We start from the raw sequence: 94063 nt of genomic DNA, 5'->3' as shown, positions 1-94063 counted from the left end.
TGGCGATAGAGACGGTGGACGTGGCTGCGCTGAAGACCAGCCAGATTGCGGCGCTGAGCACCAACAGCGTGGCTGCCCTGACCACCAACCAGATCCAGGCCGTCAGCACGGCTGGTATTGCGGCGCTGACCACCACCCAGGCGGCGGCCCTGACGACCAACCAAGTCGTGGCTCTGACGACGGCCCAAGTGTCCTCGCTGAGCGCGGCAGACATTGCTGCGCTGAGCACCAACCAGATCGTTGCGATAGAGACAGTGGATGTAGCGGCGCTGAAGACCAGCCAGATCGTTGCCTTGACGACGGCCCAGGTTGCAGCGCTGACGACCAACCAGATCGTCGCCTTGACCACAGGCCAGGTATCGTCGTTGACGACAGCGGCGATAGCCGCGCTGACGACCAACCAGGTTGCGGCGATCGAGACGGCTGACATAGCCGCCTTGAAGACCAGCCAGGTTGCGGCACTGAGCACCAACAGCGTGGCAGCGCTGACCACCAACCAGATCCAGGCCGTGACCACGGCAGACCTGGTTGCACTGAACACCGCACAAGTGGTGGCGCTGACGACCAACCAGATCGTGGCCTTGACCACCGGCCAGGTGTCCTCGCTGACGACCACGGAGCTGGCCGCGCTGACGACCAACCAGGTTGTGGCGATCGAGACCGTGGACGTTGCGGCCCTGAAGACCAACCAGATCGCGGCACTGAGCACCAACAGCGTGGCAGCGCTGACCACCAACCAGATCCAGGCCGTGACCACGGCCGGTATTGCGGTGCTGACCACCAGCCAAGTTGTGGCCTTGACGACCAACCAGGTCGTGGCCCTGACCACGGCCCAAGTGGTAGCGCTGGGCACGGACGTTGCGGCCCTCACGACCAACCAAGTAGTGGCGATCGAGACAGTGGACATCGCGGCGCTGGGTACCAACCAGATCGCAGCGTTGACAACGGCGCAGGCAGCGGCCTTGACGACCAACCAGATCGTGGCGTTGACCACCGGCCAAATCGCGGCGGTGACCACCGCTGATGTGGCGGCGCTGACGACCAACCAGATCGTGGCGATAGAGACGGTGGACGTGGCTGCGCTGAAGACCAGCCAGATTGCGGCGCTGAGCACCAACAGCGTGGCTGCCCTGACCACCAACCAGATCGTGTCTTTGACGACGTCACAGATTGCTGCTTTGACGACGGCCGGAGTGGCTGCGTTGAGTACCAGCCAAATTGCTGCGATCGAAACGGTGGATATTGCGGCGCTCAAAACGGCTCAAATAGCAGCTTTGACAACGACGGGGGTCGCTGCGCTGGCAACCAACCAAGTTCAGGCGCTCACCACAGCGGATATTGCCTCACTTACCACGTCGCAAGTGTCTGCTTTGACGACAAATCAGGTGGTGGCATTGACGACAGGTCAAGTGGCTTCGTTGACAACGGCTAGCGTTGCTGCCTTGACGACGAACCAGATTGCTGCCATCGAGACTATTGACATAGTTGCTCTGAAGACGAGTCAGATCATTGCGCTCACCACAAACGAGATCGTAGCGCTGACAACCAACCAGGTTCAGGCGTTTACGACAACGCAGGCGGAGAGCTTTACATCTACGCAGATATCGGCCTTCACCACCGCGCAGATATCCCATCTGACCTTGAGCACGCCAATTATTCTGGATCTGAATGGAGATGGCGTTAAAACATTGAACATCTCATCGGGTGTGACTTTTGACCTGTTCGCTGATGGTTCCAAGGTCAACACGGGTTGGGTCAGTAGTGGAGATGGCTTGCTGGTCATGGATAGAAACCATGATGGACTGATCAACGATGGCTCCGAGTTGTTTGGCTCGTCCACGAAGCTTGCAAACGGATCCAAAGCCAGTGATGGATACGCGGCGCTCGGTGAGTTGGACGCCAACCATGATGGTGTTGTCAATAGCGAAGATGCCGGTTTTGCTGACTTGCGGGTGTGGATTGACAGCAATTCTGATGGCGTCAGCGAATCAGGTGAGGTCAAAACGCTGTCGTCGTTGGGTATTACCAGCATCAGTGCCAAAGCAACGGTTCAGATTAGTCAGGACAATGGCAACTTGGTGGGATTGACTTCCAGCTATGAAACATCTGACGGTGCAACCCACGCAGCAGCTGATGTGTGGTTTGTTGCCGACCAGAAGGATGCCAGCACCCCAGCTGTGACGGTGGACCAAGTGATAGCGTCATTGAATCCGACGGCAACGCCTGCGGTGGCTGCTACTGAGGTGGTTTCGTCTAAGTTGCAAGAAGTTGTTCAGCCTGTACTGGATTCTGCGAAGACCAGTGCTTCGACGCAAAGTGTCGATTTGCGCTCCAAGGTCAGCAGTCTGGCCCAGGTGATGGGGGCATTTGATGGGACTGGGGTAGGAGGTGATGCGTCGATGCCACATATTGACTTGGCTTCTGCCGCGTTCACCAAACCCGCTGCCGCCACTTTGGCTGTGGGCAGTATGGTGGATGTCATGAAACAGTTTGACGCAAACGGCAATTTGATTGCAGGCCAGGGCAGTACGATGGCTGCAACTGTGAAGCCTTTGAATGTCTCCGGCATCCAGGATTCCGCGCAGAAGGGGTTCTTGGCGGGCACTGGCGGTAAGTAGTCCTGCTGCTTCTGTGTGAGGACAAGGTGGAGGGTGAAAACCCTCCACCTTTTTTTATGCATCAGGCGGCAGAACTGGTGCTGCAAAAGGCGTCATATCAAGCCATTGAATTCATTGTTGCGTGTTGAAATGTAAAGACATGTATGCGTGATTCAACCATGTCAGAACGATTTCCTCACTCAACCGTACAGTGCATTGCTGCACTTGCCCAGCATCACCGGTTGCCGGTGAATCCTGAGCGTTTGATTGAGGACTATGCGCTGGTTTCAGAGGAACCCGGTCCTGCTACCGTGCTGCGCATTGCCGCAGACATAGGGTTGAAGGCGAAGTTTGACCATTTTTCGTGGGAGAGTCTGCAGGAGCAGGCGGGGGTATTCCCCTTGATTGCCCGCATGACCGATGGCAATTGCATGATTGTCATGTGCGCGAATGTGAACGGTGATGGGTTGGTGGCAGTGCTGAACCCTCTAGCAGACAATCCCACTGAAATCTTGCGCCTGGATCGCGCTAAGTTTTGCGCACTTTGGCAAGGTGACGTGTTTTTGATGAAGCGCATTTACGCGCTGCCGGAACAAAATCAGCCGTTCGGCTTTCGTTGGTTCATTCCCGAAATTCTCAAACAAAAAGCAGCGCTGAGAGATATCGCGGTTGCGGCGATTGCCATGCATGTTCTGGCGCTGGCGTCTCCCATGTTCTTTCAATTGGTGATTGACAAAGTGCTGGTGCACCAAAGCCTGGCAACCTTGTGGGTGCTTGCGATAGGCATAGTGATTGCCTTGGTATTTGATTCGCTATTTGGTTTTCTACGTCAAATACTGACTCTTTCCGCCACGAACAAGATTGATATGCGGTTGACGCGCCGTACCTTTGCGCATCTCTTGTCGCTGCCTATCGATTACTTTGAGACAACCACTGCCGGTGTAATTACGCGCCACATGCAACAAGTGGAGAAGATTCGAAGCTTCTTGACCGGTCGGATGTTCTTTACCGTGCTGGACGCACTGTCTTTGTTCATTTTTCTGCCCATACTTTTTACCTATTCGGTCAAGCTTGCCCTGGTCACTTTGGTTTTCACCTTTTTGATTGCCGGGGTGGTAGCTGCCATGGTGCCGGTATTCCAAAAACGTTTGAACGATCTGTATAGCGCCGAAGGCGAGAGGCAATCCATGATGGTCGAGACCATCCATGGAATGCGGACGGTGAAGGCCTTGGCTATTGAGCCAGCGCAGCGGCGTCTGTGGGACCAGCGCTCTGCCCAATCCATCAACATGCATTTTCGGGTAGGGAAAATTTCAATTACTGGTAACGCTGTCACTGATTTTTTGGGCAAGCTGTTACCTGTAGTAATTATTGTGTTGGGTGCACAGGAGGTGTTTGACCAAACCTTGTCTGTTGGCGCATTGATTGGCTTTCAAATGATCTCGGGCCGGGTTGTAGCGCCCTTGATTGCAATTGTCAGTTTGGTGAATGAGTATCAAGAGACCGCTTTGTCTGTGCGCATGCTGGGGGAGGTGATGAACCGTCCTTCGGAGGGGCGGGCCAGTGCTGGTGGCTTGCGTCCGGAATTGGCTGGAGAAATTTCGTTTAACGAAGTCACCTTCCGTTACCCGGGGTCCAGCCATGCTGCATTGGACCGCGCGAGCTTCACTATTGCGGCAGGCTCTGTTGTGGGAATTGTGGGGAGGAGCGGATCCGGCAAGACCACTTTGACCAAGCTGATCCAGGGCTTGTACGGCGTCCAGGAAGGGATTGTGCGCTTCGATCGCACAGATGCGCGCGAGATCGAACTGGCCCATTTACGCCGCCAGATCGGAGTGGTGTTGCAAGAGAATTTCTTGTTCCGTGGTTCGGTTCGGGACAATATTGCAGTTGCTAAACCTGAGTCCACGTTCGAGCAGATTGTTGCCGCAGCTGAAGCTGCAGGAGCTGCAGAGTTTATTGAACGGCTTCCCCAGGGATACAACACGCTGCTGGAGGAAAACGCTTCCAATTTGTCTGGTGGGCAGAAGCAGCGTCTATCGATTGCCCGCGCGCTGTTGTCCAAGCCGCGGATTCTGGTTCTGGATGAAGCGGCCAGCGCCTTGGATCCTGAAAGCGAAGCCATTTTTATCAGCAATCTTTCGCGTATTGCTGTTGGGCGGACTGTGATCATGATTTCCCACCGCCTATCCACGCTGGTCAATGCCAGCGCCATTCTGGTTATGCAGCATGGGCGTCTGGTTGATAGCGGTCGGCACGATGAGTTGCTGACCCGATGTGAGACTTATCAACATCTATGGAATCAACAAACAAGCCATTTGTGAAGCGATGGCTTTCTTTCAAATGGGGCAAAGGCTCCAAGAAAAAGACTGTCGTTGAATATCTGCCAGACGCGGACGAAATTGAGCGCACGCCGGTACCCAAGTTCGCGCAAATAACCTTGCGCGTACTATTTGTCGCCCTGGTCATCTTTGCCATATGGGCCAGCTTGTCTCAATTGGACGAAGTGATTGTGGCTCAGGGCCGCCTGGTCAATCCTTTGCCGAATGTGGTTGTGCAGCCGCTGGAAACTTCCATCGTGCAAAGCGTCGATGTGCGCGTGGGGCAGGTGGTCAAGAAGGGTGAAAAGCTGGCCTCATTGGATGCTACGTTTGCCCAGGCTGACGAAACCCAGTTGCAGGCGCAATTGAATAGTCTGGAAACCCAGGTTCAAAGCCTGGGGCGCGAACTGGAGGGCGGCGGCGTCACCGGCAGTACCGGGACACAGACGGCCGATGGTCAACTGCAGGCCAATTTGTCGTTTGAGAGACGGGCTAATTACAAAGCCCAGCAGATGAAGATGACGGAAACTGCCGCGAAGCTACGCGCTGCATTGGCGACGAACCGGCAGGATCAGCAGTTTGTGGCTTCGCGTCTGAAATCTTTGAAAGAAATAGAAGCGATGCAGGAGAAGATGGTGGCCCAAAAGATTGGTGCACCCTTGCAACTGCTTGAGGCACAACAGAGAAGTAAAGAAGTTGAGCGTGATCTGGAGCTGTCCCGTAGCCGCGAGCAGGAAATACGACGCGAACTAGGTGCTTTTGAGGCGGAAAAGTTGGCCTTTGAGAAAAGTTGGCGGCAAAAAGCAATGGAGGACATGTTGGTTCTCTCGCGCGAGCGCGACTCGGTCAAAGAGCAATTGCAGAAGGCCGACAAGCGCCGCAGGTTGGTGACTTTGGTGTCTCCCGTGGATGCAGTTGTGCTGGAGATTGCCAAGCTGTCTCCCGGCTCCATTGTCAAAGAGGCGGAAACATTTTTTACCCTGGTGCCCATGAACGTGGTGTTGGAAGCTGAAGTGCATATCGACTCAGTCGATGTTGGGTATATCAAGCTCGGCGACCCGGTTCATATCAAGCTGGATGCATTCCCCTTTCAACGCCATGGAACACTGGATGGCCGGGTTCGAACATTGAGCGAAGACGCATTTCGTAAAGATACACAGGTCAAAACCGGTGGAGATGCTTACTACATGAGCCGTGTCAGCATCGACAAAGTAAATCTGAAAAATATGCTGGAAAACTCCAGAATTCTGCCGGGCATGACTTTGAATGCAGAAATTGTGGTGGGTAAACGCACTGTCATGTCTTATTTGGTGTGGCCGCTGACCAAGGGTCTTGGTGAAGCGGTGCGAGAGCCGTAGGGCTTAATTTATTCAAAACCACATGTCGAAAATAATGAAGGCTTATTGCATTGGCCATACCATGCCATTGTTCAGGCCGCCTGTTTTTTTTGAAATGTTATGCCCCGCTTCTCTGGGTATACAGAATGAGCTGGTGATTGACGACAACCGGTTTGGCACAGCGATCGATGGTGGCGGCTTGGCCGAGTACTCTCAGCTCTTTGGCTTGCACGATTTGCTGCTGTCGGGTGACGTGGTTGCAGAGCATTTATTCTTGTTTCAATACCGCAAGTTTGTATCTACCCTGATGGGTGGAGCAGAGTCAGTTTCTCCCTGGATACGGGTGCTTACGCCAGATTTGGCTCCGGCTATTTTCCCCACTCAGGAGCAGTTGGATGCTTTTTCCGGGCGTTTGGCCGTAGGTTCCATTTTTGACTTTGGGGAGAGTATTTCTAGCAATTACGCGCGGGTGCACGTGATTGATGATTTGGTCATGTTTGCTGCCGCCTGTGCCGACAGCGGTGTTTTGGACAAGGCGGATATCAAAGCATTCGCTACTTTGCGTGGAATCATTCCGTCTCCCGCCGTGTGTTGCATACATGTGGATGTATTCATGAGAATCATCAGCATATTGAAAGCTGTATGGAATGCTTACTCGTCCGATTACCAGGTTGCGCGTACGGGATACCAGCGGCGGGTTGCCGGTTATCTGCTGGAGCGACTGCATAGTTTTTTATTGTGCAAGTGGCTTATGGACAATAGTGAGCCCCATATACAAATTTGGCAGCGCTATGTAGTAACTGAAGTGAAATAATTTAAAGCGACAACAGATATGTCTTCTTCAGTGCGAAAAATTTTAATTGATGCGGTATTTTTCCAATACAACCGCTCCGGCATTGCCCGTGTCTGGCACTCCTTGCTGTTGGAGTGGGTACAAGATGGATTCGCCGTACAGTTATTGGTGTTGGACCGCCAAAATACAGCGCCGCGCATTCCCGGCATTGCTTACCGCAACATTCCCTCCCACAACTACGCCGCACCAGATGCTGATCGGGCACTGCTGCAACAAGTGTGCGACGAAGAGGGCGCCAGCTTGTTTGTGTCCAGCTACTACACGACACCGATTTCGACGCCGTCGGTATTCATGGTCTACGACATGATTCCTGAGGTCCTGAACTGGGACACGGCGACCAAAGCCATTTGGGTGGAAAAGCATGCTGGCATTCGCCATGCCAGTGCCTATATAGCCATATCGCAAAACACGGCGAATGATCTGTGCCGTTTTTTCCCAGCCATCCGTCCAGAGCAGGTGACGGTGGCCCATTGCGGAGTGGACTTCAAGGCCCCGGAGCCTGAACAGCTTGCGTTATTCAAGGCACAGCACGCCATCGAGAAACCCTATTTCTTGCTAGTGGGTAGCCGTGGTGCCTACAAGAATGCCCATTTGTTCTTCCAGGCGTTTGCCACTCTGGGTGAACTACGGGGCCAATATGCGATTGTTTGTACTGGTCCCTGGTCGGCGCTGGAGCCCGAGTTCAGCATCCATGTGGGCGACGCCAGTGTGCACATGATTGAGGTGGACGATGCAAGCTTGCAATGCGCTTACAGCGGAGCCATTGCCTTGGTCTACCCCTCACTGTACGAAGGCTTTGGTATGCCGATTACCGAGGCCATGGCTTGTGCCTGCCCGGTCATCACTTGTCCTACGGGCTCTATACCGGAGGTCGCTGCCGACGGCGTGCTGTATGTGGATCCCACGGACGTGGCGGCCATGGCGAATGCTTTGTACCAGGTGCAGGGGCCAGTCATGCGTGCTGTGCTGATTGCCAAAGGTTTGCAGCGCGCTGCGCAGTTCTCCTGGGGGAAAATGGCCTTAGAGGTCAAAACTGCCTTGTTGCAGGTGGATCTGTCCGCGCAAGCACCGCGTCCAAGCACTGTGGTGCAACACGCAACGTATAAGAAACCGGGGGCCAATATGCTGTCTGAAATCATTCCAGCCGAGATCATCAACGACGATTTTTACAAGGTGCTGAATGCACTGGCCAGTCGCGACGATTTGAAGAGTTTTCTGGAGATCGGATCTTCCAGTGGTGCGGGTAGCACCCATGCATTTGTCTCTGCTCTGCGTAATCGCGTTGATGCGCAGAGCACGCGGCTGTACTGTATGGAACTGAGTACCGAGCGCTTTACCGCTTTGCGCAATGCCTATGCGGACTGTGACTTCGTCAAGGTCTATAACCAGTCTTCCGCTGCATTGGATGAGTTTCCATCAGAGCAGGAAGTGGCGTTTTTCTACGCCAGCACGCGGACGACCTTGAACGCCTACCCCCTTGAGCAGGTGTTATCTTGGTTGCGGCAGGATATTGCGTATATGCGCGCTGCGGGTCTGACACACAACGGTATAGAACTGATCAAAAAAGAAAACCAGATTGTTGACTTTGATATGGTGTTGATCGACGGCTCAGAATTCACCGGGGAGGCCGAGCTGTACCACTGCATGGGTGCGCGCGTCATTGCATTGGATGACGTGAACTCACACAAATGCTTCAATGCCTACCGCATATTGACCAACCATGTCGCCTATGCGCTGACCCACCAGAATATGGAGTTGCGAAACGGCTTCGCGGTATTTGAGCGCAGGTTCTGAGGTCTGCGCGCGCACTACCGTTTCACAAATACGGCGAAGCCATTTGAGACTTCGGCGTCTGCAAATACGAGTTGGTAACTGGGGTCTCGCACCAGCTGTTGCAGGCTGTGGTGGTTTTTAAAGGTTTGTGTGCAGGCCAGAAGGATGATCTTGCATCCATATAGCTGTTGCAGTTCTGCAAAGCCGGTGAATTCACGGCCATCAATCAGTACCATGTCGAACTGCTCTAAGCCCAGCTTTCCCAGCAGTGTCTGTATGCCATTGGGCTCCAAGGACGTGGCTTCCATCTCGGCCCTGTCCTGCCGCAACCAGTCCAGCACGTTGGCTAGCGGGTAGTCCCTCAACTTTCCGCTAGTTGTTGCGTAAAACTGGCTTACATCCGCAGCCGAGGGGAAGGCTTCCAGCGGTACCGTGCTGGCGTGGTGGCAATGGACAAAATTCTTCTGTCCGTAGCGTTGCTGCATGGCTGTGCAGGGCGTGTGGGCACTCTCCATGCAGTGCAGCTGCGGATGGACGGGATTGTTTCCCAACTGCTCTACCAGTACCTCCAGTTGCGGACTGTTGGTGGCGCCCACCGCCAGCACATGCCGTATGTCGGTACGCGCTGCGAGTAACGCGATGAGTGCAGGTAGAGCTTTGCTCTGGGGCGGGGTCGTCAGGCCGCCTTGTATATATTGCATTTCTGCACGCAGGCTGGCGGCGTGGGGTGTTGCTCCAATGGCCTCGGCAATCTGTATCTGGAATGCCGCACACTGCAGGGCTTCCGTAGGGTTGGGGTAGATGTGCTGATGACCCCGGTAGCTTTCTTCCGCTGTTGCGTGCGCCAGGTCGAGCTTGGATTGCACGCCCCCCAGCAGCCCCAGGCAATGGCCTTTCCAGGGCAGGCCATTGCGTGCGAACCATGCTTGGGTGCCGCGCACCATCTGGCGGTTGATTTCGAAGGGGTTGATAACGTGCCGAAAGCTTTCGCGAATGCTTCCGTGTGCCTTTGGGGCTGCCAGCAAGCCTTGGATATGTGCCACTAGTGCATGGGCTTTGGGTTCTGAGCGGGAGATGCACCCCGGCAGCTGTAGCGAGAGGTCCTGCAGCGGCCCGCGTATGTCTTCGCACACCAGCACCGGTACATCGTTCAATAGTGCTTCCATGACCGAGTTGGATATGCCCTCGGTAGTGGATGTATGTACCAAAAGGCGCGCGCGGGCCAGGTAGGCAGAGACCACGCTGTTATTCGCCCCAATAGGGCGGCCATCGATGACGATGCGCCCATCGATACGCATTAGCGCATAGGGGTCGAACGGGTAGTGAAAGTATTCAATCGACTTGCCCGCCTTGCGCACCACCTCGAAAAACGACTCCAGCAGCTGTGGGTTGGAACCTAGCGACTGGGCGAACAGGTAAGCCGTGACGTTTGCCGCCAGCAGGGACTCGATCAGCAACTGCCCGCGCTTGAGCGCCACAGGCGAGAAGACGGACACCACATCTACGGTCTTTAGTGCTGCAGGTACGTTACCAGTGAATGGCAGACCTGCGTTATGCAAGCCGTAAGGCAATTCCTGCGTCAGGGTGCGCAGGAATCGGGCGCCCACGCCCTCGAAGCGCTCAATCACCTTGTCCGGATACTGCTGTCGAGCCTGGGCCACGGTGGCTGGGTGCGCGAACATGGCACCGATGCAGCGCGGCTGGGGTAGCCAGTCCACAATGTCCTGGTAGCCATTGGCGGCAGTCAGCACATAGTAGTTTTGCTCCTCAAACAGGCGCACACGTTCTGCGGTGGGTCTCCAGTCGCCCTGGCACAGCACCAGGATGCCGGGGCTGTCCTCGCAGCGCTCTTTAAATATCTGGGCGTCTTGCAGGGTGGCGTTGGCCATCAACCGGTCTTTCGTGTGAGCAGTTTGCGAAAGTCTGCGTAGCCCATGGGGTCCAGCAGCCGGGCGGTGCGGCCCTCTAGCTTCTGAGTCCAGTAGTGGCGAAATAGAGGCGAGAAGTCGAATTTGCGTTCTGCCAGTGTTTGGAAGTAACGCATCAGCGTGTCACGGTGGACTTCCTGCCAGTCCTCTACCACCAGCACTGGCAGTTCCGTAAACAGGTTGGACATGGCATTTCTTTTGACGATGGGAATGCAACCCAGCAGAATCGCCTCCCAGGTACGGTGGCAGTCCATGCCCGCGCCTTCAGGGCTGACGACGAACATGCATTCCGCTTGCCGTAGCCAGGTGCTGTTGCGTGGCACGGCATTGGCCTCGAAGAAGCACACCGACTTGTCCACCTTGTCAAAGCACTCCTGCCTGTCTCCACGTCCCATCGCGAAATGCCAGTTGCAATAAGCCGTCAGGTAGCGCAGATGGAAGTCAGGCGACGCGGCCAGCGTGTTGAGCAATGCGTTTTCCTGCGCCATCGGCGAGATGGCCGTAATGCCCCACATGCCGGGGCGCTCCCACATGGTGTGGTAGTCCATGCCAATGGGAAGCAGGGACAGCTTCGGGTGCTGGCTCACCAGGTTCTGCGCATGCCAGGCCAGCAAGTAGTCGCTGGCCAGCAATGTAGCTATGGCCGGGTGGGCCAGCAGGGCATCGTTGATGGGCACATCGCTGTCACCACTGACCAGTACGAACGGGCTGCTAATCTGCGGTAACAGTTGCACGGCAAAGTTCAGCAGGGCGTCCGTACAGACATAGATGGAGCCACCCGGCCGGTGGTTCTGCAGCAGTTCGGGCTCCAGGCCGGGGTGGCTGGAGACCGGCTTGGCGTGGTGGCTGCCGCAAGACTTCAGCATGCCCCGGCTAGACACAAAAGTCGTGAGCTGTTCCATGCGTGTCCGGTCTTTAGGCGAGCTGTGCGAAATAGGCGATGGTCTTTTGCAGTCCTTCGTTTAGCGGAATGGTGGGCGACCAGTCCAGCATCTGGCGGGCCAGCGTGAGGTCGGGTTTGCGCTGGCGCGGGTCGTCTGCGGGCATGGGGAGGTGGACGATCTTGGATGTGGTGCCTGTCAGGGCGATGACTTGCTCGGCCAGTTCGCGCATGCTGAACTCTCCGGGGTTGCCAATGTTTACCGGGCCGGTGAATTCGTCCGGGCTGTCCATCATGCGGATCATGGCTTCCAGCAAGTCGTCTACATAGCAGAAGCTGCGCGTCTGGCCACCGTCGCCATACAACGTGATGTCCTTGCCCTGCAGGGCTTGCATGATGAAGTTGCTGACCACACGGCCATCGTCCGGGTGCATGCGGGGGCCGTAGGTATTGAAGATGCGCACCACCTTGATACGCAGTTGGTGCTGGCGGTGGTAGTCGAAGAACAGGGTTTCCGCACAGCGTTTGCCTTCGTCGTAGCAACTGCGGATGCCTATCGGGTTCACCCGGCCCCAGTACGACTCCTGCTGCGGATGCACTTCGGGGTCGCCATACACCTCGGAGGTGGAGGCCTGCAGAATCTTGGCCTTGCAGCGCTTGGCCAGGCCCAGCATATTGATGGCGCCGTGCACACTGGTCTTGGTGGTCTGCACCGGGTCGTGCTGGTAATGCACCGGGCTGGCGGGGCAGGCCAGGTTGTAAATTTCGTCAACTTCAACGTACAGCGGAAACGTCACATCGTGGCGCATCAGTTCGAAATTGCTCTTGTTCAGCAAGTGGGCCACATTGCTCTTGCTGCCGGTGTAGAAGTTGTCCACACACAGCACATCGTCGCCGCGCGCCACCAGGCGGTCACACAGATGGCTGCCCAGGAAGCCTGCGCCACCGGTGACCAAAATTCTCTTTTTCGACTTCTCACGCATGGCGTCTCCTTGATTCATGTCGGTATTGCAGGCGAAATATGCTGCATCTACAACGATCATAAGGCTGCATGTAGGTGTCAAACGGCGCAAAAGCACGTGTCAACGCCCTTGTCAATGCGTTACCCGCGCTGATTTTTATTACATCGGCTTTACCGAGCCTGCACCGGGCAGACAGTTTGGGACGCTTCAATGGCGTTGTGCAGGTGCTACCGGTCTTTGTGTCCGGTACGCAATCCGTTTTTCAGCATCTCCCGCTGCCTGTGCGAGCGGGCATGCGGAGTCCGCTGGGCGCAGTGCGCGCGGCGGCTCCATCACCAAGGAATAGGTATGAAATTGAATACTGTTTTTGCCACCCTGGCGCCGCTGGGCCTGGTTCTGGCCATGCCTCTGGCCCATGCGGCCGACCCATCGGGCGATGTGTACGTGGGCGGTGGCTTGTCCATGAGTCGCGCATCGGGTCTAGGCGGAAAGATCGATTCGGCGCTGGCCAACCAAGGTGTGGCCAGTAGCAGCTCTGCCGATAGCAGCAGTACCAACCCGAATTTCCGCCTGGGCTACCGCGTGAGTCCGAACGTGGCCGTGGAAGCCAGCTACGACCGGGTGGGCAAGATGGACGTGCAGTCCGCCATATCGTCGCCCTCGGCAGACAGCGCGGCGGGCTCCTGGAAAGCCCATGGCCTGGGCCTGCACGTGCTGGGCATTGCGCCGATAGACAACAAGTGGTCGCTCTATGGCCGCCTCGGGGTTGAGCGCTGGAAGACCAATTTGGACCTTTCCTCCACCAGCGGTTCCACCAACTATTCAGGCAGTAGCACGCACACCTCGCTGGCCCTGGGCGCAGGCGCGGCCTATGCCATCACGCCGAATGTGGATGCCACGGCCGAGCTGGTGCATTACACCCATGTGGGGGACGACACCAACACCGGCCGTACAGGCCTGAACCAGTTCAACCTGGGCCTGCGCTACCACTTTATGTGATGTCTGCCCGTGGTGGCTGGATGTGTGGTGTGATCACCTGCGCCAGCCAGTCCATCACGGTGCGTACGCGCTTGGACAGGTTGCGCCTATGGGTGTAAAGCAGCGTCAGCGGCATCGGGCGCGGCACGAAGTCGGGTAACACTTCCACCAGCGTGCCCCGGCTCAGCAGTGTCTTGAGCCCCGTGTCTGGTACCTGTATCAGCCCTAGGCCGGCCAGGCAGGCGGCGGTATAGGCCTCGGTATTGTTGACGGTCACGGCGCCGGCCATCGGCAGGTAGTGGTCTTGCGCACCGATGGAGTATTCAAAACCCAGGGGCTTGGTGCCCAGTGTGCTGGCGTAATGCACTAATTGGTGCCCGGCCAGGTCTTCCAGTGATTCCGGATAGCCATAGCGCTGCAGATAAGCCGGGCTGGCGCAGTTGCGCATGCGCATGGCGCCCAGTGGCCGGGCTACCAGGCTGGGGTCCAGCACGGGGCCACCCCGCAGCACGCAGTCAAAGCCTTCGCGCACCAGATCCACCCGGCGCTCGGTACTGCTCAGCTCCACCTCCAACAGAGGGTGGGCTTGTAGCAGCTCGGGCAGGCGGGGGATAACGATATCGCGCGCCATGCCGGTGGCCATGTCCACCCGTACCCGCCCGCGCAGGGCCTGCACGCCAGGTTGCTGGAACATGGTCTGCAGGTCCTCCATGTCGGCCAGCAGGTCTTTGCTGCGCTCGTAGAAGGTTTGGCCGTCTTGCGTCAGCTGCACCCGGCGCGTGGTGCGGTGCAGCAGGCGTGTGCCCAACTGGTTTTCCAGCTGCTGCACCGCCGTGGAAACGCTGGCTTTGGGCAGACCCAGGGCCTCGGCGGCCTGGGTAAAGCTGGCCAGTTCCGCCACCCGGGTAAAGACGTGCATGCGGTCTATAGGGTTCATTGTTCAATTATCGCGAACAAACAAATCATATTTTTGATATTTATCTGGGTTGAGGCGATCAATAGACTTGCACCCATCTTTAACCACTCTGAACGGACACAGCATGCCATCCTCTACCAATACCCCTATCGCCATTGTTACCGGCGGCAGCCGTGGCCTGGGTAAAAACGCCGCACTGCACATCGCCCAAACCGGCAGCGATGTCATCCTGACCTACCGCAGCCAGGCTGCCGAAGCCGCTGCCGTAGTAACTGAAATCCAGGCCCTGGGCCGGCGCGCTGTCGCCCTGCAACTGGACGTTGGCGACAGCAGCAGCTTTGCCGCTTTTGCGGCGTCGGTGAAGCAGGTGCTGGGCGAACAGTGGCAGCGCGAAAACTTCAACTTCCTGGTCAACAACGCCGGTGTGGGCATCCACGCCAGCCTGATGGAGACCACCGAGGCCCAGTTCGACACGCTGGTCAATATCCATCTCAAAGGTGTTTTCTTCCTGACGCAAAAGCTGCTGCCGCTGATGGCCGACGGTGGCCGCATCGTGAATGTCTCTTCCGGCCTGGCCCGGTTCGCACTGCCCGGCTATGCCGCGTATGGCGCGATGAAGGGCGGCATTGAGGTGCTGACCCGCTACATGGCCAAGGAGCTGGGCCCGCGCGGCATCGCGGTGAATGTGGTGGCGCCGGGCGCTATCGAGACCGATTTCGGTGGCGGTGCGGTGCGTGACAACGCGCAACTGAATGCTTTTGTGGCGTCGCAAACCGCGCTGGGCCGCGTGGGCGTGCCAGACGATATTGGCGGTGTTATCGCCTCTTTGCTGACGCCGGCCAACCGCTGGGTCAACGCGCAGCGTATCGAGGCCTCTGGCGGCATGTTCCTGTAAAGCGGCTTCAGGCCGGCCGCGCCTGCGAGGGGGCGCCGCTCAGCCCCAGCTGGTGCCAAGCCCGGCGCAGCTGCGTGTCAGAACTGAAACCCGCCAGCTCTGCTGCCTGGTTCACGCTGTGGCCGGACTGCAGCGCTGTTTGGGCCACCGCCAGACGGATGCGGCGCAGGTACTGCAGCGGCGCGATCTGCGTGTATTCCACGAACAGACGCGTCAGATGCCGTGGCGAGGTATGGGCGATCTCGGCCATGCGCGGCACCGTCCAGCCGTGGCGCGGGTCCAGGCTCACAGCGTCTTGCACCCGGTGCAGGGCAGGGTGCATATGGTTGCGGTAGCTCAAGAAGGGCGATAGCTCGGGGTCGTGCGGCCCGCGCCGCAGCGCCACCACCATGGTCTGTGCCACCTGGGCGGCGATCGGCTCGCCGCAGGTATCGGCTATGCGCTGCAGCACCAGGTCGATGCCGGTGGTCACACCTGCGCTGCTGTACACCGGCGCGTCTTCCACAAACACCCGGTTGGCCACCACCTCGCAGTGCGGCTCCACGCTGCGCAGCTCGTCCAGATGCTGGTGGTGCGTGGTCACGCGTCTACCGGCTAGCAGGCCCGCGTGGGCGGCCAGCAGGGTGCCGGCGCACACGGTGACCAGTTCCAACTGCTGCCGCTGCGGGCGCAGGCCGCGCAACCAGTGCAGCACAGTGCGGGCCGGTGCGTTGTCCACGGCGATGGTGCTGCCAGGCAGGCCGACCAGCACTACCCAGCTGGGCGCGGGAAGTACGGATGGCAGTGGCTGCAGACCGGTCAGCAGGGCGCCGACGGAAGACACGTTGTCCGCCTCCGGCCCGACGAACTGCAAGGCAAAGCGCTCGGGCTGGCCCTGGGCCCGCAGGCACTGGTTGGCAATGCGCAGCGCCTCGGCCGGGCCGGCCCAGTCGAGTATCAGGCTGTTCGGCATCAGCACGAATAGCACCTGGATCATTGCTGGGGCTGCCACGCGTAGTCCATTTGGCGGGCGGTGCGCACTGCCAGGTCATGGCTGGCCAGCTTGCCCACCAGGTGCAGGCACATGTCGATGCCAGCGCTGATGCCGGCCGATGTAATGGTGCGTCCGCAATCCACCCAACGCGGGCCGCTTTGCACGTCCAGCGCTGGGAACAGGCGCTGCAGATCGGCCACGTCTTCCCAATGCGTGGTGACCGGGCCGCCTTGGATCACGCCGCTCTGCGCCAGCAGAAAGGCGCCGGTGCAAACCGAGGCCACCGTGCTGGCCGTGCCTGCGGTGGCGGCGATCCAGTCAATCGTCGGCTTGCAGGCCATGGCCGCATCGACCACCCCGCCGGGGATGACTAGCAGGTCGGTTGCGGTGCAGCTGTTGAAGGTGGCGTCGGGAATTATGCGTAATCCGGCTCTGGCGCAGACAGTATCTGCACTGCGTGCTACGCATTGTGTAGCAAACAGCGGTGCGTCGTGGGGATGGCTGCGGGCGTGGGCACGGCTGGCGGTGGTGAACACCTCGTAGGGGCCGGCGAAGTCCAGCGCCTCCACATTGTCAAACACCAGGATGGCGACTTGGATGCTCATGCTGCGGCCCCGGCCAGGGCTTGTTCTACTGTGCAGATGCGGGCGAAGCGATCGGTCAGCACGGCGGCGGTGCGGGCCTTGATGTCGGCGGCGGCCAGTACCGAGCCGTCCAGGTGCTGCATGTCCCAGGTCAGCGTGGCGTCCAGGCAGTAGTCCACCGTCCAGCCCAGGTCGGACGCATGGCGGGTGGTGGTTTCGCAGCATTGTTCGGTGCGGATGCCGCTGATGATCAGCTTGCCGATGCCGTTCTGTGTCAGCCAGACCTGCAGCCCGGTGTCGATCAGCGCGCTATGGCGGCTTTTGGTGAAGGTGGCAGCGGCTTCAAACGCGGCCAGCCCGGCGATCGGCTGGATATGGCCAGACTCGACAGCGAAGGCGTTGTCGGCCGTTTGGGGGCCCGCCACATGGAAGATGCGCACGATGGGAATGCCACGGGCCACGCAGCCGTCGATCAGGGCGTTCTGCTCTGCCAGGTAGCCGGGCAGGGTGGCCGGCGTAAAGTAGGGGCGGTGCCGGAAGGATTCCTGGGCATCGATCAGAATGAGACAGGTTTTCATGGTGTGCTTCTTTCAAATGGGTTGCTGTGTGCGTACTATTTTTGTGCGACAGCGCATGGAAAGCCATTTAAAGTGCGACCAGTATCGATCATTTTGAGACATTACACCTGTGTGTCGTGCCTGGCTGCAGGATGGATGGTTCAAAATGCCGTATGGACTCTTTACCGACCTCTACCGACAGCCCGCAGCCCCAGCGCTGCTTCTGGTGCGACAGCTCCGAGATCTACCGCAACTACCATGACCGCGAATGGGGCTTCCCTGTAGGCAACGACACCCGGCTGTTTGAAAAGATCTGCCTGGAAGGCTTCCAGTCGGGTCTGAGCTGGCTCACCATCCTGCGCAAGCGCGAGAGCTTCCGTACCGGCTTTGCCGGGTTTGACATCGCCACCGTGGCGCGTTTCGGCCCGAAAGATGTAGAGCGCCTGCTGGGTGACGCTGGCATCGTGCGCCACCGCGGCAAGATCGAGGCCGCCATCAACAACGCCCAGTGCGCCGAGAAGTTGCTGGAGAAAGAAGCTTCGCTGGCCAGCTACTTCTGGCGCTTCGAGCCCAGCGCTGCGTCACGCCCCAGCCGCCTGACAGTAGACGCATTGCGTGCCATGGGCCAGTCGCCCGAGTCGGTGGCGCTGTCCAAGGAGCTCAAGCGTCAGGGCTGGAAGTTCGTCGGCCCCACCACCGTCTACGCCTTCATGCAGGCCATGGGCCTGGTCAACGACCACCAGGAAGGCTGCCACGTGCGCCAGGCCGCACTGGATGCGCGCAAGGCTTTCAAGCTCGCCTAAGCTTTCCTGTCGCCCATGAAAAAACCCCGCAGAGTTCGCACTCTGCGGGGTTTTTTATGGTCTTTTTCGACGTGTGTCGAATGGGACGAATTTCGTTGCGCAACGGGTCGTCCGCTAGGCGCCAAGTCGCAGACAGTGGCATCGCCACGGCAAGACTTGGTAACGACGCGGGCGGCCCGTTTCGCGGCGAAATTACATGCCCATGTCGCCCATGCCGCCCATTCCGCCCATACCACCAGGCATGCCGCCGCCAGCACCAGCTTCGTCTTTTGGAGACTCAGCGATCATGGCTTCGGTCGTCAGCATCAGGGATGCGACGGAGGCTGCGTTTTGCAGAGCGGTACGGGTCACCTTCGTTGGGTCCAGGATACCCATTTCGATCATGTCGCCGTATTCGCCGTTGGCGGCGTTGTAGCCGAAGTTGCCCTTGCCGGCCAACACAGCTGCGACGACCACGGAGGCTTCTTCGCCAGCGTTGAACACGATTTCGCGCAGAGGCGCTTCGATGGCCTTCAACACCAGCTTGATGCCGGCGTCTTGGTCGGCGTTAGCGCCTTCAATCTTGCCAGCAGCTTGCTTGGCACGCAGCAGAGCCACGCCGCCGCCAGCCACAATGCCTTCTTCCACAGCAGCGCGGGTAGCGTGCAGGGCGTCTTCAACGCGGGCCTTCTTTTCCTTCATTTCGATTTCGGTGGTCGCGCCAACCTTGATCACGGCAACACCGCCAGCCAGCTTGGCCACGCGTTCTTGCAGTTTTTCACGGTCGTAGTCGCTGGTCGCTTCTTCGATTTGAACGCGCACTTGCTTGACGCGGGCTTCGATGTCGGCAGCTGCACCGGCGCCATCAATGATGGTGGTGTTTTCTTTGCCCACTTCGATGCGCTTGGCTTGGCCGAGGTCAGCCAGGGTGACCTTTTCCAGGGTCAGGCCGACTTCTTCAGCGATAACCTTGCCGCCGGTCAGGATGGCGATGTCTTCCAGCATGGCCTTGCGGCGGTCGCCGAAGCCAGGAGCCTTCACAGCCACAACCTTCAGGATGCCACGGATGGTGTTGACCACCAGGGTCGCCAGTGCTTCGCCATCGACTTCTTCAGCGATGATCAGCAGAGGACGGCCAGACTTGGCAACTTGTTCCAGGGTAGGCAGCAGGTCACGGATGTTGCTGATCTTCTTGTCGAACAACAGAACAAACGGGTTGTCCAGCAAAGCGGCTTGCTTTTCTGGGTTGTTGATGAAGTAGGGCGACAGGTAGCCGCGGTCGAATTGCATGCCTTCAACCACGTCCAGCTCGTTGGCCAGCGACTTGCCGTCTTCCACGGTGATCACGCCTTCCTTGCCGACCTTGTCCATGGCGCTGGCGATGATGTCACCAATGCTGGAGTCAGAGTTGGCGGAAATGGAGCCGACTTGGGCGATTTCCTTGGAGGTGGTGGTGGGCTTGGAAGCCTTCTTCAGCTCTTCCACCAGGGCTGCCACAGCCTTGTCGATACCGCGCTTCAGGTCCATCGGGTTCATGCCGGCGGCCACGTACTTCATGCCTTCGCGGATGATGGCTTGTGCCAGCACGGTTGCGGTGGTGGTGCCGTCACCAGCCAGGTCGGAGGTCTTGGAAGCAACTTCCTTGACCATCTGCGCACCCATGTTTTGCAGCTTGTCTTTCAGTTCGATTTCCTTGGCCACGGACACACCGTCCTTGGTCACGGTAGGGGCGCCGAACGAACGCTCCAGAACCACGTTACGGCCTTTAGGGCCCAGGGTCACCTTGACTGCGTTAGCCAGGATGTTTACGCCTTCAACCATGCGTGCGCGGGCTTCGCCGCCGAAAACTACGTCTTTTGCTGCCATGAGAATTTCTCCGGATTCAATTAATTAAGGGGACGGTGAAAGGCGAGAAATTACTTCTCGACGACTGCGAACAGGTCGTCTTCCTTCATCACCAGCAGTTCGTCGCCAGACACCTTGACGGTTTGGCCGCTGTACTTGCCGAACAGAACGCGGTCGCCGACCTTGACGGTCAGGGCGGAGATTTCACCCTTGTCGTTCTTCTTGCCTGGGCCTACAGCCAGCACTTCGCCTTGATCTGGCTTTTCAGCAGCAGAGTCAGGAATCACGATGCCGGAAGCGGTCTTGGTTTCGCTGTCAATACGCTTAACGATCACGCGATCGCCGAGGGGACGTAGGTTCATGGAATCTCCTAAAGATGAAATGTTGCAAAAAGGGGATGAAGCAAAAGTGTTAGCACTCATTGCCTTCGAGTGCTAATGATAAGGGCTTCTTGTGTCAATTCAAGGTCAGAGGCTGCAAATTTGGAAAATTGGTTGCGGATGGGCAGGGCACAGCCTGTGAAATGCGTATCGGGGCGGGTGTCGGTTTCCGCGACCCCCCTTGTTTCAGATTGAAAAACGTGCAATGAAATCACTCACGGTTACGACGCGACATCGTGCGTCCTTTGCCACGTGGCTTACACCGCCCAGTCTGACTCCGGCAGTTTCATGCCGCAGTCAGCAACTGCTCCACCATCGGTTGAAGTTCAGACCACGGCAAAGTCTCGCCGTGTGAGGCCCCCGAAGAACTTGTCTGCTTGGCCGCGGAACTGCTAAATACGGCCAGCCTGGCATACGGAGAAGATCGACGTGCATGGTGCTTGAGTGCGCCCAACATGTCTACGGCCAGCATGGCATCAATGAGCACTATGTCCACCTGCTCGGTCAGCAGCGTGAATACCGCGTCGGTTGCACTCGACACGTCGAGGACGCGACTTGCGGGTGCCAGCGCGGCGCACCATTGACGAACCTGGTCCCGGTACAGCCCCGATTCGAATACGGTCAGGATGCATAGTGGATGCAGGTTCGGTGCATCACCGCGTGGCCTGTTCAGCCGGTTGTACACAACGCTCTTCCTTCCATTGAATCGCCTGATACCACTAGTTCGCCCCATGAACCGGCAAGATGTTCTTGGGCGGAGTTTCGGTGATGCGCCGGCCACCGGGTTTGATTTGGGTCAATACTTTTGTCAGCGTCTGACATCCTGTTAGTAAGCCCAATCCAGGATAGACATCCGGCCAGTAGACTGAACGTAATCTGAACTTCCATCGGGGGGATCAATAAAATGCTCTGAAGCTCGTTGCCTTCAAGAGCGCGTACTAAGCACTGCTGTTCTTCGGCTTCGATGTCTTCGGCAATGCAGCACAGATTCAGCCGGTACGCCACCTCCCCGATCAGCCGCGCGATCTCGCAGGTGCTTGGGTTCACGGCGATGCCGGAGACGAATCGGCGAGCAATCTTGAGGGTCGGGATCGAAAGGCACCGCAGGCAGACCAGCGAAGAATAGCCAGTGCTCAAAGGTAGGCTGGGTTTGCGAAACGCCCGCCGCAACGGTATGGCCATGCGGTCGATCAGCGGTGTCTCCATCAACTTGAATCCGATCAGATCGCATGAAACCTGATGCCGATCCATTGCCATGGCCAAATATCGCGTGCGACGGTCGCGGCGGAGCTTCAGCGATGAAAAATGGAGCGCGAGCACCATCCTTGTTGTCAATGAATCCCGCATCGCCTGTGGTGTGGCGCTGACCCAGCCCCAACTGAATTGCGCAGCTTCGTTGGCACTTGTCGTCTCCTCACATGCGTGCATGATTTTTCCTTGAGTGAGATCCAGTACAACCCCTGTCGCGGCCAGCGGCTCTGGGGTCAGATCGAACTGTAGGAAAAGCGAATGCGAACGTCTGTGGGGAGTTTTTGACCGATAGCGTACGGTCAAGTGCGACAGTTGCGTGGTCTCAACTGCCGCTAGGTGTCCGCGCCCACCAATTTGTGCCGCATCGCCAGCCGCACCAGGGCGGTGACGTTGGATACGCCAAGCTTGTTCATCAGCCGGCTTCGGTAGGTATCTACCGTCTTGGACGACAGGTGCAGTTCGCGGCCGATGACAGTGCTAGATTGTCCTTGCACCACCATCACCACTATTTGACGCTCGCGCGGTGACAGCGCTACGAACGGATCCTCATCCTGGTTGCCCGTGAGGGCCTGCGCCACCAGATCGGCTACATCCTGCCCTAGATATCGCTTACCTTGCAGCACAACCTCGATGGCTCGCAGCACTTCGCTTGATGCTGCACCCTTGAGTACATAGCCAACCGCGCCCATGCGCAATGCCTCGGTCACATGCTGGGGCTGGGCCGACATGGTGAGCACCACGGTCTTCACATTGGCATTGCGCCGCTGCAGCTCCACCAGCACTTCGAAGCCTGAACGGCTGCCGAGGCTCAGATCAAGCAACAGCACCTGGGGCATTTGACGGAGGATTTCTGAAATGGCCACCGTGGGGTCGGCGGTTTCGCCGACCACCTCATGGCCGGCCACTTCCAATACGGCGCGCAGGCCCTCGCGCACCATCAAATGGTCGTCTACCAGATATAGCGTGCTCATGACGAAGGCTCCCATTCCAATCGAACGACCGTGCCACTGCCAGGGCCGGCGCCAAAGCCTGAGTTGATGGTGAACCTGGCGCCGATGGCCAGCGCACGTTCACGCATGCCCACCACGCCGAGATGGCCCGGTCGTACGCCTTGTGCTTCCAGCGGCCAGCCGCGGCCGTCATCGATCACTTCCACGCGCATGTGCCGCTCGGCCCCGGTCAGCACCACCCGCACCAGGCTGGCCTGCGCATGCTGAATGGCGTTGGCCATGGCTTCGCGCACTACCATGAAGGCCGCGTATTCGATGTCGGCGGGCCAGCGCAATGCGGAGATTTCTGGATCCACTTCCAGCAGCAGGTCCACCCCAACCGCGAGGCGATCGCGCGCCTGCAGCTCGTTGTCCAGCGCCGCGGCCAGGCCATCGTCGTCCAGCAGTGGCGGCCGCAGATCTACCAGCACTTGGCGTACTTCACGAATGGCCTGGTCGATGAGACCGCTGACACGCAGCGCCCCAGGCCCGGCCATGCTTACATCGGCCTGCCTGGCCGCGGCCGCATCGAAGCTCAGCCGGATGGCGGTGAGGGTCTGGCCCAGTTGGTCGTGCAGGGCTTGCGCGAGTCTGCGGGTGGTGACCTTTTCCTGATTCATGAGTTGCTGCGCCAGATCGGAAAGCTCGGTCTGGTAGCGCAGCAGCGCGGCCTCGGCCCGGGCGCGCTGGGTCACGTCGCGCAGGATCGCCGTCAGGGTCAGGCGGCCATTGACTGTGGCGCGTGAGATGGAAGCCTCCAACTCCAGTTCCTCACCATCCGCCCGGATGCCCTTGACCCGCCCGGCCCCCATGGCGCGGCGCGTCACCTGGGAGTCGACAAAACCCTGGAAGTCGCCCCCGTGCCTCTCGCGGTAGCGCGCGGGTATCAACGCGTCCAGGGGCGAGCCCTGCATGCTCGCCGCCGTACGGCCGAAAATGCGTTCCGCGGCGGGGTTGAACAGCACGATGCGTCCGTCCTCGTCGCAGCTGACCACAGCGTCGCTTGCGGCGTCGATCACGGCGGCCAGCGTCACTTGCTGCTCACGCAGGCGCTGCTCGGCCTGCACCCGCTCGGTCACGTCGCGCAAGATGACGGTGAAAAGCTTGTGCCCCCCTACATCGACCTGGGAAATCGAGGCTTCGATGGGGAATTCTTCACCGTCCATGCGCAGGCCGCTGATGGCGCCGGTGCCACCCATGCGCCGTGTAGTGATGCCCTTCTCGCCGAACGACTGGACATAGGCGTCGTGGTGGGCGCGATAACGCACGGGAATGAACTTCGTGATGGGCTGCCCCAGGGCGTCTGCCGCTGCGCAGCGGAACAGCCGCTCGGCCGCCTTGTTGAACAGCACGATGCGCTGCGCGTCGTCAATGGTCACGATGCCGTCCATCGCCGACTCGAACAGCGCCGCCAGCCGTGTTTCGCTGTCGGCCAGGTTTTGCACGGCGTCACCGGGTGTCGGGAGTCCTGCTGCCTCCAGGGAGGATTGGGTCGTTTCTATTCTGGACATGGCGACATTCTGGCGCAGGCACTGGCCCGGCGGAAGCCATGGTAGCGGACTACGTGCTTCACATTGCAGATGTTTCTGCTCGAAAGCCGCCATACCTCCCGTCAGCCGCCATCAAGAACTCCCTACAGCCAACCAACCCTGGGCTGCCTAAAGTTGCTCATCGCCCGTTTACAAGGAACCGCAATGAACACATCAACTGCCGTAGACTGCTCTAAGTGCAAGCTTCAGTCACTTTGCATGCCTGTCGACCTGGACGCATCCCAGCGCGACCGCATCGGCGATCTGGTGTCCAAGCGCATCCGTATCAAGCGTGGGGAGTCGTTGTACGGCGATGGTGATCCCTTCGTGTCGATCTACACCGTACGAACGGGCTTTTTCAAGACTACTATTTCTAATGAAAATGGCCGCGAACAGGTTACAGGCTTCCAGATGGCGGGCGAGATACTGGGGCTTGACGGCATCGTCACCGAGCGCCACCACGGCGATGCAGTAGCGCTCGAGGATGCGGAAGTCTGTGCCATGCGCTTCGACCAGCTGGAAGCGGTTACCCGCGACATTCCCGCCATGCAGCATCATATGCACAGGATGATGAGCCGGGAGATCGTGCGCGACCACGGCATGATGCTGCTGCTTGGCAGTATGCGTGCTGAGGAGCGTTTATCGGCATTCCTGCTGAGTCTTGCCAAGCGCCTGCATGCGCGCGGTTTCTCCGATTCGGAATTCGTTCTGCGTATGACCCGCGAGGAGATCGGCTCTTATCTCGGGCTCAAGCTGGAAACGGTCAGCCGGGCTTTCTCGAAGCTGGCATCGCAGGGCACCATCGAAGTTCAGCAAAAGTACGTCCGTATCCTCGATATCCGGCAGCTCGAATGTTTCGATCAAGAGCAGGCCATTGCCGCATGAAAAACCTCTAACCTCACGGAAATACTATGGTTGTTCCAGCATGGCGTTGATTTTCTCGGCGGAAACTGCTTTGGAAAATAGCCATCCTTGGTAATAGTTGCAGCCATGCGCGCGCAAAAGCTCTAGCTGGTCTTGGGTTTCAACACCTTCTGCAACGACCTCAAGGCCCATCATGTGCGCCAACACCAGAATGGCCTTTACCAATGCAGCATCGGTTTTGCGTTGTGTCATCGGCTGGACAAAAGTGCGGTCGATTTTCAATCGGGAAATCGGAAAGTCGCGTATGTAGGCTAGCGATGAATGTCCCGTTCCAAAATCATCCAGAGCGACCGCCACACCCAACCCGGAAAGTTCGGTCAGCAGCAATTTCGTTTGCTGCGGATCGGTCATCGCTTCCGACTCGGTGATCTCCAGTTCGATGAGATGTGGCGGTAGGCCAGCTTCTCGAATTCGCCGCTGTACATGCTCCGATAAGTCCGGTTGACGGAATTGGCGTGCAGAGATGTTGATGGCGACGCGAATCGGAAAGCCCGTTTGGAACCAAATCGCGGCCTGCTGACAGGCTTGGTCCAATACCCAATTGCCTAGTGGAATGATCAAACCGGTTTCTTCCGCGATGGGCAGGAATCGATCGGGCGGCATCTCCCCAAGCTCGTCGTCGGTCCATCGCAGCAGCGCCTCGACCCCGACAATGTCACCGGTCATCACGTGAATCTGCGGCTGATAATGGAGTTGAAGGGTGTTGGTCCTGATCGCAGTTTCGAGCCGATCTTGGATTCGTACCCGTTCCGCCACCCGCGCCGCCATGCTGACCGAATACAAGGCGTACCGTCCACCTCCTTCCGCCTTTGCCCGGTACATGGCCATATTGGCGTAGCGCATCAGTGTTTCCGCGTCTTTGGCATCGTCAGGGTAGATCGCAATGCCGACACTGCCACTTAGGCGAATCTTTTGACCGTCTACGCAGCAAGGCTGCTCCAGCCGATGATTCAACGTGTCGGCGACCGCGACTGCTTCTGTCGGCATGCTGAGTCCGTTCAATAGAACGACAAATTCATCGCCACTTAACCGAGCGACGGTGTCGCATGGGCGCACGCTGTCCGCGATGCGTTGGGATGCCTCAATCAGGACCTTGTCGCCAAGACCATGTCCGTGAAGATCCTTGACCGACTTGAAATCATCTAGGTCAATCATCAACAAAGCAAGTTGCGTCTGATTCTGCTTTGCCTGCAGCAGCGCATGCTCCAAATGTTGACCAAGCATCCAGCGATTTGGCATACCGGTGAGGGCATCTCGCGTCGCCTGGAATTGCATTTGCTTCTGAAGCAGCTTGATGCTTGAGATATCTCGCACAAAAGCGATCATTGCAGTTGCGCCGTGTGCCACACACTGGCTCAACGCAATGTCTACTGCGACAGATGTTCCGTCCTTGTGTTGCAGGCACAGATCCTTGACCATTCCCATCGGGCGACGCACAGGATTGCGGCCGAAGCGACGGGAGCTCTCCTTGTGACGCGCATGCAATTCTGCGGGCAGGAGAACTTCTACCGGGTGGCCCACGAGTTCAGATTCGGTGTAGCCGGAAATATTCTCCATGGCTTTGTTCGTGAGCAAAATCGTGCCATCTAAATTCACCAGCAGAATTCCATCAGGGGCCGATGCAATGATTTCGGGTGCCCACGAGTCCATTGGATAACGCGCATCCCCAACCATGCGATCCTTGACAAAGACGTCTATTAGGGGACTATTGCGAGACATGGTTAGCCTACCAGGGCGGCAACAAATTCCCGACCCATGTCCTTGCCATCACACCGGCGTCGTTGTTTTGATTCAAAGCGCCAAATCGCCAAGGTTCCCGTATCTCGATCCTGTTGCATATATTGACCTCGATTGACGCGCAGTCAGATGCCACCCGTCGATGCTTCTATCTTCGTCAGCAAAGACCGGTTGGGACTTGATTTGAGTCAATGTCCGATGTGACATTTCGGATGGCTTGCTGCAACAATTTTTGCTTTTACTGAAATTCGGAAGAAACGTCGTAAAACTTGATATCGGGAGTTGGGGTGCTTACCCCATGCCTGTGCTTAATCGCATGCTTTCGCTTTGAGTTCAACCGGATATCTCGCTTTCCAGTTGAATTTCGACCTCAACAGCTGTCTATCGAGGTGGGTAAGGTCCAGCCGACATCGGCGTAGGCCGACTGGAGCTGCTTCTTTCAGTACGAAAACCCGCTATGGTGCTAGCGGAGCAAGCGCCCCAAGCTATCAATAAAGGAGCGGGTCGGGCCAGCACTGTCGGGCTTGTCTGCGGTGCGCAGGTCGAAGTCGTCGCCCAGGCCATCCTGTATCTGCAAGTGCCGGATGAAGGCCGCTAACGGCATGGGTTTGGCGTAGTGGTAGCCCTGGCCGTAGCGCACGCCCATGGCCTGTAGTTGCTCGGCCTGGCCCTGGGTTTCTATGCCTTCGGCCACCACCTTGCTGTTGACGGCCGTAGCGATGGCGATGATTTCGGGGATCAGGCTGGAGCGCAGGGTGAGGTCCTCCATCTCGAACACGAAGGACTTGTCAATCTTCAGGTAGTCAGGGGCGACCTTCTTCACCATGCCCAGGTTGGAGTAGCCGGTGCCGAAGTCGTCGATGGAGATCAGGAAACCGTCAGCCTGCAGGCGCTGCAACTCGGGCACGATGGCCGGTGCGAAGTTGTATTCGGTCACCTCCAGCTCCACCTGCAGGTCGTTGCGGTTCAGCGGCTGTAGCACCTGCTTCAGGTGTGGCGACAGTGTGGCGTGGCGCAGGTTTTGCGGAAAGAAGTTCAGGGCCACCTTGAACCCTTGGGCTTGCGGCGGCAGGGCTTCGCCCAGCTCACGCAGGCCGCGCGCGCTGACGGCGGTGTCAAACACCCAGCCGAGCTTTTTGCCCAGCACGGCGGGGATGAACTGGTCGGGGAAGAGCAGCTTGTCGCCGTCTTTCAGCCGTGCCAGCACCTCGCAGCCCACGGTGCGGCCGGTGGCCAGTTCGATGATGGGCTGGTAGTGGCAGACCACGTTGTCGGCTACGCACAGGAAACGGATGCGGTGCTCCATGGACTGGAAGTACCGGCAGCGCCGCGTCACGAAATCGGTCGCCAAAAAGGCCAGCAGCAGGCATACGGCGCCCCCGCCCAGGCTGAGCAACAGGTGTTTTTTGAAGAAAGCCTGGGGCCACAGAATCGTCTGGACCGTTATCGGGCTGACCCCCGGCACCGTGGTGGTGACCAGGAACAGCGCATTTTCCCAGTCCAGGCGGACATGCGGGGTGGTGGGGCTGGCCATCGTGTCGGTGTAGCGGGCCCACTTGCTTTTGAAGATCTTGGTGCGCTGCCGCGCGTTACCGGCCCAGACCGCATCGGTGTATTGCTGAAAGCTTTCTGGCACCCGGTCGGAACCTATGGCCACCTGGAACGGCCCCCGCTCTATCACGGTGGTGCGGACTTCTCCTTTGGCGAGCTGTATCGGCGCACCCAGGAAATAGTGCCCGATGGAGCCATCGATGCCGCCCACGTTGGGTGCTCTCGGCGTGTCGAGCAAGCCCAGCTCGGTGGTGCAGTACACCTGGTGCTGGCTGTCCAGCAGCTGGATGCTGCGGATGAACTGGTATTCAAACAGCAGGCTGCGCAGCGCGTTGAGGTTGCTGGCGCTGCAATCGGGACTGAAGTTGCTATTGAGTTGGGTCAGCATCTGCCCTGCATCGAATTGCAGCGCCTGCATATTGCGCAAGACGATGGCTTGCCCGCTTTCTACATCGCGCAGCTGGGACTGGAATACCAAGCCGCACGCCGCCAGGGCCAGCGTAAGAGCCAGCGAGTAGCCGCACACCATGCCGACCAGCCGGGGGTATCGGCCCAGGGTGCGGGTGATGGCGACCAGGTAGTCGCTCTGGCGTGGGCTCAGCTTCATGTCTGCTGTTCAGTGGGAGCGGGTTGGCTACACGCTGCCGGTGCTTCGCAAGGTGCATGATCCGGAAATGGCAAGAGCCCTTGCATGTGTGGTTCCGTGGCAGATTGGCTGGCAAATGGTGGTTCGCCCGCACTTCGGCATACGGTGTCGGACGTCTGTTGATTATGGGTCGGTTTCGCTTGTTTTCTGTGGCCTATGGGCACGGAGTTTGCGTATAAGTCGCAGCTTGCAGTGGCGGGACTGGTGCGTGCCGGTCCGCTACCATTTGTGGCTTTTTTCCCTTCCTGCTGCCATGCGCTGAGGTGGCCGGTACTGCCATTTACTGTTTTCCCTGTTCCCCCTATTTCCTATGACCCGTTCTGTGACTGCGCCTCCTGCTACGCCTTTGGCGCGGCATCGCTTCTATGAAGATGCCCTGGCCCTGGCCATCGGCACCTTGTTTCTGGCCTTGGGGGTGGTGATGTTTGGCCACGCGGGTCTGCTCACCGGCGGTACGGCGGGGCTGGCGTTCTTGATCCGCTACGCCACGGGCACCGAGTTCAGCGTGGCCTTCTTCCTGCTGAACCTGCCGTTCTACCTGTTCGCTTGGTGGCGCATGGGCTTGCAGTTCACCGTGAAGACCTTTTGCGCTGTGGCCTTGTTGTCGCTGTTCGCGCACTACCTGCCATATGGCCTGGTGTTTGCGCAGCTGTGGTCGCCGCTGGCGGCCGTGTTGGGCGGGTTGCTGTGCGGCTGTGGCATGCTGATTTTGTTTCGCCATCGGGCCAGCCTGGGTGGCATCGGCGTCGTGGTGCTGTACCTGCAAGACCGCTTTGGCTGGCGTGCCGGCCATCTGCAGATGGGCATAGACGGGTTGATACTGCTGGGCGCCTTCTGGACCACCGATTGGCAGCGCGCGCTGCTGTCGGTACTGGGTGCGCTGGCTATGAACATGACCCTGGCCATCAACCACCGGCCAGGGCGTTATCTGGCGGTGTGAATAGGCCCCTGGCGCAGGTTCTGCCTACGCTGGTTGCTATCAAAACTGATATTCAAGAGATGAGCCCAGCGGCCTCTTTGGCGCGCATCTTGGCGCCTATGTATTCGCCATGGGTGACGTGCAGCAGGCCGGCGATCTTGCTGATGGCGTGGTGCTCGTAGGCGTCTACCTGGGCGTCGGCATAGGCCACCTGCCACATGGATTCCACGATCTGTATCTTCTGCGCCTGGCTGCAGCTGTCGTTGATGCTGGCCGTGAAGCGGTGGTAGTCGTAGGCGTTTTCGGCAGCTTGCTCGGCCTGGGCCAACAGTTGGGCCAGGGCCGCGTCGTCCAGAGCAAAGCGCTGGCGCAGGGCGGCGGCCACGGGTTGACGCTCGCGCGCGGGCTTGCTGCTGTCGGCCCGCATGACCTCCACCAGCAAAACGGCCGTGGCCAGTTGCAGGGCTTGCTGGCGTTCTTCGGGCGTGGGCTCGGTGTTGACCAGGGTGTCAAAAATATCTTTCAGGGCACGCAGCATGGGGAGTCGTCGGGAAATCGATGAGCGGGTGACGGAACGGAGCCTGCTAAGCGGCAGTTGGTTCCCCGGTCTGCAGGGCCAACAGCGCGTCTTCGCGCCAGAAAACGGCGGCCGCCAGAAAGCCCTCCCATACGCAGCCGTTGCAACCGCGACCACAGCAACTGCTGGGCTCTGGCGGTGGCGGGCGCAGGGTGGTGCCGTGCAACTGCGCCTGTTGCTGCAGCAGCTGGAACATCCGCACAGCGGCATCGCGGTCGGTAGGGTAGGGCACGGCGGCCGTGGTCATGGGCGGGGTATATCCAAAAAATTCCTGAATATTATGCCCTCCAGCGCAGGTAGAACGTGCGCAGGGTGCTATGAAAAGAATAGTAAAGTGGGGCGCTGGTCGATGCCCACGCATGGGGTTCGAAATCTCTTGCCAAAGCCTCATGCTTTAAGCTCGCCCCATTTTTCGAGCGTGGACTGGCATGGGCATGCTGCCTGCTTAGCCTCGCGACGCTTGCACCCCTGACGCATCCCAAGACATAAGCCCTATGCCTGAAGCTATTCACCAGTCTGTCGCCACCTCCATGCAGCGCAGGTTTGCGACCCTGTTGGTGATGTTGATCGTGTTGGTTGCCGTGGCCACCATCCCGCATGCAGAAGCCCCCTTGCCGGTGGTGGCGCCTTTCCTGCCGATATTTGCGGCCGTGGTGTCCCTGACCGAAGGCCTGACGGCCTACCTGCTGATGGTCCAGTACCTGACTACCCGGCGCCTGTACCTGGTGCCCATGGCCTGCGCTTATATGTATGTGGCTCTGATGGTGTCCATCCAGCTGCTGGTCTTTCCCGGGGTGTTTGGCCCGGCTGGCTTGCTGGGGGGCAATAACCAGTCCGCAGTCTGGCTATGGGTGCTGTGGCATGGCGGCTATCCGCTGCTGATTTGCGTGTCCGTGCTGCTGCGCGACTGGGGCCGCTTGCGAGAACTGGAGCGGCGCGTGTCCATCCGCCAAGGGTTGTTGCTGTTCCTGGGCGCACCCTTGCTGGCCTGGCTGGCGGCCTACCTGGCCCTGCGCGTGGATTTGCCGCAGCTGATCAATGGCAATAACTTCAAGACCCTGAGTGCCAGCGCGGAGGGGTGGACGGTCTGGTGCCTCAACCTGCTGGCCGTGGCACTGGCGCTGCGGCCCCGGAAAAAAAGCCTGGATATCGTCAGCCTGTTTCTCTTCGTGGCCGTGCTGGCCTCGCTGGCCGATGTGTCGCTGACCCTGCTGTCCTCGGCCCGCTACAGCACCGGCTGGTATGTGTCGCGCATGCTCAGCATTGTGTCGTCCATGAGCTTGCTTGCCGCGCTGATATTCCAGCTGACCCGGCTGTACCAGGAGCTGTCGGTGTCCCACGCGTCCTTGCTGCGCACCTCGGCGCGCGACGGCCTGACCGGTGTGTTCAACCGCCGCAGCTTTGACACCTCGGCCCAGGCCGAATGGCTGCGTGCCCAGCGTAATGGCGAAGTGCTGTCCCTGGTGCTGCTGGATGTAGACCATTTCAAGCGCTACAACGACCATTTCGGCCATGTGCAGGGCGACGCCTGCCTGCGCGCCGTGGCCCAGGCGCTGGCACAGACCGTCAAGCGGCCGGCCGATATGGTGGCCCGCTACGGCGGCGAGGAATTCGCCATGCTGCTGCCCGGCGCCGCAGGCGACTCCGCTTTGCGCCTTGCCGAGAAAGCCCGGCTGGCCGTGGTTGCGCTGCAGATACCCGCCAGTACGGCGGGCCAGCACGTATCGCTCAGCGGCGGCTGCGCCACCTGGCACGAGGCGTCTGCCTACCAGTCTCTGGAGGAACTGCTCACCGCGGCCGACCAGGCCCTCTACCTGGCCAAGGCCCAGGGCCGTAACCAAGTCTGTGCGGTGCAGGAGCCGCGAGTGGACAACGGCTTTAAGCCGCAATAAACAGCGCCGGGTCCACCATGGCCCGGTTCAGGCAGACGGACCAATGTAGGTGTGGGCCGGTGACACGGCCGGTGGCACCCACAGCGCCCAGGCGCTGACCGGTGCGCAGCTGTTCGCCGGGCTGCACGTCGATCTTGCTCAGATGGCAGAACATTCCCAGCAGGCCGCCGCCATGGTCCAGCCACACGGTGTTGCCGTTGAAGAAATAGTCGCCTGTGTCCAGCACCCGGCCAGGCAGCGGTGCCAGCACCGGCGTGCCGCTGGCGGCGGCGATGTCCATGCCGCTGTGCGGGTTGCGGGCCTGGCCGTTGAACACGCGGCGCAGCCCGAACGAGCTGGAGCGCCGCCCCGGCACCGGTACCCGCATGGCGAACGACTCTGGCAGCGGTTCGCTGAATCGGGCCATGACCTCGGCCAGATGGCTGTGTTCCCGCTCGTAGCGGGCCTCGTCGGCGGGCGACAGGTCTACCGTGCCAGGCGCCACCGTCAGCCGCTGCTCGCGGTACTGCTTGGGGCCCACGTGGTACGCCACCTGCCGGCTGCCTCCGTCAGCGTTGCGCACGGTGATGGTGGCTTCACCCACCGTGGCCGCCAGCGGAATGCCGACCAGTGCCGTCCATTCGATTGCATCGCCCAGTACCAGCAGAGGCACATCGGCGGCAAAAGCCGTGGGCCGTTGCGTTGCCGGCCCGAGCGACAGGCGGGCTACGCCGCCGGGTACGCGCAGGTCTTGTGGCCAGACGGTGGGGGCGGGTGGCGCGGCGAATAACTGGGTGGTCGGCAGGGCTGCCAGGGTGGTGAGCAGGCTGCGGCGGTTTAAAAAAAATGGCATGGGGGCGGAACAAAAAAAGCAGCCCGCAGTATCGGTCAAACCACTATTTCAGTACCCCGAACAGGTTGTTGAAGTCATCGGTCCACAGCCGCAGGCCGGGGATCTGCGGCACGGGGCTGCTGGCGTTGTGGATTGGCGCCACCTGCATGCGCTGGGCGCTACGGCTGACCAGTATCCAGTCGGTGCGGCGCAGGTCGCTGTCTTCGGCCTCGTCGTGCACAAAGGCGATGTGCAGGCCCTGGGCCAGGGCGATTTTTTCCACCACCGGGGCCAGGTTCAGGAAGCGGTTGGTGACGTGGAAGGCGATGATGCCGTCGGCCTGCATGTGGCGCAGATAGACCTGCATGGCCTCTGCGGTGATCAGGTGGATGGGCACGGAGTCGCCCGAGAACGCGTCCACCGCCAGCACGTCGAAGCGCTGCGGCGTCTCGCGCTCCAGCGCCAGGCGCGCGTCGCCCAGCACGCGTTCGATCTGCGCCGGGCTGTCTTTCAAGAAGCTGAATTCGCTGTCGGCAAAGTCGAACACCTGGGGGTTGATTTCATACACCCGGTACACATCGCCGGTTCGGCCATAGCTGGCCAGGGTGCCTGCGCCCAGGCCGATCAGGCCGACCCGGCGCGGCGTGGCCGGCGCGGACAGAATGGCCCGGCCCACGCCCGAGGTCTTGCCGTAGTAGGCCGTGGCCTCGCGGCGCCGGTCGGCCGCCAGGTACTGCTCGCCATGCTTGACCGAGCCGTGGTAGAGCTGGCGCACGCTGCGCGCGGGCTCGTCTTTGTCGATGCTGTCCAGGCTGCTCAGCGTGCCGTAGAAGTTGCGCGCCATGCGCCGTGTGCCATCCTGCTCGTCGCGCACCTGCTGCCACAGGAAATAGCTGCAGGCCAGCACCAGCAGAAGGCAGATACTGGCGCGTAGCCGCTGGCGGCGGAAGACCACCGCGCCCAGCACGGCCACCAACACCAGGCCAATACCCATTTCGTAGTAGGCCGGCAGCACATGCGGCGCGACCAAGCCCACGGTAACGCCGCCCAACGCGCCGCCCAGCGACAGCATCAGGTAGAAGCGCGTCAGGTAGGCGTGGTGGGGGCGCATGCTGGCCATTTCGCCGTGCAGAAACATGCACAGCACCAGCAGGCCGGCAACAAACAGCGGCACGCCCGTTACCAGGCCATAGCCTATGCCGTCCTGCAGGCCATAGGCGCACAGCAGCAGCGCCACGGCGGTGGCGGGTAGCAGCAGGCTGCGGCGGTACCAGCGGTCGCTTTCAAAAGTCAGCACAAAGCTCAGCAGGTAGACCGACAAGGGCAGCACCCACAGGAAGGGAATGGCGGCCACGTTCTGCGTGATGTGGTTGGTCACGGCCAGCAGCAGCCAGGATGCGAGGGCCGGCAGCGCCAGCCACAAGCCATAGGTGCCCAGGCCGGGGGCGGCTTGCGGCAGGCCTGCACTGGGTGTGGGTGTGCTGCCTGGACCGGGCGCATAGGGCTTCAAGCCTGCCGCATACAGGCTGGCGGTACCGCACATCAGTACAAAAAACGCATAGCCCCAGGACCAACCCAGGGCTTGCTCCCGCAGCGCGGTGGTGGGCTCGATCAATACCGGGTAGGCCAGCAGCGAAGCCAGCGACGCCAGGTTGGACAGCGAAAAGTAGCGGTACACCTGCACACCCCAGGGGGTGCGCGCCAGCCAGGACTGCACCAGCGGCCCGGTGGTGGATAGCAAAAAATAAGGCAGGCCAATCGTGCCCAGCAACAGGCCCAGGATGCGCAGCGATGGGTCTTCCGCGCCCGTGGGCTTCCAGTGCGCGGCGGTGATGATGGGCAGAAACACCAGGCTGCACAGCAGCAGCGTGCAGTGCACAGCCGCCTGCACGCGCGCCGGCCGGCGGGTCAACCAGTCGGCATAGGCATAGCCGGCCAGCAGCACCACCTGGAAGAACACCATGCATACCGACCACACGGCCGCCGAGCCGCCAAACCACGGCAGGATCTGTTTGGCGATCAGCGGCTGCACCAGAAACAGCAGAAAGGCGCTGCTGAAAATCGTACCGGCGAACAGACTTTTCAAAAGGACAGGTGGCATGGGCTCGTTCCTGGTGGTCGGCGGTGGCAGCCTTGAGGGGGCCGGGGCCTGTTGCAGTGAATGCAACAATCAAGCCAGGAAAAATTGTGCTGGCGCTTGCACGGCGTGCGCAGGCTGCTATTTATTCAGTAGCGATCAATCCGAACCGGCTGACTTGGTAGAGGGTACCAGCTGGGGCTTGGTGGGAAGGGGGACGAAAGACTGCACCTGGTTCCTGCCGGTTTGCTTGGCCTTGTACAGCGCCTTGTCGGCGTGGTTGAGCAGCTGCTCAAACGACTCGCCACCCAGGCCCAGCGTGGCTACGCCAATGCTGACGGTGAAGGGCACGCGGTCGCCGTCGTCATTGGCAACCTGCTGCTCCTGCACAGCCTGGCGCAGCGACTCGGCCACTAGGCGGGCGTTGGCTCCGCTGGTTTCGGGCAGCATGACCACGAACTCTTCGCCACCCAGGCGGGCCACGGTGTCCAGACCTTCGCGCATGCGCTGGCGGCAGGCGTCGGCCACGGCGCAGATCACCCGGTCGCCCACCGAATGGCCCCAGTTGTCGTTCACCGCCTTGAAGGAGTCGATGTCCACCATCAGCACCGACAGCGGATGCTGGAAGCGCTCGGCGCGTATGCATTCCTTGGCACCCAGCTCCATCAATGTGCGTCGGTTGGCCAGGCCGGTGAGCGAGTCGCTGGCGGCCAGCAGCTCCAGCGTGGCGTTCATGCTTTGCAGCAAGGCGTTTTGCTCGGCCAGTTGGCGGTTGATCTGGGCGATCTCGTCTTCTTTGCGCTTACGGCCATCGATGTTGAAGGCCACGCCGATGAAGCGCTGGCCCCGCTGTGTGCCGACGGCATCCATCACCCGGCCATAGTTGGCAAACCACACCCAGGTGCCGTCCTTGGCCCGCACTCGAAATTCGCAGCGGTACTGCGGCGTGCGGCCCGCCAGGTGGTCACCTACCGCCGTTTGGATCACCTCAAGATCGTCAGGGTGGACAAACTCAGGCAGGTGGTCCAAGTGGTGCAGTACTTCGTCGTCGTTGTAGCCCAGTTCGTTGAAGATTTTCAACGCCTTGCGGGTGACCTCGCCAGTCAGCAAATTGTTTTCCCACAGGTCCAGACCCGCCGCTTCCAACGCCAGCTCCAGGCGTTCTTTGTTGAGGTCTTTCTCGTTCATGGGGGGTTAATTCGCAGGCATGGCACCTGCGTAGCCTATGCTGCGCAGCAGATTGGCAAATGAGTCCAACACACCTGGCGTGGCGTATAACTGGGGTGCGGTAGAGACCTGGATGATGCTGACCATATTGCCTGTGCTTTTCCCGGTAGTGGTGTCGAAATACACCGCCAGATCGTCGCTTGCATTGGAGAACCCCCGTCCCGTGCTTTCAGAGTAGTAGCAGATCGAGTCCGGCGCGACGATCACTGGTGCCGCGCTTTGGCTGGAATACATGATGAGGTTTTCGTTTATGTTGTAAATGCTAAACGTTTGCGTACTTTGGGAGGGGTCTTGGGTGTTGTCAAGACGTATCACCCCTACGTCCAGCGATGATGAGTTGGTGCTCTGGGTGATGCTAGTAATGTAGAAGTTGCTCACGGCAACGATGGCCGTGCGGCCTGTGATCTGCGCGATTTGTGCTGCAACATCGGCACTAGACGCTGGCGTGCTGGTCTGCAGCAGGAACTGACCCAGGCTGCGAGCTTGCGTCAACGTGTTGGGAATGTAGTTGCCGTTCAGTCCATAGCCATTGCTGGCGTTGGACGGCCACAGAGCAATGCCGGAGAACCCACCAAAACCGCCCACCACGCCACCAGCCAGTTTTTCTATTTGAGCCGCAGTGGAGGCGCTTAACAGAGCCGACTCGACCTCGCTGTAGTTGGCTACGTCGGTGGCTAGAGCGCAGGGGCTGACAGGGAGATTCGCCGCGCCCGTAAAAGTGGTTTGCGGTAGTTCCGGTACGGCGCGGCCAGCGCCGTCCCCATCCACTACCCACAGGGTGCCGGGCGCCATGGTGGCGGCGATTAGCGGTACCAACGAGTTGATAGGGCCTATTTCTACAGGAATGGCACATCCAGCGGTGCAGCCGGTAGCGGTCTGCAGCAATGCCAAGGTGTTGGTGATGGAGTTCTGGATATCCGCCAACGTCAGGCTATCTGCCGCGTCGGGTGATCCCATGATGGCCAGTACGCAGCAGTTGCTGCTGCCGTCATACGGCTGCACGGTGACGCTGCCCGCCCAACCGCTAGCGTACAGCTCCTGCAAAATGCTGACCGCATCACGGTAGCTGCCGCCACCGCCGCTGGCTAGTACGGCAGCACCTGCTGCAATGCATTCAAAATCGGCAAACCCATAGTTATAAGAAGTCATCATTTCCTTTGCATGGATGGCAAGACGTAGAAGACGCAACTGCTTGCAGAACAGTCGGATCAAAATGTAACAGGACGTTTGCGCGTGCGTGTGAATTTTTCAAGCACAGACTGTTCCACATGCGTCACGTTGGGCATGTTGCTGCTGTGCAGATGAGGGCGTGAATATGCCCCTGGCGCATATATTCAGTGCGTAAGCTGCTACTGAAGCGATAGCGTATTTACAGGTATTTTGTTGTGTTGTTACAGCCCGCCGCCCGCAATGCATGGGCTGGCTGGAGCCTGCCGCGCTGCAAAGACTAGCGCTGCAGCGCAATCTTGTTGTCGCGCAGGTATTCCTGGAACTGCGTCAGCGGTATGGCCGTCAGCCCGGCCACGCCGTTGTCGGCGGTCCAGCTCAGGGTGACGCTGTCGGGCGCCAGCTCGATTTCCACCATGCCCTTCGGAATGGTCATGGGGGCTCCGTCGCCGGGGGTGTAGGTCACGTGGCCGATGATGGTGGCGTACTGGGTCATGGGGGATCCTTTCTCAGTGGGCATGCACTCTGTGCCGTGCGACAGCTTTATTACAGCCGCCAATACCGCCCGTGCCTGTCAGACAAATTCCCGTATGCATGCCGCACAGCGCGCCGAATCACCCGTCAAATAGCCCGGACCAGCCCTCGCTTGTAAGTTATGTCCTACAAGGCACCATGGGCTTGCCTGACGGACATGGGCCGTCAGCAGGGGGAAGATAGGCTTAGATCGTAAACACGTTCTTAGCGTTGAAAACAGCCCAGATCCCCGTCCATCGGGTAGCCGAGTGGTCTGCTTTCAGCAAATTGCCACTCCAACGGATTCGCTTGAAAGGATCACACCATGGCCAAGGAAACACTTCTGCACGATGACCAGGACTTCCACCACGGGCAGGGTCTGCCTGGCCCCACCTTGCCCGGCGTGGATCTTCCCATGGGCGACCCAGAGGTCATCAATACCCTGAACACCTTGCTGGAGGCTACCCGCGATGGCGACTACGGCTTTACCACCGCTGCCGGCTATACCGATTCGTCGCACCTCAAAACCAGGCTGGACCGCCGCGCCAGCGAATGCCGTGAGGCCGGCCAGGAGCTGCAGGCGCTGATCGTCCGGCTGGGCGGCGCGGCGGCCGAGGGCGGCTCGACCGCTGGCGCCTTGCACCGTGGCTGGGTGTCGGTGCGCGGTACCTTGAGCCATTACAGCGATGAAGCCATGCTGGAGGAATGTGAGCGCGGTGAAGACGCCGAAATGGCGGCCTACATCAAGGCGCTGACTTCCAATCTTCCGCCCGGCGTGCGCAGCGTGGTGGAGCGCCAGGCCCAGGTCGTGCGCCGCAACCAGGGCGAGGTACAGGCGATGCGCGACTCGCTGCATACCAACCGCCGCTAAGAACTGTAGTTTTTTAAAGGAAAAGGCCGCCGGCGCAGGTAGCATCTGCGCTGGCTGCTATCAAAAATGAAAAAAGCGGGCGGTGCCGCTTTTTTGTGAGCAGACGCTCAGTGCGTCACGAATTGGTAGCGCACGTCTTCGCTTTCAATCATGTCCAGCACGTCGTTCAGCACATCCTCGTCGTCGGTGCTGCTCCAGGTTTCCTCCGGGTCGCTGGCAAACAGCGGCTCGATGGCGATGTCCATGAACTGCCCGTTTGGCAGCTTCAGCACCTGACCACCCTCCGAAGTCTTGGCCAGTTCCCAGTCATCGGGTACGGACAATTCCAGCTGGATGGTGATGTTGAGTTTTTTCATGCGGATTTCCTTGGTTTGAATGGGCCAAGGGTAACCGAATCGGGGTCGGGCGGGGGGGCAACGGTTGTAAGACATTCAGGCCTCTGGCGCAGTGGCTACCTGCGCCAGAAGCTCTTAAAACCGTAGCAGCCCGGCGCCGTGCTTACAGCGTGGGGTAGTCGGTGTAGCCCTTGGCGCCCGGGCTGTAGAAGGTGCTTTGGTCGGGCGTGTTCAGCGGTGCCTTGAGCTGGATGCGTGCGGGCAGGTCCGGGTTGGCCAGGAAGCTGGTGCCAAAGGCCACTGCGTCGAGCTTGCCGGCGCGGATGGTCTCTTCGGCTTCTTCGGCGGTGTAGCCCATGTTGCCGACCAGCACGCCCTTGTACTTCTCGCGGGCGATGCTCAGCACATCGCCCTTTTGTGCGCCGAAGAAGTCGGCGCGCATCACGTGCAGATAGGCCAAGTTGTAGGCGTTGAGCTTGTCGGCCAGGAAGCTGATCAGCGCCAGCGGGTCGCTGTCCTTCATGCTGTTGTAGCTGTTCAGCGGCGACAGGCGCAGGCCTACCTTGTCCGAGCCAATCGCGGCGGTCACGGCGGTCAGCACTTCGAACAGTAAGCGTGCGCGGTTCTCCAGCGAGCCACCGTAGCCGTCGGTGCGCTGGTTGGGCGTGTCGCGCAGGAACTGGTCGATCAGGTAGCCATTCGCGCCGTGCACCTCCACGCCGTCAAAGCCGGCAGCAATGGCGTTTTTTGCGCCCTGGGCGAAGGCGGCGACGATGGCCGGAATCTCTTCAGCCGTCAGCGCGCGCGGCACGGCGTGCGGCACTTTGCCATTCGGCGTGTGAATGTCACCTTCCACCGCTGTGGCGCTCGACGACACGATGGGCACGCCACCGTTGATGTCCGGGTGCGCGGCGCGGCCGGCGTGCCAGATCTGCAGGAAGATGCGGCCGCCCTTGGCATGCACTGCAGCGGTGACCTTCTTCCAGGCGGCAATCTGCGCTTCGTTGTAGATACCGGGTTCGTTGATGAAAGCCGAGGTGCCGGGCGCCACCATGGTGCACTCGGTGATCAGCAGGCCGCCGGTGGCACGCTGGCTGTAGTACTCCGTCATCAGGTCGTTGGGCAGGTGCCCGGCGTCAGCGCGCGTGCGCGTCAGCGGGGCCAGCAAGATGCGGTTGGGCAGGGTGAGGGAGCCGAGTTTCAGTGGGTTGAATAGCATGGTGTTGAACCTGAGTGGGTGTAAATGGTTGGATGGGTGAAAGGGAAGTGGACGGTACCAGCCGTGGAATATCGGTGCCGCTGCGGGCAAATGCAATTTGGTGTATTTAAGGCTGGGCGCTTCAGCGCGGGCTGTGCTGCTGCACCCAGCGCACGATGTCGGTCGCACCCATGGCGCCGGCCTGGCGGGCGACCTCGCGGCCGCCGACAAACAGCGCCAGCGTCGGAATGCTACGGATCTGGTAGCGCGCACCCAAGACCTGGTGCGCCTCGGTGTCCACCTTGGCCACGCGGATGCGCGGCTCCAGCTGGCTTGCGGCCTGCACATAGGCAGGTGCCATCTGCCGGCACGGGCCGCACCAAGGCGCCCAGAAGTCCACCAGCAGCGGTATCTGGTTGCGTTGCAGATGCTTGTCAAACGCGGCCACATCCAGGTCCACCGGCTTGCCGGTGAACAGCGGGGCTTTGCAGCTTCCGCAATCTGGCGCGCTGCCGAGCTGGTCGGTGCGCACGCGGTTGGTGGTGTGGCAATGGGGGCAGACGATGTGCAGGGATTCGCTCATTCCATTTAATTGGTGGCGCAGGTCTAGGATTGCAAGGGCTGCAAAGCTTGCGGATCGACGGGCATGGCGACCCCGATAATGCCCCGTCATTTTCTTTAGCCAAGGCCCCATGAGCACCCCCCATTTCTACCCCATAGGCACCCCCGGCCAAGCCTGGGGCGCTGCCGAACTTGCCCAGTGGCGCGCACGCCAGCTGCGCCAGCGCAGCTATGCCGATGATGTGCTGACAGCGGTGGACCGCCTGCGCAACCGCTTCGACGTGGAGGGCTATGCAGAAGTCGTTTATGGCGACGAGCGCTTTGCGCTGCAGGCCATACGCAGCCGTAACTGGAACAACGCCTTGCCCAGCGTGCTGGTCACCGGTGGCGTGCATGGTTATGAAACCAGCGGCGTCTTGGGTGCTCTGCGCTTTGTGGATGCGCATGCCGAAAGCTATGCCGGCCGGGTGAACCTGCTGGTCGTGCCCTGCGTCAGCCCCTGGGCGTATGAGCGCATCCAGCGCTGGAACTTCGACGCCATCGACCCCAACCGCTCGTTCCGTGCGGACAGCCCGGCGCAAGAGTCTGCCGCCCTGATGCGCCTGGTGGCGCCGCTGCGCGGCCAGTTTGCGGCCCATATCGACCTGCACGAAACCACCGACAGCGACGGCTCTGAATATCTGCCCGCCGTGGCCGCGCGAGACGGTAAGTCCTTCGAGGCCCACGGCATCCCCGACGGCTTCTACCTGGTGGACGACACGGCCAACCCCCAGCCTGCGTTCCAGCAGGTCATCATCGAAGCCGTGGAGCAGGTGACCCACATTGCCCCGGCCGACGAGCAGGGCGGCATCATCGGCTCGCCCTTGGTGGCCCACGGCGTGATCCACTACGCCATGGAAGCCCTGGGCCTGTGCGCCGGCATCAGCGGTGCCCGCTACACCACTACCACCGAGGTCTACCCTGACAGCCCCCGCGCCACGCCCGAGCAATGTATTGCCGCGCAAGTGGCGGCCGTGTGTGCCGCGGTGGAGTTTGTGGCTTGAATGTGCCGCCAGCGCAGGTGGAATATGCGTAGGCAGCTGCGAAAAGTGTAGCGGGTTAGATTCCTGATCCGCGTTCCAGGTCGCGGATCAGGCTCACCACCTTGGTGGTAATGATGTCCACCGCCGGCCCGTTGGCGCCGTGCGGCAGGATCACATCGGCGCGGCGCTTGGTCGGCTCGATGAACTGCTTGTGCATGGGGCGCACGGTTTCCAGGTACTGGTTGATCACGCTTTCGGCGCTGCGCCCGCGCTCGGCCATGTCGCGCTGCAGGCGGCGGATGAAGCGCACATCGGCGGCGGTATCGACAAAAATCTTCAGCGACATCATCTTGCGCAAGTCCGCGTCAAACAGCGCAAACAGGCCTTCGATCACGATCACCGGCGCGGGTTGCACGGTGATGGTTTTGCTGGCGCGGTTGTCCAGCGTGAAATCGTAGGTCGGCATCTCGATCGCCTCGCCACGGCGCAGCGCCTGCACATGCTGCACCATCAAGGGCCAGTCAAACGCGTCGGGGTGGTCGTAATTGGTTTTGCGCCGCTCCTCAGCAGACATATGCGTCTGGTCGCAGTAGTAATCGTCCTGGATCAGCACCGCCGTCATCTCGGGCCCGATGGACGACAGCACCTGGCGCGTCACTGTCGATTTGCCGCTGCCACTGCCGCCTGCGACGCCGATCACGAAGGGTTTGTAGTTGTTGTTAGGTTTACTCATGCGATCTCCGTACCCAGGTAGGCAAAGCCCGCGAGTTTACAAGCCAGGTGCGGGCCTCAGGCCTGCCACACCCCAAACCCCGCCGAGCGCAGGTCGATACCCACCTCGATCTCCTTGTCTACCGCATCTTTGTAGGCCATGGGGTTGAAGGCCTCGTATAGGTCGGGCAGCAGGCGCAGGCCGTACTGTTGCACAAAACGGTTGGCCTGGATGCCGGCCTTGTGCTTGTCAAAGCGCACATCCGGGTCCAGCCCCGTCATGCCCACATAGACGCAGGGCTTGCCCTCCACATAGCCCGGGTTGCCCTTGCGAAAGCGCGGCTCCAGCAGCACGTCTTTAGAGAGTTCGACCACGTAGACGTGGTGGTGTTTGCGGGGCATGGTTGGTAGATGGTGCTTATCTGAGGCTACGGCGCCAGCAGAGTGTGCAACTACAAACAGCGTGGCGGATTAAGCCTGCAGTGCGGCAATTTGCTTCTGAAGCGAAGGCAGGTCGTTTTGGATGGTCCGCCACACAACGGCCAAATCCACCGTGAAGTAGCCGTGCGACAAAGCGTTGCGCATTTCGTAGGCAAAGCCCCAGGGCACGACTGCATGCCGCACGGCAAAATCTAAATGATTTTTGACGACGTTGTTACATGCCTCGCCGATAACCTCCAGGTTGCGGATCACGGCATCGCTGGTTTTTCTGTCAACCATGAAGGCCGCCAAGTCCATGCCGGCTGTGTACTCTTGCACATTGGCTATCGCGTCCAAGATGTGTTGCAGATAGTCCGCCACCCGTAGCGGATGTGCACGGCTCATAGCGCCAAAGCCTCTTTCAGAACCTGATCGCGAAAGCTTGCAGGCAGGCTATTGGGGGTGAGCACATCCACCTCCATGCCCAACAACTGCTTCAGTTCAAAGCGGATGGCGCCAATATCCATCAACGTGGTGTGTGCCGTGGGTTCCACTAGAAGGTCCAGATCGCTATCGACGGTGTCGTCACCATGCAGGGCCGAGCCAAATACCCGCACGCCGCTGACGTGGTGGCGCAGTGCAATTTCGCGAATCTGTGTGCGATGCAGGGTAATGGCTTCAGAGGGGCGCATGGGGCGAAGTTTACCGGGGCTACGTGTCTGTGTGTTCAATGGGCTGCTGGCGCAGATAAATCCTGCGTCAGCAGCTATGAAACTAGGAGCAAGTGCGTTTTACCGCGTCGCCAGCATAGCCAGCCGCGACTTGCAGCGGGGGTAGTTGGCGCAGCCCCAAAATGCCAGGCCGCCTCTGCTGGGGATGCGCTCCAGCATCTTGATGCCGCAGCTCGCGCAGGTGGGCTTCCAGTATTCGCCTTCATGGGCCACGGCCAGCAGGGTTTGCTGCTGCTCGGGTGTCTGTTTGGCGATCTTGGCCAGCAGGGCAGTGCCGTCCAATGTGGCGATGCCATTGGCGGTGGCGAACTGCTGGGCGTCGGCTGTGTAGGTGTAGGTGGTGGCATAGATGCCGTGCTTCAGCTTGTGCGATGCCATCACCCCAAAAAACTCGCGTATTTCTTTAACGCCCACTTGCTTGCCTTGCCAATGCTTGCATTGCACCACGGCCACAGGGCCGTCTGTGCTGGCCGCGTTGGATGCATGCAGCCAAATATCCACGCCGCCATCCGCACCGTGTAATTGCGAGCGGGTGGTGTAGCCGGACTGGGCAAACAGCGCCTCGCACACCGCCTCAAATCTACGCCATTCGATGGCGGCGAACACCGCCGGGCTCCAGGTACTGGCGGGTGCAGGGCTGGAGGCTGGTGCGATAGTTTGTGCTGTCGGCGTGAACGTGGGCTCTACCAGCGTTGGCCGTACGCGTGCGGGCGTGTCGGGTGCACTGGTGGCCGTGGTGTTAGCCGCCTTGTCGGCTATGCGCCTCGCGATGGCATAGGTTGCCAGGAACAACAGGCCCACTTCCACGGCAAACCAGGCCGGTGTGCGTAGCCCGGTGGCAACCGTCTTGAGTACCGGTGAGTTGGCGAACAGCGGCGGAACCAGCAGCATGGCCCCGCCGAGAAAGACGGCCTGCATGCCCTTTTGCTTCAGGATGGCGATGCCTTGCTTTTGCCGGCGACGAGAGGGTTGTTTGGCCATGTGCGTATGTTTTTGTGTAGCGGTATGTATCAAAAATTATGCGCGGGCATTACCCTCGGGTTGGGTGCTGGCAGCTGCCAACACTACCGTTTCTTAGCCCGAATGGGGTACGTTGCCTGGCGCTTTGGGCCAGTGCAATCACCTCGTTGGCGTAAAAGCTGCGGTCCGGCCTGCAGTACAGTACCGCCAGCACCCGCTGGCGGACGCGTGGGATAAGGGCGTCGGCCAGGCTGGCTGGGGTATGCGGGACGTGAGGTTCGTACCCAGAACGGGGTGCGTCATACCTAATTAGGGTTTGGGGGGGCTGCAGCACCGACTTGGCGAGGCTGCGGAATTGCATGCGAAATATGCCGTTAGCGCAGATAAATCCTGCGCAAGCAGCTACGAAAAGCGTAGCAAATCCAAGATGCGAGGCTAGAACTAAGACCCCGGCTCGCTCAAGAAAACCAGCTCTTCCGCCGTAGAGCTGCGGCCTGGGCGTGCACCTGCGCAGCCAATTTCTAATGCAGTTCGTCCAACAATGCCTGCACTGCGTCAAGCAACGAGGGCAGTGCGTTTTGGGCAATGTTCACACCGTGCCCACGTTCACTGTGGCGTAGCCGTGGATCAGTTGGTTGCGAAATGCCACGATCTGCGGCAGGTCTGGAATGCGTGCGGCTAAGGCTGCGTCTAGCTTGGCGAGTTGGTTGAGGGCTTCGCCGATGATTTCAAACTTGCGCTCTACCGCTGCCTGCGCCATCGCGTTGCCCGCGTACGCTGTTGCGTCCATGTCTGCGGTAAACGACTGAATCGCCAAGGCCGATTCGCGCACGTCCCACAGGTAGGCTCGTGGGTCACGCTGCATACACGGCTTCGCGGTTGCGGTTGATGCTGGCCAGCACGTAGGGGTTGCGCACAGCGCCGGGCTCTACCAGGTCCACCCCTCGGCCCAGCAAGTTTTCCAGTGCCGCTTTGGCTCCAAATAGGGAGTCCAGCCCGGGCTGCACGTCGGGCGCAAACTCCACCAAAAAGTCTGCGTCGCTACTGGCCGGGTCAAAGTCATCTGCCCGCGCGGCCGAGCCAAACACCTCCAGCCGCTGGATGCGGTAGCGCTGGCAGATGGCGGTGATGCCGGCACGGTGTTGGGCAATGGCGGGGTGCATAGCGGGAGTTTAATGGAGCGTAACGGTTTCCCGTTAAATCGGCTTCTGCGCATATAAAACCTGCGCAAGCAGCTACTAAAAGCGTAGCAAATCCGAGACGTGAGGCTAGAACGAAGACCCGGCTTCGCTCAAGAAAACCAGCTCCTCCGCCGTAGAGCTGCGGCCCAGCACGGCGTTGCGGTGGGGGTAGCGGCCAAAGCGGTCGATGATGGCTTTGTGGCGCAGCTCGTAGTCAAGGTTGTCTTCCATACCCGGCTGCGCACACAGGGCCACGGCCTGGGTGTGCACCAGCGCGGACTCGCTGTGCATATAGGGCATGTAGGCAAAGATGCGCTGCGCCGTGGGCAGGCTACGGTCTTGCCCGCTGGCCACCAGCTCTTGCGCCAGCGCCAGGGCCAAGGCGTCCTGCGCAAAGGCGCGGGGCGTGTCGCGGTACACATTGCGCGAGAACTGGTCCAGCACCACTATCTCCGCCAGCCGCCCCTCTGGCGTGGCGCGCCAGGCAAACAGCTCACATTGGGCTGCGGCCTCCAATGTGGCGCCGAAGCGGGCGCGGATGGCTTCGTCCACGGCGGCGTCTTTGGTGAAGTGCTGCTTGGGGGTTAGTTCCGTGAACCAGAAATGGAGGATGTTTTGGGGCAATGGGGTTGAGGCGTTGTCGCAGAGGTGAGTAGTTGGAGTTGTACATGACTCCCCTAGGCCTAGAGAAGTATTTGCCATGTGTGAAATGAAATTTTTCACATTGATGACAGTCAGCCTTATCAGTCGTGCGATCGGCCGCTAGTTTCGTCGTCTTGGAGTCAATTGAACTTTTGTGGTTTCGTAAGCCTTCAGGCCTTCATCCCCTGTAAGTATTTCAACCTCAAATCCTGCTCTTGAATAGTATTCTGCGACATGCTTAATTGTTGCGTCGCCAATGCTAGTGCCACCAACTGCCAATTCTGGCCATGCGTTCGCTAATTCTTGTAGATTTGTTGGCTCCCAAAGGGCCGATTGATCAGTAAATGCAGCCCAAGGCGAAGCTGCTTCAGCTGTGTTCTTTAAATGAACGGTTAAAGCTGTTGCCAAGTTATACCGGTCTCCATTGCATTGGGCGATATGATTTCCGGTCTCAATCAGACTGGCTATTGGCAATACAAACGTGCTTCCTCGTGCGCGTTCGTCAATCAGTAACTGATTTATTCTGTTGAAGTCCCAGCGATCATTTGCCGCTCCAGCAGTATCTTTTCCCGGTATCCGTAGCCAGCAACAGAGGATTGATGTGTCCAGCACCAGAATCTTTTTAGCCATTGTCGGATTCACTCAATTCACCAAAATCAAAAGATTGTTGTAATGACTTTTCAATCAATCCTCTGCTTGAGAGCCGTCCGATGGTTCCTTGCGCCAATAGTTTTGGAAGTTGTTTCATTTCTTCTAGTAAAACTAAGACACTGTGTCCAGTTTTCCGATCCCTGTGCGCCACAGTGATGAATGGAACCATCTCGGTACCCATTGCGTCAAGCAATGCAGGGTTGTGCGTGGTTGCCAGCACGTCAACGCCGCGTTGCTTTCCGATTGTCTTGAGCATATCTAGAAGCATGTTCGCTCTGGATGGATGCAGGCCGTTGTCAATTTCTTCAACAACCAAAAGGCTTTGCTCTGGACGCGTGAGAAGAGCGGTCAGTATGGCAAGAAACCGAAGGGTTCCGTCTGACATGCCCCGTGCATCAATAGTGTGGGGTTGTCCAACTGCAAGCCAATCTTCCTCGCAATAAAGCATGGCATCCGATTTAAATTTTCCGACTGTCTCTGCATAAACATGACGAATATCTCTTTCGGGCAGCTTGCTCGCATAAGTCGTTAGTACTGCTTCAATTTCCTTTTGTTTTGATTCTGGAAGGGCCGCAATTACCCCTGCAATATTTTTTGCATCCGAATCAAGTTTGTCGGCAAGCGGTGAATACGCCCTCATGTGGGACGGAATGGGGTCTAAATAAAAGATCTCCTTGAGCGAGGAGATTACGACATTGACGCCATCTTGTATTTCTTGTCGGAGCTTCTGACCTACCAATTGAAATAAGACAGCATGGGTACGCCCGAAAACTCGTGGCGTACCTTGTTTTTCGTTGTACAAACGAGCAACAATATTTGGAGCAGCATCGGGGCAATGATCGGTCCTGAAGAGCTTGACTATTCCAGCGACTGACGTTCTTGTGCCAGCTTTATTGGTGCGATGTTTTTTGCGAAATAATTGTTCAGAAATCACATCGCAACGGTTTTCTGAAACTCGGCACTCAATGCGGTATTCGTAATCAGTTAGTTCGTCAGCGCGACAAACAACTCCGATCGCGAATTTGGTGCCTGGCCTCTGTGCAGCCCAATCCACACCCCCGCGCATTGGAGCCAATGCGCCATCACCCTGCAAAGCGGATGTAAGCATTGCACCAGAGGCAATCCGATTCAAAAGAACGAACGCATCCAATGCATTTGATTTTCCACTTGCGTTTGTACCAATTAGGATGGTCAGCGGATCAACATGCAGTGAAGACTTTTCATAGCTCTTCCAGTTTTCTAGTTGAAGTTCTGTGATCACTTGTATCCCTTTTTACTTGTCGCGAGAGGTTACTTCCCCCAAGAATCCTTCAACCCCACAGCCAAGTTAAACACCGGCTTCTGCCCCACCACGTGGTCCACGCGGTCGGCGACAAAGTAGCCGTGGCGTTCGAACTGGAACTTCTGGTCGGGCTGGGCGTTGGCTAGCGATGGCTCGACGATGGCGGTGATGACTTTGAGGCTGTTGGGGTTCAGGCTCTCGATGAAGTCTTTGCCGCCGGCGTCGGGCTGGGCGTCGCTGAACAGGCGGTCGTACATGCGGACTTCGGCGCTGACGCCGTTGGCTACGCCGACCCAGGTGATGGCGGCTTTGACCTTGACGCTGTCTGCGCCGGGGGTGCCGCTCTTGGTGTCGGGCACCACGGTGGCTTGCACTTCGGTGATGACACCGGCGTCGTCTTTGACGCAGCCGGTGCATTCGATCACGTAGCCGCCTTTGAGGCGCACCTTGTTGCCAGGGAACAGGCGCTTGTAGCCCTTGGGCGGCACTTCTTCAAAGTCTTCGCGCTCTATCCACACCTCTTTGCCGATGGTGAACAGGCGGGGTGGTGGGGGCTGGGTGCCTTCGACGACGTGGGGCAGGGCGGGCAGGATGCAGGGTTCCAGGTGGCCGGCACCCATGATTTCGTCCCAATTGGTGAGCACCAGCTTGACGGGGTTGAGCACGGCCATGCCGCGGTGGGCCTTGGTTTCCAGGTCTTCGCGCAGGCAGCCCTCTAAGGTGCTGTAGTCGATCCAGCTGTCGCTCTTGGTGACGCCAATGCGTTCGGCGAAGAGCTGCATGCTTTCAGGCGTGTAGCCACGGCGGCGCAGGCCCACGATGGTGGGCATGCGGGGGTCGTCCCAGCCGCTGACTTTGTGGTCGTACACCAGTTGGGCGAGTTTGCGTTTGCTGGTGATGACGTAGGTGAGGTTCAGGCGGGCGAACTCGTATTGCTTGGGCGGCGGGCTGGCCAGCAGGCCGCCCACGACTTGACCATCGGAAAGAGTCGATCTTTCCGACAGGCGAGCCATCAGCCAGTCGTAGAAGGGGCGCTGGTCTTCGAATTCCAGCGTGCAGATGCTGTGGGTGATTTGCTCCAGCGCGTCTTCGATGGGGTGGGCGAAGGTGTACATCGGGTAAATGCACCAGGTGTCGCCGGTGTGGTGGTGGGTGGCGCGGCGTATGCGGTAGATGGCCGGGTCGCGCATATTGATGTTGGGGCTGGCCATGTCGATCTTGGCGCGCAGCACCATCGATCCATCTTCGTGCTTGCCGTCGCGCATTTCGCGGAAGCGGGCCAGGTTCTCTTCGGGCGTGCGGGTGCGGAAGGGGCTGTCCACGCCGGGCTTGCTGAAGTCGCCGCGGTTGATCCTGATCTGCTCTACGGTTTGCTCGTCCACATAGGCGTGGCCGGCTTGCACCAGGTATTCGGCGGCGCGGTACATGAAGTCGAAGTAGTCGCTGGCCTGGTAGGGCGCTGCGTCGGCGCTGCCGTTCCAGTCATAGCCCAGCCATTTGACCGAGTCGATGATGCTGTTGACGTATTCGGTGTCTTCTTTTTCGGGGTTGGTGTCGTCAAAGCGCAGGTGGCACACGCCGCCGTAGTCGCGCGCTAGGCCGAAGTTCAGGCAGATGCTTTTGGCGTGGCCTATGTGCAGGTAGCCGTTGGGTTCGGGCGGGAAGCGGGTGCGGATCTTGGCCGGGTCGGGCTGGCCTGCGGCGTGGTGGGCGCCATCGCCCGGGCTACCGGCCCAACGGCGGGTGGCGTAGGTGCCAGCGGCCAGGTCGGACTCGATGATTTGTCGCAAAAAGTTGCTGGGCTTGGTGGGCTCGGTCGCTGCTGTGGCGGATGCGGGGGAGGGGGTGGGTGCGCTCATGCTCCAATTCTAGGCGTCCAGGGGCGTGGTTACGTTTGGCAACCCTTTTCTTGGCGGCTGTGTCCACCAGTTGCGGTCTACTGCGTTGTCTATGTACGGGGCCTAAACCCCAGGACTTGCAACAAGGAGATCTGTATGAAGTTCCACCGTTCGATTTTTGCCGCTGTGTTGACTGTTGCCGCTTTGGGAGCCGCCAGCGTGGCCCAGGCGCGTAGCGATGTGTCCTGGAGTGTTGGCATAGGCGCCCCGGGTGCCTCCATGGTGGTGGGCAATGCCCCTGTGTATGTGCAGCCAGCACCCGTGTACTACCAGCCTGCCCCGGTGTACTACCAACCGCCGCCACCTGTTTACGTGCGGCCAGCGCCCGTGTACTACCAGCCGCAGCCGGTGTATGTACGCCCCGCGCCGGTGTACTACCAGCCGCAAGTGGTTTACCCCGGCTGGGGCCGCCACCACGGCCACCACCGCGATTGGGATGGCGACGGCCGCTGGAACCGCTGATTTAGTAAGTAAAAGTAGTCTGCAGCGCAGGTAGTACCTGCGCAGGCAGCTACTGAATACATAGCAAAAGGGCCCCATGTGGGCCCTTTTTATTTGCCCTTGGCGTTCAGGCTGTGAATGCCAGCGACTGCTGGTAGACGCGTGGCGTCACGGCGTGGCGTCTTTTGAAGTGCCGCTGAAAGTGGCTTTGGTCGGCAAAGCCCAGGCTGTGGGCCACGTCGGCCAGGCTGCCGCCGCGCTTGAGCAGCTGCTTGCCCTGGTTGATGCGCTGGTCCAGTTGGAAGGCGTGCGGCGTTTGGCCGTAGGCCTGTTTGAAGCTGCGCAGCAGGTGGTAGCGGCTGAGGCCGGCGGTGTGGGCCAGGTCGTCCAATGTGAGGTTGTCGGCCAGCTGGTCGAGTATGCAGTTGCGGGTGCGCTGCAGCGCGCCGGTGGGCAGGGCCGTGGGCTGTGCCTGGCGCGGGTGGCCAAAGCAGTGGGTGAGCAGAAAGCCCTGCAGCGCTTCGTCGGCGGCCAGGGTGCTGTCGCCATGCTCCAGGGTGTGGAATAGCGCATCAAACTGCTGGTACAGCCGGGCAGAGTTGCTGTGCGCCTGCGTAAACGGGGTGTAGTCGCCGCCACCATGCCAAGCATTTTCGGCCTGCAGGTGCCTAACCCAGGCCGTGTCTACGAACAGCATGCGGTACGACCAGGGCTGGCCTGGGCGTGGGTTGCAGGCATGGGCGTCGCCGGGGTTGAAGAACACCGCCATGCCCTGGTGGATGGCAGCCTGGTGCCGGTGGTTGCGGTAAGTGGCGTGGCCGGCGTCCACCACGCCAAAGGAGAATTCATCGTGCGAATGGGTGTCGTAGCAGGTGCTGCCCTGCGTGACGCGGCGCATTTCCACATGGGGCAGCAGGGCGCTGCGGCGCAGCTGTTGCATAAGCCTACCTTTCAGGGTCTAGGCCAGCATGGCTGCCACGGCGGCAACCAGCATCAAGGCCATGGTGCGATTAAACAGCAACTGGTGGCGCGCAGGCGCCAGCCAGCGGCGCAGCACGGTGCCCAGTGCTGCCCACGCCGCCACCGAAACGCAGCACACGGCCCCTGACACGGCGCAGAAGATGTGCAGCAGCGTCGACGTGTCGGGCCCCGCGCTGACAAACAGGCCCACGCCTGCAAGCGCCACCAGCCAGGCCTTGGGGTTCAGGCTTTGCGACAGCACGCCTTGCAGCCAGGCGCTGTGGCGCGCGGCCGTGGGGGCTTCGGCACTGCTGGGGGCTGCACTGGCGATGCGGGCTGACAGGTACAGCAGGTAGGCCGCGCCCAGGTACTGCAGCCCCTGGGCCAGCGCCGGGTAGGCCTGTAGCACGCCGCCCAGGCCGCTGCCCACCAGCCAGACGATGGCCACATAGCTGAGGCTGGCGCCCAGCACATGCGGCAGGGCGCGCACAAAGCCCCGGTGCGCGCCTAGGTGGGCGGCGATCACATTCACCGGCCCGGGCGAGATGGCGCCGGCCAGGGAAAACAGAAACATGGGCAGCAGTATCGACAGCATGGCACTCCCGGGTGGAACAAGTGCGTGCAGTGTCTGCTGCGAGGCGCTGGCGGTATTGAACGATATTGCTGAATGCCAGGCCGCAAAAGAAAATAGCTCCTGGCGCAGGTACTGCCTGCGCCAGGAGCTATGGATTTTGTAGCGGACTAAAGCTGCGTCGGCTTACATCTTGGGCAGCATCTGGCCGCGGATTTCGCCGCCCTTGTTGGTGGCGGTGTGCACATTGGCGTACCACTTGCCGGCCAGCAGGTCGGCGGCTTGGGCGGGGGTCAGGGTGGCCTGGCCTTCCAGCGGGCTGGTGCTGCTGCTGAAGGGGATGACCACGCCGGCATTGGCGCCCGCAGCGGCGGGGCCGTGGAAGTGGGCGGCGGTGGCCGGGCCTGTCAGGCCGGAGAAGCTGATCTTCCAGCTCAGCACATTGGTGCTTTTGTCCAGCCAGGCCTCGGCCTTGCCGGTGCCGGGCGAGGTGTTGGGTGGTACCTCGTTGGCGCTGGACATGTTGCCGGTCAGCGCGACCTTGGTAGAGGGTTGCATGGTGCTGCAACCTGCGATGCCCAGCACCAGGGCTGTGGCTACAAACAGAGTCTGAGGAAAGTAACGGCGTGAACCCATGGTGTTGGTCTCCTGTTGGAATAGCTGTGGGCGGCGGGGTAAAACCAGTCTAGCACCGCCCTGGGCGCAGCGCGTGGTAAGACCCTCTGCTGCTGTAGGCCGGCGGGTGCCGCGAGACGGGAATTTACATAGTTTCAAAATTCAGGTCAAAACAGGCTGTGGCGCAGGTAAAACATGCGCTGGATGCTATGTATTCGGTAGCGTTGGCGCGGCAAGCCCGTGCGTACCGCCCCCTAGAATGAACCGATGACCTTCTTCCACCCCTTTCTCCGCCGACTGGCCCTGTGCTGCGCTGCGCTGGGCGGCCATGCGGCCTTTGCCCAGGCGCCAGCGGCCCCGCCAGTGCCCGCCCACCCGGATGCCGTGTCGCGCGACGCGCAGCGCGCCTACCAGAGCGCCCGTGAAAAGCTGGTGCAGATACGCACCCTGGTGCGTGATACGAACACCCAGTCCAGCGTGGGTTCGGGCTTTTTTGTGTCGGTCGACGGCCTGGTGATGACCAACTTCCACGTCGCCAGCCAGCTGGCGCTGGAGCCCGAGCGCTACCGCGGTGTGATGGTGTCGGTAGACGGCAAGCAGGCCGAGGTGGACCTGCTCGCCTTCGACGTGCTGCACGACCTGGCTCTGCTGCGCGTGCGCGACTCGGCGGGCGAGCGGCCGGCGCTGGACTTCCGCCCCGCCGACCGCCCGCTGGAGCGCGGCGAGCGCCTGTATTCGCTGGGCAACCCGCTGGACATCGGCTTTGCGGTGACCGAGGGCACCTACAACGGCACGGTGCAGCGCAGCTTCTACCCGCGCATCTTTTTCAGCGGCGCCATCAACCCCGGCATGAGCGGCGGCCCGGTGCTGGACGAGGCCGGCGAGGTGATAGGCGTGAACGTGTCCAAGCGGCTGGACGGCGAGCTGGTCAGCTTCCTGGTGCCGGCCGAGTTCGCCCAGGCGCTGGTGGCGCGCGCGGCCACGCTGCCGCCCATCACCAAGACGGCGCAGGCCGAGGTCACGCGCCAGCTGCTGCTGCACCAGGACGCGATGGCCAAGCGCTTCATGGCCACGCCCTTCAAGGCACAGACCTACCAGGGCTATAGCGTGCCGGTGCCCGACGACGCCATGGCCCGCTGCTGGGGCCGCGCCAGCGATGCCAGCCTCAAATCCTTTTCAGTAGAGGTGACCGACTGCCAGCTGGACAGCCAACTGTTTGCCGGCCAGATCACCACCGGCTTTATCAAGGTGCACCACGAGGCGTATGACGCGCCCAAGCTGGGGCCGCTGCGCTTTGCCACCCTGTTTGGCGAGCGCATGGCCTCGGAGCGCTTCATGGCCCAATCCAACGCGCAAAAGACGGCGGCCGAATGCTCCGAGCGCTACATCGACCGGGGTGGCATGGCGCTGCGCGCGGTGGTCTGCATGAATGCCTTCCGCAAGCTGCGCGGCCTGTACGACATGTCGGTGGTGGTGACCTCGGTGAACCAGTCCACCCAGGGCGTGCGCGCCCGCATAGATGCCTACGGCGTGGGCTTTGACAACGGCCTGGCCCTGGCGAGCTATTACGTGAACGCTTTCAAATGGGTGGGTGCGCAATGAGTACCGTAGAACAAGCCATGGCCGCAGGCGCCATGCCCGTGATGTCCGGGACAGCGGCCACGCACAGCGTGCTTGGCCTGCTGGAGGTGCTGGACCGCAGCGGCGACATTCTGCAGCGCCTGCCGGTGCTGCAATGGCCGGTCACGGTGGGGCGCGCCCTGCACACCGACCTGGTGCTGGACGACCTGCATGTGGCGCCCGAGCATGTGCGCATCGAGGCCACCGCGCCCGGCGCTTTGGCCGTGCACGTGCTGGACACCGTGAACGGCGTGCAGCAGGGCGGCAAGCACTACCCGCGTGGCACCCAGTTCAACTGGCTGCATGGCCAGGAGCTGGGCGTGGGCCGATTGCGTCTGCGCTTGCGCCTGGCCGAGCAGCCGGTGGCGCCGGAGGTGGCGCTGCCGCGCTTTGACTGGCACAACCTGGTCGCCACCCTGGTGCTGCTGGCCCTGGTGTTGGGCCTGACCTGGGCCGAGGTCTGGCTGGCCGTGCCCGAGTCCGCGCAGTTCATGCAGAAGCTGGGCTTCTCGGTGGGCGTGCTGCTGGGCGTGACTGTGCTGTGGGCCGGCGTGTGGGCACTGGCCACCAAGCTGTTTACCGGCTACCCGCAGTTCTGGCGCCATGTGCGCATCGTGCTGGGCAGCATGGTGCTGGTGGACGTGCTGATTTACCTCAGCACCTACCTGGGCTTTGCCTTTGGCTGGGATGTGTTCTCGCGCTACCACAGCCTGGCCTATGTGCTGGCCCTGGCTGGCGGCCTGTACCTGCAGCTGCGCATCGTGGCCGTGCACCGGCGCACCTCCATGGCGGTGCTGGTGCTGGCCCTGGGCCTGGCCTGCGGCGCCACCATGGTCTGGAAGGACCGCAACCAGAGCGCGCCCTACCTGGCCGCTTTGTACCCGCCCAGCTGGCGCCTGGCCCACCCGGTGCCGGTGGCGCAGTGGATGCAGGAGGCCGGCGCGCTGCGTGAGCGTCTGGACGCGCGTTTACAGAACGACGAAGACGACGATACGCCCGGCACCGACGAGGACGCGGAAGAATAGATGCATCAAATTGGCTAGCAGCGCAGATAGCACCTGCGCTGCCCGCTATGACTTCCGTAGCGCCGCAGAATACCGGCGGCCTGCGGGTGATTGGCACAGGCCGGCCAGCAAACTAGTGGGGAAGGCCGTAGACTCTCGCCTCTTTCACCCTCACTGGATATTTGCCATGTCTCTCTCCCTCTATCAAGCCTCCGTTCCCCTGTTCGTCCAGATCCTGGGTGGTCTGAGCAGCGTGCTGCGTAAGGCCGAAGTCCACGCCACCGAAAAGAAGATTGACCCGAATGCCCTGCTGCAGGCGCGCCTGTTCCCTGACATGTTCGCGCTGACCCGCCAGGTGCAGATCGCCGCCGACTTCGCCAAGGGCGCTGCCGCCCGCCTGGCCGGTGTGGATGTGCCGGCGTATGAAGATACTGAAACCAGCTTTGCCGACCTGCAGGCCCGCATCGCCAAGACCCTGGCTTTCATCCAGAGCGTGCCGGCTGCCGACATCGATGCCGGTAGCGAGCGCACCATCGTGCTGCGCCCCGGCACACCCAACGAGAAGACCCTGCAAGGCAACACCTACCTGCTGCACTACACCCTGCCGCACTTCTTCTTCCACACCACCACGGCCTACGACATCCTGCGCCACAACGGCGTGGAAATCGGCAAGAAGGACTTTGTAGGTACGTTCTGATTGAGCCAGGCGTGATGAAGGGGCGGGCTGCTTTTTCCAGGGATACCGCGGAACCGGCTTTGCCGGGCCGCTGGTATCGCCCCCTGCAAGGGGGTTGGCGGAAGACGCGTAGCGCTGGAGCCTGGGGGTGAGCCAACTTCTCCTTGCGCCCATGGAGGGGCTGCTTGACTTTGTGTTGCGTGACATCCTGACCCGGGTGGGCGGGGTGGACCGCTGCGTGTCCGAGTTCATCCGCATCACCAGCACGCTGCTGCCCGAGCGGGTGTTTGTGCGCTACGTGCCTGAGTTGCAGAACGGCGGGCGCACGCTGGCCGGCGTGCCGGTGCGCCCGCAGCTGCTGGGCTCCGACCCGGCCTGCCTGGCCGAGAACGCGGCACGCCTGGCCGGCATGGGCACCATGGGGATCGACCTGAATTTTGGCTGCCCGGCCAAGGTGGTGAACCGCCACGGCGGCGGCGCGGCCCTGCTGGACGAGCCCGAGCTGGTGGCCCGTATCGTGGCTGCCGTGCGGCGTGCCGTGCCGGCCGAGCAGCCGGTATCGGCCAAGATGCGCCTGGGCTTCAACGACGACAGCCGGGCCGTGGAATGCGCCCTGGCTATTTGCCAGGCCGGGGCCGACGAACTGGTGGTGCATGCGCGCACCAAGGCCGACGGCTACCGCCCGCCGGCCTACTGGCACCGCATCCAGGACATCCGCGCCGCGGTGCGGATTCCGGTGGTGGCCAATGGCGAGATATGGACCGTGGAAGACGCCCGGCGTTGCCGCGCCGAGTCTGGCTGCGACACGTTGATGCTGGGCCGTGGCATGGTAGCCGACCCGGGCCTGGGCTGGGCCATCCGCGCTGATTCGGGGGCTGGTTCTTACAGCCCGCTGCCACATGTGCCCTGGGCTGATATACGGCCGCAGATCATGGCTTTCTGGCAGCTGGTGTGCAGCCAGTTGGAGCCGCGCCAGCGCGCGGGGCGGCTCAAGCAATGGCTGAACTTTCTGCGCCGCCGCTACCCCGAGGCGGAGCTGGCTTTCATGGCGCTGCGCACCCTGACCGACCAGGCCCAGGTCAGCGCCTGGCTGCAGAAGAATGTGAGTTAAATATGGCTCTGGCGCAGGTATGTCCTGCACAAGGGGCTATGAAAATAGTAGCGGTTTCGCAGGCCGGTGGCCGGCCGTTTCGGCGCAGGCCGATAGCAGTGCGTCCAGCTGCTGGGCGAAGCTGGCCTGCAGCTGCTGCAGCCTGGGCAACTGGGCCTTGGCTTCGGCGCTGGCGCCGGTGATCTGCAGGCGCAGCACTTCCAGGCCGGCGCTGCGCAGCGACTGCAGATGGGTTCCCACGGCTGCAAACTCGCTCTGGTGGCCGTATTCCGCCTGGCCGCGTTGCAGGTACCAGTTGCTGAAGCGTTCCGGGTAGCTGGCGGTTTGCTCGGTGTGGCCTTCGGTCGATGCGATGTCGGCGATCTGTTGCACCCAGGCCTGGTGGTCGTGCGCGGCCAGCAGCAGGGGGAAGTCGGCTGGAGCCCAGGGCATCACGCCCCAGACGCGCCAGGCCTCGGGCGATGTGAAGCGGCTGGCCCAGCCGGCCACGGCCTCGGCCGGCATGGGGCGGGCAATGCCATAGCCCTGGGCCCAGTCGCAGCCCAGTTGCAGCAGCAAAAGGCCGTGGGCGATGGTTTCCACGCCCTCGGCGATCACACCCCGGTCAAAGGCCTTGGCCAGGCCGACGATGGCGTCCACCAGGGTCAGGTCGTCCGGGTCGTCCAGCATGTCGCGCACAAAGGACTGGTCGATCTTCAGGGTATTGGCGGGCAGGCGCTTCAGGTAGGCCAGTGAGGAGTAGCCGGTGCCGAAGTCGTCCAGTGCGAACTGCACGCCCAGCTTCTGGCAAGAGGCCATCACATTGCGCATGTGCTGCACGTCCTCCAGGGCGGCGGATTCCAGAATTTCAAGCTCCAGCATCTGCGGCGAGACCTCGGGCACGCGCGCCAGGATGTTGGCCAGCCGCTCCACAAAGTCGGGCTGCTGGAAATGGCGGGCCGCGATGTTCACGCTGACCACCCAGCGCTGGCCAAGGGCTGCCCAGCGCTGCATTTGCTGCAGGGCGTGCAGCAGCACCCATTCGCCGATGTCGATGATGACGTCGGTGTCCTCCACCAGGGGCAGGAAGTGGTAGGGGCCGAGCAGGCCGTCTTCCGGGTGCTGCCAGCGCAGCAGGGCCTCCATGCCGAAGACCTGGCCGCTGCGCATGTTCACCTTGGGCTGGTAGTGCAGGCGCAGTTCGCCGTCCATCATGGCCTGGCGCACGCGGGTGCGCTGCTGGTGGTGGGTGTGGACTTCCTGGTCGTGCTGGGCGTCAAACACGTGGAAGCGGTTGCGCCCGGTCTGCTTGGCCTGCACCATGGCCTGGTCGGCGTGGCGCAGCAGGATGTCGAGGTTGGTGTCCAGCGGGGCTTCGTCCTGCGGGTAGATGGCGATGCCGATGCTGGAGGTGAGGTTGATGGTGTGGCCGTCCAGCACGTAGGGGGCGGCCAGCAGGGCCTGCACCTTGGCGACCTGTTGCAGCACCTCGGCCTGGTCGTTCTGGTCTTTCAGCAGCAGCACGAACTCGTCACCGCCCAGGCGGGCCAGGCCGTGGTCGTCGCCAGCGTACTGGGTCAGGCGGCTGGCCACGGCCTGCAGCAGGCGGTCGCCGTAGTTGCTGCCGTAGCGCTCGTTGATGGGCTGGAAGTGGTCCAGATCCAGCAGGCAGATGGCCAGCTGTTTGCGGTGGTGGCGGGCCTGCAGAATGGCCAGGCTGAACAGCTCCTGCATGGCCGGCCGGTTGTGCAGGCCGGTCAGCACGTCGTGGCCGATCTGCCAGGAGATTTCCTGGATCAGCTGGCTTTTTTCGCTGACGTCGCGGAACACCAGCACGCAGCCCACCGCACCGCCGTCGGCCTGGCGGATGGGGGCGGCCGTGTATTCGATGGCGCAGCGTTCGCCCGAGGGGTGCAGCAGGATCTGGTTGGTGGCGTGCACCACGGTTTCGGTCAGGTACAGGGGCGGGGCGGCCTCGAAGGCGCTGGTTTCCATGGCGTCGTTCAGCAGCTCGAACACCAGGCTCAGGCTGTTGCCATGGGCCTGTTCGAAGCTCCAGCCCGTGAGTTGCTGCGCCAGGGCGTTGAGGGTTTCGATGCGGCCCTCCATGTCGGTGGTAATGACCGCGTCGCCGATGGATGCCAGTGTTACCTCGGCGCGCTCTTTCTCGTTCATCAGCGCGGTCTGGGCTTGGGTCAGCGAGGCCACCAGGGACTGCACTTCGTTGGCCATATTGTTGAAGGTCAGCGCCAGTGCGCGTGACTCGAACGGGCCGGTGACTTCCATGCGCGCGTTGTGGTCGCCACGTTTGAATCGGTTGGTGGCGCTGACTAGGCGGCGCACCATGCGGTTGTTGGCGCCGGCCACCCAGCCCATCAGCAGCAGTATGGACAGCACGGTCAGGCCGGCGGCCCACAGTTGGGCGCGCAGCTTGGACCAGGCGCTGTTGAGCGAGGGCACGGGACTGATCTGTACCGTCAGTACGCCGGCGCTGGAAGCGCTCTCCGACGGACCCGGCACCTCGAAGTGCGCGGTATATGGCTGGACGGGTACCAGGTGGGTGAACCAGGACGGATAGTTGTCCAGCATGGCGGCCGTGCTGCGCAGGGTAATAGATGGGGCCGGGCTGGCCGGTTGCCAGACCAGACTATCCCAGTCGGGGTTGGCCTGCGACTGGGCGCTGAGCAGGCTTTCCAGCCGGCCCGGCGTGGGGTGGGTGAGCGCATCGGCCAGCGCCGGCACCAGCAGCAGCGGCACCTGGCGCAACGCCAGCTGAAACCGCTCCTGGGCGGCCACGGTTTCGTTCTTGACCAGCAACTGGTAGCGCACCGTACCCGCGATCGCGAACAGCACCAGTATCGGAACAAACATCCGTGTGGTGGTGTTCAACGTCAGCCAGGGACGTATGACTTTGATCTTGGGCATGTGCTGGTGGAGACAAATAATCGGCGTTTGGCTGACTTAGTACGTTGCTCAATCTATGGATGTTACTTTATGTAATTTGTAACAGAAGGGGTGCACTCTTGGACACCATGCGTGGTCCGCATCTTGCCAAAAGCCATCGCGTTTTTGATCAGAAATTTGTAAAGCATGCCAAGCTCAAAAATTGGGCTGCTACTTGTCCATACTGCACTCGCAGCTATGGATTAAATAGCCTGCCTGGTCAATTTCAGGTATTGCTCAGCGCCGATTTGCCCATGGGGGTAGCCATGGAGACCTCAAGAAGCGGTATTTTTATGGTTTACAAAATGCATTTACACCGGCTCCAAAAGAGCCTTAGGCAGCGGTGCTGAGCCACAAGTTTCATTCGAAGCGTTTGAGGCTTGAAGTTATCATATTTGCGTTTTCTTCGCGTTGTTGTGGCGCCTCAAATCCATGAATTTTTTGTGTTACGTGATTAATTGGCAATTATTTGATTAAAAAAACTGATTTTTAAATCATTTATATTAAATTTTGCATTTTTAACTAAAATCAGGTCACCAGTTTTCATTCCCGGGTACTGCCATGACCGCTACGAGTTCGCCATCCGTTTCCAATGCCGCCGTGCAAGCCAGTCCCACGCTGGAATACCTGTCGTTTCGGCTGGGTACGGTGGAGTACGGCATCGACATCCTGAAGGTGCAGGAAATACGCGGCTACGAGCAGCCCACCCGCATCGCCAGCGCGCCGGACCATATCCGGGGTGTGCTGAATTTGCGTGGTGTGATCGTGCCCATCGTGGATCTGCGGTTGCGCCTGGGCCAGGCGGAGGCAGGGTTTGACCGGCTGACCGTCACCATCGTGCTGCACCTGGCGCAGGGTTTGGTTGGCGCTGTGGTGGATGCGGTCAGTGATGTGACCTTGCTCACACCGGAGCAGATCCGGCCGGCGCCGCAATTCGACACCTCTGTGGATGCCGACTACATCACCGGCATTGGTACGCTGGGCGAGGCGGATCGCCCACGCATGCTGGTCTTGCTGGACATTGAGAAACTAATGGCAAACGCTGTTGCGGGAGGTGCTGCCCAAGCGCTAGAGTAACCCTACAAAAAACAAGGGATATTGCCATGAAGAATGTCAAAATTTCTACGCGTCTGGCAGCTGCTTTTTCCCTGATGGTGGGCCTGTTGTTGTTGGTTTCCGCCGCAGGCTTGCTGCAGATGGCCACCATGTGGCGCGGCACCGACGACATCATCACCAACTGGCTGCCCAGTGTCGGGGTGCTGGGGCGGATGAATACCGCCACTTCCGACTTTCGCATCACCGAGTTCCAGCATGTGCTCAATACCGAGGATGCTGCGATGCAGGGTATTGAAAAAAACATGGCCAGGGTACTGGCGGGTTTTGAGCAGAACCGCCAGGCTTATACGAAGATGATCAGCAGCGACGAAGAGCGCAAGCTATATGACAGCTTTTCCGCCGACTGGAAGCGTTACCTGGAGATCCATGAGCAGGTGCTGGCCGCCTCGCGCAAGAATGACAACGATGCCGCCCGCAAGCTGCTGGAGGGCGATTCACAGAAGTACTTTGACAGCTCCAGTGCCGAGCTGGACAAGCTGGTCGAACTGAACTCCAAGGGTGCCACAGACGCCGGTGTGCTGGCCCAGAATGCCTATGGCTCGGCGCGCGCCTCCTTGATCGGCGTGGCCTTGCTGGGTCTGGTGATCGCCATCGCCGCTGCCATGTGGCTGATACGCTCCATCACCCGGCCGTTGACGGTGGCTGTAGACGCCATCCAGCGCGTGGCCGGCGGCGACCTGAGCCGGCGCATCGAATCCCATTCCACCGACGAAACCGGGCTGTTGCTGAGCGCGCTGCAGGGCATGCAGGAAAGCCTGGTGACGGTGGTGTCCCATGTGCGCCAGGGCTCGGACAGCGTGGCCACCGCCAGCGCCGAAATCGCCCAGGGCAATAGCGACCTGTCCGGCCGTACCGAGCAACAGGCCAGCGCACTGGAAGAAACCGCGGCCTCGATGGAGGAGCTGTCCAGCACCGTCAAACACAACGCCGACAATGCGCGCCAGGCCAACCAGCTGGCGGTGAGTGCCTCCAGCGTGGCGGTGCAGGGCGGCGAGGTGGTCAGCCAGGTGGTGGACACCATGAAGGGCATCAACGACAGCTCGAAGAAGATCAGCGACATCATCAGCGTGATCGACGGCATCGCCTTTCAAACGAACATCCTGGCGCTGAACGCCGCCGTGGAGGCCGCCCGTGCCGGCGAACAAGGGCGCGGTTTTGCCGTGGTGGCCAGCGAGGTGCGTAGTCTGGCCCAGCGCAGCGCGACTGCCGCGAAGGAGATCAAGATACTGATCGACAACAGCGTGAGCCAGGTAGACCAGGGCACAAACTTGGTCGCCAAGGCCGGCAGCACCATGACCGAAGTGGTCAATGCCATCCGTCGCGTGACCGACATCATTGGCGAAGTCAGCTCGGCCAGCGGCGAGCAAAGCCAGGGCGTGGCCCAGGTGGGTGAGGCCATCACCCAGATGGACCAGGTCACGCAGCAGAACGCCGCCCTGGTGGAGGAGAGCGCCGCTGCCGCCAGCAGCCTGAATTCCCAGGCCCAACTGCTGTTGCAGAGCGTGGCGGCCTTCAAGCTGGCTTAGTGGGTAAATAGGCCGCTGGCGCAGGTGGAACATGCGCTAGGTGCTCTTTAAAATATAGCGGAACCTATGGGTTGCTTGTTACTGGCGACATAAAACGACACAAACCGATACGGCGCCGAGAAGACCCGCCGGCTACCGCACTGAACCATGGAGGCCTTGATTAACCACGGGGTCACACCATGAAATTTCGCTTCCATAGAAATCTGAAACGCAGCTTGTTTGGCCTGATGGGGGCCGGCATTCTGGCCGGCGGCCTCAGCGCCTGCATGGGCCACCGAGAGCACGGCTTCGGCGGTCCGATGACCGAAGAGCGCAGCGCCGAGATGCGCGGCAAGATGATCGAGAAAGTCGGCAAGAAGCTGGAGCTGAACGATGCGCAGAAGCAGCTGCTGGGCGTGCTCGGCGACAAGCTGCAGGAGCAGCGCAAGGCCTTGATGGCCGGCGGTGATCCGCGTGCCGACATGCTGGACCTGGTCAACGGCGCGAAGTTCAACCGCAGCCGCGCCCAGGCCATGGTGGAGGAAAAGACCAGCGCCCTGCGCAGCAAGAGCCCTGAGGTGATTGCCGCCGCAGCCGACTTTTATGACGCGCTCAACCCGGCACAGCAGCAGCAGGTGCGCGACTTTTTGCAGCGCCGGGGCGGCATGTGGCGCCACGGATGAGCCTGTTGTTCCCCCTTAGGCTGCAGCGCTACGCGTCTTTCGCCAACCCCCCTGAGGTGGGGCAACACCACCAGCAGCCTGGCAAAGCCAGTTCTGCGGTGTTTCTGGGGGGGGGGCGCGTGTTAACTGACGCCTGGGTAGAGAATCCAGCATGCCGAAAATCCTCCTGATCGATGACGACGCCGAACTGGGCGGGCCGCTAGCCCAGTACTTCCAGCGCTTTGGCCTGGAGCTGGTCTGCGCGCTCACGCCCAGCGCCGGGCTGGCACTGCTGCGCCAGGGCGGGCTGGATGCCGCCATCCTGGACGTGATGCTGCCCGAGATGGATGGCTTCGCGCTGTGCCGCACCATCCGCAAGGACAGCGACATCCCCATCATCATGCTGACTGCGCGCGGCGAGGTGATGGACCGGGTGGTCGGCCTGGAGCTGGGTGCCGACGACTACCTGCCCAAGCCCTTTGAGCCGCGCGAACTGGTGGCCCGGCTGCTGACCGTGCTGCGCCGCCAGCGCCAGCCCGATGCGCTGCAGCAGTTGCTATTCGACGGCCTGGCGATCGACCTGGACACCCGCAGCGTGCGGCGCCACGGCCAGGCGGTGGAGCTGACCAGTACCGAATTCGAGTTGCTGGGCCTGCTGGCGCGCGAGCCGGGCAAGGTCTTCAGCCGCGATGACATCCTGAACCGCCTGCGCGGCCATGAGGCCGAGCTGCAGACCCGCGCGGTAGACCTGCTGGTCAGCCGCCTGCGCAAGAAGCTGGAGCCGCTGGACTGCATCAAAACCTGGCGTAACGCCGGCTATTCCCTGGCGGTGGCCCGTGCGTAAGCGACCGGCCCGCTGGCGCAGAGCGCGCCATGCTTTCAAACACTCGCTGCGCTGGCGCTTGGTGGGCTTGTTCCTGGCACTGGCGTTGGCCATGTCGGTCGCCTTTGTGGGCGGCATGCAGCAGGCTTTTTCGGTCGGTTGGCGCGCCGCTGCGCGGCCGCTGCTGGCCGACTATGTGGACCATCTGGTGGCCGACCTGGGCAGTCCGCCCAGCATAGAGCGGGCCCAGGCACTGGTGCAGCGCTTGCCTTTGTCGGTGCGTCTGGACGGCCCGCAAGTGCATTGGGATTCGCATCCCGGCAAGTCCGAACGTAGCAGGGGTCGCAGGCATGGTGACGATGGCGAGCCCGGCCTGCTGTCGCGCACCACCGCCGACGGTACGCGCGTGGTGCTAGGCCTGGGCTTGAGCGGGACGGAGGAGGATTGGCCGCAGTCGCGCCACTTCATCGTATGGGGCACGCTGGGTGTCTTGCTGCTGCTCACCGCTGTGGCTTATGCGGTGGTACGCCGCCTGCTGCGCCCGCTGGACGATATACGTCTGGGTGCGCAGCGCTATGGCTCGGGGAATTTCAGCCAGCCGATACCGCTGCGCCGCCGGGACGAACTAGGTGACTTGGCCCAGCGCATCAATACCATGGCGCAAGACATCCACCAGATGCTGGAGGCCAAACGCGGCCTGCTGCTGGCCATCAGCCACGAGTTGCGTTCACCCCTGACCCGGGCGCGATTGAATACCGAACTGCTGCCCGAAACCGCCGAGCTGCAGCCTCTGCGGGAGCCCCTGCTGCGCGACCTGGCGCTGATGCGCGACCTGGTCAGCGATCTGCTGGAGAGCGAGCGCCTGGCCAGCCCGCATGCGGCCCTGTACCTGGAGCCCACCGATCTGGCCGCGCTGGTGCGGGAGGTGGTGACCGATCCGGCCGTACAGCTGCATTTGCAGCCCGGCTTGCCCGCCTGGCCGCTGGACCGCGCACGCCTGCGCCTGCTGCTGCGCAACCTGGTGCACAACGCCCAATTGCACGGCCAGGCTCCGGTGGAGGTGCATTTGCAGCGCGTGGGGCAGGGCGTGCAGTTGCGCGTGCGCGACCATGGACCCGGCGTGGCCGAGGTGCAGTGGGCCCAACTGGCCGAACCCTTTTACCGGGCCGATGCGGCGCGCCAGCGCGGCACCGGCGGCGTGGGGCTGGGCCTGTACCTGTGCCGGCTGGTGGCGCAGGCCCATGGCGGACAGCTCATTTTGCGACCCGCGCAGCCGGGCCTGGAGGCGGTGCTGGATCTGCCATTGCCGGGCGCAGCGCCTTGACCCACAGTGCCTCCGCATAGGTAGTACGGAGCGCACAAGGGCATTTGCTATCTCGGATAATTCTGGGCCGTATGCGCGCTTTGGCGCACCTCATTTATCCACTAGGGCCGCCATGGATACCCCGTTTATTGACGTCAGCTATGCCCCTTGGGTGGTGGTGGTGTCCTATTTGATCGCCAGTTTTGCGTCCTATGTGGCGCTGGACCTGGCCAAACGTGTACGCGTGCAGGACCGCTTGCTGAGCATAGGCTGGTGGGCTGGTGGTTCGCTGGCCCTGGGCACAGGTATCTGGTCCATGCACTTCGTGGGCATGTTGGCCATGAGCCTGCCGTTTGCCGTGGGCTATGGCTATGTGGTGACGGCGTTGTCCTGGGTGGCGGCGGTGGTGGTATCGGCGATCGCCCTGTATGTGGCCAGCCGCAACCGCCTGACCATGGCGCGCCTGCTGGGCGGCTCTATCACCATGGGCGCTGGCATTTGCGCCATGCACTACACCGGCATGGCGGCCATGGACATGGTGCCCGGCATCCGCTGGTCCACGCCCTGGGTGCTGGCTTCGGTGGCCGTGGCAGTGGGGGCTTCGGCCGTGGCCTTGTTGATCTTTTTCTGGCTGCGCGGCCTGAAGGGTTGGGCCGCCCGGCGCTGGGAACTGGTGGCTGCACTGGTGCTGGGAGCGGGCATCAGCGGCATGCATTACACCGGTATGGCGGCGGCGTCGTTCCCCCTGGGTTCGCTGTGCCGGAGCGCGAACGAGCTGGGCGGTGACGGCCTAGGCCTGCTGGTGTCCGTGGCCACCGTGGTGTTGCTGACCATGACCATGCTGACCTCCGTTATCGACGCGCGCATGCAAAGCAAGACCGAGGTGCTGGCCACCTCCCTGCAAAAAGCCAATACCGAGCTGCAGCAACTGGCCTTCCGTGATGCCCTGACCGGCCTGCCGAACCGGCTGCTGTTCGACGACCGGGTAGCCTTGGCGGTGGAGCGCAGCGTGCGCGACGGCACCTTGCTGGCCGTCCTGTTCGTGGACCTGGATGGCTTCAAACCCGTCAACGATTCCTTCGGCCATGGCTTTGGCGACATGGTGCTGCGCGAAATGGCCCAGCGCCTGGCCCGCGTGGCCCGCACCACGGACACCGTGGCCCGCGTGGGTGGCGACGAGTTCGTGTTGCTGCTGGAGGGCGGGCTGGACACCACCGCCACGGCACAGATCGCCCAGCGCATCATCGACGAGCTGACCCAGCCGGTGACGGGCGGTGAGCACGAGGTGCGCCTGTCCTGCTCCATCGGTATTGCCATGTACCCCTCAGACGGCACGCGCGACCAGCTGATGGCCCATGCCGACGCGGCCATGTACGCTGCCAAGCGCGGCGGTGGCACGGCGTATGCGTTTTTCGAGCCACACATGAATGCCGGCATACGCGAGCAGATCGAGCTGCAGCACGACCTGCGCCGGGCTATGGAGAACGGTGGTGAGCTGGCCCTGCATTACCAGCCCAAGGTGGGCGCGGGCGGCAGTCTCATCACTGGGGTAGAGGCCCTGTTGCGCTGGAACCACCCGGTGCGCGGCATGGTCAGTCCGGCCGTGTTCATTCCCGTGGCGGAGCGTTTTGGCCTGATCAACCGACTGGGCAACTGGGTCATAGAAGAAGGCTGCCAGCAGATGCGCGCCTGGATGGCGCAGGGCCTGCGCATACGCGTGGCCATCAATTTGTCGGTGCACCAGCTGCGACAGGACGATCTGGTGCAGCGCGTGGAGCTGGCCTTGCAACGCTATGCGGTAGACCCGGCGCTGCTGATTTTCGAGATCACCGAGTCCGTGGCCATGGAGGATGCGGAAGGCACGTTCAAGGCTTTTGAAAATCTGGGCCGGATCGGCGTCAAGCTGTCCATCGACGACTTCGGCACCGGCTATTCCAGCCTGTCCTATCTGCGCCGCCTGCATGTTAGCCAGCTGAAGATCGACCAGTCTTTTGTACAGGATCTGGAGAGTAGCTCCGACGCCCGTGCCATTGTTGCGGCCGTGGTGCAGCTGGCCCACGCGCTGGGTCTGAGTGTGGTGGCCGAGGGTGTGGAAACCGTCGCCCAGCGTGATGTGCTGACGGCGCTGAGTTGCGACGAGCTGCAGGGCTACCTGTTTGCTAAGGCCATGCCGGCCAGCATGATGGCCGACTGGGCCGTGAATATTGGCCGGCCTGCCGATCTGACGTTCAAAGAGTCGGCGTATCTGAGCTGAACCGGACCGGCTGTTTCAGTGTTTTCAAAGGGGGGATCAAGATGGAATTGCGTAAACAGTGGCTGCTGGCCGTGGGCATGCTGTTAGGCCCGGTGCTGGCTGTCGCGGCCGATGAGCTGGCGCTGGCCCAGGCAAAGAACTGCCTGGACTGCCATGCGGTCAACCAGGCTGTCGTGGGGCCGGCATTCAAAGACATCGCGGTGCAGTACGCAGGCCAGTCGGGCATGGTGGAAAAGCTGGCCCATACCATCATCCATGGCGGCCCCACCGACCAAATGGACTCCATGCCGGCCAACCCCCAAGTGTCGGAGGCCGAAGCCCGACAACTGGCGGCTTGGATCTTGGGCTTGAAATAGCGCGCGCAGTCCGGAACGGCCAGGCTAGCGTGGGCCGCTCCCATCTTTACTTGCGCATTGGCGGGCAAATCGTCTTGTGTACGGGTTTGTAATATTTTTTTAATTTTCGGTAAATATATTGGGCGCATACAAACCACTGGGTATGCGTTCCATGAAAAGTTTTTTGACGAAGCCTCTTGCACAGCGTGTGTCGGACGCGAGCAGTGCGCTGCAGCGCCGCAATGTGTTGAAGCTGGGTCTGGCGTCCGCCTCGACCCTGGCTGCGGGTGTGTCGCTCAGCGCCTGCGGCGGTGGTGACGGTGATTCGGTCGCCCCGATCTCCAGCTTCGCACTGGCTGTGTTGCCCGACACCCAGTTCTATTCGCGCTACGCGACCTCCTCTGAAAGCAGCCAGTACGAGCGGCACTACGGCAGTGAGCCATATTTCGCGCAAACCAAATGGGTGGCGGACAACGCAAAAAAGCTGAATATCCCGTTTCTGATCCACCTCGGCGACGTGGTGGACCAAGTGGGCAAGCCCGAGCAATGGAAGGTGGCCGATACCGCCATGCAGGTACTGGAGGTAGCCAAGATCCCGTATTCGATCCTGGCGGGTAACCACGATGTGCTGAACGATGTGGACTTTGATGCCAGCCCAACCACCGGCACGGACACCCAGCGTGTACTGGCCAACGAGCCGTATCTGCAGTGGTTTGGTGCCAAGCGCGCCAAGCGCCAAAGTACCTTTGGCGAGCGTGACAGCACCGGCTTCCACGAGTACCACATCTTCACGGCGCAGGAGCAGCAGTTCCTGGTGCTGTCCTTGTCCTGGCGCATTTCCGATGCCGGAATTGCGTGGGCGCGGGGCGTGATTGCGGCCCACCCCAGCTTGCCCGTCATTTTGGTGAACCACCAGTTGTTGAATATTGCACCCGACGCCGTGAGCCCCTTGGAGACCGGCTACGGCAAGATGCTGTGGGAGAAATTGATACGCGACAACGACCAGATTTTCATGACCCTCAACGGCCACCACCACGGGGGCGCGCATCTGACCAAGGCGAACGATTTTGGCAACGCGGTCGAAGAAATGGTGGTGGACTACCAGATGGCCTACCAGGGCGGCAATGGCCTGATGCGCTTGTATGAGTTTGACCTGACCCACAAGCTGATCAAGGTGTTGTCGTTCTCCCCCTGGGTCCCCATGAAGCCTGCGGACACCTTGAATGCTTTCGACCAGGCGGTGTTGACCGCCAGCAACCACAGCTTCGAAATCCCTATGGATTTTGCCAAGCGCTTTTCCCGGTTCAATCTCAACTTTGGGCTTGGCAAGGCCACCGTGGCATCGTCTTTGGTGGACCAGGCGAAAGCCCTGGTGTTGCAGGGTTTTACCGAGCCAGCTGTTGTGCAGCCGGTGGCGCCCCGCGATACGGACGACTACCCCAAGGTCGCTTCCACCGTGGCGCACTGGCGTTTTTTTGGCGGCACCGAAGGCACGGCCGTTGCGCCGGGAACGCAGATCGCCGATGTCACCGGTGCCAACCCGCTCAAGCGCGACCAGCTCAATGCCAGCGTGATTGTGGGCGCGGAAGTGGGTGATGTGGTGTGGAGCAGTGACCACCACCATTTGTCTGCAGCTCCCGGGTCGGTGGCGTTTATCAACACCAATAAAAACACGCCACGCATGAGCTATTTCCTGACCGACGCCACGGCCGCCATCAATGCGCAAACCTTCACCAGCTCGGGTTATACGGTGGAAGCCTTTATCAAGATCGATAAGGCATGGGACAAGGCCAAGCATGCCTGGATGAACATCATGACCCGCGATGGCAAGCGTGGCGATTTGTCTGGCTTCGACGGTGGCGATCCAGAGTCGCCCCCCATGCTCTTCGCCATCTCCAGCCTGCGTGAGGTTCAGTGGGAAGTGGTGCCCGACACCACCGGTCCGCGCGAGGGCATGGCCAGCTGGTCGGGCGAGATCATTGCGGATACCTGGGTGCATATCGCCATCGTCAACGACCCCGCCACGCATGACACGGTGATGTATGTGGAAGGCGCCCCCGTGCTGCGCAACACCAGCAATGTGCCCGGATTGGCCACTTTGTCCGCCACCTCTCCCTGGGTGGTGGGGGCGGGCTCCTGGGACGGCGATCGCGCGGATGGATTCTTCGGCAACATCGGCGAAGTGCGCGTGGTGGCCGAAGCCCTGCCGTCCACCCAATGGCTTACGGCACGCCGTAGCTGAACGGTGGCGGGCGCTGCAGCCCTATAGCGTGCCGGTCCGCTTGAAGTGCTCGGTGGCCGCGACAAGTGCGCTGGCGATGCCGGGTTCAAACGCCGCATGGCCTGCGTCTTCCACCATCGTGAAGCTGGCTTCGGGCCAGGCGGCGTGCAGCGCCTTGGCTGAGCGCGGCGGGCAGACCACGTCGTAGCGGCCCTGGATGATGGTGGCTGGCAGATGGCGGATGCGGCCCACGTCGCGCACCAGCTGGTTCTCGTCCAGAAAGGCCGCGTTGCGCATGTAGTGTGCCTCCAGGCGGCCCACGCCCAGGGCGACCGAGTCGGAGCCAAAGGTATCGGCCACCTCCGGGTGCGGCAGCAGGTGCAGGCAACTGCCTTCATAGCGGCTCCAGGTGCGGGCTGCGGCCAGGCTTTCAGCCGGGTCATCGCTGAACAGGCGCTGCACGTAGGCCTTGAGTAAATCTCCGCGCTCGGCCTCGGGGATATGGCCGGCAAACTGCGCATGCGCCTCGGGGAAGAACCAGCGTATGCCGTTCAAAAACCAGTCCACCTCGGCCCGGGTGCAAAGAAAGATACCGCGCAGCACAAAGCCGCTGCAGCGCTCGGGGTGGGTTTCGCCATAGGCCAGCGCCAGGGTGGAGCCCCAAGAGCCGCCGAACACCAGCCACTTGCCAATGCCCAGCATCTCGCGCAACTGCTCGATGTCCTGCACCAGCAGCTGGGTGGTGTTGTTGCGGACCTCGCCCAGCGGCGTGGACTGGCCCGCGCCGCGCTGGTCGAACAGCACGATGCGGTAGTACGCGGGGTCGAAGAATTGCCGGTGCTTGGGCGATATGCCCGAGCCCGGCCCGCCGTGCAGAAACAGCACCGGCACGCCGTCCGGGTTGCCACATTCCTCCCAGTACAGGGTATGGATATCGTCCACCGCCAGCGTGCCGCTGCGGTAGGGTTCTAGAGGAGGGTAAACCGGAACGGCGATGTGCGCGTCTGCCATGGTGCTGCCTTTGCGGGGGGTCAAGCGATGACACCATTGTGCAGGCACCGGCGGCGTTCCGCGTAGCCTCAGATCGGCGGATTACCCGTCGGTGACTGCTGCAATCAAAGATCGAGGTTTGGCTGCAGGCCCAAAACGCCCTGCAGCAAACCGTCGATTGGAATTGAATCGGCAGAACGCAGGGAATGATCCAGGGTGTCCCTAGCGGCCAAACCTTGCCGTGATACTGGCGGTAGCCAGCTTGTTTGCATTCAACATATAGCCAATCAAGGCCGCTGATGCGTCTGCGGGTAGTTCCAGTTTGTCCACCTTCAGTGCAAACACGGTAAAGATGTAGCGATGCGGCTTGTCCCCTTGGGGTGGGCAAGCGCCGCCAAAGTCGTTGCTGCCGAAGTCATTGCGCCCTTGCTTGGCGCCACCAGGCAAGGCACCTGGTTTGCCTGCACCTGCTGGCAAACTGCGCAGGCTCGCGGGCAGATCGTATGCGCTCCAATGCCACCAGCCGCTGCCCGTGGGGGCATCTGGGTCGTAGGCGGTGATGGCGAAGCTTTTGGTGCCTGCAGGCACATCGCTCCAGTTCAGGGCGGGCGATACATTGCCGCCGCTGCATCCAAAGCCTTGGTACACCTGGGCACTGTCCAGTGTTTTTTCGTTGGCGATGTCTGTACTGTTCAGCTCCAGAGCATGTACGCTTAAAGACACGCCTGCGCTCAAACCCAACGCGCAGAGCAAGGGAATAAAAGATTTCTTCATGAAGAGTTCCTGGTAGAAAAACCGAGATCTGAATCGCCGATCTCGCAAGCCGACACAGGCAACAGTGATATGCCGTGTGTTGGAGTTGATGTTCCACGAGTTCGCCAACGCCAGGCGCTCAAAGAAATGCGTGAAACGCTCAGGTATTGGATACCGCGCTGGGTTCGACTCCAAACTGGGCCATGAAACTGCGGCTAAAACTAGCCACCGACAGATAGCCGCAAGCCAAAGCGACGGACTTGAGCGGGCGACGGCTGGACTGCAACAAAGCCAGGCCGTGCAGCAAACGGGTTTCTCGCAAAATGTGCCGCAACGAGGTCGCTTCTTGTGCCAAGCGTCTGCGCAAGGTGGCGCCACTCATATGCAAGGCAAGCTCAAAGTCGCCCGAGGTCCAGTTGCGCTCTGGCGCCGCAGCCACCAGCAAGCGAATGCGCGCCACCACCGATGGGTCTTGGGCATACAAAAACGGGTCATGGCCTGCTCGAACCAAAGCCAGCAGCAAGCCAAGCAAGGCATGGTCGCGTTGCGCGGCGTCGGGCGCCCAACCCGCAGGAGACATGGCGGTCAAATAGGCCCGTACGCCAGGCAATAGAGCTGTCAAATCCCCGCAACTGAAGGGTTTGGCCAGCGCCGCCGCCGGCGCAGTGGCACTGTGCGCGCCCACCAAGGAACGCGCCAGTGTTACCACTCGCCATGGGAACGGCACTGCCCAAGCCCGGTAGGCATCCGTGGTACCCGGCGGGGGTATGTTTTCAACCCCCATGCTGCAAGCATGGTGCAGCATGACAAACTCACCGCACGCCACCTCGGCCTGCTTGCCATCGACCTCCAAGCGTTTCAGTCCGGCCAAGGGCACCATTAGCAGGGGGGTGTCGACTTGAACGGCGTGTAATCGGTAAGCCCGCTGGGCCAGGATGGTGACGTGCTCCGCGCCCGATTGCAATCCGGCCTCCAACCAGGCGGGCAGGGTGGGTGGCGGGGGTAAAGCCGCGCTGGTGATTGGCGCAACCAAGCGACCGTTTTGCTGAAGCGAAGTATCTTTTGCGCGCGGAGAATCCGTGATCGTCTGCGGTTCCGACATAGTTAGGTTACCGAGGGTGGGTGTTCACCTCGAACCATAACATGATGGGCATGGTTACTAGGCTGCGCTGGTCTCGGCCTGGCGCGTCATGTCCGAGCAGCTGGCTCCGCCGCAGCCGTGGATCGGGGCCTCGGGCAGGGCCTGTGGCATGGCGACCTGGCCGGTGGACGGGTCGTAGCCTATGCCGCGCAAATGCAGGGCCAGCGCCGCGTCCATCGACTGGGCGTGGGCAGGGAACCAGGCGGCCAGCTCGCGGGCCATGTCGCGCACCACGTCCAGCTTGCCGTCATGCCCGTTGCGCAGGCCTTCGCGCATCACCTGCAACACCACTTTGTGCTGCAGGCTGTGGCAGTTGGAAGATGAAAACCCGGTGTCACGCATCCACGCGTCCTCCTGGCCGAAATGCGCTTCGGTGTGCGTGATCAACTCGGCCCAGTGCCGGACCACGCTGTCGTTCGGCGCGGTTTCCACCAGTGCTAAGAGGTCTACAAATTCGTGGTGGGTGTGGTCCATTTCCGCCAGGTCCAAGACCAGTGCGTCGCTCCATTCCAGCTGTGCCATGTTCAGAATCCTTTCAAGCTGCCGCAGCTTAGGTGGATTGGCGGAGCTTGTATTTGATCCAGGTCATGGGGGCGGGCTGCCTGCAGCCGATTCAGCCCTAAGGCAGCAGAGTGCCCGCACTTTGGCGTGACAACTGGTGCGCCGCTCTGTGCAGGTGGGCAATGCAGTGGCGTATGGCGGGCGACAGCACCGAGTCGCTACGCACAATGGCGCCCACGGTGAGCGGAAAACCGCCCTCTGCCAGCGGCACCAGGCTCAGGAATGGTGCGGCCATGGGGTGGGTGGCGATCTGCTGCGGCATCAGTCCCACGAAGTCGCCGGTGGCCACCAGCGACAACAGGGCCAGAGTGGAGTTCACGATGGCGCCTACCGGCGGTGCGGGCAGGCCATTGCTTTCAAACAGCAGCTTGGCGTAACCGGTGTCGTTGGAGGCGCCGGTGTACACCCATTTGGCACCCATCAGCTGCTGCAGCGAGGTCGCGCTCGCCAGGGGGCTGCCCTTGCGCACCACCACCACCATGCTGGTTTGCAGCAGGGGTTCCACCACGAATTCACCCGATGACAACCCGGTGGGAATGCCGCCCACGGCGATGTCCACATGGCCGTTACGTAGGCGCTGCATCTGCGCCTGGTACAGCTCTTCGCTGACGCGCAGCTGGATCTCGGGGAACTCGCGGCCAAAGGTGCGCAGGGTTTCAGGAATCAGCAGCATCACCGCCAGTGGCACTGCGCCTATATGCAGCGAACCAACCATCTTGCCGCCCAGCTGGTTGATTTCATCCACCGCCGTGCCCAGCTCCTTGCAGACCGCCAGAGCCCGCTGGTACAGCACCGTGCCCTGGGCCGTGGGCAGCACGCCTTTGGAGGTGCGCACCAGCAGCGTGGTGGCCAGCTCTAGCTCCAGCTCGCGGACCATCTTGGTCAGGGCGGGTTGCGATATCTGCATGCGTCTGGCGCCGCTGCGCAGGCTGCCTTCTTCGATGGTGGCGATCAGGGCCCGTAGCGTCGTGAGTTTCATGGCCCGGATGGTAACGACTCGCGGCCTATTGGCAAAACGCGATAGCCAGCGGTTATCGCGGTGTGTTTTGTGGCATCTGTGCGGAAGTCAGCGGCCTGCCCAGAATGCGGTCCTTGCAAATCTGGCTCCAGCGCCAGCTCTCAAAAATTACAACGGAGACTTTTTTCGCCATGCAGCTTGCCCCTACCCTGAACGTCCGGGAATTCATCAACAGCAGACCCCTCTCACGCAACCAGTGGTGGCTGGTGGTGCTGTGCTTTTTGATCGTCGCCGTGGATGGCATGGACGTGGCCATCATGGGCTTCATCGCCCCGTCCATCCTGGCCGAATGGCATATCTCGCGCCCCGCTTTCGGCATCGTGATGGGGGCGGCCCCGATTGGCTTGGCGCTGGGCGCCCTGTTCGCCGGTTCGTCGTCGGACTGGTTTGGCCGCCGCAAGGTGCTGCTGTTGTCGGTGCTGGGCTTTGGCCTGTGCACCTTGTTTACCGCATTCGCACACAACCCCACCGAAATGGCCTTGCTGCGCCTGCTGACCGGCCTGGGCCTGGGCGCGGCCATGCCCAATGCCACTACGCTGCTGTCTGAATATGTGCCAGAGCGCCGGCGTGCCTTTCTGGTGGCCATCATGTTCACCGGCTTCAACCTGGGTTCGGCCATGGTGGGCTTTGCGGCCGCGGCGCTGATACCGGCGTTTGGCTGGCAGTCTGTGCTGGTGATGGGCGGTGCCTTGCCCTTGTTGCTGTTGCCCATGCTGTTCTTCTTCTTGCCCGAGTCGGCGCGCTTCATGGTGACCCGTGGCTACACCGCGGCGCAAATCAGCAAGGTGCTGGCCAAGGTCAGCCAGAGCCCTTTGCAGGGCGTGCGGGAGTTCATCTCCGGCGAAGCCGCCGTGGGTGCGCGCCAGCCCATCGCCGTGCTGTTCCATGAAGGCTTTCGCCTGCGCACCATCACCCTGTGGGTGACCTATTTCATGGGCCTGCTGGTGATCTACCTGACCACCAGCTGGTTGCCCACCATGATGAAAGACGCCGGCATGTCGGTGGACCGCGCCGCCAATGTGACGGCCATGTTCCAGCTGGGCGGCACCGTGGGCGCGCTGCTGGTCGGCTGGCTGATGGACCGCATGAATCCGAATAAAGTTATCGCCGGTGCCTACATCCTGGGGGCTGTGGCCCTGGTCGTGATGGGACTGAACGGTCTGATGTCCGCCTCCATCGTCGCTTTGGTGGTGGCTGTGGGCTTCTGCCTGAGCGGTGCGCAGACCGGGCTGAACGGTTTTGCCCCTGGTTGCTACCCCACCATGGCCCGCGCCACCGGCGTGAGCTGGATGCTGGGCGTGGGCCGCCTGGGCAGCATCATGGGCTCATCCATTGGCGGCCTGTTGCTCAGCCTGGGCTGGGGCTTTGAAGGCATCTTCACCGTGCTGGCCGTACCTGCGGTGCTGGCCGGTCTGGCGATTTTGCTGAACCGCCGCGGTATTGTGAACACCCCGACGATTCCCTACGCATCACAGAAAGCGCACTGAGCGCTTCGCTTATTAGAAAGAAAACCATGGCCACCATCATTGGCGGTATCGCCGCATCCCACACGCCAACGATTGGCTTCGCTTTCGACCGCAACAAGCAGGATGACCCGGTCTGGGCGCCCATCTTCGAGGCCTTTGCCCCGGTGCAGGCCTGGCTGCAGGACAAAAAGCCCGACGTGCTACTGTTCATCTACAACGACCACATCACCTCCTTCTTCTTCGACCACTACTCGGCCTTTGCCTTGGGCGTGGGACCCGAGTGGAAGGTGGCCGACGAGGGCGGCGGCGCGCGCGACCTGCCCACGGTGCCAGGCCACCCGGCGCTGGCCGCGCACATCGGCCAGTCGCTGGTGGCGGATGAGTTCGATATGTCATTCTTCCAGGACAAGCCGCTGGACCACGGCTGCTTTTCGCCCCTGTCCATGCTGTGCCCGCACGAGCCCGCCTGGCCGGTGCAGGTGGTGCCCTTGCAGATGGGCGTGCTGCAGTTTCCCGTACCCAGCGCACGCCGCTGCTACAAGCTGGGCCAGGCACTGCGCCGCGCCATCGAGAGCTACCCCGAAGACCTGCGCGTGGCCATCGTGGCCACCGGTGGCCTGTCACACCAGGTGCACGGTGAGCGCGCCGGTTTCAACAACCCGGCCTGGGACGCCCGCTTTCTGGAGATGTTTGAAAACGACCCCCAGCGCCTGACGGAGATGACCCAGGCCGAATACGCCGAGCTGGGTGGGCTGGAGGGCGCCGAGGTCATCATGTGGCTGACCATGCGCGGCGCCCTGTCCAGCCAGGTGCGCAAGCTGCACCAGAGCTACTACCTGCCGTCCATGACCGGCATCGCCACCGCCATCTATGAAAACCTGGCCGCACCCGCCCAAGCCGGCGAGATTGCCCGCCACCAGGCGCATATGGCGCGCCAACTGGACGGTGCCCAGTCGCTCAGGGGCACGTACCCTTTCGACTTGAAGCGCAGCGCACAGGCCTACCGCTTGAACCGCTATCTGCACGCCATGGTGCAGCCCGCGCACCGCACCGCCTTCCTAGTCGACCCCGAGGCCAGCTTTGCCGCCGCCGACTTATCCGAGCAGGAGTGCAGCCTGCTGCGCGCCCGCGACTGGCGCGGCCTGCTGCACTACGGCGCGATCTTCTTCGTGCTGGAAAAGCTGGGCGCGGTGCTGGGCGTGTCGAACCTGCACATCTACGCTGCCATGCGCGGCGAAACGCTGGAGCAGTTCCAACAGACCCGCAATGCACCCGGTGCGCTGTACTCGGTGGCGGGCGGCAGCGGTGCCACCCATTTCGACCCCAAGAAGCCTAGCTGAGCGCGCCTGCCAGCCCCGCCAGATGGCCCTGGGTGAAGGCTTCTTCGAACACCGAGTAGCCCGCCCAGTCGCTGTGCGCGAAGGTAATACGCTCTGTTTTTTGTAGCTGCTCGCGCAGGTTAAACGTGCGCTGCAGGACGATTTGGCTTGAAAGTGCGGGCGTGGGTATGGCCATCGCGTGGCCGTAGCGGGTAATGTCGATGCGCTTGGTTTTGCCTCGGATGTCCGGGTGGGCTGCAGCCAGCTCGGCCAGGATCTCGTCGCGCCACTGTGCCCAGGGCTTTTGCAGCAGCATGCGCCGTCCGTCCGGCACATCGCCCAGTGCGCGGTAGTAGCTCAGCACTGTGGCGCCGGGCACCGGCTGCAGGCTTTGGTGCATCGCGTCCACATAGCCCAGGCCGGGTGCCTGGTACAGCACGTTGTCCCAGCTGGGCGCAGGGCCGGGGCGGTCGTACAGCGGCGCCTTGATGTGGATGTTCGCCACCAGCCAGGGCGCGTAGGTGGTAGCAGCGGCGGCTTGGCGCAGGAAGTCCGGCGGGTTCTGCAGCACGCGTGCGGCAATGAACACCGGCAGCGCCACGATGGCGCGGCGTGCTTGCCAGCGCTCCAGTGCGTGGGTGGCTGTGTTGTAGGCATCCACCTCCACACCCTGCTTGGTCGCAGCGATGCGCACTACCACCTGGCCGGTGTGCAAGCGCTCACCTAAAGGCGCGGCCAGGCGACGGGTCAGCCAGGCATTGCCTTCGGGCCAGGTCAGTACGCTGTCACGTTCGCCGCTGTCCGAACCCGGCGCGTGGAAGCCGTGGCGGCTGGCGAAGTAGTGGATGCCGGCCCAGGCTGAAACGGTAGCGGCACCCGCACCAAAGTCGTCGCGGCAGCAGTAGTCCAGGTACCAGCGCAGATAGCTGTCGTTCAGGCCGTTCTGCTCCAACCATGCTGCGAAAGTGATAGCTGCCAGCGCACGTTGTACCTGCGCCAGCGGCCTATTTGACATGGGAATGGTCCAGTGTGCCTGTGCACGCAGCTGCTCCACCAGCGCGGCCATCTTCTGGTACTGGGCCAGCGTGTCGGCACCCACGCCGGCCACCGGCAGCAGGCCGTCCTGCCAGGCGCCGTGCAGATACAGCCGCTCTTGCGGGCTGTGGCACAGATGGCGTTCCTCGTATTCCCAGCGACCCGCCACACGCTTGCGCAGGCCCAGCTCTTCCAGCAGGTCCTGCACATCGGGTGCATCGTCGCCGGGCACGGGCAGGTAGTGCGCGCCCAGCGGGCAGGCGATACCGTCTACCGCGCCGCCCCGGCTGTTGCCGCCGGCGCTGTCCTCCAGCTCCAGCAGGGCGAAGTCTTCAACACCCTTCAAGCGCAAGGCCCGCGCCGCCGCCAGCCCGGCCACGCCACCGCCGGCGATCAGCACATGGGTGCGGCGGGTGATGCTGGGCGCGGGGTAGCTGCTGGTGTCGCGCAGCAGATGGCCGCGCTCGAAGTTGATACCCGTGAAGCCGCCCGTGATCTCGGATGGGCTTTGGCAAGCCAGCAGGGGCAGGGTGCTGGCGGTGGCGAGAAACTGGCGGCGGTGCATGGGCGGGGCGTTGGCTCCTGAGGATGTATTTACGGATGGCTGGCCTGGTAGTCCGAGATCGCCTTGGCCAGGTCTTCGTATTCTTCACAACTGCGGTTTCCGCATATCTGCTCCAGTGCGGCTAGGTGTTTTTGGGCTTCGGCGGGTTGCTGGTTCATCAGATAGGCCTCACCAATGTACTCGTGCGCGCCGCGGTGCTTGGGGTTCAGTTGCAGCGCGATCTTGTAGTGCTCAAAGGCCTTGGCCAGGTTCGGCGTGGGGCTCTTGCGGGCGGTGTAGCCCATCAGGTTATGGATGTCGGCGTTGCGCGGGTCGGCACGCACTGCCGTGTCCAGCTCGGTCTGCGCCAGGCCCCAATTGCGTGCCTGGATGGCGGCCTGCGCGGCTTTCAGGTGGTCGTCCGAGTTGGTTTCGGACATGGTGCCCTTGGCCTGCGCGGCCCCGCAGGTGAGCAGACTGGCGGTGAGCAATGTGTAAATGAAGCGGCGCATAACGGACTCCTGTGGGCTGTCTAAACCCTAGTTATAGATGGTTTCAGGTCGCCAGCATGTCCTTTTGCACCCGCTCCAGGTGCTGCCGTACGTAGAAGCCGGCCGCGTCCTGGTTGCCGGTGGCAATCGCCTCGTAGATCAGCCGGTGCTCGTACACATACAGCCGGGCACGGGCCGGGTCGTGGATGCCGTGGTCGCGCAGTTGGCGCCATAGCGGCTCGTCCACCGCTGCGGCCACCACCTGGGCGATGGCCTGCATTACCGGGTTGCCGGTCATCAGGGCGATGCGGTGGTGGAACTGGCGGTCGGCCTCGTTCCATTCGCGGCGCTGGGCCGGGTCGCCCAGGTCGCTGGTGCGCTCCATCAGGTCCAGCAGGCGTTCAATCTCCTCGTCGCGGTGGCCCACGGCGGCGGCAAACCGGGCAATCAGCGGCTCTATGGCCAGCCGGGCGGCCAGGGTGGACAGGGGGCTGGTGTCGGGCTGGGTGGGGGCTGCCTTCATGCTGCGCATCACTTCCAGTGCGTTGTCGCGCACAAAGGAGCCGGAGTTGGGCTTGGTCTGCACCACGCCCTGGTTGACAAGCTCGCCCATGGCCTCGCGCACCGTGGCGCGGCCCACGCCCAGGGTGGTGGCCAGGTCGCGCTCGGCCGGCAGGCGCGAGCCAGGCGGGTGGCTGCCGTCCTGGATGGATTTCTTGATGCGCTCGGCGACCAGTTCGTAGAGCTGTGGCACGCGCAGCGGTGACGGGCTGGGTTCAGTGGCGGGGAGGGCAAGGTGTTTCATGAATTGGAATAATTTTAAAACCAGTTTGGTTAAAATAAAACCAGATTGCCTTGCCCAATTTCTGCTGAAAGTCCACCATGTTGAATCTAGTCCGTAGCGTCCAGACTGTGGATGCCCACACCGGTGGTGAGCCACTGCGCATCTTGGTGTCTGGCATGCCCGCCGTGCCCGGCACCGGCATTCTGGAGAAGCGCGCCTGGCTTAAGACCCACCGCGACGATTTGCGCCAGTTCCTGATGAACGAGCCGCGCGGCCATGCCGACATGTACGGCGCCTACCTGCTGCCGCCGACCACGCCCGGTGCCGATTTCGGCGTGATCTTCATCCACAACGAGGGCTATAGCGATATGTGCGGCCACGGCATCATCGCCTTGGGCAAGGTGCTGGTGGAGCTGGGCTATGTGGAGCGTACCAGCCCGCTGACGCGCATAGGCTTTGACGCGCCCGCCGGCTTTATCGAAGCCTTTGTGGAGTGGGATGGCCAGCGCGCCGGCAAGGTCACCTTCAAGAACGTGCCGGCCTTCATCTACCTGCGCGATCTGGAGGTCCAGACCCCCAGCTTTGGCACGGTGCGCGGCGACATCGTGTTTGGCGGCGCGTTTTACTACTACCTGAATGCCGAACAGGCCGGCTTGACGGTGAAGCCGGAACTGGTCCGTCAACTGATCCAGCTGGGCGCGGAAACCAAGGCCGCAGTCATGGCCAAAGTAAAAATCCAGCACCCGCTTGAGCCGGGGCTGGACCAGTTGTACGGCAGCATCATCGACAGCGCACCCAACTGTGCGGGCGTGGACCAGTCCAACGTCTGCGTGTTTGCCGACCGCGAGGTGGACCGCTCGCCTACGGGTACCGGCACCTCGGGCCGGGCGGCCCAGCTGTTTCTGCGCGGCCAATTGGCTCTGGGCGCCACCTATGTAAACGGCAGCATCGTCGGCAGCAAGTTCGAGGTGAAGGTGACGCAGGCGGTCAAGGTCGGCGACTTCGACGGCGCGCTCACCGAGGTCACCGGCAGCGCCCAAATCATGGGCCACCACCAGTGGGTGCTGGAAGAGCTGGACCCATTTCCCACCGGCTTCTTTTTGCGCTGAGGCCCGCCATGCAGATACTGAATGCAGAACAGACCGCCCGAGCCTTGCCCTATGCGCAGCTGGTGCCCGCCGTGGCCCAGGCCGCGCGCGAGCTGGCGCAGCAACAGATCCAGGCGCCCGAGCGTCTGGTCGTGCCCATGGCCGAAGGCGGCGTGCTGCTGGCCATGCCCGCCGTGGGGCACGACTTCAGCGTGACCAAGCTGGTCACCGTGCATCCGCGCAATGCCGCGCAAGGCCTGCCGGTGATCCAGGGCGAAGTGGTGGTGATGGATACCGCCAGCGGCCGCCGCCTGGCCTTGCTAGACGGTCCCACCGTCACCGCGCGCCGCACCGCGGCTGTCACCCTGCTGGGCATACAGACCCTGGCACCGCACACGCCCAAGACGGCGTTGCTGATCGGCACGGGCGCCCAGGCTGCCGCCCATGCGGACGCGCTGGTCGAGCATCTGGGCATCGCCCAGTTCTGGATTGCCGGGCGTAGCCTGGCGGCGGCGCAGGCCTTCTGCACCGCTATGCAGTCCCGGCATCCGCAAGTTGTTGCTACCGCCATGGTGGTGGATGACTTGCAAAGCGCCTTGCCAGCGACCGACCTGGTGCTGGCCCTGACGACATCGCGCACGCCGGTGATCCCCGCGCACATCGGTGCGCAGACCTTGGCCATAGGCGTGGGCGCGTTCAAGCCGGACATGGCGGAATTCCCCCGGGCCTTGCTGCACAGTCGGCAGATCGTGGTGGACGATCTGGGTGGCGCCCGGCATGAGGCCGGCGATCTGCTGCAGGCTGGCGTGGACTGGGGGCAGGTGCAGGATTTGGCGTCTGTACTCGGCTCAAAGCCCCTATTTGCCGGCCCTGTGCCTGTCTTCAAAACCGTGGGCCAAGCGGCCTGGGATCTAGCGGCGGCGCGTGTGGCGATGGCGGCAATCCAACGATCTCACTGAACAGGCCTTTTCTATGCGGCTGGTTCCAGCCAGCCTTGGTACCGCACGATGAGGCCGATCAGCGGGAGACACACTTCAACATGAAAGTGAAAGCGGCCTTGGGATTCGTATTCGAAGCTGTTGCCGCCGGGCACCAGAAAACGCGGCAGGCGTAGGCCCAAGAATGTTGCGCTGCGCACTACCCAGTGCAATTTGTTGTCAGCCACCACCAAAGCAATGTGAAAACGCAGGGGACCAAATCGCTCGACCAGCAGCCATTGGAGTGGGCCTGTACCTGCGGCAAGTGTGCTGGTAAAGCGCTGGGCTCCGAACCGCCGATGCCATACCTCGGTGTCACCTTGCTGCTGCATCTGCACGTTCACGGCGATGTCGGGAGCGGCTGTTGGGAAGCCAAACAAAGTTGCAATGCCGTTCGCCCACAGTCCGGTGCCGCGCTGTACGCTGGCACGGCCTGCCAAGGTCTGCTGTTGCTGCACTTGGTGGGCGGCTTTGACCGCTGGAGGTAGATGTTGGAAGGAATTGCCTAGCAGCAGCGGGAATACATCCTGTATCTGGTGTCCGGGGCTGTGTTCGCGCACACCGGTGTAAATGGTTCTCTGCGCAAACAAGGCGTCGTAGTCTGCAACTTCCAGGTCGTTGGTAGCCGCTCTGGCGCCCGGTGCGGGGGGCTGGTGGTGCAGCACTTTCTGCACGATGGCTTGCAAGGCCATGCAGGGAATATAGGGTCCATCTTCGCCTTCAGCTAGCAAGTGCCAGGAGCGGTGCATGGGCTCTTGTCTGGCGGACAACCCACGCACTTCCACGTACATGCCGCCACGGTGTTCACCCCAGCGCAGCAGGTTGATAGCATGGAAAAACAGCAGGCTGAAAGGGGCTAGTGACGGGATGAGGCGCCAGCGTACCAAGTTGGCCAGCCCGTTGAGCATGCGGTGCAGTATTTCGGGTGTGGGGCCAGCGCCCACCCAGATGTCTGTCAGGCCAGTCCATAGTTTGGGCAGTACTTGCAGATCGGGCACTTCCACCAGGGAAAATCGGGTGTGCCGCAATGGAGCGTAGCCCGGGGGAGCGATGGTGTAGTGTCGTATCTCTGTGAGCGCATGGTCGGTATGGGTTTTGCCGCCTCGTACCAGTTGCACCGGCTGACCCGCATAGCCTGCGATGGCGCGGATGACGTTTTTACCCACTACGGCAAAGGGTGAGGGGGCGATGCCACCCGTGATGGACTGCACCGTAGGCATGTTCTGCGTCAGCATGCGCACTACAGCAGCTGTCAGCACCGGAAAGCTGCTCACACCTGACAGAATAAAAACACCGCGCTGCTGGGCTTGCGCATCAAATGCAGAGATGCCGTTCACAAAGTCCGCGCCGTCGGCAAAGTCCAGGTAGTTCACGCCGGCCTCCAGGCATGCCTGCACAGCGTGGTAGCGCGTATCGCCGTAGGCCTGAAACGGGCCACTCGCATCGATGACGATGCCAATCTGCATGCGCTGCAAATCTTCGGCCTTGAGCCGATCGCGATCCACCACCAGGGGTTCGCATTTCGCCGGCCCTTGCAGGGTATTGCACAAGGCTTGGGCTTTGGACAGGTTTCTGCCGCCAACCAGCAGGCACAGCTGCGGGTAGCCGGCCAGCAACTCGCACAGGCGTGTGCCAAACACGCCATAGGCCCCCAAGACCAAGATATTCATGTGTTCAGCCTACGATGAAACGGTCGCGGTCTTCGGGGGCTGGCAAGTAGCAGCTATCTTGGCGGCCAAACCAGCGCAGGCGGTTGCGCGCCAACCCGTCGTATAGCCTGTCACGCCATGCGCTGGGTAGGGTGCGAAGCAGACCGACGGCACGCCAGGGCCAACCCAAGCCACGGAACACGCGCATCGTTCCATCGGATTTGATGAAGACCGTTCCGTCCTGGATCAGTAGATTGCTTTGGTAATCGTCTCCACCCAGTCCGTAGTGCCTATAGAGCGCCTGGCCTATGGGGGACTGGGCTGCCAGTAGGCGGTAGGTCTTGCGCTTGTCATGTCGCAGTACGAAGTTCGCCCAGCCAGAACACAACACACAATGGCCATCGAAAACAATGATCGGTTTATCGTCTGGAAACGGCGGAACGTGCGCGTCGGTCCGGTAGCTGTAGGGGGGCTGGATCATGTGGGTAGATTGAAATATGTGCTTAGCGCGCCACCACCTTGCCCCATTCCTCTTCATAGGTCGTCACCAGCACCTGGTTCGACAGCCGGTTCACCTCGGTGGGCACGCGGGCCATGTCCAGCGGGAAGTCGAACAGCGCGGGCAGGCTGGGCGGGCTGAGGAAGCGCAGGCTGGGTGGCAGCGTGGTGGGGATGCGGTAGGGCCGGCGGCTGGCGATGATGTAGCCCCATTCGCCGAAGCTGGGCACGTGGGCGTGGTAGGGCGTGGTGTGCAGGCCTACGGATTCGATGGTGGTGGCGACGGTCCAGAAGCTCTTGCGCGCCACCAGGGGCGATGTGGTCTGGACCACGGCGTAGCCGCTGGCTGACAGGCGCTGGTCCAGCAGGCTGTAGAACGAGTTGGTGTAGAGCTTGCCGATGGCGAAATTGGTCGGGTCGGGGAAGTCCACGATGACCACGTCGAAGGTCTCGGTGTTGGTCTGCAGCCAGTTGAACGCGTCGGTGTTGACGATGTGCAACTTGGGTGAGAGCAGGGCGCCGCCGTTGAGCTGCACCAGCGCTGGCTGGGTGGAGAACAGCGTGGTCATGGCCGGGTCCAGCTCGACCAGGGTGATGCTTTCCACGCCGGGGTACTTCAGGATTTCACGCACCGCCATGCCGTCGCCACCGCCCAACACGGCCACCTTTTTCGGCGCTGCGCCGCTGGCCGAGAAGGCAGACATCACAGGGTGCACCAGAGCCTCGTGGTAGCGGTACTCGTCGCGCTGGGCAAACTGCAGATTGCCGTTCAAGAACAGGCGGTAGCCGGCCTTGCCTTCGCCCGCGCTGTGCGTCACCACGATGCGCTGGTAGGGCGTGGTCTGGGCAATGACCACGCGGTCCTGGTAGAGCTTGTCTTCGGCCCAGGTGGTAATCAGGTCCGCCGCTGCCATGGCAGCGGCGAGTGCGGCCAGCGTCGCCACGCAGGCCAGGGCGTGGGCCTTGAATTGGCGCAGGTCGTGCCGGAACAGCCACAGCGCCCACAGCGCCACCGTGGCGTTCATCAGGCCGAACAGCAGGCCGGTGCGTATAAGCCCCAGGTGGGGCACCAGTACCAAGGGGAAGGCCAGCGAAACCGCCAGCGCGCCCAGGTAGTCGAAGGTCAGCACCTGCGACACCAGGTCGCGCAGCGCTACATTGCGCTTCAGAATGCGCATGACCAGCGGAATCTCCAGCCCCACCAGCGTGCCGACCAGGATCACCAGGCTGTAGAGCAGCGGGCGAAAGGCATTGGGCAGATATGCGTTTGCTATAAAAAGAAGAGCTGGAAGCGCACCACCTACCAGCGCTACCAGCAGTTCTATGCGTAAGAAGTGGGCGGGCAGCTGGCGCTCGAAAAAGCGCGACAGGTAGGAGCCGACGCCCATGGCGAACAGGTAGCTGCCGATCACCGTGGAGAACTGCAGCACCGAGTCGCCCAGCAGGTACGAGGCCAGCGCGCCTGCCGCCAGCTCGTATACCAGGCCGCAGGCCGACACGATGAAGACCGAGGCGAGCAGCGCCACCTCGACCGGGCGCGGCCCGGGTTTGGCTTCCAGGCTCAATGGATGGCCGCTGCCACGATGATGCAGATCCCCAGCGACATGGCTGCGACAACGAGTGCCAGCGCCAGGTTCTGCTTCTCAATGATTTCTTCCCACAGCTTGTAGGGTGTGAGCTTGTCCATCACCACAAAGCATAGGCCAAAGATCACCACACCTATCAGTGCGTACACGATGGAGCCGAAGACGACCCCGGCTTTCAACCATTCAATATCCATGGAGATCTCCTTCAAAAATTACTTGTGTCCGCCGCCCGACGAGAAGCCGCCGAAAGAGCCACCCGAGGTGCGGGTGCCGCCACTCGACGACGAACTACAGTTCTGCACATTCGGGTCGCAGTCGGAGCAGCGCGTCACCATGAATAACACCAGCAGCAGGATCACGAACACCCATATCGCTGTGCCCATGCTGATGTTGATGTTGTTGCCGTTCAGGCTCAAGGGCATGGCATCGCTGCGTTTGAGCAGGTCTTTCTTGGTCTCCAGCTTGAAGGCGCTGGCCACCAGGCTGCTGTCGATCTTGCTGCCCACCGACCAGGTGACTTCACCCGGCGACTGCTCGCGCGACAGCAGGCCCTTGCCGCTGCTGAAGTCCTGGTTGGATGTGACCTGGCCGCGCCGCACCTGCCAGTAGAACTCGCCGGCTACATAGGTGGTTTCGGCGCGGTAGGTGCTCTGCAGCCGGTACTGGGTGCCCAGGTAGCTGGCGCTCTGGCCATTTTTGGCAAGCGTGGGTGCGCCGGTGGCGGGCTTGACCACGCTCCAGCCGTCGGTCGCATCCACCAGGAACAGGAAGCCGCGCTTGCGGTGGTACAGCAGGTATTCTTCCCAGCCGAATTGCTCGTCTTCCTCGCCGGGCTCGGTGCCCATGCGGTGCTGGAAGCCCACCACCTGCCAGTCGGCGCCCTGCAACTTGCCGACCGTGCCCAGGGGGATCAGCGGCTGCACGGGCTCGTCTTGCACCGCATGGCGCAGCTCGCCACCCACGCCAGCCGTCAAGTCGATCAGGCTGTGGCAAGAGCCGCAGGCCAGGCTTTTGCTGCTGGCCAGCAGTGGGGTAATCGAGGCGCCGCATTGCGGGCAGTTGAACTGGCGGCCTTGCTCGTCTTTGACCGATTCCTCGCGCAGGCCCACCAGCTGCAGCTCTTCCAGCTGTACGGATGTGCCTATGGACAGGCTGGGCGGCTGGCTGCCGTAGTCCACGCTCAGCACCTCGCCCTCGGGGCTGCGCAGATCCACCATGGCAAAGGGCTGGCCCAGTGCGGGCAGGCGCGGCAGCTCCCCTTGGGCTGACATCAGTGCCACGGTTTGCTGGGAGGCGACGCTGCAGCTTTTGCCGTTGATGGCGGTGGTGGCGCCTACACGCAGGTGTTCGGCATCCGGCAGCTCGCGCTCGGCGCGCAGCGGCGTGCTGAAGACATAGGCGCCGTTGTCTTCGCTCAGAAAAGCGCTGCTGCCATCGTCCAGCAGGGCGATCCACTCGGTCCAGCGGCCTTCGTCGTATTTGTACTGCAGGCGACCGACCAGGGTGAAGCCCTGGTTCTTCCAGCGGCCGCTGGCTTGTAGCTGCAGCGGGCTGTGGTCGTCGAACAACTCGGCCATCTTGCCGATGCGCTGCAGCACTTCGCCGTTGCGTACCACCGTGCTCTGGCAGTAGGCGCAGACGGCGTGTGTCGATTGCGCGCTCAGGAAGTCAACCGGCGCGCCGCAGCCAGGGCAAGGCGCGCGGTAGGCGCGCTGGAGGTTGGGTGTCGCCACGAAGCTAAGTTGCGGCTAGACCAGTTTTTTCAGCAGTTCAGTCTTTTTGGCGTCGAACTCTTCTTGCGTGAGGATGCCCTTGGATTTGAGCTCGCCCAGCTTTTCCAGTGTGGCCATGACTTCCTCAGGCTTCACGCCTGCGGCGGCGGCCGCACCGCCTTGCAGGCCAGTCTGCAGGTTTTGCGCCAGCACCTGGCCCAGGGCCACGCCAGCGCCCAGGCCCATGGCGTCGCCTGCCACACCGCCGCCCGAGCCCGCGCCCTCGGCGAATTTGGGGATGGCTTGCGCTGTCTGGTACTGCATGAACTTGCCCATGTCGTTGCCGACCATGCCCATGCCAATTTTCTGGTCCAGGATCTTTTGCAGGTCTTCGGGCAGGGACAGGTTTTGCACCGTCATGCCGTCCAGCTGCAGGCCGATCTTGGCGAACTCCGGCGCCAGCTGGGTGCTCAGCGCCTGGGCAAAGACCTGCTGGTTCGCCGCCAGGTCCAGGAAGGGGATGCCGCTGCTGGCAATCGCGTTGCTGATGTTCTGCAACACCAGGCCGCGCAGCTGGCCGTCCAGGTCGGCCGTGCCATAGCTGTCGCGGGTGCCGGAGATTTCGGTGTGAAAGAGTTTGGGGTCGGCCACGCGGAAGCTGTAGTTGCCGAAGGCGCGCAGCCGCACCGCGCCGAAGTCCTTGTCGCGAATGGTGATGGGCTGGGGCGTACCCCATTTCTGGTCGATCTGCTGGCGCGTGCTGAAGAAGTAGACATCGCTTTTGAAGGGCGACTCGAACAGCTTGTCCCAGTTTTTCAGGTAGGTGAGTACCGGCAGGGTCTGCGTGGTCAGCTTGTGGGTGCCGGGGCCGAACACATCGGCGACCTGGCCTTCGTTGACGAAGACCGCCACCTGGGAAGCGCGCACCACCAGCGCGGCGCCGCTCTGGATTTCCATGTCGGCCATGGGGAAGCGCCAGGCCAGTGTGCCGTCGCTGTCTTCGGTCCATTGGATGATGTCAATGAACTGTTTGCGGATGAAGTCCATCAAGGCCATGGTGTGCTCCGTTAGCTTGTGTTGAAAGGGAATGATACCCGGCGCCTAGTCGCCTCCGCCGCCGCATCCACCGCCACAACCGCCTCCATCGGAGCTGCCGCCGTCGCTGCTACTGGAACTACTGTCGGAGCTGCTGTCGGAGCCGCCGAAATCGCCGCCACCACAGCCGCCACCATCGCTGCTGTTGCCGCCAAAGTCGGTGCCGCAATAGCCGCCGGCATCGCTTTGCGCACCTACGGCGTGGCAGTCTGGCGTGTAGCGGTAGCCACCTTCGATGCCGAACTTGGAGTCCAGTGCAAACAGCAGTGGCAGGCGCGCGGGTTTGCGCGGGTTGATGCTTTCTTCCTTGCAGGCCCAGTACCAGGTGCGCCGCAGGCCGTTGTTGCGCCGGGCATTGCTGCCCATGGCCTCTGCGGGGGTGTGGTGCAGCATGTGGCCGAATGCGCGTTCACACCACAGCGCATAGCCCTGGGTGTGCAGGATGTAGGCGTGCCAGGCGCTGTCCACCACCTTGGAGGGCATGCCTACGAACTGCCGGCCGCTGCGCAGATAGGCCATGAAGAACTGGCGCAGGCCACGTAGCACCAGCTCGGCATCGCGCGGCTGCAAGCCGGGGTGGGCTTCCAGAACTTTGGCGGCCAGAAAGCGTGGAAATTCCGCGTCGCGTATGAACTGGCGGCGCAGGCTTTGCTCCCAGGCGCGCAGGGCTGTCCACAGCATGGCGCCCATGGGCAGGACCAGCGCCGGCCACCACTGGTGGCGGGCCAGGCCCCAGACGCAGATCGGCAAAACCAGCAGGGCGCTGACACGGCGTAGCCACACCAGTGCGTAAATGCGTTGGTAGGGGCGTAGGTGGGGCAGGGCCGGCATGGCGTCAGCCCGGCTGCGGGGCCAGTGTGCCGCGCTGCAGGCGGTGGTGCTCGGTACGGCCAGGCATGAATAGCGCGATCAGGCTGTCCAGCAGCAATTGGGCCTTGGCTGAGTGGTCGGCGCCGAAATTGCACACGTACACATCCAGCGTCACAGCCGACTGTTCGGGCCAGGTGTGCACGCACAAGTGTGATTCTGCTAGCAAAATGGTAGCTGTAACCCCACCTGGCCCCTGCGCTGTAGCCGGAAAACTATGGAAGAGTTCGCCCACGGCCTGCAGGCCAGCGGCCTGAACGGCATCGCGGCAGGCCACGCCCAGCAGCTGTGCATCCAGCAGCCAGGCACTGGCGCAGCGACAGTGGTGGAGATCGGCGGTGAGGTGCAGGCCTTGCATGGGGCCAGACTGTAGCGGCCTTTTGCGAGGTACTTCGCGCTGTGTTAGTTGCTTGGGGTGCGCGGCGGATTGGTTTGCAGGCCGGCCATCACCATATCCACCATCGATGGCGCAGCTTTCTCCAACGAGAAGCTGTCAGGCGACAGCAGCCATTCGCGCATGGTGCCGGCGATAAAGAAATTGATGGTTTGCTGAGCCAGGAATACATCGGTGTCGGCTGGCAGTTGGCCGTTGCCCACTGCGCGTACCAAAATACCCTGGATCTGGGTGAAGCATTCATCGCGCCGTGCCAGCTTGTTCTCCATTACGGTGACGACTTCGCCGATGTTTTCGCACTTGAAAAACATGATGCTGAACACCCGCTGCTGCCGGGGCGAGCCGGCCAGCGTTGTCAGTGCCCGTACGCACATCTGGCGCAGCGCGGCCAGCGGATTGGCGTCGGCGCATATATCAAGTTCGACAAGCATGGCCTCCATCGGTAACATGGCCTGTGCAATCAGCGCTTGCAGTACGTCGGCCTTGTCCTTGAAGTGCCAGTAAATAGCGCCCCGCGTCATTCCTGCCGCGGCGGCGATGTCATTCAGCGTGGTGTGGGCAACACCTTTGTCAAAGAACATCTGCTCCGCGGCTTCCAGTAACGCGGCATAGGTTTGCTCTGCGTCCTCTTTGGTTTTTCTAGCCATGGTCGTGTCTCTTGCTGCTGTAATAGTTAGTAACGTAGTTGAAACAAACATACGTGAATGTATGTGATACTACACCATCCAATTAAACCATCTATGTCTATGTCCATCGCATCTCCTCGCGCTTCATCGACCGACAACCGCAACGCCCGCTTTGCGCGCCGGCGTTGGATATCCCCATTTTTGTTGGCGGCCCTGCCTTTGGCGCTGGTGGCTTGCGGCAAGTCCACCGGTGCGGCGGGCGGTCCGGGTGGCGCGATGCCGCCGCCCGAGGTGTCTGTGATCACGGTGCAGGCCCAGGCCCATTCGGTGGAGCTGGAATATGTGGGCCAGACCGCTGGTTCGCGTGAAACCGAGGTGCGTGCGCGTGTGGCCGGTATTTTGGAAAAGCGTTTGTACGAAGAAGGTTCGCTGGTCAAGGCCGGCACGCCCTTGTTCCAGATCGATCCTGGTACCTTCCAGACCCAGGTTGCGTCGGCAGAGGCCAATGTGGCTGTAGCCCAGGCCAAAGTCAACCAGGCCCGCCGCGACCAGGCCCGCCTGGCCCCGCTGGCGGCTGAAAAAGCCATCAGCCAAAAAGAATTTGATGACAGCAAGTCCACCCTGGAGTCCGCCGAAGCGTCGCTGAAGCAGGCCCAGGCCCAGGCCAACGAAGCCCGCCTGAACCTGGGTTACACCAAGGTGGTGGCCCCCATCAGCGGCACCACCGGCACGGCATCCAAGTCGGATGGCGCCCTGGTGTCGGCCAGCGACAGCCTGCTGACCACGATCGTGCAAACCAACCCGATGTATGTGAACTTCAGCGTATCGGAAAGCGATTTGCTGCGCATGACCAAGCAAGTGAGCACGGGCCAGCTTAGCGTGCCCGGCCAGCGGTCGGCCAACGGCAGCCTGGGCTTTACCGTCAATGTGAAGCAGGCCGATGGCAGCATCTTCCCACGCGCCGGCAAGCTCAATTTCGCCAGCGAAAAGGTGAATCCGCAAACCGGCAGCTTTGACGCCCGTGCCGAGATCCCTAACCCCGATGGCAGCTTGCGCCCCGGCCAGTTCGTGCGCGTGCTGCTCAGCGGCGCCAGCCGTCCGAATTCCATCACCGTGCCACAGCGCGCGGTGATCGACAGCCCCATGGGCAAGATGGTGTTCACCGTGTCGCCGGACGACAAGCTGGTACCCCACCCGGTGGAGCTGGACGGCTGGAGCAAGGGCGAATGGATCGTCACCAAGGGCTTGCAAAGCGGCGACCGCGTGCTGGTCGAAGGCTTCATCAAAGCCCATGAGCCCGGCATGACTGTGAAGCCTGTGCCCTATGTGGCCAAGGCCGCCAACGGTCAGCCCGCTGCCGCGCCTGCTTCCGCAGAAAAACCACCTGCAGCGCCCGCCAGTGCTGCGCAAGCTGCTTCGAAATAAGGAGCAACTGACCCATGTTTTCCAAGTTCTTTATTGACCGTCCGATCTTCGCGACGGTGCTATCGCTGTTCCTGGTGCTCGCCGGGTTGGCCGCCATGCGTGTGCTGCCGATCTCGCGCTACCCGGAAATCTCGCCACCGGTGGTGAGCGTCAGTGCGGTTTACCCCGGTGCTTCGGCCGAAGTGCTGGAAACCACCGTGGCTGCACCTATCGAGCAGGCCATCAACGGCGTCGAGAAGATGCTCTACATGAGCTCCACCTCGTCCGGTGACGGCGCGGTGTCCATCAGCATCACTTTCGACGTCGGTACCGACCTGGACATCGCCGCGGTGAACGTGAACAACCGCGTGAACCAGGTGCTGAGCAAGCTGCCGCAAGAGGTGCAGCGCCAGGGCGTGACCGTGGCCAAGAGCTCGGCCAGCTTCATGACGGTGGCGGCGATCTACTCGCCCGACGACCGCTATGACGCGCTGTACATCTCCAACTACGTGACGCAAAACGTGCTGGACGCCATCAAGCGCGTGCCCGGTACCACCAATGTGCAGATCTTCGGTGCCAAGGACTACGCCATGCGTATCTGGCTGCGCCCGGACCGCATGGCCCAGCTGGGCATCACGGTAGGCGATATTTCTGGCGCCATCACCGAGCAGAACGCGCAGTACGCGGCAGGCAAGATCGGCGCGCCGCCGAACAATACCGAAGAGCTGACGCTCACGGTCACCGCTAAGGGCCGCTTGCTGGAGCCGGAGGACTTTGCCAACATCGTGGTGCGTAGCGGCGCCAATGGTGCCATTGTTCGCGTCAAGGACGTGGCACGTGTTGAGCTGGGTGCTAAGGACTACAACTTCTATGGCCGCGTGAACGGCCACCCCACGGTGCCTGTCGGTATCTTCTTGCAGACCGGTGCGAATGCGCTGGAAACCCGTGAAGCGGTGGAAAAAACCCTGCAAGAGCTTAAGGCCAAGTTCCCTGAAGGCCTGACCTACTCCACCCCCTACGACACCACGCCTTTCGTGACGGAGTCCATCCACGAAGTGCTGAAGACCCTGGCGGAAGCCATGGTGCTGGTGT

General features: G+C 61.5%; 89 protein-coding genes (1 of these 89 only partly in view). 32 read left to right on the top strand and 57 right to left on the bottom strand.

From position 1 onward, the window contains the following. Nucleotides 1–14 precede the first annotated feature (14 nt). The 5 genes from AC07VY_RS13660 to AC07VY_RS13640 all read left to right on the top strand — a co-directional run bounded on the left by AC07VY_RS13660 (nt 15) and on the right by AC07VY_RS13640 (nt 8902). Nucleotides 15–2618 carry a beta strand repeat-containing protein gene (locus AC07VY_RS13660; protein WP_495119486.1) on the top strand — a complete coding sequence of 868 codons (2604 nt, stop codon included), beginning with the start codon at nt 15–17 and terminating at the stop codon, nt 2616–2618. Between the two features lie 143 nt (nt 2619–2761). Beyond that, on the top strand, nt 2762–4921 hold the full coding sequence (locus tag AC07VY_RS13655) for a peptidase domain-containing ABC transporter (protein ID WP_495097919.1): 2160 nt from the start codon (nt 2762–2764) through the stop codon (nt 4919–4921). Continuing rightward, nucleotides 4894–6276 carry an HlyD family type I secretion periplasmic adaptor subunit gene (locus AC07VY_RS13650; RefSeq protein ID WP_495097920.1) on the top strand — a complete coding sequence of 461 codons (1383 nt, stop codon included), beginning with the start codon at nt 4894–4896 and terminating at the stop codon, nt 6274–6276. The genes AC07VY_RS13655 and AC07VY_RS13650 overlap by 28 nt, the downstream gene beginning before the upstream one ends. A gap of 133 nt (nt 6277–6409) precedes the next feature. Beyond that, nucleotides 6410–7069: a hypothetical protein gene (locus AC07VY_RS13645; protein ID WP_495111301.1), complete on the top strand. Its 660-nt coding sequence runs from the start codon at nt 6410–6412 to the stop codon at nt 7067–7069. A gap of 18 nt (nt 7070–7087) precedes the next feature. Continuing rightward, a complete protein-coding gene (locus tag AC07VY_RS13640; protein WP_495111300.1) occupies nt 7088–8902 on the top strand; it encodes a glycosyltransferase family 4 protein in 1815 nt (604 codons plus the stop codon). 14 nt (nt 8903–8916) lie between these two features. Here the strand turns inward: AC07VY_RS13640 and AC07VY_RS13635 are convergent, their stop codons facing one another. From AC07VY_RS13635 to AC07VY_RS13625, 3 genes are read right to left on the bottom strand one after another with little or no spacing between them, the layout of a single operon-like run. Next, nucleotides 8917–10770, bottom strand: a complete 1854-nt coding sequence (locus tag AC07VY_RS13635) for a glycosyltransferase (protein WP_495097923.1) — start codon at nt 10768–10770, stop codon at nt 8917–8919. Further along, the gene (locus AC07VY_RS13630; protein WP_495097924.1) at nt 10770–11711 is read right to left on the bottom strand and encodes a hypothetical protein; all 942 of its coding nucleotides are present in this window, start codon (nt 11709–11711) and stop codon (nt 10770–10772) included. The genes AC07VY_RS13635 and AC07VY_RS13630 overlap by 1 nt, the downstream gene beginning before the upstream one ends. 13 nt (nt 11712–11724) lie before the next feature. Next, nucleotides 11725–12672 (bottom strand): UDP-glucuronic acid decarboxylase family protein, encoded by a 948-nt coding sequence (locus tag AC07VY_RS13625; RefSeq protein WP_495076088.1) that lies wholly within the window; start codon nt 12670–12672, stop codon nt 11725–11727. A gap of 327 nt (nt 12673–12999) precedes the next feature. On the opposite strand from AC07VY_RS13625, the gene AC07VY_RS13620 reads away from it, so the two are divergent. After that, nucleotides 13000–13650, top strand: a complete 651-nt coding sequence (locus AC07VY_RS13620) for an outer membrane beta-barrel protein (RefSeq protein ID WP_495097925.1) — start codon at nt 13000–13002, stop codon at nt 13648–13650. On the opposite strand, the gene AC07VY_RS13615 is transcribed toward AC07VY_RS13620, so the two are convergent. Further along, complete coding sequence (locus AC07VY_RS13615) at nt 13643–14566, bottom strand: LysR family transcriptional regulator (protein WP_495097926.1); 924 nt, start codon at nt 14564–14566, stop codon at nt 13643–13645. The two genes, AC07VY_RS13620 and AC07VY_RS13615, sit on opposite strands and share 8 nt — an antisense overlap. 103 nt (nt 14567–14669) lie before the next feature. Between AC07VY_RS13615 and AC07VY_RS13610 the strand changes: the two genes are divergently transcribed. Beyond that, a complete protein-coding gene (locus AC07VY_RS13610; RefSeq protein ID WP_495097927.1) occupies nt 14670–15440 on the top strand; it encodes an SDR family NAD(P)-dependent oxidoreductase in 771 nt (256 codons plus the stop codon). A 7-nt stretch (nt 15441–15447) separates the two neighbouring features. On the opposite strand, the gene AC07VY_RS13605 is transcribed toward AC07VY_RS13610, so the two are convergent. The 3 genes from AC07VY_RS13605 to AC07VY_RS13595 are packed head-to-tail and all read right to left on the bottom strand — an operon-like array spanning nt 15448 to nt 17575. Further along, nucleotides 15448–16416 carry a GlxA family transcriptional regulator gene (locus AC07VY_RS13605; RefSeq protein ID WP_495098072.1) on the bottom strand — a complete coding sequence of 323 codons (969 nt, stop codon included), beginning with the start codon at nt 16414–16416 and terminating at the stop codon, nt 15448–15450. Next, nucleotides 16413–17018, bottom strand: a complete 606-nt coding sequence (locus tag AC07VY_RS13600) for a DJ-1/PfpI family protein (RefSeq protein WP_495097928.1) — start codon at nt 17016–17018, stop codon at nt 16413–16415. Before AC07VY_RS13600 ends, AC07VY_RS13605 begins: the two co-directional genes overlap by 4 nt. Further along, nucleotides 17015–17575, bottom strand: a complete 561-nt coding sequence (locus AC07VY_RS13595) for an isochorismatase family protein (RefSeq protein ID WP_495097929.1) — start codon at nt 17573–17575, stop codon at nt 17015–17017. The genes AC07VY_RS13600 and AC07VY_RS13595 overlap by 4 nt, the downstream gene beginning before the upstream one ends. A 152-nt stretch (nt 17576–17727) precedes the next feature. Here AC07VY_RS13595 and AC07VY_RS13590 point away from each other — a divergent pair, with 152 nt between their 5' ends. After that, complete coding sequence (locus tag AC07VY_RS13590; RefSeq protein WP_495097930.1) at nt 17728–18357, top strand: DNA-3-methyladenine glycosylase I; 630 nt, start codon at nt 17728–17730, stop codon at nt 18355–18357. 192 nt (nt 18358–18549) lie between these two features. Here AC07VY_RS13590 and groL read toward each other — a convergent pair whose 3' ends face one another. The 6 genes from groL to AC07VY_RS13560 form a co-directional block, all read right to left on the bottom strand. Further along, nucleotides 18550–20202 (bottom strand): chaperonin GroEL, encoded by a 1653-nt coding sequence (gene groL, locus AC07VY_RS13585; RefSeq protein WP_495075944.1) that lies wholly within the window; start codon nt 20200–20202, stop codon nt 18550–18552. A 50-nt stretch (nt 20203–20252) separates the two neighbouring features. Next, entirely contained in the window at nt 20253–20543 is a 291-nt protein-coding gene (locus AC07VY_RS13580; RefSeq protein ID WP_495075943.1) for a co-chaperone GroES, read from the bottom strand. Between the two features lie 304 nt (nt 20544–20847). After that, nucleotides 20848–21246 (bottom strand): hypothetical protein, encoded by a 399-nt coding sequence (locus tag AC07VY_RS13575; protein WP_495097931.1) that lies wholly within the window; start codon nt 21244–21246, stop codon nt 20848–20850. Beyond that, nucleotides 21231–22115 carry an EAL domain-containing protein gene (locus tag AC07VY_RS13570; protein WP_495097932.1) on the bottom strand — a complete coding sequence of 295 codons (885 nt, stop codon included), beginning with the start codon at nt 22113–22115 and terminating at the stop codon, nt 21231–21233. Before AC07VY_RS13570 ends, AC07VY_RS13575 begins: the two co-directional genes overlap by 16 nt. A 29-nt stretch (nt 22116–22144) precedes the next feature. Further along, entirely contained in the window at nt 22145–22783 is a 639-nt protein-coding gene (locus tag AC07VY_RS13565) for a response regulator (RefSeq protein ID WP_495097933.1), read from the bottom strand. Next, nucleotides 22780–24312: a PAS domain-containing sensor histidine kinase gene (locus AC07VY_RS13560; protein WP_495097934.1), complete on the bottom strand. Its 1533-nt coding sequence runs from the start codon at nt 24310–24312 to the stop codon at nt 22780–22782. The genes AC07VY_RS13565 and AC07VY_RS13560 overlap by 4 nt, the downstream gene beginning before the upstream one ends. Before the next feature lie 183 nt (nt 24313–24495). Between AC07VY_RS13560 and AC07VY_RS13555 the strand changes: the two genes are divergently transcribed. Then, nucleotides 24496–25215: a helix-turn-helix domain-containing protein gene (locus AC07VY_RS13555; protein ID WP_495075938.1), complete on the top strand. Its 720-nt coding sequence runs from the start codon at nt 24496–24498 to the stop codon at nt 25213–25215. Nucleotides 25216–25239: 24 nt separating this feature from the next. Here the strand turns inward: AC07VY_RS13555 and AC07VY_RS13550 are convergent, their stop codons facing one another. Continuing rightward, the gene (locus AC07VY_RS13550; RefSeq protein WP_495097935.1) at nt 25240–26973 is read right to left on the bottom strand and encodes a putative bifunctional diguanylate cyclase/phosphodiesterase; all 1734 of its coding nucleotides are present in this window, start codon (nt 26971–26973) and stop codon (nt 25240–25242) included. A 481-nt stretch (nt 26974–27454) separates the two neighbouring features. Then, nucleotides 27455–29149: an EAL domain-containing protein gene (locus tag AC07VY_RS13545; RefSeq protein ID WP_495097936.1), complete on the bottom strand. Its 1695-nt coding sequence runs from the start codon at nt 29147–29149 to the stop codon at nt 27455–27457. Nucleotides 29150–29498: 349 nt separating this feature from the next. Here AC07VY_RS13545 and AC07VY_RS13540 point away from each other — a divergent pair, with 349 nt between their 5' ends. Continuing rightward, nucleotides 29499–30128, top strand: a complete 630-nt coding sequence (locus AC07VY_RS13540) for a YitT family protein (protein WP_495097937.1) — start codon at nt 29499–29501, stop codon at nt 30126–30128. Nucleotides 30129–30180: 52 nt separating this feature from the next. On the opposite strand, the gene AC07VY_RS13535 is transcribed toward AC07VY_RS13540, so the two are convergent. Together AC07VY_RS13535 and AC07VY_RS13530 are read right to left on the bottom strand one after the other, a co-directional pair. Further along, on the bottom strand, nt 30181–30645 hold the full coding sequence (locus tag AC07VY_RS13535; RefSeq protein ID WP_495075932.1) for a tellurite resistance TerB family protein: 465 nt from the start codon (nt 30643–30645) through the stop codon (nt 30181–30183). Between the two features lie 46 nt (nt 30646–30691). Beyond that, a complete protein-coding gene (locus AC07VY_RS13530; RefSeq protein WP_495075931.1) occupies nt 30692–30931 on the bottom strand; it encodes an oxidoreductase-like domain-containing protein in 240 nt (79 codons plus the stop codon). A gap of 247 nt (nt 30932–31178) precedes the next feature. Between AC07VY_RS13530 and AC07VY_RS13525 the strand changes: the two genes are divergently transcribed. Continuing rightward, nucleotides 31179–32576, top strand: a complete 1398-nt coding sequence (locus AC07VY_RS13525; RefSeq protein ID WP_495097938.1) for a sensor domain-containing diguanylate cyclase — start codon at nt 31179–31181, stop codon at nt 32574–32576. On the opposite strand, the gene AC07VY_RS13520 is transcribed toward AC07VY_RS13525, so the two are convergent. The 5 genes from AC07VY_RS13520 to AC07VY_RS13500 all read right to left on the bottom strand — a co-directional run bounded on the left by AC07VY_RS13520 (nt 32563) and on the right by AC07VY_RS13500 (nt 38354). After that, the gene (locus AC07VY_RS13520) at nt 32563–33408 is read right to left on the bottom strand and encodes a peptidoglycan DD-metalloendopeptidase family protein (protein ID WP_495097939.1); all 846 of its coding nucleotides are present in this window, start codon (nt 33406–33408) and stop codon (nt 32563–32565) included. The genes AC07VY_RS13525 and AC07VY_RS13520 overlap by 14 nt on opposite strands. A 43-nt stretch (nt 33409–33451) precedes the next feature. Beyond that, entirely contained in the window at nt 33452–35488 is a 2037-nt protein-coding gene (locus tag AC07VY_RS13515) for a fused MFS/spermidine synthase (RefSeq protein WP_495097940.1), read from the bottom strand. 135 nt (nt 35489–35623) lie between these two features. Next, complete coding sequence (locus AC07VY_RS13510) at nt 35624–36652, bottom strand: sensor domain-containing diguanylate cyclase (RefSeq protein WP_495097941.1); 1029 nt, start codon at nt 36650–36652, stop codon at nt 35624–35626. Nucleotides 36653–36658: 6 nt separating this feature from the next. Beyond that, nucleotides 36659–37840, bottom strand: coding sequence for an S-methyl thiohydantoin desulfurase domain-containing protein (locus AC07VY_RS13505; RefSeq protein ID WP_495097942.1), 1182 nt, complete (start codon nt 37838–37840; stop codon nt 36659–36661). A gap of 298 nt (nt 37841–38138) precedes the next feature. Beyond that, a complete protein-coding gene (locus tag AC07VY_RS13500; RefSeq protein ID WP_495075925.1) occupies nt 38139–38354 on the bottom strand; it encodes a hypothetical protein in 216 nt (71 codons plus the stop codon). A gap of 342 nt (nt 38355–38696) precedes the next feature. On the opposite strand from AC07VY_RS13500, the gene AC07VY_RS13495 reads away from it, so the two are divergent. Then, on the top strand, nt 38697–39242 hold the full coding sequence (locus AC07VY_RS13495) for a ferritin-like domain-containing protein (protein ID WP_495097943.1): 546 nt from the start codon (nt 38697–38699) through the stop codon (nt 39240–39242). A 107-nt stretch (nt 39243–39349) separates the two neighbouring features. Here the strand turns inward: AC07VY_RS13495 and AC07VY_RS13490 are convergent, their stop codons facing one another. The 3 genes from AC07VY_RS13490 to trxC form a co-directional block, all read right to left on the bottom strand. Beyond that, on the bottom strand, nt 39350–39598 hold the full coding sequence (locus tag AC07VY_RS13490; protein ID WP_495075923.1) for a hypothetical protein: 249 nt from the start codon (nt 39596–39598) through the stop codon (nt 39350–39352). Nucleotides 39599–39740: 142 nt separating this feature from the next. Next, nucleotides 39741–40796: an alkene reductase gene (locus tag AC07VY_RS13485; protein WP_495097944.1), complete on the bottom strand. Its 1056-nt coding sequence runs from the start codon at nt 40794–40796 to the stop codon at nt 39741–39743. Between the two features lie 121 nt (nt 40797–40917). Continuing rightward, nucleotides 40918–41358: a thioredoxin TrxC gene (trxC, locus tag AC07VY_RS13480; RefSeq protein WP_495097945.1), complete on the bottom strand. Its 441-nt coding sequence runs from the start codon at nt 41356–41358 to the stop codon at nt 40918–40920. Nucleotides 41359–41467: 109 nt separating this feature from the next. Between trxC and AC07VY_RS13475 the strand changes: the two genes are divergently transcribed. Continuing rightward, complete coding sequence (locus tag AC07VY_RS13475; protein ID WP_495097946.1) at nt 41468–42379, top strand: M14 family metallopeptidase; 912 nt, start codon at nt 41468–41470, stop codon at nt 42377–42379. Between the two features lie 55 nt (nt 42380–42434). Here the strand turns inward: AC07VY_RS13475 and udk are convergent, their stop codons facing one another. The 11 genes from udk to AC07VY_RS13420 all read right to left on the bottom strand — a co-directional run bounded on the left by udk (nt 42435) and on the right by AC07VY_RS13420 (nt 50795). Beyond that, nucleotides 42435–43091: a uridine kinase gene (gene udk, locus AC07VY_RS13470; RefSeq protein WP_495097947.1), complete on the bottom strand. Its 657-nt coding sequence runs from the start codon at nt 43089–43091 to the stop codon at nt 42435–42437. Nucleotides 43092–43147: 56 nt separating this feature from the next. After that, nucleotides 43148–43471, bottom strand: coding sequence for a hypothetical protein (locus AC07VY_RS13465; protein WP_495097948.1), 324 nt, complete (start codon nt 43469–43471; stop codon nt 43148–43150). Between the two features lie 69 nt (nt 43472–43540). Continuing rightward, a complete protein-coding gene (locus AC07VY_RS13460; RefSeq protein ID WP_495097949.1) occupies nt 43541–43894 on the bottom strand; it encodes a HepT-like ribonuclease domain-containing protein in 354 nt (117 codons plus the stop codon). Then, a complete protein-coding gene (locus AC07VY_RS13455; RefSeq protein ID WP_495097950.1) occupies nt 43891–44181 on the bottom strand; it encodes a nucleotidyltransferase family protein in 291 nt (96 codons plus the stop codon). The genes AC07VY_RS13460 and AC07VY_RS13455 overlap by 4 nt, the downstream gene beginning before the upstream one ends. Nucleotides 44182–44280: 99 nt before the next feature. Further along, nucleotides 44281–45201 (bottom strand): restriction endonuclease, encoded by a 921-nt coding sequence (locus tag AC07VY_RS13450; RefSeq protein ID WP_495097951.1) that lies wholly within the window; start codon nt 45199–45201, stop codon nt 44281–44283. Nucleotides 45202–45769: 568 nt separating this feature from the next. Then, on the bottom strand, nt 45770–46045 hold the full coding sequence (locus tag AC07VY_RS13445) for a HepT-like ribonuclease domain-containing protein (protein ID WP_495097952.1): 276 nt from the start codon (nt 46043–46045) through the stop codon (nt 45770–45772). Next, nucleotides 46035–46343: a nucleotidyltransferase family protein gene (locus AC07VY_RS13440; RefSeq protein WP_495097953.1), complete on the bottom strand. Its 309-nt coding sequence runs from the start codon at nt 46341–46343 to the stop codon at nt 46035–46037. Before AC07VY_RS13440 ends, AC07VY_RS13445 begins: the two co-directional genes overlap by 11 nt. A 105-nt stretch (nt 46344–46448) precedes the next feature. After that, nucleotides 46449–46985: a DUF924 family protein gene (locus AC07VY_RS13435; protein WP_495097954.1), complete on the bottom strand. Its 537-nt coding sequence runs from the start codon at nt 46983–46985 to the stop codon at nt 46449–46451. A gap of 138 nt (nt 46986–47123) precedes the next feature. Next, nucleotides 47124–47633 carry a hypothetical protein gene (locus tag AC07VY_RS13430; RefSeq protein ID WP_495097955.1) on the bottom strand — a complete coding sequence of 170 codons (510 nt, stop codon included), beginning with the start codon at nt 47631–47633 and terminating at the stop codon, nt 47124–47126. Then, a complete protein-coding gene (locus AC07VY_RS13425) occupies nt 47626–48915 on the bottom strand; it encodes an AAA family ATPase (RefSeq protein ID WP_495097956.1) in 1290 nt (429 codons plus the stop codon). Before AC07VY_RS13425 ends, AC07VY_RS13430 begins: the two co-directional genes overlap by 8 nt. Before the next feature lie 29 nt (nt 48916–48944). Further along, the gene (locus AC07VY_RS13420; RefSeq protein WP_495097957.1) at nt 48945–50795 is read right to left on the bottom strand and encodes a glutamine--tRNA ligase/YqeY domain fusion protein; all 1851 of its coding nucleotides are present in this window, start codon (nt 50793–50795) and stop codon (nt 48945–48947) included. 135 nt (nt 50796–50930) lie between these two features. Between AC07VY_RS13420 and AC07VY_RS13415 the strand changes: the two genes are divergently transcribed. Then, nucleotides 50931–51296 (top strand): hypothetical protein, encoded by a 366-nt coding sequence (locus AC07VY_RS13415; RefSeq protein WP_495075910.1) that lies wholly within the window; start codon nt 50931–50933, stop codon nt 51294–51296. A gap of 106 nt (nt 51297–51402) precedes the next feature. Here AC07VY_RS13415 and AC07VY_RS13410 read toward each other — a convergent pair whose 3' ends face one another. From AC07VY_RS13410 to AC07VY_RS13400, 3 genes are all read right to left on the bottom strand, one after another. Continuing rightward, on the bottom strand, nt 51403–52215 hold the full coding sequence (locus tag AC07VY_RS13410; protein WP_495097958.1) for a helix-turn-helix transcriptional regulator: 813 nt from the start codon (nt 52213–52215) through the stop codon (nt 51403–51405). A gap of 18 nt (nt 52216–52233) precedes the next feature. Next, nucleotides 52234–52830 carry a LysE family translocator gene (locus AC07VY_RS13405; RefSeq protein WP_495075906.1) on the bottom strand — a complete coding sequence of 199 codons (597 nt, stop codon included), beginning with the start codon at nt 52828–52830 and terminating at the stop codon, nt 52234–52236. Nucleotides 52831–52992: 162 nt separating this feature from the next. After that, entirely contained in the window at nt 52993–53442 is a 450-nt protein-coding gene (locus AC07VY_RS13400; protein ID WP_495075905.1) for a CHRD domain-containing protein, read from the bottom strand. 246 nt (nt 53443–53688) lie between these two features. Here AC07VY_RS13400 and AC07VY_RS13395 point away from each other — a divergent pair, with 246 nt between their 5' ends. The 4 genes from AC07VY_RS13395 (at nt 53689) to AC07VY_RS13380 (ending at nt 57832) form a co-directional block, all read left to right on the top strand. Next, nucleotides 53689–55023: a S1 family peptidase gene (locus AC07VY_RS13395; protein WP_495097959.1), complete on the top strand. Its 1335-nt coding sequence runs from the start codon at nt 53689–53691 to the stop codon at nt 55021–55023. Next, complete coding sequence (locus AC07VY_RS13390; RefSeq protein ID WP_495097960.1) at nt 55020–56066, top strand: FHA domain-containing protein; 1047 nt, start codon at nt 55020–55022, stop codon at nt 56064–56066. Before AC07VY_RS13395 ends, AC07VY_RS13390 begins: the two co-directional genes overlap by 4 nt. Before the next feature lie 166 nt (nt 56067–56232). Then, nucleotides 56233–56742 carry a DUF1993 domain-containing protein gene (locus AC07VY_RS13385; protein ID WP_495097961.1) on the top strand — a complete coding sequence of 170 codons (510 nt, stop codon included), beginning with the start codon at nt 56233–56235 and terminating at the stop codon, nt 56740–56742. A 151-nt stretch (nt 56743–56893) separates the two neighbouring features. Continuing rightward, nucleotides 56894–57832 (top strand): tRNA dihydrouridine synthase, encoded by a 939-nt coding sequence (locus AC07VY_RS13380; RefSeq protein WP_495098073.1) that lies wholly within the window; start codon nt 56894–56896, stop codon nt 57830–57832. A gap of 36 nt (nt 57833–57868) precedes the next feature. Here AC07VY_RS13380 and AC07VY_RS13375 read toward each other — a convergent pair whose 3' ends face one another. Next, the gene (locus tag AC07VY_RS13375; protein ID WP_495097962.1) at nt 57869–60736 is read right to left on the bottom strand and encodes a putative bifunctional diguanylate cyclase/phosphodiesterase; all 2868 of its coding nucleotides are present in this window, start codon (nt 60734–60736) and stop codon (nt 57869–57871) included. A gap of 579 nt (nt 60737–61315) precedes the next feature. Here AC07VY_RS13375 and AC07VY_RS13370 point away from each other — a divergent pair. The 8 genes from AC07VY_RS13370 (at nt 61316) to AC07VY_RS13335 (ending at nt 70994) form a co-directional block, all read left to right on the top strand. Continuing rightward, on the top strand, nt 61316–61831 hold the full coding sequence (locus AC07VY_RS13370) for a chemotaxis protein CheW (RefSeq protein ID WP_495097963.1): 516 nt from the start codon (nt 61316–61318) through the stop codon (nt 61829–61831). Between the two features lie 26 nt (nt 61832–61857). After that, nucleotides 61858–63396: a methyl-accepting chemotaxis protein gene (locus AC07VY_RS13365; RefSeq protein WP_495097964.1), complete on the top strand. Its 1539-nt coding sequence runs from the start codon at nt 61858–61860 to the stop codon at nt 63394–63396. Nucleotides 63397–63575: 179 nt separating this feature from the next. Continuing rightward, on the top strand, nt 63576–64058 hold the full coding sequence (locus AC07VY_RS13360; RefSeq protein WP_495075897.1) for a Spy/CpxP family protein refolding chaperone: 483 nt from the start codon (nt 63576–63578) through the stop codon (nt 64056–64058). A gap of 151 nt (nt 64059–64209) precedes the next feature. Next, the gene (locus AC07VY_RS13355) at nt 64210–64881 is read left to right on the top strand and encodes a response regulator transcription factor (RefSeq protein ID WP_495075896.1); all 672 of its coding nucleotides are present in this window, start codon (nt 64210–64212) and stop codon (nt 64879–64881) included. After that, nucleotides 64874–66184: a sensor histidine kinase gene (locus AC07VY_RS13350; protein ID WP_495097965.1), complete on the top strand. Its 1311-nt coding sequence runs from the start codon at nt 64874–64876 to the stop codon at nt 66182–66184. Before AC07VY_RS13355 ends, AC07VY_RS13350 begins: the two co-directional genes overlap by 8 nt. Before the next feature lie 112 nt (nt 66185–66296). Beyond that, complete coding sequence (locus AC07VY_RS13345; RefSeq protein WP_495097966.1) at nt 66297–68417, top strand: putative bifunctional diguanylate cyclase/phosphodiesterase; 2121 nt, start codon at nt 66297–66299, stop codon at nt 68415–68417. A gap of 41 nt (nt 68418–68458) precedes the next feature. After that, nucleotides 68459–68773 carry a c-type cytochrome gene (locus tag AC07VY_RS13340; protein ID WP_495097967.1) on the top strand — a complete coding sequence of 105 codons (315 nt, stop codon included), beginning with the start codon at nt 68459–68461 and terminating at the stop codon, nt 68771–68773. 163 nt (nt 68774–68936) lie between these two features. Continuing rightward, nucleotides 68937–70994 carry a laminin G domain-containing metallophosphoesterase family protein gene (locus AC07VY_RS13335; protein WP_495097968.1) on the top strand — a complete coding sequence of 686 codons (2058 nt, stop codon included), beginning with the start codon at nt 68937–68939 and terminating at the stop codon, nt 70992–70994. 21 nt (nt 70995–71015) lie between these two features. Here AC07VY_RS13335 and pip read toward each other — a convergent pair whose 3' ends face one another. The 5 genes from pip to AC07VY_RS13310 all read right to left on the bottom strand — a co-directional run bounded on the left by pip (nt 71016) and on the right by AC07VY_RS13310 (nt 75397). Beyond that, a complete protein-coding gene (gene pip, locus AC07VY_RS13330) occupies nt 71016–71984 on the bottom strand; it encodes a prolyl aminopeptidase (protein ID WP_495098074.1) in 969 nt (322 codons plus the stop codon). A 201-nt stretch (nt 71985–72185) separates the two neighbouring features. Next, complete coding sequence (locus tag AC07VY_RS13325; RefSeq protein WP_495097969.1) at nt 72186–72737, bottom strand: YbhB/YbcL family Raf kinase inhibitor-like protein; 552 nt, start codon at nt 72735–72737, stop codon at nt 72186–72188. A gap of 139 nt (nt 72738–72876) precedes the next feature. After that, nucleotides 72877–73749: a helix-turn-helix transcriptional regulator gene (locus AC07VY_RS13320; RefSeq protein WP_495097970.1), complete on the bottom strand. Its 873-nt coding sequence runs from the start codon at nt 73747–73749 to the stop codon at nt 72877–72879. Nucleotides 73750–73875: 126 nt separating this feature from the next. After that, nucleotides 73876–74379, bottom strand: a complete 504-nt coding sequence (locus tag AC07VY_RS13315; protein ID WP_495097971.1) for a hemerythrin domain-containing protein — start codon at nt 74377–74379, stop codon at nt 73876–73878. A gap of 97 nt (nt 74380–74476) precedes the next feature. Beyond that, entirely contained in the window at nt 74477–75397 is a 921-nt protein-coding gene (locus AC07VY_RS13310) for a LysR family transcriptional regulator (protein ID WP_495075887.1), read from the bottom strand. 170 nt (nt 75398–75567) lie between these two features. On the opposite strand from AC07VY_RS13310, the gene AC07VY_RS13305 reads away from it, so the two are divergent. Together AC07VY_RS13305 and AC07VY_RS13300 are read left to right on the top strand one after the other, a co-directional pair. Then, entirely contained in the window at nt 75568–76923 is a 1356-nt protein-coding gene (locus AC07VY_RS13305) for an MFS transporter (protein ID WP_495097972.1), read from the top strand. Between the two features lie 26 nt (nt 76924–76949). After that, nucleotides 76950–78242 (top strand): gallate dioxygenase, encoded by a 1293-nt coding sequence (locus AC07VY_RS13300; protein WP_495097973.1) that lies wholly within the window; start codon nt 76950–76952, stop codon nt 78240–78242. Here the strand turns inward: AC07VY_RS13300 and AC07VY_RS13295 are convergent. Genes AC07VY_RS13295 through AC07VY_RS13285 form a run of 3 tightly spaced genes read right to left on the bottom strand, consistent with a single transcriptional unit; the run spans nt 78235 to nt 81096 of the window. Continuing rightward, nucleotides 78235–79821, bottom strand: a complete 1587-nt coding sequence (locus AC07VY_RS13295; protein WP_495097974.1) for an FAD-dependent oxidoreductase — start codon at nt 79819–79821, stop codon at nt 78235–78237. The genes AC07VY_RS13300 and AC07VY_RS13295 overlap by 8 nt on opposite strands. A 29-nt stretch (nt 79822–79850) precedes the next feature. Beyond that, entirely contained in the window at nt 79851–80312 is a 462-nt protein-coding gene (locus AC07VY_RS13290) for a tetratricopeptide repeat protein (RefSeq protein ID WP_495097975.1), read from the bottom strand. A 43-nt stretch (nt 80313–80355) separates the two neighbouring features. Continuing rightward, nucleotides 80356–81096, bottom strand: coding sequence for a FadR/GntR family transcriptional regulator (locus AC07VY_RS13285; protein ID WP_495097976.1), 741 nt, complete (start codon nt 81094–81096; stop codon nt 80356–80358). Between the two features lie 77 nt (nt 81097–81173). On the opposite strand from AC07VY_RS13285, the gene AC07VY_RS13280 reads away from it, so the two are divergent. Beyond that, the gene (locus tag AC07VY_RS13280) at nt 81174–82184 is read left to right on the top strand and encodes a proline racemase family protein (RefSeq protein WP_495097977.1); all 1011 of its coding nucleotides are present in this window, start codon (nt 81174–81176) and stop codon (nt 82182–82184) included. An 8-nt stretch (nt 82185–82192) separates the two neighbouring features. Beyond that, on the top strand, nt 82193–83122 hold the full coding sequence (locus AC07VY_RS13275) for a delta(1)-pyrroline-2-carboxylate reductase family protein (RefSeq protein WP_495097978.1): 930 nt from the start codon (nt 82193–82195) through the stop codon (nt 83120–83122). Between the two features lie 11 nt (nt 83123–83133). Here the strand turns inward: AC07VY_RS13275 and AC07VY_RS13270 are convergent, their stop codons facing one another. The 9 genes from AC07VY_RS13270 to AC07VY_RS13230 are packed head-to-tail and all read right to left on the bottom strand — an operon-like array spanning nt 83134 to nt 91588. Then, nucleotides 83134–84810: a saccharopine dehydrogenase family protein gene (locus AC07VY_RS13270; RefSeq protein WP_495097979.1), complete on the bottom strand. Its 1677-nt coding sequence runs from the start codon at nt 84808–84810 to the stop codon at nt 83134–83136. 4 nt (nt 84811–84814) lie between these two features. Beyond that, complete coding sequence (locus AC07VY_RS13265; RefSeq protein ID WP_495097980.1) at nt 84815–85270, bottom strand: thiol-disulfide oxidoreductase DCC family protein; 456 nt, start codon at nt 85268–85270, stop codon at nt 84815–84817. 22 nt (nt 85271–85292) lie between these two features. Next, nucleotides 85293–86852, bottom strand: coding sequence for a polyamine aminopropyltransferase (locus tag AC07VY_RS13260; protein WP_495097981.1), 1560 nt, complete (start codon nt 86850–86852; stop codon nt 85293–85295). After that, nucleotides 86849–87067, bottom strand: coding sequence for a DUF350 domain-containing protein (locus tag AC07VY_RS13255; RefSeq protein ID WP_495075878.1), 219 nt, complete (start codon nt 87065–87067; stop codon nt 86849–86851). The genes AC07VY_RS13260 and AC07VY_RS13255 overlap by 4 nt, the downstream gene beginning before the upstream one ends. 18 nt (nt 87068–87085) lie before the next feature. Further along, nucleotides 87086–88606 carry a DUF4178 domain-containing protein gene (locus tag AC07VY_RS13250; protein WP_495075877.1) on the bottom strand — a complete coding sequence of 507 codons (1521 nt, stop codon included), beginning with the start codon at nt 88604–88606 and terminating at the stop codon, nt 87086–87088. A gap of 15 nt (nt 88607–88621) precedes the next feature. Continuing rightward, a complete protein-coding gene (locus AC07VY_RS13245) occupies nt 88622–89641 on the bottom strand; it encodes an SPFH domain-containing protein (RefSeq protein ID WP_495097982.1) in 1020 nt (339 codons plus the stop codon). A gap of 45 nt (nt 89642–89686) precedes the next feature. Beyond that, nucleotides 89687–90511: a glycine-rich domain-containing protein gene (locus tag AC07VY_RS13240; RefSeq protein WP_495097983.1), complete on the bottom strand. Its 825-nt coding sequence runs from the start codon at nt 90509–90511 to the stop codon at nt 89687–89689. 4 nt (nt 90512–90515) lie between these two features. Next, on the bottom strand, nt 90516–90905 hold the full coding sequence (locus tag AC07VY_RS13235) for an S-adenosylmethionine decarboxylase family protein (RefSeq protein WP_495075874.1): 390 nt from the start codon (nt 90903–90905) through the stop codon (nt 90516–90518). A gap of 44 nt (nt 90906–90949) precedes the next feature. Further along, entirely contained in the window at nt 90950–91588 is a 639-nt protein-coding gene (locus tag AC07VY_RS13230) for a TetR family transcriptional regulator (RefSeq protein ID WP_495097984.1), read from the bottom strand. A 99-nt stretch (nt 91589–91687) separates the two neighbouring features. Between AC07VY_RS13230 and AC07VY_RS13225 the strand changes: the two genes are divergently transcribed. Continuing rightward, nucleotides 91688–92992, top strand: a complete 1305-nt coding sequence (locus AC07VY_RS13225; RefSeq protein ID WP_495097985.1) for an efflux RND transporter periplasmic adaptor subunit — start codon at nt 91688–91690, stop codon at nt 92990–92992. Between the two features lie 14 nt (nt 92993–93006). Then, nucleotides 93007–94063: the beginning of an efflux RND transporter permease subunit gene (locus AC07VY_RS13220; RefSeq protein ID WP_495097986.1), read on the top strand. Its footprint extends 2093 nt past the window's final position; 1057 of the gene's 3150 nt are visible here — the first part of the coding sequence; it begins with the start codon at nt 93007–93009; its stop codon lies off the right edge, out of view.

The sequence above is a fragment of the Rhodoferax sp. GW821-FHT02C08 genome (genome assembly GCF_059421805.1).
Note: the sequence above shows the minus strand (reverse complement) of the source record. Positions and strands in the feature narration are given on the sequence as shown.

Bases quoted from the DNA above. Each gene is read 5' to 3' on its own strand.
- AC07VY_RS13500 (WP_495075925.1), bottom strand. From the start codon at position 38,354: ATGACCCAGTACGCCACCATCATCGGCCACGTGACCTACACCCCCGGC.
- AC07VY_RS13225 (WP_495097985.1), top strand. From the start codon at position 91,688: ATGTCCATCGCATCTCCTCGCGCTTCATCGACCGACAACCGCAACGCC.
- AC07VY_RS13540 (WP_495097937.1), top strand. From the start codon at position 29,499: ATGACCCGTTCTGTGACTGCGCCTCCTGCTACGCCTTTGGCGCGGCAT.
- AC07VY_RS13510 (WP_495097941.1), bottom strand. From the start codon at position 36,652: ATGAACGAGAAAGACCTCAACAAAGAACGCCTGGAGCTGGCGTTGGAA.
- AC07VY_RS13325 (WP_495097969.1), bottom strand. From the start codon at position 72,737: ATGAAGAAATCTTTTATTCCCTTGCTCTGCGCGTTGGGTTTGAGCGCA.
- AC07VY_RS13410 (WP_495097958.1), bottom strand. From the start codon at position 52,215: ATGCAACAGCTGCGCCGCAGCGCCCTGCTGCCCCATGTGGAAATGCGC.
- AC07VY_RS13305 (WP_495097972.1), top strand. From the start codon at position 75,568: ATGCAGCTTGCCCCTACCCTGAACGTCCGGGAATTCATCAACAGCAGA.
- AC07VY_RS13460 (WP_495097949.1), bottom strand. From the start codon at position 43,894: ATGAGCCGTGCACATCCGCTACGGGTGGCGGACTATCTGCAACACATC.
- AC07VY_RS13400 (WP_495075905.1), bottom strand. From the start codon at position 53,442: ATGGGTTCACGCCGTTACTTTCCTCAGACTCTGTTTGTAGCCACAGCC.
- AC07VY_RS13405 (WP_495075906.1), bottom strand. From the start codon at position 52,830: ATGCTGTCGATACTGCTGCCCATGTTTCTGTTTTCCCTGGCCGGCGCC.
- AC07VY_RS13600 (WP_495097928.1), bottom strand. From the start codon at position 17,018: ATGAGCATCCAAGTCGCCATCCTGGTGTTTGACAATGTGGAGGCGCTG.
- groL (WP_495075944.1), bottom strand. From the start codon at position 20,202: ATGGCAGCAAAAGACGTAGTTTTCGGCGGCGAAGCCCGCGCACGCATG.
- AC07VY_RS13265 (WP_495097980.1), bottom strand. From the start codon at position 85,270: ATGATCCAGCCCCCCTACAGCTACCGGACCGACGCGCACGTTCCGCCG.
- AC07VY_RS13560 (WP_495097934.1), bottom strand. From the start codon at position 24,312: ATGTCCAGAATAGAAACGACCCAATCCTCCCTGGAGGCAGCAGGACTC.
- AC07VY_RS13420 (WP_495097957.1), bottom strand. From the start codon at position 50,795: ATGAGCGCACCCACCCCCTCCCCCGCATCCGCCACAGCAGCGACCGAG.
- AC07VY_RS13655 (WP_495097919.1), top strand. From the start codon at position 2,762: ATGCGTGATTCAACCATGTCAGAACGATTTCCTCACTCAACCGTACAG.
- AC07VY_RS13255 (WP_495075878.1), bottom strand. From the start codon at position 87,067: ATGGATATTGAATGGTTGAAAGCCGGGGTCGTCTTCGGCTCCATCGTG.
- AC07VY_RS13605 (WP_495098072.1), bottom strand. From the start codon at position 16,416: ATGATCCAGGTGCTATTCGTGCTGATGCCGAACAGCCTGATACTCGAC.
- udk (WP_495097947.1), bottom strand. From the start codon at position 43,091: ATGAGTAAACCTAACAACAACTACAAACCCTTCGTGATCGGCGTCGCA.
- AC07VY_RS13340 (WP_495097967.1), top strand. From the start codon at position 68,459: ATGGAATTGCGTAAACAGTGGCTGCTGGCCGTGGGCATGCTGTTAGGC.
- AC07VY_RS13490 (WP_495075923.1), bottom strand. From the start codon at position 39,598: ATGAAAAAACTCAACATCACCATCCAGCTGGAATTGTCCGTACCCGAT.
- AC07VY_RS13635 (WP_495097923.1), bottom strand. From the start codon at position 10,770: ATGGCCAACGCCACCCTGCAAGACGCCCAGATATTTAAAGAGCGCTGC.
- AC07VY_RS13235 (WP_495075874.1), bottom strand. From the start codon at position 90,905: ATGCAAGGCCTGCACCTCACCGCCGATCTCCACCACTGTCGCTGCGCC.
- AC07VY_RS13615 (WP_495097926.1), bottom strand. From the start codon at position 14,566: ATGAACCCTATAGACCGCATGCACGTCTTTACCCGGGTGGCGGAACTG.
- AC07VY_RS13495 (WP_495097943.1), top strand. From the start codon at position 38,697: ATGGCCAAGGAAACACTTCTGCACGATGACCAGGACTTCCACCACGGG.
- pip (WP_495098074.1), bottom strand. From the start codon at position 71,984: ATGGCAGACGCGCACATCGCCGTTCCGGTTTACCCTCCTCTAGAACCC.
- AC07VY_RS13580 (WP_495075943.1), bottom strand. From the start codon at position 20,543: ATGAACCTACGTCCCCTCGGCGATCGCGTGATCGTTAAGCGTATTGAC.
- AC07VY_RS13360 (WP_495075897.1), top strand. From the start codon at position 63,576: ATGAAATTTCGCTTCCATAGAAATCTGAAACGCAGCTTGTTTGGCCTG.
- AC07VY_RS13465 (WP_495097948.1), bottom strand. From the start codon at position 43,471: ATGCCCCGCAAACACCACCACGTCTACGTGGTCGAACTCTCTAAAGAC.
- AC07VY_RS13485 (WP_495097944.1), bottom strand. From the start codon at position 40,796: ATGCTATTCAACCCACTGAAACTCGGCTCCCTCACCCTGCCCAACCGC.
- AC07VY_RS13315 (WP_495097971.1), bottom strand. From the start codon at position 74,379: ATGGCACAGCTGGAATGGAGCGACGCACTGGTCTTGGACCTGGCGGAA.
- AC07VY_RS13590 (WP_495097930.1), top strand. From the start codon at position 17,728: ATGGACTCTTTACCGACCTCTACCGACAGCCCGCAGCCCCAGCGCTGC.
- AC07VY_RS13530 (WP_495075931.1), bottom strand. From the start codon at position 30,931: ATGACCACGGCCGCCGTGCCCTACCCTACCGACCGCGATGCCGCTGTG.
- AC07VY_RS13390 (WP_495097960.1), top strand. From the start codon at position 55,020: ATGAGTACCGTAGAACAAGCCATGGCCGCAGGCGCCATGCCCGTGATG.
- AC07VY_RS13280 (WP_495097977.1), top strand. From the start codon at position 81,174: ATGTTGAATCTAGTCCGTAGCGTCCAGACTGTGGATGCCCACACCGGT.
- AC07VY_RS13245 (WP_495097982.1), bottom strand. From the start codon at position 89,641: ATGGCCTTGATGGACTTCATCCGCAAACAGTTCATTGACATCATCCAA.
- AC07VY_RS13595 (WP_495097929.1), bottom strand. From the start codon at position 17,575: ATGAAAACCTGTCTCATTCTGATCGATGCCCAGGAATCCTTCCGGCAC.
- AC07VY_RS13370 (WP_495097963.1), top strand. From the start codon at position 61,316: ATGACCGCTACGAGTTCGCCATCCGTTTCCAATGCCGCCGTGCAAGCC.
- AC07VY_RS13550 (WP_495097935.1), bottom strand. From the start codon at position 26,973: ATGTCTCGCAATAGTCCCCTAATAGACGTCTTTGTCAAGGATCGCATG.
- AC07VY_RS13620 (WP_495097925.1), top strand. From the start codon at position 13,000: ATGAAATTGAATACTGTTTTTGCCACCCTGGCGCCGCTGGGCCTGGTT.
- AC07VY_RS13555 (WP_495075938.1), top strand. From the start codon at position 24,496: ATGAACACATCAACTGCCGTAGACTGCTCTAAGTGCAAGCTTCAGTCA.
- AC07VY_RS13380 (WP_495098073.1), top strand. From the start codon at position 56,894: ATGGAGGGGCTGCTTGACTTTGTGTTGCGTGACATCCTGACCCGGGTG.
- AC07VY_RS13355 (WP_495075896.1), top strand. From the start codon at position 64,210: ATGCCGAAAATCCTCCTGATCGATGACGACGCCGAACTGGGCGGGCCG.
- AC07VY_RS13365 (WP_495097964.1), top strand. From the start codon at position 61,858: ATGAAGAATGTCAAAATTTCTACGCGTCTGGCAGCTGCTTTTTCCCTG.
- AC07VY_RS13625 (WP_495076088.1), bottom strand. From the start codon at position 12,672: ATGCGTGAGAAGTCGAAAAAGAGAATTTTGGTCACCGGTGGCGCAGGC.
- AC07VY_RS13300 (WP_495097973.1), top strand. From the start codon at position 76,950: ATGGCCACCATCATTGGCGGTATCGCCGCATCCCACACGCCAACGATT.
- AC07VY_RS13345 (WP_495097966.1), top strand. From the start codon at position 66,297: ATGGATACCCCGTTTATTGACGTCAGCTATGCCCCTTGGGTGGTGGTG.
- AC07VY_RS13475 (WP_495097946.1), top strand. From the start codon at position 41,468: ATGAGCACCCCCCATTTCTACCCCATAGGCACCCCCGGCCAAGCCTGG.
- AC07VY_RS13505 (WP_495097942.1), bottom strand. From the start codon at position 37,840: ATGACTTCTTATAACTATGGGTTTGCCGATTTTGAATGCATTGCAGCA.
- AC07VY_RS13430 (WP_495097955.1), bottom strand. From the start codon at position 47,633: ATGGCTAAAAAGATTCTGGTGCTGGACACATCAATCCTCTGTTGCTGG.
- AC07VY_RS13520 (WP_495097939.1), bottom strand. From the start codon at position 33,408: ATGCCATTTTTTTTAAACCGCCGCAGCCTGCTCACCACCCTGGCAGCC.
- AC07VY_RS13545 (WP_495097936.1), bottom strand. From the start codon at position 29,149: ATGAAGCTGAGCCCACGCCAGAGCGACTACCTGGTCGCCATCACCCGC.
- AC07VY_RS13295 (WP_495097974.1), bottom strand. From the start codon at position 79,821: ATGCACCGCCGCCAGTTTCTCGCCACCGCCAGCACCCTGCCCCTGCTG.
- AC07VY_RS13240 (WP_495097983.1), bottom strand. From the start codon at position 90,511: ATGCCGGCCCTGCCCCACCTACGCCCCTACCAACGCATTTACGCACTG.
- AC07VY_RS13630 (WP_495097924.1), bottom strand. From the start codon at position 11,711: ATGGAACAGCTCACGACTTTTGTGTCTAGCCGGGGCATGCTGAAGTCT.
- AC07VY_RS13415 (WP_495075910.1), top strand. From the start codon at position 50,931: ATGAAGTTCCACCGTTCGATTTTTGCCGCTGTGTTGACTGTTGCCGCT.
- AC07VY_RS13525 (WP_495097938.1), top strand. From the start codon at position 31,179: ATGCCTGAAGCTATTCACCAGTCTGTCGCCACCTCCATGCAGCGCAGG.
- AC07VY_RS13455 (WP_495097950.1), bottom strand. From the start codon at position 44,181: ATGCGCCCCTCTGAAGCCATTACCCTGCATCGCACACAGATTCGCGAA.
- AC07VY_RS13640 (WP_495111300.1), top strand. From the start codon at position 7,088: ATGTCTTCTTCAGTGCGAAAAATTTTAATTGATGCGGTATTTTTCCAA.
- AC07VY_RS13445 (WP_495097952.1), bottom strand. From the start codon at position 46,045: ATGCAGCGTGACCCACGAGCCTACCTGTGGGACGTGCGCGAATCGGCC.
- AC07VY_RS13385 (WP_495097961.1), top strand. From the start codon at position 56,233: ATGTCTCTCTCCCTCTATCAAGCCTCCGTTCCCCTGTTCGTCCAGATC.
- AC07VY_RS13275 (WP_495097978.1), top strand. From the start codon at position 82,193: ATGCAGATACTGAATGCAGAACAGACCGCCCGAGCCTTGCCCTATGCG.
- AC07VY_RS13375 (WP_495097962.1), bottom strand. From the start codon at position 60,736: ATGCCCAAGATCAAAGTCATACGTCCCTGGCTGACGTTGAACACCACC.
- AC07VY_RS13565 (WP_495097933.1), bottom strand. From the start codon at position 22,783: ATGAGCACGCTATATCTGGTAGACGACCATTTGATGGTGCGCGAGGGC.
- AC07VY_RS13440 (WP_495097953.1), bottom strand. From the start codon at position 46,343: ATGCACCCCGCCATTGCCCAACACCGTGCCGGCATCACCGCCATCTGC.
- AC07VY_RS13310 (WP_495075887.1), bottom strand. From the start codon at position 75,397: ATGAAACTCACGACGCTACGGGCCCTGATCGCCACCATCGAAGAAGGC.
- AC07VY_RS13535 (WP_495075932.1), bottom strand. From the start codon at position 30,645: ATGCTGCGTGCCCTGAAAGATATTTTTGACACCCTGGTCAACACCGAG.
- AC07VY_RS13450 (WP_495097951.1), bottom strand. From the start codon at position 45,201: ATGGCCAAACAACCCTCTCGTCGCCGGCAAAAGCAAGGCATCGCCATC.
- AC07VY_RS13285 (WP_495097976.1), bottom strand. From the start codon at position 81,096: ATGAAACACCTTGCCCTCCCCGCCACTGAACCCAGCCCGTCACCGCTG.
- AC07VY_RS13395 (WP_495097959.1), top strand. From the start codon at position 53,689: ATGACCTTCTTCCACCCCTTTCTCCGCCGACTGGCCCTGTGCTGCGCT.
- AC07VY_RS13610 (WP_495097927.1), top strand. From the start codon at position 14,670: ATGCCATCCTCTACCAATACCCCTATCGCCATTGTTACCGGCGGCAGC.
- AC07VY_RS13290 (WP_495097975.1), bottom strand. From the start codon at position 80,312: ATGCGCCGCTTCATTTACACATTGCTCACCGCCAGTCTGCTCACCTGC.
- trxC (WP_495097945.1), bottom strand. From the start codon at position 41,358: ATGAGCGAATCCCTGCACATCGTCTGCCCCCATTGCCACACCACCAAC.
- AC07VY_RS13270 (WP_495097979.1), bottom strand. From the start codon at position 84,810: ATGAATATCTTGGTCTTGGGGGCCTATGGCGTGTTTGGCACACGCCTG.
- AC07VY_RS13650 (WP_495097920.1), top strand. From the start codon at position 4,894: ATGGAATCAACAAACAAGCCATTTGTGAAGCGATGGCTTTCTTTCAAA.
- AC07VY_RS13230 (WP_495097984.1), bottom strand. From the start codon at position 91,588: ATGGCTAGAAAAACCAAAGAGGACGCAGAGCAAACCTATGCCGCGTTA.
- AC07VY_RS13515 (WP_495097940.1), bottom strand. From the start codon at position 35,488: ATGCCACCTGTCCTTTTGAAAAGTCTGTTCGCCGGTACGATTTTCAGC.